The following is a 112,673-nucleotide window of genomic DNA, read 5'->3' as shown; positions in this document are numbered from 1 at the left end:
GTACTGATCCAACGGGTACAGGGAGCGCGGGGTACTGCCACTGGGGAGCGGCAGCCGCGCAGGTACCGACCGGATCCGGTCGCCGGTTGCGTCTGCGGGGATGGGGACGCAACCGGCAACCTCTATCTGAATGGGGAAGGGCGATCACGATGTCTTCACATTTCCCGCTGGTCGCAGGCAAATCGTTGTGATTCATGGTGTTAGGGGTTTTAATTCATCCATGACCTGCTAACCTGCGACGATGATTCGACGCACTCTGGCCTGCATGCTCACCCTCGGCCTGGTCGCCTGCGCGACCCAGCCGAAGTCCCCACCGTCTTCGCCCCAGGCCAGCAGTACGCCGCGCCAGCCCGCCGCCAAGGCCCATGGCCCGGCCGAGGCCGCGCCTGAAGCCACCGCCGCCACCGCGGCGCCTGTCGATCTCACCCCGGTGCCGTTCGAGGTCGCACGGGCCCGCTTCATTGCCGATACCGCCAAGCGCTATGGCCTGAAGCCGGAGCAGATCAGCAGCGTGCTCGACCAGGCGCAGGTGCGCCAGCCGATCATCGCCGCGATGTCGCGCCCGGCCGAACGGGTCAAGCCGTGGAATGAGTACCGGCCGATGTTCATCAGCAAGGCGCGCATCGATGGCGGCCGCGCGTTCCTGGCCGAACACCGCGCCGAACTGGATCGCGTGCAGCAGCGCACCGGCGTGCCGGCCGAAGTGATCGTCGCGATCATCGGCGTGGAAACCAGCTACGGCAGGAATGCCGGCAGCCATCGCGTGCTCGATGCGCTGTACACGCTGGCGTTCTATTACCCGCGCAGCGGCGACCCGGCCAAGCTGGAACGCGAAGTGCGCCGCGAGCTGTTCTTCCGCGATGAGCTGGCCAAGCTGTTCGAGCTGGGCCACGAAGAGAAACTGGATATCACCACGCTCAAGGGCAGTTATGCCGGTGCGATGGGCATGGGCCAGTTCATGCCGTCCAGCTATCTCGACTACGCCGTGGACGGAAACGGTGATGGCCGCCGCGACCTGTTCACCAGCTACGACGACGTGTTCTCGTCCATCGCCAACTACTTCGTGAAGAAGGGCGGCTGGGTGCGTGGCGGGCAGGTGGCCGTGCCGGCCACGCTGGCGCCGGGCCGCGAGGAGTTCAATCCGACCGAATGGATGCCGACCTGGACGATGGCCGACCTGGCGCAGCGCGGCTACCAGCCGGGCGCGCCGGTGCAGCCGGGCGCCACCGCCACGCCGATCACGCTTGAAGGCAGCACCGGCAAGCAGTACTGGCTGGGCTTCCAGAACTACTACGCGATCACCCGCTACAACCTCTCGAAGATGTACGCGATGGCCGTGTTCCAGTTGTCCCAGGCCATCGCCGGACAGGAGCTGCCCCCGGCATGAACATCAGATGGCTGGTCCCAGGCTTGATCGTCCTCGCGCTGGCTGCCTGCAGCAGCGCGCCGAAGAAGCCGGCCACGGCCGGCCATGGTGGCAAGTCCGGCGGCACGCTGGTGCAGGGGCGTGGCTCGCGCCCGGCACACTGCCCGGAAGGGTCACCGTACGCGGCGGCCAAGGAAGACCTGAGCACCCGCGGCAACTACACTGCCGGTGGCCTGTACAAGCCGGGCGTGCGTGACAGCACGCCGGATTACATTCCCAACGTGGCCTGCATTCCCGAGCCGGAAGTGACCGCCGAGGAGCGCTCGGCGATCGGCAACAAGTCGCCGTACGTGGTGCTGGGGAAGTCGTACAAGGTGCTCGACGATACCCACGACTATGTCGAGCGCGGTACCGCGTCGTACTACGGCGCCAAGTTCCATGGCCGCCTGACCTCCAACCGCGAGGTCTACGACATGTACCAGTTCACCGCCGCGCACAAGACGCTGCCGCTGCCCAGCTTCGCCCGCGTGACCAACCTCGACAATGGCGAGTCGGTGATCGTGCGCGTCAACGACCGCGGCCCGTTCCACGATGGTCGCGTGGTCGATCTCAGTTATGCCGCCGCCGTGCGCCTGGGCATCACCCAGCGCGGTACCGGCAACGTGGAAGTGCGCGCGCTGCAGCCGGGCGAGAGCAACCTGCTGGCGCAGAAGCCGTCCCGCCGCGAGCGTCGTGCCGCCGAAGCGGCAGCTGCGGTGGCCAGTGCACGCCCGGCAGCGACCGCGCGCGCCACTGCCGACAGCGATATCGATCGCCTGGTCAAGCGCCTGCCGGCCGATGGCATGCCGGCACGCGGCCAGCCGGCCACCACCCAGGGCGTGGCCAGCACCGTGCCGGACGTGGCGGTCAGCAGCCTGCCGCCGAGTGCACCGCCGCGCAGCACCGCACCGGCGCCGGTTGCAGTCGCCAGCGCCGCGCCGCGCGCCGTCGCGCCGGCTCCCGTGCGCACCGTCGCCGCCACGCCGGCGGCACCCAGCCTGTCGCAGCAGGTGGTGGGCGCGGTGATGGTGCAGGTCGCCAGCTTCTCCAGTCGCGACAACGCCAACCGTGCGATGGGCCAGCTCAACGCTGCCGGCATCGTCGGCGCGACCATCAGCGACATCGCCGCCGGTGGCCGCACCCTGTTCCGTCTGCGCGTTCCTGCCACCGACCATGCCAGTGCCGCGGAACTTGCCGGCCGCATCGCCGGTCTGGGCCTGGGTTCGCCGCAGATCGTCAAGGATTGATCCGCCCGGGCCGGTGCTGCCGGCCCAGGCTCCCCCGGCCTTACAATGGCCGTTACGTTCCACCCTCCATTCCCGGCCGTCCCCTGGAGCCTGCTGTCCAATGAATTTCCGTTCCGCCGCCACCGCCCTGGCCGCCACCCTGGTGGTGGGCCTGGCTTCCGCCCAGACGCCGCTGCCGACCCCGGCCACGCCGGCGCCTGCCGCCGCCGCTGCCGCCCCGGCCACCGTCGCGACCCCGCCGGCCCCGGCCCCGAGCGTGTCCAAGGCCTGGGTCCTGATGGACTACGCCACCGGCCAGGTGCTGGCCGGCGAGAACATCCACGAGCAGCTGGCCCCGGCCAGCATCACCAAGGTGATGACGTCGTACGTGGTTGCCGCCGAGGTCAAGAACGGCAAGGTCCGTGCAGATGACCAGGTGATGATGAGCGAGCGCGCCTGGCGCGAAGGTGGCGCCGGTACCGACGGCAGCTACAGCGGCTTCCCGGTCAACCAGACCGCACGCCTGGAAGACATGGAAAAGGGCATGGCGATCCAGTCCGGCAATGACGCCGCGATCGCCCTGGCCGAGCATGTGGCCGGCAGCGAAGAAGCTTTTGCGTCGCTGATGAACAGCTACGCCGCCAAGATCGGCATGAAGGACTCGCACTTCGTCAACGCCCACGGCCTGACCGCACAGGGCCACCACAGCACCGCCTACGACCTGGCGCTGCTGGGCCGCGCGATGGTGCGTGATTACCCGGAAACCTACGCGTACAACAAGATCAAGGAATTCCAGGTCGGCAACATCAAGCAGCCGAACCGCAACCTGCTGCTGTGGCGCGATGGCAGCGTGGATGGCATCAAGACCGGCCACACGTCCGAAGCCGGCTACTGCCTGATGAGCTCGGCCCAGCGTGGCGACCAGCGCCTGATCGCCGTAGTGCTGGGTGGTGCTTCGGAGAAGCAGCGTGCCGACGACAGCCTGGCCCTGCTGAACTGGGGCTTCCGCTTCTTCGAGACCCACCGCCTGTACGAACCGGGCAAGGCCGTGGCCGAGCACAAGGTCTGGAAGGGCACCACCGACAAGGTACAGCTGGGCGTGGCCCAGCCGATGCTGGTGAGCGTGCCGCGCGGCCGCTACAACGACCTGAAGCCGAGCATCGACGTGCCCAAGACCCTGGAAGCACCGTTCACTGCCGGCCAGCAGATCGGCACCGTGAAGGTCACGCTGGATGGCAAGGTCATCGCCGAGGCACCGCTGGTGGCCGTGGCCGCCGTCGAGCAGGCCGGCTTCTTCAAGCGCCTGTGGGACAGCTTCTGGATGTGGTGGGAATCGGAATGATCCACGCCTTTGCGTGGTGAACGAAAAGGCCGGCAAATGCCGGCCTTTTCTGTTTCGGAAGGCCGCTTCCCCCCGCACGCGGGGGGTAGAGCCGGCCGCTGGCCGGCTCCGCGTGAGCCCATCCGGATGCGGGTCGTGCCGGCCGCTGGCCGGCTCCCCATGACCCCACCCGGATGCGGGTAGAGCCGGCCGCTGGCCGGCTCCCCAGCAACTCATCCGGAACTGCCGGCAGCCGGCCAGCGGCCGGCACCACCTGCAGCGCCTGACTTGCAGCGAGCGATGCGGTAACCGGTGTGCCGACCAACGGTCGGCACCTACCCGCTTCACCCTCAGCCCCTCGCCTACAGCGAGCGGCTGATGGTGAAACTGCCGAACACCGGCGATTGGCGCTGGCCGTTGAACTCCCGCGTGCTGTGGTAACGCGCAGCGGCGAACTTCCAGCGTCCGTACATCACGGCCACGCCATAGCCGCCGTAGGCCACCACATGGCGCTTGTCCACGCTGTGACTGTTGCGGAACGTGTTGCCATCCAGCGTGATGTCGCGGATCACCCAGGCCGCGTCCGAGGTCGCGAACAGGTGCCAGGACCAGCCATTGGGACGGCCGCTGCGGGTCGGTGCCGTGTTCTCACCGGCCGGGCGCAACGGCGTGCTGCCGAAGTCGTCCGGCAGCTTCCAGCCGAAGCGCACTTCACCGCCGAGGTTGGCCTTGGTTTCCAGGTTGCCGATCGAGCCGCCGTAGTGGCTGATCGCGTCCCAACCCCAGCCGTCGGCATTGATGCTGGCATCACCCGGCCAGCGGCGCATGCGCTCATGGGTCAGCATGAACAGCGGCTCGTTGTGCAGCTGGTTGTCCCAGCCCTTGAATTTCTCGTCGCCCAGCACTTCGTGCACGGCATTCTGCACCTGCTTGCCCTGTGCCCACGGGCCAACTACGCCCAACGTCAGCTGGGTGGTCTGCAGGCGGTCGCCGCTGCGCGCATTGAAACCGAAATTTGCGATCAGTACGCCCGCGTAAGGGCGGTCGTCCTCGATCAGGTCCCTGCGGCTGAAATCGGTCGGGGTGAAGATGCCCTGGCCGATGCTGAAGATCATGTTCTGCTGTTCGAACCTGCCCGGATGCAGGCCTTCCAGGTACTGGTTCACCCAGCGCGCCATGCGTGGAAGGCACGGGTCGTCGGTGTAATCGACCAGATTGGGCGAGACCAGGGTCAACAGCGCACCGTTGGTATAGCCCTGGTCCTGGTGGCGGCCGCCGAACAGGTCGTTGTCGACGCGGAAATTGACCTGCGGCGGGTGATCGCGCATCGCGTCCGGGCCACATTGTTCGGCCGCCTGGGCGGCAAAGGGGAGGGCAGAGGCCAGCAGGCCGGCCAGCCCGAGGGCTGCGACACTACGCATGGATGGAATGCTCATGGGGAAGGAGGCGGTTTTCTGTCGTTTTCTGCAACGCTACGGTACTCGTGCCCGCGCGCCGGAACGAGCACGTTGGGATCACTTGTCTGTTCCGAAAACAACATTGTCCGGCGGACACAATTCGTTACCCGCGCACGCGCCGCAGGCTTGGCGTGAAGGCGACTGCAGGCCGCGCGCACGATGCCCCGGTCAGTGAGGGGCCGAAAGAACCAGTCAGCTGCCGTTGGGCTCTCCGCCCCCGCTTTTGGGCCAGCTGCAACGCAGCAGGCCGCCAGTGCTGTCTTTGACGTTGATGAATACTCTTGGGTTTGTTGCCCTGCGGCCCGATAATGGGGCCATGGAAATCAAGTCCGACAACCCCGACCACGGCTTCCAGTTCCCCGGCCAGTTCGAGCTCAGCGCCATGGGCCCGGCCAACCGCGGCCTGGAGCATGAGCTTCCCCGTCTGCTGCTGGCTGCCGGCATCGATGTGGTGAACGAACGCATCAGCTGGAAGCATTCGTCCAACGGCAAGTACGTGTCCGTCCGCATCGTGTTCAAGGCCGAGAGCCGCGAGCAGTACGACCTGGCGCACCAGGCGCTGCGCGACCACCCGGAAGTGAAGTGGACGCTGTAGCCGACAGCTGCCCGGCCGAAGCCGCCCCGGAAGACCGCGCGCCGCGTCCGGCGGTGGTCCGCGACCTCGGCCGCCAGGCGTACGAGCCGGTGTGGCGCGCCATGCAGCGCTTCACCGACCAGCGCAGCGACGCCGACGCCGACGAACTGTGGGTAGTCGAGCACGATCCGGTGTTCACCCTGGGCCAGGCCGGCAAGGATGAGCACGTGCTGGCGCCGGGTGACATCCCCGTGCTGCACGTGGACCGTGGCGGCCAGGTGACCTATCACGGGCCCGGCCAGATCGTGGTCTACCCGCTGTTGCGCCTGCCGCGGCTGGGCATCGGTGTGCGCGACTACGTGTGCCGCATCGAGCAGGCCCTCATCGATACCCTGGCCGAGTGGAACATCGGCGCCGAACGCCGCGAGGGCGCCCCGGGCGTCTACGTCGGTGGCGCCAAGATCGCTGCGCTTGGCATCCGCGTGCGCCGCGGCTGCACTTTCCATGGCCTGGCCTTCAACGTGGCCATGGACCTGGAACCCTTCCACCGCATCAACCCCTGTGGCTATCAGGGGTTGCAGGTGACCTCGGTGGTAGACTTGGGCGGCCCCTCCGGGCTGGATGCCGTCAAGCCGGTGCTGCTGGACCACCTGGCCCGCCAGTTCGGCCTGCTGCTGCAGCACACGCCGGAACTGCCCGATCTTTCTGCGGCCGCCTGACCGCCCCCCGGAACTGCCATGACTGAAACCACCGCCCGTTCCATTCCCCTGCAGATCGTGCAGGGCGACTCTCCGTCCGCCGCGCCGTTGCAGGCCGGGGTCAAGCAGCTGGGCGGTGACAAGATCAACCGTTCGCCGGTGCAGTTCGCCGACGCGCCGGTGCTGCGCAAGCCGTCCTGGATCCGCGTGCGCATTCCCTCGGGCAACGCCGTGCAGAACCTCAAGGCCAAGCTGCGCGAGAACCGCCTGGTGACGGTGTGCGAGGAAGCCAGCTGCCCGAACATCCACGAATGCTTCGGCCATGGCACCGCCACCTTCATGATCCTCGGCGAGGTCTGCACCCGCCGCTGCTCGTTCTGCGACGTGGCCCATGGCCGCCCGAAGCCGCCGGATGCCAACGAACCGGCCAGCCTCGGCCAGACCGTGGCCGACATGGGCCTGAAGTACGTGGTGGTGACCAGCGTCGACCGCGATGACCTGCGTGACGGCGGTGCCCAGCACTTCGTCGACTGCATCACCGCCATCCGCGAAAAGTCGCCGGGTACCCGCATCGAGGTGCTGACCCCGGACTTCCGTGGCAAGGGCCGCATGGAGCGCGCGCTGGAGATCCTGGCGCAGAACCCGCCGGATGTGTTCAACCACAACATCGAGACCGTGCCGGACCTGTACCGCAACGTGCGCCCGGGTGCGGACTACCAGTGGTCGCTGAACCTGCTGAAGAACTTCAAGGCGCAGCACCCGGACGTGCCGACCAAGAGCGGCATCATGCTGGGCCTGGGCGAAGACTTCGAACAGATCAAGGCCACGATGCGCGACCTGCGCGCGCACGATGTGGACATGATCACCATCGGCCAGTACCTGCAGCCGACCGCGCATCACCACCCGGTACTGAAGTACTGGACCCCCGAGGACTACAAGGCGCTGGAAGACTACGGCTACGCGCTGGGCTTCAGCCACGTGGCGTCCGGCCCGATGGTGCGCTCGTCGTACCACGCTGACGTGCAGGCCAAGGGCGCCGGCGTCTCCTGAGGTGGGTGCGGACCGTTGGTCCGCATACCTCTGCCTGCCGTAGAGCCGAGCCCATGCTCGGCTGCCTGCTGCCGGCCAGCCGAGCATGGGCTCGGCTCTACCTGCATTCACAATTTGCTACACCGGCCCGGCTAGGCTGGTTTTCCACCGAGCGCGGCCGGATGACAAACCCGGCAACTTTCGGCACTGTCGTGGTGTCTGAACACCCTGCAGTCTCCCCCTTGGCAAGGCGCCTTCGAGCACGTCAATGAAATTCAAAGCCCCCGCATTCCTGATGGCCCTGGCGCTGGTCGCGCCGCTGGCGCTGGCGGCCAAGGCCGACTCGCCCGCATTGCCCGCGGCGGCCACCGCCGATCAGGTGACCACCTCCAAGCTGGTGTACGGCCTGCTGTCCGACAGCCGCTACGCCTACCGCCCGCGCGCGCTGGACGAGGCCACCTCCAAGGACGTGTTCAAGCGCTACCTGGAGACCCTGGACGGCGGCAAGCAGTACTTCACCCAGGCCGACGTGGCGCGCTTCGCGCCGTTCGAAGCCAACATCTCTTCGGCCATCCGTGGCGGCGAGCTGGAGCCGGCGTTCCAGGTGTTCGCGGTCTACAAGCAGCGCGTCGGCGAGCGCGTGGCCTATGCGCGCAAGCTGCTCAAGCAGGAGCCGGACTTCACCACCGACGAGCGCTTCGAATACGACCGCAAGAAGGTTCCGTGGGCGGCCAGCAGTGCCGAACTGGATGAGCTGTGGCGCAAGTCGGTGAAGAACGACTGGCTGCGCCTGAAGCTGGCCGGCAAGAAGCCGGACGACATCCGCAAGACGCTGGACAAGCGCTACGCGACGCTGGAGAAGTCGGTCAACGAGCTGAAGGGCGAAGACGTCTTCCAGTTCTTCATGAACGCCTACACCAGCGCTGTCGATCCGCACACCGACTACTTCACCCCGCGCACCGCCGAGAACTTCAACCAGGCGATGTCGCTGTCGCTGGAAGGCATCGGTGCGCAGCTGCAGCGGCAGGACGACATGGTGGTGATCCGCGAGATCATCGCCGGTGGTCCGGCCGCAGTGGACGGCACCCTGAAGCCGGGGGACCGCATCGTTGGCGTTGGCCAGGGCAAGTCCGGCCTGGTCGAGGATGTGATCGGCTGGCGCATCGACGACGTCGTGGCCAAGATCCGCGGTGCCAAGGATACCCAGGTCAAGCTGGAATTCATCCCGGCCGCCGAGGGCGTGGACGGCAAGCACCACACGCTGGTCCTGACCCGCCAGAAGGTGCGCCTGGCCGAACAGGCCGCCAAGGGCGAGACCATGAGCATCCCGGCCGCCAACGGCGAACCGGCGCGCAGGATCGGCGTGATCAAGCTGCCGACCTTCTACCAGGACTTCGAAGGCCGTCGCCGCAACGCCGCTGACTACGCCTCGGCCACCCGCGACGTCGCCAAGCTGCTGGCCGGCTTCAAGAGCGACAAGCTGGATGGCGTGGTGCTGGACCTGCGCAACAACGGGGGGGGCTCGCTGGATGAAGCGATCGAACTGACCGGCCTGTTCATTGAACAGGGGCCGGTGGTGCAGGTGCGCGAGTCCGGTGGCCGCGTTACCGTCAACAGCGACCGCAACCAGGGCGTGGCGTGGGACGGCCCGCTGGCGGTGCTGATCAACCGCGGTTCGGCCTCGGCCTCGGAGATCTTCGCCGGTGCCATCCAGGACTACGGCCGTGGCCTGGTGATCGGTGAAACCAGCTTCGGCAAGGGCACCGTGCAGAACATCGTCGACCTCGATCGCTGGCCGAGCGGCGAAACCCAGCGCTTCGGCCAGGTCAAGCTGACCATCGCCCAGTTCTTCCGCATCAGCGGCAGCAGCACCCAGCACAAGGGTGTGGTGCCGGACCTGGCCTTCCCGGCCAGCGTCGATGCCACCGAATTCGGCGAAAGCACCTACGACAACGCCCTGCCGTGGACCCGCATCGCCGCCGTGCCGCACACCCAGTACGGCAACTTCGCGCCGCTGCTGCCGAAGCTGGAGACCCGCCACGACGCGCGCATCGCCACTGACAAGGAATTCCAGTGGTGGAACGAGGACGTGGAGCAGTTCCGCACCGAGGCCGCGAAGAAGTACATCTCGCTCAACGAGGCGACCCGTCGTGCCGAGCGCGAGCGGCAGGACGCCCAGCGCAAGGAGCGCCAGGTGCAGCGCAAGGAACTGGGCCTGGCCCTGGACCCGCTGGCCGACGACAGCAGCGACGATGGCCTGACCGGCAACGAGCGCGACATCGTCAAGGATGCCGCCCGTGAGAAGGCCGCTGAAAAGCGTCCGGACCCGCTGCTGCGCGAGTCGGCCTCGATCCTCGCTGACGCGGTCAATCTGCTGGCCAATGACCGCCCGCTGTCGGCCCAGGTGCTGCCGCAGTCCACCGGCGCGGGGCGCTGGGCGGACTGAGCCGGAGACGGCATGCAATACCCGAGGGGCCGGCATTGCCGGCCCCTTGTCGTAAAAGGGGACGGAGGGAATTAAGTCGTTTGTGGCACAAACGACTTAATTCCCTCCGTCCCCTTTTTCGTGCATGAACCGGGAGCAACATGGGAGGGTATGTCGACCTGCCGCACACGGGGGTGGGACTACCCTTGGTGCTTCCGTTCTCGCAGGAGTACCCATGCGGGCCTCCCGTCTTTCCAGCGCCGCCGCGGCGCTCACCAGTGCCCTGATCCTCTCGGCCTGCGGTGGCCGTGCCGCCGAGAGCACCGTGTTGCGCGAGTCCTTCGACTCCGGCGATACCTTCTCGCGCACGGTCGATGGGCGCCCGGGCGAAGCCTGCGAAGCGGCGCGCCGCACGCTGCTCAGCCAGGGCTATGCCATCGCCCGTTCCGACGATGCACAGGTGGAAGGCAACAAGAACTTCCAGCCGCGCGAGGATGACCATGAGCAGCTGGTGCTGCGCATCTCCTGCGCCCCGCGTGGCGGCCAGACGCTGGTGTTCGTCAGCGCAGTGCAGGATCGCTATGCGCTGAAGAAGAGCCCGACCTCGGCCAGTGTCGGTGTGGGAGCGCTGGGTTCGGTATCGCTGCCCTTCGGCAGCAACGACGACTCGCTGGTGAAGGTGGCCAGCAGCACGGTCACCGATGCCGAGTTCTATCGTCGCTTCTTCCAGCGCCTGCAGCAGTACCTGCCGGCCGCGGCGGGCAAGCCGTCGCCATCGCCGGCCGCGGCACCGGAGCCCGCACCCGCACCGGCGGTCACGGACCAGGGCTGAGCGTGCGCGGCAGGTGGCTGATTGCAGCCCTGCTGCTGGCGCCCGCGTGGGTCGTCGCAGCGCCATCCCCGGACTGTACGCAGGGCCTGTTGCAGCGGTTGGGGTGGCGCTTCGAGGATGCCGAGCTGCGCACACCGCAGGTACACAAGGGCCCGGTGTGTACGCGTTCCTCGCTCGCCGCGGCACAGGCAGCGGGTGACCTGCGCGTACGCTGGCCGGCGGATCTGCCTGCAGGCGAACGACAGGCACTGCTGCAGCAGCTGCTGGAAGACCCTGCTACGGTCTGCGCCTATGCCTTCGAGCTGGGGGCGGCCACGCGGCGCGCGACCTCGGCATTGCAGGGCAATGCCACGTTCCGCTTCTCCGGCCCGCAACTGGGCTGGATCGGCTTTGGTCTGCGCGGCGCGCCCGCACAGGGCTGGCAGCGTACGCGCAGTTTCGGCCGTGGCTTCGTGCCCAGTGCGGGCAACAGCCATGCGCTGCAGGCGTTCTACAGCGGTGCCGTGCGCGCCGAGTGCGGTGTCGGCCGCCAGGTCGCGCAGCTGGCCACCCAGCGCGAGCTGTATGGCGATGCTGCGTTCGATACAGAGTTCGCAGCGGATGAACTGTCGATCGGCACCTTCCTCGCGCTGCGCGCCACCGACAGCATCCTGCTTGGCGCGCACGCGGGCGAGTTCTTCGCCGATGGCAAGGCGGTGCGCACCTCGGCGATGGGGCGGCAGGCGTTCGTGGGTGTGCCCGGCTTCATCGAACATGTGTACGACAACGGTACGCTGGATGACCTGAGCAACCAGGCCGAGAACTTCGTGGTCGTCACTGTGGGCGAGGGCGCTGCGCAGGCCCTGGCGCAGCACGGCGGCCTGGCCTGGTACGACCAGCGCAATGCCGAACTCTGGAAACTGGCGCAGGACATCCCGCGCATCGGCCAGCGCTACTTCGAGCGCCTGCTGTTCGAGCGCGATCCGCAGTTGCGCGCACGGCTGGCGCCGCGCTACCACGACACGCTCGCGCGCATGGACCAGCTGCTGGACGATCCGTTCTACCAGCAGTTCGTGATCTATGTGCATCCACGCGGTATACGTCCCATCGGCTACCACGTCGCCCGCCTGCTCGATCGCAACCCGCGAACCCCGTTTTCGATCGACCTGGCGGTGCACAATCTGCATACCACGCTCTACCGGCGTTGGCGCGAGGCGCAGCTGCGCCACTGCGCGGCTACCGGCAGGCCAGGCAGCCTGACCCTAGACCCCAACTGAAGGTGAAACAATGGATATTGCAATGATCGGCCTCGGCCGCATGGGCGCCAACATGGCCCAGCGCCTGCATCGCGGCGGCCACCGCGTGGTCGGCTACGACCCGGGCGAAGGCGCCCGCCAGCGCGCCGCCGAGGCCGGCCTGGAGGTGGTTGATTCGCTGGCCGCCGCCGTGGCCGCGCTGCCGGTGCCGCGCGTGGTGTGGCTGATGGTACCGGCCGGTGAAACCGTCGATCAGACGCTGGGCCAGCTGACCCCGCACCTGGCCGAGGGTGACATCGTCATCGACGGCGGCAACTCCAACTACCAGGACTCGATCCGCCGCGCCAAGGCGCTGGCCGAGGATGATCTGGGCTACGTCGACTGCGGCACCAGCGGTGGCGTGTGGGGCCTGCAGGAAGGCTACAGCCTGATGGTCGGTGGCGAAGCGTCGGTGGTGGAGCAGATCGCACCGTTGCTGCGCACGCTGGCCCCGGCCGAAGATCGTGGGTGGGGGCGCGTCGGCCCGTCCGGTGCCGGCCACTTCACCAAGATGGTCCACAACGGCATCGAGTACGGGATGATGCAGGCCTATGCCGAAGGCTTCGCGTTGATGGAGCGCAAGCAGGAGATGGAGCTGGACCTGGCGCAGGTGGCCGAGGTGTGGCGCCACGGCAGCGTGGTGCGTTCGTGGCTGCTGGACCTGAGCACCGAAGCCCTCAAGCGCAATCCTTCGCTGGATGGCATTGCCCCGTACGTGGAGGATTCCGGCGAAGGCCGCTGGACCGTGGCCGAAGCCATCGCGCTGGATGTGCCAGCACCGGTGATCACGCTGTCGCTGCTGGAACGCCTGCGCTCGCGCGAATCGAATTCGTTCACCGACCGCCTGCTGTCGGCGATGCGCAATGAATTCGGCGGCCACGCCATCAAGAAGTCGTAAGCACTGCGGTGGCGTCAGAGCCCTTCGGCGTTGCCGAAGGGATCCGGCCCCAGGCAGATCGGGGTCGGATCCCTTTCCGCGGGAACAGGCTCTGACCCCATGCAGCCAATCGAGCATGGCTCGACTCTACAAAAGCCTTCTTCGGTCATTGCCACGTCATCCACGCATGGCGTGGATGTGTCGACCAAGGTCGACACCTACCGTCGGGCGCGGATAACTGTCGAAGGCGGGGGGGGCCGCCATCTCACGGGTAGCCGTTTTTTGCAGTTGCTGTTGAGGTTGCCGGCCAGCGGCCGGCACTACCGCTTGTGCGGGTGCAGGGCGAAGCCCTGCCGATCACCCCAACGCGATCCGCCGCCCTTCGCGCGCGCTGTCCATGCCGGCCTGCAGCAACCGCATCAGCTGCAGCGCCTGCACCGGGCTGACCGTGGCTTCGCCCTCGCCGTGCATCGCCGCCGCGAACTGCGCATACAACCGGCGATAGTCGCCGGGCAGGTTGTCGACGGTGCTGCGTTGCACGTTGTCTTCGGTATCGCAGCGCACCAGCTCGCCATGCTGCGGATCGATGCCCCAGCCTGGTGCGCCCGGCGCCACGCCGCGGCGCAGCTGCGCCTCCTGCACGTCCACGCCGTGCTTGATCCAGCTGGCGGCGCTGCCATGCACACTGAAGTGCGGCGTCTGCGCTGCCACCAGGGAACCGGCATGGACGATCGCCCGATGCCGTGGGTAGTGCAGTATCGCGTGGAAGTAATCGATGCCGCCGCCACCTTCGCGCTGCACGGCCAGGTCGGCATCGATTGCCTCGGGCCAGCCGAACAGCACCAGCATCTGGTCCAGCAGGTGCGGACCGAGGTCGTACCACAGGCCACTGCCGGGCCCGTCCTGTTCGCGCCAGCGGTCGCGCACCTGCGGACGGTAACGGTCGAAGTGCGCGTGGCACTCGGCCACGTCGCCCAAGCTGCCTTCGGCCAGCAGCGACTGCAGGGTGAGGAAGTCGGCATCGAAACGCCGGTTCTGGAACACGGTGGCGATGCGCCCGGCATCGCGTGCCGCAGCCAGCACCGTTTCCGCTTCGGCCACATCCAGCGCGAACGGCTTGTCGACCAGCACATGCTTGCCTGCCGCTAGCGCCGCGATGGCCAGTGGCGCGTGCTGTTCGTTCGGCGTGGCGATCACTACGGCATCCACGGCCGGATCATCGAATACCTGCTGCGGCGTGGCACGCACGTGCACATCGCTGAACGCACGCAGCAGGGTGTCGCGTTGTGAACTGACGATGCTGTGCAGCGCCAGCCCGGGGGTGTGCTGGATCAGCGGTGCATGGAAGACGCGGCCGGCGAGGCCGTAGCCGATCAGGGCCAGTTGCAGGTCGGGGCGCATGGCAGGGCTCCGGCAGTGGGAAGGGCAGGGTAAACGAAGGGTGCTGGCAGTCCAAAACTGAACGGTTGCCATTGGAAACGTTTCGATTCACGGCGGCATGACCGCAACGCCACGCCTGCTCTACGGTGGGTTGTCCAGACTGGCAGCACATTCCGAAGGAGTACGACACGATGAGCAATACCACCCGCACGCTGATTGCTTCCGCCCTGACCCTGGGCCTGGCGCTGTCCTCCTCGGCCGCATTCGCCAAGGACCCGGCCGCGAAGAGCCCGCCGACCAGCACCCATCCGACGACCCATGCCGATCGTCACGACTCCAATGAGCCGGTGACCGATACCTGGATCACCACCAAGGTGAAGGCCGACCTGCTGGCCAGCAGCAACGTTCCGGGCACCGAGATCAAGGTGGAAACCGTGAACGGCGTGGTCAGCCTGAGCGGTGCCGTCGCTACGCAGGCGGAGAAGGACAAGGCGGTCAACACCGCCAAGGGCATCAAGGGCGTGACCCGCGTCGATGCCGCCGCGCTTAAGGTCAGCGCCGCTGCCAAGCGCTGAGCATCCACCGACCGTTGAACAGGGTGGGCGCCCCGAGGGGGGCGCCCACTCGCGTATGGGGCCGGCTGCGGGGGCCCGTTCAGCCTGCCGCGCTTTGGACTCCAGAGTTGTGATTGCCTGCGCTATATTGCCGGTTCCGCCGCAGCCGGGCTCGTCCCGGGTCCCGCTCCGCGGCCGTGCTGACGAGGAACTATGGCGCTGGTTTTCAGTGACGACATCTGGGACCGCTGGCGGTTGCCGGCCCTGGCGCTGGCGGCTGCCGCGATCATCGTGGTGCCGTGGTTGACCCTGCGCAAACTGCAGCAGGACAGCGAAGAGGCGATGGCCTGGGTCAACCACACCCAGTCCGTTGGTGTGGCGCTGCAACAGCTGCAGGCCGATGTGCGCGACGTCGAATCCGCCGCGCTGACCCTGTCCAAGGGCGTGGATGCGCCCGGCCTGCGCGAGCGGATGGCCAAGGCCAACGAGATCCCCGGGCGCCTGGCCGAACTGGGCCGGATGACGCGTGACAATCCCGATCAGCTGATCCGCATTGGTCGGATCGAATCGATGCTCGAAGGCCGCATGGCGCTTGCCCGCGAGCTGGCCCGGTCCGAACCGAACTCCGACCAGCGTGAGCTGGTGCAGGACCTGAGCACGCGTTATCCGATCCGTGGCCTGGTGGAGGAGCTGCAGGCCAGCGAGCAGAATCTGCTGGCACTGCGCGCCCAGCAGGCCGCGCGCCAGCGCAAGCAGACCGAACTGGTGTCGTGGAGTTCGCTGGCGATCCAGCTGGCCCTGCTCGGCCTGGTGCTGTGGCTGCTGCAGCGGCAGATCGGCCGCCGCCTGCATGCGGAACGGCAATCGCTGCGCTCGGCCGCACGCGCGGCGTCGGTGCTGCAGACCGTGCGCGAACCGATCGTGCTGCTCGACCGCGACCTGCGCGTGCAGCTGCACAACCCGGCGTTCGCCGAACTGTATGACCTGCAGGACGAGCGCGCCGATGGCCTGCTGCTGGAAAACATCGGCGACGGCGCCTGGCGGGATCCGGTGGTGCGCCAGCGCCTGGCCGATGTGCTGTCGCGTGGCCGCGAACTCTGGGACTTCGAGCATGAGCAGCGTACCGCCGATGGCATGGTGCGCTACATGCTGCTCAACGCACGGCGCATGCCGCTGCCCGACACCGATGACGAAGTGGTGCTGCTGACCATCAGCGACGTCACCATGCAGCGCGCAGTGCAGCTGCGCGTGGAAGAGCTGAACCGCCAGCTGGAGGGCAAGGTCGCGCAGGTGTCCGAGGTCAACCGCGAGCTGGAAGCCTTCAGCTACTCGGTTTCGCATGACCTGCGTGCGCCGCTTCGCCACGTGGCCGGATTCTCCGACAAGCTGTCGCGCCACCTCGGCGACGCCGCCGATGACAAGAGCAGGCATTACCTGGAGGTGATCTCCAGTTCGGCCCGGCGCATGGCGGCGCTGATCGACGACCTGCTGGTCTATTCGCGGCTGGGCCGCGCGGCGATGCGCCAGCAGGCGGTGGACATGCAGTCGCTGGTGGCCGATACCCGCGCCATGCTCGATGCCAACCTGCAGGCCGAGGCCGAGAACAGCGGCCATGCGCACCACGTGGAGTGGAGCATCGCGCCGCTGCCGATCGTGGTGGGCGACGAGAACATGATCCGCCAGGTCTGGCTGAACCTGCTCGGCAACGCGGTGAAGTACTCGGGCAACCGCGAGCCGGCGAAGATCCGCGTGGACTACCAGCCGCAGCCCGATGGCGGCCATCAGTTCACGGTCAGCGACAATGGTGCAGGCTTTGACATGGCCTACGCCGGCAAGCTGTTTGGTGTATTCCAGCGCCTGCACAAGGCCAGCGACTACCCGGGTACCGGCATCGGCCTGGCCAGCGTGCGCCGCGTGCTGACCCGCCATGGCGGCCGTATCTGGGCCGAGGCCGAACCGGACGTCGGCGCCACCTTCCACTTCTACCTGCCTCCCGCGATCGACGCGGACAAACAAGGGCCTTCTGCATGACCACTCTGCGCACCATTCTTCTCGCCGAAGACAGCCCGGCGGATGCCGAAATGGCGATCGATGCCCTGGAAGAGGCGCGTCTGGCCAATCCCATCGTGCACGTCGAAGACGGCGTGGAAGTGATGGACTACCTGCTGCGCCGCGGCGCCTTCGCCAATCGCGAGGAAGGCCTGCCGGCGGTGCTGCTGCTGGACATCAAGATGCCGCGCATGGATGGCCTGGAAGTGCTTCGGCAGATCCGCGAGCATGAAGAACTCAAGCGCCTGCCGGTGGTGATCCTGTCGTCCTCGCGCGAGGAAAGCGATCTGGCCCGCAGCTGGGACATGGGCGTGAACGCCTACGTGGTCAAGCCGGTGGACGTGGACCAGTTCTTCGGCGCGGTGCAGACCCTGGGCAAGTTCTGGGCGTTGATCAACCAGGCACCGGAACTCGAGTGAGCCCATGCCCCTGACCGGTCCCGCCCTGGGGGCGCTGCGCATCCTGCTGGTGGAAGACTCACCAGAGGATGCCGAGCTGATGTCCGAACAGATGCTCGACGCGGGCCTGGACGCCCGCTTCGAGCGTGTCGAGAGCGAGGCGGAACTGCGCCAGGCACTGGCTGCGTTCCAGCCGGACATCGTGCTGTCCGACCTGAGCATGCCGGGGTTCTCCGGTGATGACGCGCTGCGCATCGTGCGCGAGACCTCGCCGGACGTGCCCTTCATCTTCGTCTCCGGCACGATGGGTGAGGAGAACGCGGTGGCGGCGCTGCAGAAGGGCGCCAATGACTACATCATCAAGCATCTGCCGGCGCGCCTGCCGTCGGCGGTGGCGCGTGCGATCCGCGATGCACGCAGCGCGGTGGAGCGTGCACGGGTGGAAACCGAGCTGATGCGCGCGCAGCGCCTGGAAAGCCTGTCGCTGCTTGCTGCCGGCCTCAGCCATGACCTGCGCAACATCCTGCAGCCATTGCTGATCATGCCGGACCTGCTGAAGGCGCGCACCGAGGATCCGCAGCTGCACCACCTGGCCGATGTCATCGCCGAGTGCGGTCGCCGTGGTCATGAGATGGCCGAATCGATGCTGTCGTTCGTGCGCGGTTCGCGCAAGCCGAGCGAGCGCATCGAGATCGATGGCCTGTTCGATGCGGTTGCACTGCTGTTGCGCAGCAACGTGCCCGATGCCGTGCGCCTGGAACTGCAGGTGCAGGACGAAGGCCTGGTGGTCGATGCCAACTACACCGAGCTGCAGCAGGTGATGTTGAACCTGGCGCTCAACGCGATCCAGGCGATGCCCAACGGCGGTCGCCTGAGCCTGACCGCCAGCCATGCCGGCCAGCGCGATGGCGTGGACTGGATGCGGATCTGCGTGGCCGATGAAGGCATCGGCATGGATGCAGACACGCTGTCGCACCTGTTCAATCCGTTCTTCACCACCAAGGCCGACGGCACCGGCCTGGGCCTGATTTCCTGCAAGCGCATCGTCGAAGGTGCCGGCGGCAGCATCCATGTCAGCAGCCAGCCGGGGCAGGGCACCTGCTTCGAACTGCACTTGCCGATGCACGAAGCCAGCGACGGCAGTGAGCCGATCGAGCAGCTGGTGGCCCTGGGCAGTGGCCAGTCGATCCTGGTGGTCGATGGCGAGGCCACGCGCCTGTCGTTGCTCGGCAATGCGCTGTCAAGCCAGGGATATCAGCTGCAGCTGGCCTCCGATGGCCCGGCGGCGCTGCGCTGGATGCAGCAGGAGGCAATGCCGGCGCTGGTGATTGCCGACGCCGGCTCGAAGTTGTTGCCGGCCAGCCAGCTGCTGGGCGAGATGGCCACGCTGGGCTATCGCGGCCCGGCGCTGGTGCTGGAAGACGCAGCGGTGGAGGTGGCGGCCGATGCATTTCCCGCTGGCGTGCAGGTGCACGTGCTGCGCAAGCCGCTGCAGATGCAGCAGGTGTTCCGCGCGGTGTCCGAAGCGCTGGGCTGATGTCGCGGTAGTGCCGGCCGCTGGCCGGCATCCCTGTGTGGTGGGATCAACGCGGTTGCCGGCCAGCGGCCGGCACTACCGTTCGGCAGGTTCCCAGGGGAAGCGTGGCAGGGCGTCCACTGCCTGTTCCAGCCGCCGCGACCAGTTCTGGTGGATGTCCGCATACAGCGTGGAATCCGCACCCAGCCGCAGCTGCTGGCCGATGCGCAGTTCGCCGTCGCGCAGCAGCGCCAGGTCGATCGGCAGGCCCACCGACAGGTTGGAACGGATGGTGGAGTCCAACGAGACGATCGCCGTGCGTGCGGCATCCTCCAGGCGCGTGGCCGGGCTGAGGATGCGGTCGAGGATCGGCTTGCCGTACTTGGATTCACCGATCTGCAGGTAGGGCGTCTCCGGCGAGGCGGCGATGGCGTTGCCGAGCGGATAGATCATGTACAGCCCGGGGCGCTCGCCGGCGATCTGCCCGCCGAAGATCAGCGTGGCCTGGGTATTGACCCCATCGTGGCCATGTTCGCTGTGGTTGCTGTGCACCTGGCTGTCCACCAGCAGCTGGCCGACGTACTCGGCGGCTTCGAACAGGTGGGTCATGTCGCGCAGGTTGGGCGCGCGCCGTTCGTCGGCATCGCGCCCCAGGCGCGACACCAGCAGCTGGGTGGTGGCCAGGTTGCCAGCCGCCATCAGCACGTAGGCTGCCTGGCCGGGATACTCGAACACGTGCAGCTTGCGGTGCACGCGCACATCGTCCAGCGAGGCATTGGTCCGGGTGTCGGCAGCGAAGACCAGGCCCTCGTCCACCTCGATTCCAACGCAATAGGTCATGTCGGTGCCCTATCATGTGCATCCCGGATTGTAGGCAGGCCGCCGTGACGACGGCATGTCCACGCCCCCATTGCTGCCACCTGAACCGCATGACGACCGTGCTCCTGAGCCTGGGCAGCAATGTCCAGCCCCGCCGCTACCTCCACGCCGCGGTGGCGGCCCTGCGCGAGCGCTTCGGCGCGCTGCAGGTATCGCCGGCCTACCGTACCGCCGCGGTCGGCTTCGATGGCCCGGCCTTCCTCAACAATGCGGTGGCGATCGAGACCGATCTGCCGCTGCAGGAGCTGGACGACTGGCTGCACGCGCTGGAAGACGCGCACGGTCGCGACCGCAGCGGGCCGCGCTTCTCCGACCGGACCCTGGACATCGACGTGGTGTTCTATGGCGACCTGGTGCTGGAAGGCCCGGGGCACCTGCGCATCCCGCGGCCGGAGCTGAAGCACGCGTTCGTGCTGAAGCCGCTGGCCGACATCGCGCCGGGCTTCATCGACCCGGTCAGCGGGCAGGACCTGGCCACGCTGTGGCGCGCGCACCCGCAGTTTGGCGAGGCGTTCGAGGTGGTGGATCTGGAGTGACGGGGTCAGATCCCTTTTCCCGCCGGGAAAAGGGATCTGACCCCGTTGTGGACCCCGGCAACCTTTCAGCTGACCGTACGCCCGCCATCCACGCGCAGGGTGTGGCCGGTGACGAAGCTGGCCTCGGCCACCAGCCAGTACACCGCCTCGGCGATCTCCTCGACGGTGCCGATCCGCGCCAAAGGCGTGCGTGCCAGCAGCGCCTCGCGGGCGAAATCATCCTTGCCCTGTTCCGGCCACAGGATCGCACCCGGCGCTACTGCGTTGACCCGCACCTTCGGCGCCAGCTCCAGCGCCAGCGCGCGCGTTGCCATCTCCAGCGCGGCCTTGGCCATGGTGTAGGCGATGTGGTCACGCATCGGGTCGGTGCCGTGCAGGTCGGTGAGGTTGACGATGCAGCCCTGCTGGCGGCGCAGGTAGGGCGCTGCCGCCTGTGACAGCAGCAGCGGCGCGCGTGCATTGACCGCATACAGCGCGTCCATCGCCTCGGCGGTGACCTGGCCGAGCGGGGTGGGGAAGAAATTGGAGGCGTTGTTGACCAGCGCGTCCAGGCGGCCGAAGTGGGTGACGGCCTGTTCGACCAGGTCGGGCAGGGCGTCGGCGTCACGCAGGTCGGCCTGCAGGGCCAGCACGCTGCCGGGGCGCACGTTGTCGAAATCGAACGCGGCCTGCTGCAGCTCGGCGCTGGAGGTATTGGCATGCAGCACCACCGACCAGCCACAGGCGTGGAACTGGCGGGCGATGGCCGCACCGATCCGGCGCGCGCTGCCGGTGATCAGGACCACGGGGTGGGTATCGCTCATCGAGGGTCCTCCAAGGCTCGGCTATCCTGTGCACCATTGTCACCGCATTCGAAGACGCCATGCAGCCCACCTTCCCCCTGCCCGAAGCCGATGCCCTGGCCCACAGTGACCAGCTGGCCGCTGCCCTGCGCGCCGAAATCCTTGCGCAGGGCGGGGCAATGCCGTTCTCCCGCTTCATGGAGCTGTGCCTGTACACCCCCGGCTGGGGCTATTACAGCGCCGGCGCCAGCAAATTCGGCGGCAGTGGCGACTTCACCACCGCGCCCGAGCTCGGCAGCCTGTTCGCCGGGAGCGTGGCCAACGCGCTGGCGCCGGTGTTCGCCCAGCTGGGTACGCAGGCGCGGATGCTGGAACTGGGCGGTGGTACCGGCGCCTTCGCCGAAGCGGTGCTGCTGCGCCTGGCCGAGCTGGACGCGCTGCCGTCGCGCTACGCCATCCTCGAACCCAGCGCCGACCTGCGCGAGCGCCAGCAACAGCGCCTGCAGCAGAACCTGCCGGCCGAGCTGGCCGCACGCGTGGACTGGGTCGATCGCCCGTTCGAAGAGGACTGGGAGGGCGTGGTGTTTGCCAACGAAGTGATCGACGCGCTGCCGACGCCGCGCTTCCTGATCCGGGATGGCGAGGTCTACGAGGAAACCGTGGAACTGGACGCCGAAGGCAACTTCATCCGTGGTGCGCAGCCGGCCGACATCCTGCTCAACGGTGCGGTGCGCCACATCGAGCGCTACCTGGAGCGCCCCTTCGCCGAGGGCTACCGTTCCGAGGTGCTGCCGCAGCTGCCGTACTGGTTGCAGGCGGTGGCGGGCGGCCTGCAGCGCGGCGCGATGCTGTTCATCGACTACGGTTACAACCGCGGCGAGTTCTACCAGCACGACCGCGATGAGGGCACCGTACGCGCGTTCTACCGCCACCACGTGCACAACGACGTGCACCGCTGGCCGGGCCTGCAGGACATCACCGCGTCGGTGGATTTCACCGCGATGGCCGAGGCCGGCATGCACGGCGGTTTCGAGCTGGCGGGCTACTGCAGCCAGGCCAGCTTCCTGCTCGGCAACGGCCTGGACCAGGTGCTGTCGCTGGCCGAGGAGCGCACCGATGAAGTCGGTCGTATCCAGCTGCGCGACCAGGTGAAGAAGCTGACCCTGCCGACCGAGATGGGGGAGCGCTTCCAGGCGATCGGCCTGCAGCGCGGCGTCGACTTCGAGCCCGCCTTCGAGCTGGGTGACCTGAGCTGGCGCCTGTGAACGATGCGCTGCCGCTGATCAAACCACTGCGGCGGCCGCGGCTGTGGACCGCACTGTGGTTCAGCGCGGTGCTGCTGGTGATCGTGGTCTGCCTGATCCCACCGCCACCGATTCCGTTGCCGGAAAACGGCGACAAGGGTGAGCACTTCCTCGCCTATTTCATCCTGGCTGGCAGCGCGGTACAGCTGTTCCGGCGCGGACGTCCGCTGCTGTGGGTGGGCGTGGGCCTGGTGCTGATGGGGATCGGCATCGAGTTCGCGCAGGGCGCATTGACCGATGACCGCATGGCCGATCCGATGGACGCGCTGGCCAACACGATCGGCGTGCTGGCCGGCCTGGCTACGGCACTGACCCCGCTGCGCGATCTGCTGCTGCGCTGGCGCGGGTAAGGTTCCTGTAGAGCCGAGCCCATGCTCGGCTTCCTCCCAAAGGCAGCCGAGCATGGGCTCGGCTCTACAGTAGATCCACGCCATGCGTGGATGAAGTGCCCGAGGTGCCGACCAAGGTCGGCACCCACCAGGATAGGCCTGCCGTTACTTCCCCAGCGTGACCTCATCCAGCACCCACATCGCCGGGCGCGTGTCGCCGGTGAAGTTGATGCACAGGTCACCGGTGCCCTGGGAGCCCTTCGGCAGCGTCGCACGCAGCGTCACGAAGCCATCGGCATCCGGCGTGGCCGGCAGCGGCACTTCGGCCAGCACCTTGCCGCTGCAGTCGCCGCGACGCACCAGCATCTCGCCATGCGCACGCTTGGCCTTCTCGAAGCGACGCTTGGGCTCGTCGTGGGCCAGCTGGAAGTAGTACGGAATACGCCCCGCGCGGACTTCCACGCTGCCGATGCCGTCCAGCGGTGCCTGTGGCCAGCGCCAGCATGGCTGGAAGATGTCCACGTTGAACACTGCGCGGTTTCCCTCGCGCGGGCCATCGTCTTCCAGGCGCAGCACCAGCCCCTTCTTGCCTACGCAGCTGAGCAGTTCGTCACTGCGGCGGCTGAGCAGCGATTGCGCACTGAAGTCCGCGACCGTCGGCTTCGCCGCCAGCATCTGGCCCTGGTAGAACGCGGCGGCCTGCACCGTGGTCGGCAGCGTACTGGTCAGCGGCTGCTGGTACAGCGGCGACTGCGCCGTCACCGGCTGGCCATCGGTGCTGTAGCGCACCTCATAGCCCAGCGGGTTGGCCAGCGACACGGTCACCGTGTTGGCGGCGCGGTTGTCGGTGTAGTCCACGCCCACTTCGAACGGGGTCTGCGCGTAGGCCAGGCCCCAGGCGCGGTAGCGTTGCAGCTGCGCGGGCAGGCGCGCGAGGAAATCGCGGAAGTCGCGATGCTCCGGCGTGCTCCAGCCGGTCTCGGCCACCGCGGCCAGGCGTGGGAACAGGTTGTGCTGCAGGCGCGCATAGGTGCGCGTGTGTTCGGTGAACATGTTGGCCTGCAGGCCGAGGATGTGCCCGCGCTTGTCAGCGGCCAGCTCGGCCGGCACGGGCTCGAAGTTGTACAGCTTGGCGAGGTTGACCTGGGCCGGGCGGCCCGGCGGTTCGTTCGGCGAGGCCGTCTGCAGGTAATCCAGATAGAGGTAGCCCACCGGCGACATGACCACGTCATGGCCAGCACTGGCCGCGGCCAGGCCACCTTCGGTGCCCTGCCAGGACATCACCGTGGCCTGCGGCGGCAGCCCGCCTTCAAGGATTTCATCCCAGCCGATCAGGCGCCGGTCGTGCTCCTCCAGGAAGGTCTCCAGGCGCTTGATGATGTGGCTCTGCATGGCCATTTCATCCTTGATGCCCAGCGCACGCATGCGCTGCTGGACCTGCCTGGAGGCTTCCCACTGGTCCTTGACCGCCTCGTCGCCGCCGACGTGCACGTACTTGGACGGGAACAGTTCGATCACTTCCTCCAGTACGTTCTCGAGGAAGGTGACAGTGCTGTCTTCCACGTTGAACAGGTTCGGGAACACGCCCCATTCGCTGATCGGCTTCAGCGGGGTATTGATCGAACCCAGTTCCGGGTATGCGGCAATCGCTGCGGTCGCGTGCCCCGGCACATCGATTTCCGGAATCACCTGGATATGCAGCTTCGCGGCATAGGCAATCACTTCGCGGATCTGGTCCTGCGTGTAGAAGCCGCAATACGGATGCTCCTTGCCAGTGACCGGATCGATGCCACCGTCGCCGGCCGGCAGGCGGCAGCTGCCCACTCCGGTCAGCTTCGGATAGCGCTTGATCTCCATGCGCCAACCCTGGTCATCGGTCAGGTGCCAATGGAAGGTGTTGAGCTTGTGCGCGGCCATTGCGTCGAGCACGCGCTTGATCTCGTCCAGGCTCTGGAAATGCCGCGCCGAGTCGAGCATGAAACCGCGCCAGCTGAAGCGTGGCGCGTCCTGGATCTGCACCGCTGGCAGCACGCCGTTGCTGCCGCCGGTGGCGAGCTGGGCGAGGGTGGTTGCGCCATAGAACAGGCCGGTTTCGTTACCGGCCTGTACCACTACGCCCTGTGCGGTGCTTTCCAGCGTGTAGCCCTCGCCGCTGTCGCGGAAGGTGGGCACGATCTGGAAGCGGATGCCACCGGTCCTGGCCGCCGCCTTGCCCTTGGCCAGCCCCAGGCGCGGGCCGCCACTGCGCGCCAGCAGGTCGGCGAACTGGCTGGCGACGCGCTGTGCGGCCTCGCCTTCGGCCTGCAGCACGGTATCGGCGCGCACGGTGATGCCGCTGCCCTGGCCAGGCTGCACATTGCTGGGGGCGGGAATCAGCATCAGGCTGCCGGCACGCAGCTGCGGGCCGGGTGCCTCAGCGGCCGGCATGGGGGCGGCGGCAAGTGCCGGCAGTGCCGGCAACAGGGCGAGCAGGCTGCCCAGCAGCACTGCGCTGCGCATCCGGGCGCGGGAAGGCTTGACCATCGGTACGACTCCTTGGAACGGTGCGATGAACGCTATACATGAAAAACGCCGGGCCCGGAATGACCCAGGCCCGGCGTGCGTGCACGACTCGGCGATGTTGCCGCCGCTGGATCAGTACTTGAAGCGGAAGTTGAGGTAGTACTGGCGACCGTTGCTGTAGAACGAGGTCGGGATGGCCGCAGTCTGGTAGTACTTGTAGGTCGGGTTGTTGAGGTTCAGGCCATCCAGGGTGATGCTCAGCCAGTCGGTGGCCTTGTAGCTCAGCGACGCCGACAGCGTGCCGAAGTCATCCTGGTAGTACGGATTGGTGCCCGACAGGCTGATCAGGAACGAGGAACGGCGGGTATAGCTGACGCGGGCGCCAAAGCGCTCGTTCTCGAAGTAGGCACCCACGTTGTAGGTGTTCTTCGAGGTGCCCAGCAGGTTGTGCGAGCCGTCCGACCAGGTGTGCGAGGTGGTGCCGTTGGCGTAGGTGTAATTGGCATTGACGCCGAAGTACTCGCCGATCGGCTGTTCGTAGGCCACTTCCACGCCGGTGACCTTGCCGTCCGCATTGATCGGGGTGGAGATCTGGTAGGTCTCAAGCTGGTTGGTCAGTTCGCTGTACAGCTGGCGCGAGACCACGTCGAAGGCGATGTAGTCCTTCAGGTTCATGTGGTACGCGCCCACCGACAGCAGGCCGCGCGGCATGAAGTACCACTCCAGGTTGGCGTCCAGGTTGGTCGACAGGGTCGGCTTGAGGTTCGGATTGCCACCGCCGCCGGTGCGGTTCAGGTCCGAACCGTACGAGGAGGCACCCAGTGCCGAGTAGTCCGGCAGGGTCTGGGTCTGCGAGGCGGCGACGCGCAGCACCAGCGAGTCGTCCAGGTCGAACTTGATGTTGGCGCTGGGCAATACGCGGTTGCGCTTGTTCTGGAAGGCCAGGCGCTCCCACATGCCGAACAGGCTGCTGACATCGGCATCGGCGGCCTTGCTGACGGCGTTGTAGGTGTCGATGTCCTGCTTGATGTTGACGTAGCGCAGGCCGACGTTGCCGCTCCACCAGTCGCCGCGGAAGTTGGCCTGCACGTAGCCGGCGAAGTTCTTTTCCTTCACCTTCCACTCGGCGCCATAGTTGTGGCGACCGGTCGGGCCATCATTGCCGGCCAGCCAGGTGGAGTTGTTGGTCACCGCGTCCTTCAGCGCGCCCGGGGTGAAGTACCAGAGGTTGCGCGGGAAGGTGCCGCCGATGTCACCGGCAAAGCCGCTGGGATAGTTGGCCGTCGCACCGTTCTTCAGCGCCCTCCAGATGTCACCCGGGGTTGCACCTTCCGGCGACAGCGCTTCGCGCTTGTGGTCGGCGAAACGCAGGCCGAAGTCGATCGAGCTCAGCACGCCGCCATCGTTGAAGTACTGGTTGAAGTCGAGCGTGGCCCACTTCTCCTTGTCTTCAGCGGTGACCTGCTGGTTGCCCCAGGTGCCGAAGCTGGTCACGCCGTTGGGCGAGATGTCGCCGCCGACGTTCCAGTCGATCGGCGAGCCATTGCCGTGGGTAGCCCAGCTGGCGCCGCCGCCGTTGGCCAGGGTGACCTCGGCGATGTACTGGCGCGGCGTCTCGCCGGTACCCTTGGTGCTGCCGGCCTGGAACTTGGCGGTCAGGCTGTCGCTGATCTGCCAGTCGGCATCGAAGGTGACATAGCTCGACTTGGCCTTCGACTCGCGGTAGATCATGTCGTACACCGCATAGTCGGTGCCGGGCACGCCCTTGTAGTTGGCGTTGGTCAGCACGCCGTCCTTGACCACATAGCCCGGATCCGGCGCCTGCGACTTGGCGAAGCTGTTGCCGAACATCATGAAGTTGCGGTTGTAGTTGTTCGCCTTCAGCTCGGAGCTGAAACCATTGAGGCCGAGGGTGAGGCTGTCGCTCGGCTTGAACTGCAGCGAGACCAGGCCGCCCTTGCGCTCGCGGGTCTGTTCGAAAAGGGTCGAACCCAGCAGGCCCGGAACGTTGACGCCGATCAGGTCCGGATTGGTCTTGGCGACCGGATCGTTTGCGCCGATCTTGAAGAAGCCACCCGGGATTTCCTGCGCTTCACGGCGCAGTTCGCGCTTCTGGCTGAAGCCCTGCACCATCACGCCGAAGGTGCCTTCGTCGTTCTTGTAGTTGAACAGCGCCGAATATTGCGGGTCGTTCGACTTGGCCTGGTCCGAGCGCACCAGGCCGATCGAGCCTTCCGCGGTGAACGGCTTGGAGAATTCCAGTGGCTTGCGGGTGATGATGTTGACGGTACCGGTGGTGCCGCCGTCCTGCAGCTTGGCCTGCGAGGACTTGTTCACTTCCACCGAGCTGACCAGTTCGGACGGCAGCAGCGAGTAGCTGACGCTGCGGCCAACGTTGTTGCCCTGGCTGAGCACGAACCAGTCGGCCGAACCGACGGTGTGGCCGTTGATCAGGGTCTGGGTCAGGCTCGGGCTGGTGCCGCGCAGGCTGACACGGTCGGCTTCGTCGAAACCGCCTTCATCGGCGCTGGACGAGCTGATGTTGACGCCCGGCAGGCGCTGCAGGGTGTCGGCGACGTTGTGCGCCGGCAGCTTGCCCACGTCCTCGGCGGTGACCACTTCCACGCGCGCATTGGCTTCGCGCTTGGTGTCCAGCGATTTTTCCATCGAGCCACGGATGCCGGTAACGGTCACGGTGTCCAGGTCGGTGGCGGTCGGGGCAGCCTGCTGCGCGTGCGCACTGAAGGCGATGCAGCTGACGATGGCGGCCGAAAGCAGGGTCTTGCGGGTATTCATGATGTCTCTCCTCATCACTCGATTGGATGCCGGCGGCGGTGTTCGATAACGGTTGCGATGACATGCGCGGGGCGGCGGCGAAGTCCCGTGCGTTGGCGTGCCACGTACTGCGTGCTGCGATTGCGTTGAAGCCTGTTGCGGTGTCAGGCGGCCGACTGCTGCTGCAGGTACCAGCTGGCAGCGCCGACCACGCCCAGCTGGCCGTGCTCGACAACCTTCACCGGGATGCGTGCCAGCGCTTCGCCCATCGGCCCCTTCTGCAGGTAGCGTTCGACGAAGGTGCTGGCGTGCAGGTATTCGCGGATCTGCGGCAGGATGCCGCCGGCCAGGTAGACGCCACCGTGGGCACCATAGAACAGGGCCATGTCGCCGATGGTGCTGCCGAGCAGGCCGCAGAACACATCCAGCGCCTGGCGCGCGTGCGCATCGGTATCGGCCATGGCGGCGGCGGTGACCGCATCGGGGCTGGCCAGCGTCGGTGCCTGCCCCTGCAGCGCGCACACCGCGCGGTACAGGTTCATCAGGCCGGGGCCGGAGATCGCATGTTCGATCGACACGTGGGCGCGGTCGCGCTGCATGTGGCGGACGATGGCCATTTCCAGTTCGGTGCTGGCCGCCAGGGTCGGCTGGCCGGCTTCGGTCGGCAGGACCACCGGACCATGCGCAGTGGGGATCCACAGCGCGGCGCCGAGGCCGGTGCCGGGGCCGACCACCAGGGTCGGGCCACGCGTGCCGGTGTCCGGCCCGCACAGGTGCAGCACGCCGCTGGCGTCCACCTGCGCAGCGGCATAGGCCACCGCTTCGAAGTCGTTGACGATGTAGACCCGCTGCAGGCCGACATCGGCCTCCACCTGGCGCGCCGACAGTGGCCACGGCAGGTTGGCGGTGATCACCGTGCCGTCCTCGCGGGCGTAGCCGGCGCTGGCAACCACGCAGTGCGTGGGGCGTGGGCCTTCGCCCAGGAAGTCGGACAGGATCGCGCTGAGACCGGCGTGGTCGGCGTTGCGGTACTTGCGGTATTCCAGCACCTGCACCGGATGGGCGGCATCGCCGCTGGCCTGGACCCGGGCCACGCGCACATGGGTGCCACCGACGTCGGCGGCCAGGAACGAGGGCGCGACGCGGGACAGGACATGGGCCGGGGCGGGGTGGCTGGCGGTCACGCGGGCTCCTGCTGCAGGTGGGGCCGGCCCCGGGATCGGGAGCGGCGATTGGGCCGGAGTCTGTAACCGCGCTGACAACGATGTCAACGAGTTCGTGACACTTTCGTTGCTGCGCCGCAACGAATGCGCCACGTGGTAAACGTTTACATGGCGTGAATGCGGGATTCACGCGGGAACCGTTGTGCCATGGGGCTCAAGCCGCGCAGCGCATTCAGCGAGATGCACGGCGACCGCCTTGCGCAGTGCAACATGAGGCGCAGGGGGCGTCGGACGGAAGTTGACAAACCGCAGCTGTCCATCGAAAGAATGTGACAACGTTGTTCCCAGCCACTCTCCGACGCCGCGTTCTGCGGCCGTCGCCGCAGGAGCCCTCCTGATGTCCGCCGTCCCCGCTGCAAGCGCGCGCCCGAACGTGGCCACCTCCATCGCCATCGTCGGCGTGTTGTTCTTCCTGATCGGCTTCTTCACCTGGCTCAACGGCCCGTTGATCACCTTCGTCAAGCTGGCCTTCGAACTCAGCGAGGTCGGCGCCTTCCTGGTTCTGATGGTGTTCTACCTGTCCTACTTCTTCCTGGCCCTGCCGGCGTCGTGGATCCTGCGCCGCACCGGCATGAAGAAGGGCCTGAGCCTGAGCCTGCTGGTGATGGCCGGTGGTGCCGCCCTGTTCGGCGAATTCGCCACCCAGCGCTGGTACCCCGGCGCACTGGGCGGCCTGTTCGTGATCGGCAGCGGCCTGGCCCTGCTGCAGACGGCCATCAACCCGTACATCTCGATCCTTGGGCCGATTGAAACTGCGGCACGCCGCATCGCGCTGATGGGCATCTGCAACAAGATCGCCGGCATGCTGGCGCCGGTGCTGATCGGCACCCTGGTGCTGCATGGCATCGGCGACCTGGACAAGCAGGTGCAGGCCGCCGACGCGGTCACCAAGGTCGCGCTGCTCAACGAATTCGCCGCCAAGATCCATGCGCCGTACCTGGCGATGGCCGCGCTGCTGGTGGTGCTGGCGGTGGCCGTGCTGTTCTCGCCTCTGCCGGAGATCAAGTCCTCCGAAGCCAATGCAACGCCGTCAGGTGCACCAGGAACCGCCGAGCGCCGCAGCATCTTCCAGTTCCCGCATCTGTGGCTGGGCGTGCTGTGCCTGTTCGTGTACGTAGGCGTGGAGGTCATGGCTGGTGATGCGATCGGCACCTACGGCCACGGTTTCGGCTTGCCGCTGGACCAGACCAAGATGTTCACCTCGCTGACGCTGGGTGCGATGTTGGCCGGCTACGTGGTCGGCCTGCTGGCGATCCCCGGCCTGGTCTCGCAGTCGCGCTACCTGACCATTTCGGCAGTGATGGGCGTGGTGTTCTGCCTGGGCGCCTGGGCTACGCACGGCTACGTCTCGGTGGGCTTCGTGGCGCTGCTGGGCTTTGCCAACGCCATGATGTGGCCGGCCATCTTCCCGCTGGCGATCCGCGGCCTGGGCCGCTTCACCGAGACCGGCTCGGCCCTGCTGGTGATGGGCATCGCCGGCGGCGCGATCATTCCGCAGCTGTTCGCCGTGCTCAAGCAGCACATCGACTTCCAGCTGGTGTTCGTGCTGCTGATGGTGCCGTGCTACCTGTACATCCTGTTCTATTCGGTGGTCGGCCACCGCGCCGGCCTGCCGCAGGACAAGGTCTGATCGGCGATGATGGACGGCAGCCAACCCCAGGGAAAACCGATGCGCAGAGCGACCATCAAGGACGTTGCGGAGAAGGCCAAGGTCTCGCTGAAGACGGTCTCGCGGGTGATCAACAACGAGCCCTCGGTGATGCAGGCCACCCGCGCGCGGGTGCTGCGTGCCATCGCCGAGCTGGACTACGAGCCCGATCCGTCCGCGCGCAACCTGCGCAGCGGCACCACCTTCGTGATCGGGCTGGTCTACGACAACCCGAACCCGTACCACATCATCGGCGTGCAGAACGGCGTGCTCGCCGCCTGCCGCGAGACCGGGTTCGGCCTGCAGATCCATCCCTGCGATTCCAGTTCGCCGCTGCTGGCCGATGAACTGGCTGACTGGGTGCAGCGTTCGCGCCTGGCCGGGCTGGTGCTGACCGCACCGATGTCCGAGCGCCGCGACCTGATCCAGGCGCTGACCGCGCGTGGCATCAAGCTGGTGCGCATCATTGCGGCCACCGAAGATCCGGCCGACGGTGCCTGCGTGTTCGTCGACGACCGCGAGGCCGCCTACGAGATCACCGAACACCTGATCCAGCTGGGGCACCAGCGCATCGGCTTCCTCTGGGGCGGCAGCTCGCACCGCTCCTCGGGCGAACGCTATGCCGGTTATGAGGCCGCGTTGAAGGACTACGGCATGACCGTGGACAAGCACCTGGTGGTGCAGGGCGACTACACCTTCGACGACGGTTTCCGTGGCGCGCGCCGCCTGCTGGCGCTGCGCGAACCGCCAACCGCCATCTTCGGTTCCAACGACGAAATCGCTGCCGGCGTGCTGGCCGCCGCCAAGTCGGCCGGCATGAACGTGCCCTACGACCTGTCCATTGCCGGTTTCGAGGACAGCCCGTTCTCGCGCCAGTCGTGGCCGCCGCTGACCACCGCCAAGCAGGCCACCGAAGACATCGCCCGCCATGCCGCGCGCCTGCTGATCGCGCAGCTGCGCAGCGACGCCTACGACGATGCGCCGGCACCGCTGCACAACCAGGGCTTCGTGCCGCAGCTGGTGGTGCGCGGTTCGACCGCGCCGATGCGCCCGGCCGGCGCACGCCCCCTTCCTTCCGATCCTGCCTGAGCCTGCCATGTCGCTGTCAGACCCCACCGCTACCCTGATGTTCGCCGAGGCCGCTGAAGCGGCCGACGTGGTTGCCCGCCAGTTCTCGCGAAACCACGCCACCCTGGAAACCCTGGCCGCCAGCCTGCGTGCCGCGCCGCCGCCGTTCGTGGTCACCTGTGCACGCGGCAGCTCAGACCACGCCGCCACCTATGGCAAGTACCTGCTGGAAACCCAGCTGGGGCTGGTGGTCGCGTCGGCATCGCCATCGGTGGGCTCGGTCTACGCCGCACCATTGCAGCTGCGCGGCGCACTGTTCATCGTCATCTCGCAGTCGGGCAAGAGCCCGGACCTGCTGCGCAACGCCGAGGCGGCCAAGGCCGCCGGCGCGCGCGTGATCGCGCTGGTCAACGTCGAGGATTCACCGCTGGCGCAGTTGGCCGACACGGTCATCCCGCTGCATGCCGGCCCCGAGAAGAGCGTTGCAGCGACCAAGAGCTACCTGGCCTCGCTGGCCGCATTGCTGCAGCTGGCCGCGTACTGGAAGCAGGACAGCAGCCTGCGTGCGGCGCTGGACCTGCTGCCGGACGCGATGCGTGAAGCCTGGCAGTGCGACTGGAGCGCGGTGACCGAGGGCCTGGTCGAGGCCACCAACCTGTTCGTGCTCGGCCGCGGCCTGGGCCTGGGTGCGGCGCAGGAAGCGGCGCTGAAGTTCAAGGAAACCTGCAGCCTGCACGCCGAAGCCTACAGCTCGGCCGAGGTCAAGCACGGCCCGATGGCGCTGGTCGGCCGTGGCTTCCCGGTGCTGGCCTTCGCCCAGCCGGACGAGACCGGCGCCGGTACCCGTGCGGTGGTCGATGAATTCAACGCACGTGGTGCGCAGGTGTGGATGGCCGGTGCCGGCGGCAACCTGCCGGTGGCCGCCGCGCCGCATCCGCTGTGCGCACCGCTATTGACCGTGCAGAGCTTCTATCGCGCCATCAATGCGCTGGCGCTGCGCCGTGGCTTCAACCCGGACCTGCCGCCGCATCTGAACAAGGTTACGGAGACGGTGTGATGGCGACGGTGCTGCGCAATGCCCGCATCCTGGCCGGCGATGAGTTCCGCGACGACCTGGCGGTGGTGATCGAGGACGGTCGCATCAGCGCGCTGCTGCCCGATGCCGCGCCGCAGCTGGGCCACGCGGCCGAGCAGGTGGACCTGGGGGGCGGCTGGCTGCTGCCCGGCTTCATCGATGTGCAGGTCAATGGCGGCGGCGGCGCGCTGTTCAACAACACGCCGGACGTGGCGGCACTGCGCACCATCGCGCAGGCGCACCGCCGCTTCGGTACCACCGCGATGCTGCCGACGCTGATCAGCGATGACGTGGCGGTGATGCGCGAAGCCATCGGTGCAATGCGCGAGGCCATCACGCAGGGCGTGCCGGGCGTGATCGGCATCCATCTGGAGGGGCCGTACATCGCGCCGGCGCGCAAGGGCACGCATGATGCCAGCAAGTTCCGCGTGCCGGACGAAGCGGAGATTGCGCTGGCCGCATCGCTGGATAACGGCGTGACCCTGCTGACGCTGGCGCCGGAGCGCGTGCCGCTGGAGACCATCCGTGCGCTGGTCGAGCGTGGCGTGATCGTCGCTGCTGGGCACACTGCAGGCACCTACGAAGAGATCCGCGCCGGCCTGGATGCCGGCGTGCGCGGCTTCACCCATCTGTACAACGCGATGTCGCCGTTGCAAGGGCGTGAGCCCGGCGCGGTGGGCGCTGCGCTGGAAGACCGCGACAGCTGGATCGGCATCATCGTCGATGGCGTTCACGTGCACCCGGCCAGCCTTCGCGTGGCGTTGGCGGCCAAGCCGCGCGGTCGCCTGCTGCTGGTGACCGATGCGATGCCGCCGGTTGGAGCCGACGATCCCAGCTACGTGCTGTATGGCGAAACCATCACCGCCATCGATGGCGTGGTGCGCAATGCCGCCGGTTCGTTGGCCGGCTCGGCGCTGGACATGGCCACCGCCGTGCGCAATACCGTGCAGCTGCTCGGCCAACCGCTGGCCGAAGCGGCGCGCATGGCGTCGACCTATCCGGCGCAGTTCCTCAACGTCGACGACCGCCTTGGCCACATCGCCGAGGGCTACCAGGCCGACCTGGTGCTGCTGGACGACGCCCTGCAGGTCCGTGGTACCTGGATTGCCGGACAGTACGAGGCCGCCTGATGAACAGTATGCCGCCACGCCGTCTGGGCTCGATCGATGCCCTGCGCGGCATCACCGTGGCGGCGATGCTGCTGGTCAACAATCCGGGCGACTGGAGTGCGGTGTTCGCGCCGCTGCGTCACTCGGAATGGCATGGCTGCACGCCCACCGACCTGGTGTTCCCGTTCTTCCTGTTCCTGGTGGGTGTGTCGATGGCCTTCAGCGTGGCACCGCGCGCGCTGGATGCCGCTGCACGGCCAGCATTGGCGCGCGGGGTGCTGGAGCGTGCACTGCGCATCCTGCTCGCCGGCGCGTTGCTGCACCTGTTGATCTGGTGGGCGCTGCATACCCATCACTTCCGCATCTGGGGCGTGCTGCAGCGGATTGCGGTGTGCGCAGCGTTGGTGGGTGTTCTGGCGGTGTATGCGCGGCCGCGCGTGCAGGCTGGCGTGCTGGTCACGCTGCTGGTGGGCTACACCGTGCTGCTGCTGGGCATCGGTGATCTGGCGCCATGGACCAACCCGGCCAGCCGCCTGGACACCACGCTGTTCGCACCGTGGATCTACCAGTGGCACGCCGATACCGGACTGGGCCATGACCCGGAAGGATTGCTGAGCACGCTGGGTGCGCTGGCCAGTACCGTGCTCGGCCTGATTGCCGGTGGCCTGCTGCGCAACGGTCGTGCGGCGGCATTGGCTGGCCTGGGTGTGGCAACCGCCGTGCTGGGGCTGCTGCTGGCCATGGTGCTGCCGTTGAACAAGCAGCTGTGGACGCCCAGCTATGTGCTGTGGACCGGCGGCCTGGCCGCGCTGGCGCTGTGGCTGGGCCATGTGTTGATCGACCAGAAGCGATGGCCGCCGCTGGGCCGCCGTTTCGGGGTCAACGCAATTACCGCCTATCTTGGCGCATCGGTGATGTCGGTGGCGCTGATGGCGACCGGCGCGTGGGGCTGGATCTGGCAGCAACTGGCCGCCGCGATGCCGCACGCGCTCGAGCTGGCGTCGATGCTGCAGGCGCTGGCGTTCGTCGCGCTGTGGTGGGGCGTGGCGTGGTGGCTGGACCGGCGGAAGATCTATCTGAAGATCTGACGGCTCCGGGTCGGATCCCTTTCCGCAGGAAAGGGCTCTGACCCAACCCGGGAGGCCACCTCATCCAGGCATGGGCATGACCCCGCAAAGATGAACGATTTCAGGCACGTAGAGGTGGGGTGATGCCCGATCAAGTTCGCATCTGAACTGTGATGATCGGCACGCAAATTCACCTGCCGAAACCGTTCACCATGGCGCAGACTTCGCTCGCAGTACCGCATATCCGCAGTTCCTGATCCCCTGTCCAGGAGTGCTGTATGTCCCGTGCCGTCCCGCGCGCCGTGCGTATGCGCCGCCTCACTGTTTCCGTACTGCAGGCTTTGGCTGTTCCCTCCGTCATGCTGTTGACCGCCAGCGCCGCCTGGGCCGGCTGTGACAGCGTCGCCCCCGTCGCCGGCCAGACGGTCACCTGCGATGCCAATGCGCCGAACCCTCAGACCGTTCCCGTCACCGCCAATGGCGCCGCCGGCATCACCGTCACTGTCGCCAGCACGGCGCAGCTGCAGCAAAGCGGTGGCAGCAGCGCGATTTCGCTTGTCGGGGCCGGTGGGCACCTGTTGTCCAACCTGGGCACGATCAGTTCGGTGGGCGGCGTGGCGGTCCAGCTCGGTGGCGGCAGCCGCGTCGAGAACTCGGGCAGCATCAGCACCGGCAACAACACCGCCCTGCAGTTCGTCGGCGCGGGCGACAGCGTGCTGGTCAACCGCGGAACGATCAGCGGGCGCACCGGCGTGCAGTTCGGTGCCGGCAATGATCGCCTGGACATGCAGGCTGGCAGCATCAGCGGCAGTGTGCTGCAGGGCGATGGCAATGATGCGCTGCTGCTGGGCAACGGTACGATCGACAGCGTCGACCAGGGCAGTGGCGATGACCAGATGACCGTCACCGGCGGCACCGTCACCGGCGTGGTGGCGCAGGGCAGTGGCCGCGATGATTTCGTCATGAGTGGCGGCACGGTCGGCGCGCTGCAGCAGGGCGACAACATCGATACCTTCCGCATGAGCGGTGGCCGCATCATCGGTGCGTTCGAGGATGGTGACCAGGCGTGGATGACCGCTGGCCGCATCGGCCGGGTCAACATGAAGCTGGACAAGAACCTGTGGGACCAGTCCGGCGGCACCGTGGACGGCAACGTGGTGACCGGCTTCGATACCGACACCATCATCATCTCGGGTACCGCCTACATCGGCGGCAACATCAGCGTCAGCGGCGGCAACGACAGCGTGACCATCACCGACGGCACCGTGCGCGGGCAGGTACTGCTCAGTACCGGCAACGACACCTTCAACTGGAATGGCGGCGGCATCGTCTACGGCGCGATCGACATGGGGCCGGACAGCGACGTCGCCAACCTCGGCAACCTCAACCAGGGCAACCTGGGGGCGGTGCCGCTGTTCGACGGTGGCGGTGGCATCGACCAGCTCAACCTCAGCAACGTCAAGACCGCCGGCGTAGGCCGTTTCCAGAACTGGGAGACGCTGCGCCTGGCCAACAGCACCGAGCTGACCTTTGATGGCGACCTGGTGCTGGGCGACAGCAGTACCGGCACCGGAACGCTGACGGTGGATGACACCAGCACCGTCTACGCGGGCAGTGGCGGCCATGCAGTCCGTCCGTTCAACAGTGGTGCACTGGTGGAGATGGTCAATGCCGGGCGCATCGACCTGACCGGCACCGGCGCAGGCGACGTGTTCACCGTGCGTGGCAACTACCGTGGTGACGGCGGTGGCCTGTACCTGCGTACCGTGCTGGGCGCGGACAATTCCAGCAGCGACCGCCTGGTGATCGATGGCGGAACCGCCACCGGTACCACCGGCATCGGCGTGCTCAATGCCGGCGGCAGCGGCGCCGCCACGCTGGCCGATGGCATCCTGGTGGTGCAGGCCTTGAATGGTGGCCGCACTGCGCCGGGCGCGTTCTCGCTGTTCGCACCGGTTGCAGCCGGTGCCTACGAGTACTTCCTGTTCAAGGGTGGTGTCAGCGCCGGCACCAGCGAGAACTGGTACCTGCGATCGACGCTGGTGACCGGACCAACGCCGGCACCCAACGGCGGCGGCACTGCCACGCCACCGCCGCTGACGCCGCCGGTCGCACCGCCGCCGGCGATCACCCCGGCACCGCCGCCGCCGCCTGAAGGCGCTACCGATCCGAACCTGACCGCCGGCGAGGCCGCGCCGCCACCGCCGCCACCGGAACCGGCGCCGGTGGCGCCGCCCAGCGACCCGGCGGTGCCGGACGTGCCGGTGGCCGGCGGTGCGTTGCCCGGTACCGGCACCCCACCAACGCCGGGTGCACGCCCGGCCGAAGGCGCGGTGGTGCCGCTGTACCGCGTGGAGACCGCCGCCTACGCCGTGGTGCCACCGCTGCTGCGCGAGACCTCGCTGGCCAGCCTCGGTACCTTCCACGAGCGGCAGGGCGAACAGCGCCTGCTGTACAACCAGGGCATATTCCGCACCGCCTGGGGCCGGTTGGTGGGGCAGAGCAGCGAGATCCACTGGAAGGATGATGCGCAGCCGGGCTTCGATGGCGATGTGATGGGCCTGCAGGCCGGTCTCGACGTGTGGGCTGCGGCGTCTGACAACCACCGCAACCAGATCGGCGTATTCGTTGGCCGCACCCGCGCGCAGGGCAAGACCACGGGTCTGGCACTGGGCTGGGAGAACGTGCAGGTAGGCCAGAACCGCCTGGATGACAAGCACGTGGGCCTGTACTGGACCTTCACCGATAGCAGTGGGGGTTACATCGACGCCGTGGCGATGCAGAGCCGCTACGACGGCCGCGTGCGTTCCTCGCGTGGGCTCGGCTTCGGCCTGAGCGGCGACGGCACCAGCGTGTCGGTGGAGGCCGGCAAGCCGCTGCTGCACTTCGGGCAGTCCGCATGGTGGCTGGAACCGCAGGTGCAGGTGATCTGGCAGCGCACTTCGCTGGATGACCGTCGCGATGAAGTATCGAGCGTGCGCTTCGACAACGACAACGCCTGGACCGGCCGCATCGGCCTGCGCTTGGCGGGCGATTACCAGTTGGCCGACAACGGCTGGCAGCCGTATTTCAAGCTCAATTACTGGCATGGCCGTTCTGGTGAAGACCGCATCCGTTTCGACAACGACGTGATCGTCAATTCGCAGCGCTCACGCGCGCTGGAAGCCGGCGTGGGTGTGGTCGGGCGTTTCAACCGAACGATCAGCGCCTATGCCGTGGCCGACTACACGCGTGAACTGGGCAGCGACCGCAACGAGAAGCGCCGCGTCATTGAAGGCAACATCGGCCTGCGTGCGGACTGGTAGCGCCTAGTGCAGATGGCTGACCCGCTCTGGTAGGTGCCGACCTTGGTCGGCACGGATCCCACCGACGCCATGACGCCGCTCTGGCAGGTGCCGACCTTGGTCGGCACGAATCCCACCGGCGCCATGACACTGCTCTGGTAGGTGCCGACCTTGGTCGGCACGAATCCCACCGGTGCCATGACGTTGCTCTGGTAGGTGCCGACCTTGGTCGGCACGAATCCCACCGGCGCCATGACACTGCTCCGGTAGGTGCCGACCTTGGTCGGCACGAATCCCACCGGCGCCATGACACCGCTCTGGTAGGTGCCGACCTTGGTCGGCACGAATCCCACCGGCGCCATGACGCCGTTCTGGTAGGTGCCGACCTTGGTCGGCACGAATCCCACCGGCGCCACGACTCTGCTCTGGTAGGTGCCGACCTTGGTCGGCACGAATCCCACCGGCGCCATGACGTTGCTCTGGCAGGTGCCGACCTTGGTCGGCACGAATCCCACCGACGCCATGACCTCCGCGCAGCCGAGCATAGGCTCGGCTCTACAACAGCGGTGCGCATGCATCCGGTTCCACCAACGCCCCGGCATGATCGGCCAACACGACCACCGCATGTAGCAGCCCTTCCTCCACCTGCGGCGGACACTGCGCCTGCGCATCATCCATCTCGCGTGCCGACTGCGCCGCCAACAAGATGCCCCCACACGCAGACACTGCCGCCAGGCAGCGCGTTGCCTCGGCCAAGTCCCGGCCGCGCGCCTCGCTGAGTTGCTGCTCGCGCCACGCCTGGCCGTCGGCTGCGTGGTTGTGAGCGATGCCGCGCAACCGGGTGAAGAACGCCGATGGCGGCGCTTGTTCGTTGACTTCGGCGAGCGCACCTTCCAACGCTTCGGCTGCGGCGTTGGACAGCTGCAGGCCGGGCAGTGCACCGCCGAGCAGTGCATGCAGGCGTGGATAGGTGGGGTGGGGCGTGTTCATGGCGGCAACCTCACGAGGCGAGGCCACCTGCGGGATGCAAGGTGGCGGGCGGTGCGGGTTGGCGTGCCGGTGAAGCTCTTCACGAGGAATGACGCCGGCGGATCCGGGGATCCCCTCGCACCGCCCGCCGCAGAACGACGGACGGTGCATTGTTCGGGCCGGCAACGACGTTGCAAGCCTGCTCGTGAAAAACTTCATTCAGGACGCCAATCCCGACCAGCGCAGGAGGCGCCGGCAAAGCCACCTTGGCGTGTTGTACGCCGCGACGACATGGGCAAAGTTGTAATGTTGTGATCGCAGTGAGCGTGTCTGCCTGCAATCTGCGGAGGAGGCAAATACGACAGTTCGCGCGTGGCGCAAGCGATCATGCCCCGGTTATGCTGCGGTCCTGATTCAACGACAAGGAAGCGTCGCATGCAGGTTCGCAAGGGAGTGCGTCGCATCGGCGCGCTGATGCTCGTGTTGCTGGCGACCGGCGCCATGGCCGATACGCCAGGCGCGGTCGAGATGCCCTCGCCGGAGGCCCAGGCTGAGATCCTCAACCTGCTTGAACGCCAGGCGCTGTATCGCGACCGGGTGGACTGGCCCGCCATCCGCATCCGCCTGCAATCGGCGCAGGGGGATCCCGCGCAACGGCTGGCCGTTCTGCGCGAAGCCATTGCGCTCAGCACCGGCCACCATGGTGCGTGGACCACGACCCAGCGTCAGCGCGAATCCCTCGCGCGTGCGCAGCAGGCCGGTGCCGCCGCCGTGGACCGGGCCAAGGCCGCTGATGCGGTGGATGCGCGCATCGGCTGGGTGGTCATCGAGGGCTATGCCTCCTCGCCGGGCGCGACGCCGCAGGAAAAATTCCGCCAGGACATCCAGCGTGCCGCGCGGTGGCAGCAGGTCATCCGCAGCAAGGACGACGGCGCGCGCTGTGGCTGGATCGTTGACCTGCGGGACAACGGTGGCGGCTCCATGTGGCCGATGCTGCTGGGCATGGCACCGCTGCTGCGCACCTCGGTGGTGAACAATGAGGACGTCGGCGCGTTCGAAACCGCGCAAGGGCCGCAGCGCTGGACGTTGACGGCGACTGCGGTGCAGCTGGCGGGCAGGCCGCTGCTGGACTTCGGCCAGTCCGGCCATGTAGTGCGGCAGCCTGGCGCACCGGTGGCGGTGCTGTTCGGGCCCCGCACCGGCAGTTCGGGCGAGGCCTCGGTGCTGGCGTGGCGTGGCCGCCCGCAGGCGCGGAGTTTCGGCCAGCCGACCGCGGGCGTCTCCACCGGCAATGTCGTGCACACGCTTGCCGATGGCAGTCGCCTGCTGCTGACCACCAGCGTGATGCGGGACCGCAATGATCGTGGCGATGGCCTGAAGATCGAACCCGACCAGCGCGTCGAGGGTGACGCGGCCACTGTGGCCGCCGCCCAGGCCTGGCTGCTGGCCCAGCCCGCCTGCCAGGTCAACCGGACATGATCCTGATCGGCCAACAGGAACGGGTGCTGATCGTCGGCCCCACCGAAGCGCACCACTGCCTGCGCTGCCAGACGGAAACCGAGTTCGCTCCGCAGCTGCGCTACAAAATGGCGCGCATCGACCTGCTGTTCGGGTTCACCTACCAGCGGCGCTACGAGCTGGCCTGTACCCGGTGCGAGCACGGCTGGGTGCTGGATACCGAGACCATGGACCAGCAGCTGGGCGGGGTGCCGATCCCGTGGCGGCACCGCTTCGGCCTGCCGTTGATGCTGGTGGGGGTCGCTGCGCTGGCGGTGGCCGGTTGGATGTGGCGGCACGGATACATCGGTTGAGGACCGGGCCTGTTAAAGTCTGCCCTGCAACCACGTACCGGAACCGACCATGGACCACGACACCCCGTTCGAACCCCTCAACGACCTCGAGGTGCGCCTGCTGCAGGCCCAGGACGGCACGCTGACCGCAGCGCAGTTCCTCGACGGCCTGCTGACCTCGACGGCGTTCGTGCTGCTGGACAAGGCCATTGGTGAGGATGGCGCCTGGGACGAGAGCATCTCGCCGCTGGTGCTGACCAGCGAGAGCGGCGAGCCGATGTTCGCGGTGTTCACCGCGCCCGAGCGCGCCGGCCTGTGGCACGAGCAGCTGCCGCAGTTTGCCCATGCCATGCCGATCGCGGTGCACGCGCTGCTGGCCGGTATCGGCGACGGCGTCGGCCTGGTGCTGAACCCGGGCCTGGACGTGGGCATGGAGATGATTCCCGATGCCGTGGCCCAGCTGAAGCAGCGTGCGGCGGCGATTACCCGTGGGATGGCGCACTGAAGCCAGTGATATAGGGGTGCCGGCCAGCGGCCGGCACTACCCATGGGAGTCGGTGCGCGGCCGCCACGGCGGTTGCGGATCAGCGGGCGGCGGCGATGGCTTTCACCCGCGCCTTGGCCAGCGCTTCGCCGATGGCCGGGCCCTTCAGATGCGTGGTATCCAGATCCCGCGCCTGCACTGACAGCGCCGCTTGGTGCAGGCGCTTGAGCGTTTCGCCCTGGGGGTAGTCGGCGTCCTCGAAGCCGAGCCGGCCGCGCTTGTCGGCCTCGCAGCACAGTGCGATGCGGGCCACGCGTTCCGGCCGGCGCAGCGCATCACAGCGGCCCAGCAGTTCCAGCACGGTGGCATCGCGCAGTTCGTCGATGCGGTGCACGTTCAAGTGCTCGCGACACACCGCTTCGGCCAGCTGCTGGTGTTCGGCGGGAATCTTCAATCGTGCGCACAAGGCCTTCAGCGGCTTGATGCCGCGTTGCTCGTGCATGATGTGGCGCGGCCATTCCTCCGGCGGGGTCAGGCCCTTGCCCAGGTCATGGGTAAGCGCGGCAAAGCCGACCAGGTCATCGCCCGGCGCCAGCCTGGCAGCCATGTCGCTGACCATTTCCTGGTGGATGCCGGTATCGACTTCAGGGTGGAACTCGGCACGTTGCGGCACGCCATACAGCGCTTCCAGCTCGGGCAGGATCGGGCCCAGTGCCTGCGCATCGTGCAGCGTGCGCAGGAAGGCGGAGGGCCGTTCACTGACCAGCGCCTTGCGCAGCTCCTGCCAGACGCGCTCGGGCACCAGCGCGTCCAGCTCGCCGCTGGCGGCGACCTCGCGCATCAGCGCCATGGTCTCTTCGGCGACGGTGAAGCCCAGTGGTGCGAAGCGCGCCATGAAGCGCGCCGCGCGCAGCACACGCAATGGATCTTCCACGAACGCGGGGCCGACATGGCGCAGCACGCGTTGCTCGATATCGCGCACACCGCCGTAGGGATCGACCAGCGTGCCGGTGTCTTCGTCGCAGGCAATCGCGTTGATGCTGAAGTCGCGGCGCTGCAGGTCTTCTTCCAGCGTCACTGCCGGGTCGGCGTCGACCACGAAGCCGCGGTAGCCACGCCCGGATTTGCGCTCGGTGCGCGCCAGCGCGTATTCCTCACCTGTTTTCGGGTGCAGGAACACCGGGAAATCGCGGCCGACGGCGGTGAAGCCCTGCGCTTCCATCTGCGCGGGCGTGGCGCCGACCACCACCCAGTCGCGGTCGCCGGCAGGTCGCTGCAGCAGGCGGTCACGCACGGCGCCGCCGACAAGATAGATCTTCATGGCTGGAATCATCGCATGCCCGGCGCAGACGCACCGGTAGTGCCGGCCGCTGGCCGGCAACCGCAGTCACCCCGAAGCTGCCGGCCGGCGGCCTGCACTACCGATACAGCGTCCAGCCCGATCCAGGCCAGCAGGCTCATCGTTTCCCTCCCCAGCGAGTGGATGCCGGGGAATGCCGGCCAGCGGCCGGCAGTACTGTGTTGCGATCAATCGCCGCCCTGGTCGGCGTTGGCGGCGCAGCTGAAGCGCTTGCGCTTGTCCACCAGGCGGCCCATCAGGCGATCGCTCAGCGGCAGCGCATCACCATTGAGGCGCCAGTCGTAGATCACGCTGAAGGCCAGCACGCGGGCCACGTACTCGCGGGTTTCCTTGTAGCTGATGGTCTCGATCCACAGGTCCGGATCAAAGCCCGGGCGCTGGCTCTGCCAGCGTGCGGTCGGGGTCGGGCCGGCGTTGTACGCGGCGATGGTCACGTAGGGCAGGCCGTCGTACTTGTTCATCAGCTGGCGCAGGTAGGCGGTGCCGATGGCGATGTTGGTGTCCGGGTCGTACAGGCTGTCGGCGCCGCCGTAGCCGGTCAGGCCGATCGACTTGGCCACGCCGGCACCGGTGGCTGGCAGCACCTGCATCAGGCCCATGGCGTTGGCAGGCGAGCGCGCACGCGGGGTGAAGGTGCTCTCGGCGCGGATCTCCGCCGCCACCCAGGCCGGGTCGATTGCGTTGCGTGCCGATTCGCGGCGGATGGTGGCGTCGTGGTGCAGCGGGAAGCGCAGGTCGTACAGGCGCTGCTCCTGCGGCTGCTTGCCGAGCGCGAACACGGCGCGGTCGAACCAGCCGTTGTCCTGCGCCACGCGCACGGCGAGGCGACGCTGGGTGTCATCGAAGCGCGACAGTGCACTGTTCCATTCGGCCACGGCCCAGCCAGCGCGATCGATCTGGTACAACGCCATTGCGCGCTGGATGGCCGGGTCGCGCGCGATCACCGCCTGCGCCTGCGCGCTGTCGTTGGGCTGCCACGGGCACAGCGTGTAGCCCTGCTGCAGCTTGTCGGCGGCGAGGAAGCCGTGGAAGGTCGATGCACGCGCGGCCTCGCGGAACAGCGGCTGCGCCTGCTGGGCCTGGCCGGTCTTCTCCAGCATGCGGCCTTCGAAGTAGCGCCAGCGCGGGTCGCTGCGCTGCTTGCTGCCCATCTTGCGGATGGCGGTCAGTGCCGCGGGCCAGTCGCCGCGCGACATCGCTTCGCGCACGCGCCACTCGTGCAGGCGTTCGTCATAGGCCGACTCCGGCACCGCGTTGAGGCGGCGTGCCGAATCGGGCAGGTAGGACGCCACCGTCCACAGCGCGATCTGGTACAGCACCTGGCCCTGCTGGTCGGCACTCAGCCCCAGTGCCTGCGCGTACTGCGGCAGCTGCTGTTCGGTGGCGGCCGGGTCGGCCTTGGCCAGCTTGGCCAGGCCATCGGTGGCGATGCGCCGGCTGCGCTCGTTGCGCGGCCAGTTCAGGGCGCTGGCGTTGGGCTTGTCGACAAAGGCGGCGTAAGTGTTGGCCAGCGCCAGGTCGGTGGCAGGCAGGCCACGTGCGGCGCTGCGCATCACGGCCGGCTGCTGGGCGTCGGCGGCGGCATCGATCCGTTCCCAGCGCAGGGCGTCGCTCAGGCCGCCTTGTGCCTGCAGCACGGTGAACACCGCATCGCAGCTGTCCGGCAGCGGCTTGCCGTTCTTGCGCCACAGCTCCTGTGCTTCGCTGATCCACTGCGGATCGACCTTGCCGGTCACCTGGCGCGCGGTCAGCTGCGCACAGCGCAGGCCGGCGTTGTCGGTGGGCGCCCAGTTGGCCAGCAGGGTCGGCCAGTCCTGGCGGCGGGCGAGCGAGGGCAGCCACACGCGGCGGAACGTGCTGGCCACGGCCTGGCCCTCATAGCGCTTGAGGAAGGCCTGTGCCTGCGCGGTATCGACGGTGTCGATGTTGCGGCGCAGGTTGGCGTACTCCAGCCAGCCATACGCCGGATGGCGGCTGAGCGCAGCGGCCTGGCCAGGATCGAACTGGCCGCGTTCGGCGGCCGCGATCGCGGCTTTCAACTGCGCGTTCTGGGCATCGAGGGACTGGGCATTGGCGCAGCCGATCAGCAGCGTGGTGGCCAAGGGCAGCAGGGACAGGGCGGTCGAAGAGCGTCGGGTCATGGCATGCAGCATAGCGGGCAGTGGCTGAATTCAGTTTCGCATTGCGTGCACGCAATGCGTGGGCAACGATAGCTGAATGACTCCGCACAGGCCCCTGCCGCAGGCGGGCGCAGGCGTCGTAACGTCGGCCTTGGGCGAACCGCCCGGCTGCAGGGAGCGGCACATGGCGTTCAGTAGCGCAGGAAGAAGCGGCCCGCTGGCGGACATCAATGTCACGCCACTGGTGGATGTGATGCTGGTGCTGTTGATCATCTTCATCGTAACCGCGCCGATCGTGGCCCGGCCGATTCCCGTGCAGTTGCCACAGGCCACCGATCGCACGATCGATCGCCCCGAACCGCCGCCGCCGATCGAGCTGCGACTGGATGCGTCGAACCAGCTGAGCTGGGATGGCCAGCCGATGGCGATCGGCGATCTGCAGGGGCGCCTGCAGGCGCAGGCCGGCGAGCATGCCGGCAACCTGCCGGAGCTGCGCATCGCCACCGATCCGGCGGCCGAGTACGAAGGCATGGCGCGGATCCTGGCCGCCGCCGAGGCCACCGGCATGGAGCGCATTGCGTTCGTGCGGTGAGTCCGGCAACGGGCGGCCTGCCATCGGCAGGCCGCTCTTCCTGCGAGGGAACGTGGCATGCGATACGGGACACAGCACGCGGCCTCACTGATGGCCACCCCCAATCTGGTACCGCTGGCGGATGTGTTGCTGGTGTTGCTGGCGCTGGTGATCACCGCGCTGCCGATGGCGCAGGCGACCGGCCTCCTGGCGTTCCAGCAGCGCACCTCGTGCCCACTCTGGCCGGCGTCCTCACCCCAGCCGATCCACCTGCGCATCGACGCGGCGGGGGTGATGTTCTGGAATGGCCAGCCGCTCGACGCTGTCGCGTTGCAGCGGCACCTGGTGCAGGCGCAGCAGATGCCGCAGCAGCATCGCCCCTGGGTGCACCTGGCGACCGCCGACGACACCGACTACGAAGACATGGCACGCGTGCTGCTGGCCGTGAGCCAGCATGGGCTGCGCGTCGACGCGCCCGGTCACTAGCGCCTGCACCGACAAGTCCCCTTGATGAGTTGTGGCGGATCTCGGCGCGCGCTGACGCAGCCGGCATCAAAGTGGAGGGCGGTGAACAGTACCGTCCGGTTCTAAACGGTCCTCATCTGACGTAAATGGCTGTCAATTGCGTCAATTCCGCGTGAAATAGTGTCGATCATCACGCCGTGATTTTTACCGCTTGTTTACAAAGGAGACGCTGCCGCCATGCAGGGGGGAGCGCGGCAGTCCATGTCCCGACATTCCTTTGGAGAGAGAGCGAATGAAGCACCTGCACCACCGCCCGTTGGCGGTTGCCGTCACGCTGTGCGTGATGGCCTTGGCACCCCTGGGTGCCGCTGCACAATCCACCACCAACCTCGACGCGGTGGAAGTCACCGGTACCCGCATCAAGCGCGCTGAAGTAGAGGGCCAGGTCCCGATCCAGACCCTGACCCGTGGCGACATCGAACGCACCGGCCTGACCTCGATCGGCGAAGTGCTGCAGCAGCTCACCGGTTCCGGCTCTGCGCTCAACGCCAAGTTCAACTCGTCCGGCAACTTCGGTTTCCCGCCCGATGGCAGTGGCGTGGGTGCCGGCTCGGCGCAGGTCGATCTGCGCCACCTGGGTGCCAAGCGCGTGCTGGTGCTGGTCGACGGCATCCGCTGGGTCAATGAATCGTCGGCGTCCGGTGTGGGCTCGGCCACCGACCTCAACACCATTCCGCTGGCCATCGTCGAGCGCATCGAGGTGCTGGAGGACGGTGCTTCGTCGCTGTACGGCTCCGATGCCATCGCCGGCGTGGTCAACATCATCACCCGCCGCGATTTCGATGGTGGGCAGGTGACGCTGAACTACGGCGAGTACAGCAAGGGCGACGGCACGCAGAAGGGCGTGGACCTGGCCTGGGGCAAGAGTGGCGATCGCTTCAGCCTGTTCCTGGGCGCCAGCTGGACCAAGCAGGACCCGGTATTCGCCAAGGATCGCGAGCAGTCGCGCTTCCCCATTCCCGGTACCGGCCTGGCGTTCGGCAGCGGTGGTATTCCGCAGGGCCGTTTCATGTTTACCGACCCGAACACCGGTGCGGTGCAGAACATCGTGCCCAATACCGGCGTGAGCAATCCGCGGTACGACGGCAGTGCCGGCTGCAGCCGCACGGATGACTATCACTGCTTCACCACCGCCGACCGCTTCAACTTCGCCGAATACAACATGGTGCTGACGCCGTCGGAGCGCAAAGGCCTGTTCGGCCAGTTCCGCTTTGACATCACCGACAACGTGCAGTGGTACATCAAGGCGCTGGGCAACCGCCGCGAGTCGACCAACCAGGCCGGCCCCGAGCCGCTGTTCTTCGGCCCCGATGGCGCCACCGGCAATCCGTTGGCCGACAGCATCGTGGTCTCGCGCCTGAACCCGTACAACCCGTTCGGCTTCGATCTCGTCTCCGGCGACAACATGAGCCTGATCGGTCGTCGCCCGGTGGAGGGCGGTGCGCGCGTGTTCAAGCAGAAAGTGGACACCACCTACTTCGCCACCGGCCTGGTCGGTGACTTCCATGCCGCCGACCGCAGCTGGTACTGGGACGTCAACGGCATGTACAGCAAGAACAAGGCCGAGCAGACCAACTACGGCAGCTATGACATCTACAAGGTGAACATGGCGCTGGGCGATCCCGCGGTGTGCGCGGCCACGCCTGGCTGCGTGCCGTTGAACATCTTCGGTGGCGCCGGTTCGATCACCCCGGACATGCTGAAGTGGATCCAGCCGGTGGTGCGCGACCGCAGCCAGAACGAACTGAGCCTGTTCACCGCCAACCTGTCCAGCGAGCTGTTCTCGCTGCCGGCCGGTCCGGTGTCCTTCGCCACCGGCTTCGAGTACCGCAAGTACAAGGGCGCCTACCAGCCCGATCCGCTGACGGTGATCGGCCACTACAACGGCGTGCCGTCGCAACCGACCTCCGGTTCCTACGACGTCAACGAGGCCTACCTGGAGTTGAGCGTGCCGATCTTCGCCGACTCCTCGTTCGGCAAGAAGCTGGACCTGAGCCTGGCCGGCCGCTATTCGGACTACTCCACCTTCGGCGGCGAGTTCACGCCCAAGTACGGCCTGCGCTGGCAGGTGACCGATGACTTCGTGCTGCGCACCACGTACGCCGAGGGTTTCCGCGCACCGTCCATCGGTGAGCTGTACGGCTCTGCCGCACGTGCCGACCTGCAGCTGTTCGATCCGTGCTCGGTGGGCCTGGGCGGCACGCCGCCGCGTGGCAGCGCGGCCAACTGTGCTGCACTGGGCGTACCGGCCGGCTTCCAGCAGGCCAACTCGCAGATCTCGGTGACCACCGGCGGCAACCGCGAGCTGGACCCGGAACGTTCGCGCAGCTTCAGCGCCGGCTTCGTGTGGAGCCCGTGGTTCGGCAACAACGCCTCGTGGTCGGAGCGCTTCGATGTGGAAGTCACTTTCTACCGCCATGCCATCGATGGTGCGATCCAGGCCATCAACGCGCAGACCCAGCTGGACCTGTGCGTGGATACACTGGACCCGATCTACTGCAACGGCATCACCCGTGCCAGCACCGGTGCGGTCAGCAGCTTCAACAACCGCCTGACCAACCTGGGTTCGATCAAGACCGACGGTTGGGACGTGGATCTGTTCTGGACGCTGCCGCAGACCTCCATCGGCCAGTTCAAGCTGGGGTGGAAGAACACCTTCGTCGGCCGTTACGAGGCCACTGGCGCGGCCGGGCAGAAGCAGCCGCAGAAGCCGGGCGTGGAAGTGGCCGACAGCTCGATCCCGGAGTGGACCAGCAATGCCAGCCTCGGCTGGACGATGGATCGCTGGAGCGCCAACTGGACGGTGCGCCACATCTCCGAGCTGACCGAGAACTGCGGCGATGCGGCGGCCTTCCCGGTGTGCAGCAACCAGGGTGCGGGCACCAACACGCTGTCGGCCACCACCTTCCACGACATGCAGGTGGGCTACAAGATCGACTGGATGAAGGGGTTGCAGCTGACCGCCGGCCTGAACAACGTGTTCGACAAGGATCCGCCGATCTGCCTGTCGTGCTCGTTGAACGGGTATGACGCCTCGACCTACGACATTCCGCGTGGTCGTTACTGGTACCTGCGCGCGGATCTGCGGTTCTGATGTGACGGTGGCAGCGCCGGTCAGTTCCGGCGCTGCCTTGCGGGTGTAGAGCCGAGCCCGCGCTCGGCTGATTCTCTGAGCCGAGCATGGGCTCGGCTCTACAGGTGCGGGGCGTGCGAACCCCGCGTCTGATCAGAACGCCCAGGTGAACGTCAGCGAGCCATTGCGGCCATCGCCGTACGCACCGTAGCCGGTGATCTGCGAGTAGTACTTCTTGTCCAGCAGGTTGTTGAGGTTGGCCTGCACGCTGAACTCCGGCGAGATGCGGTAGCGCAGGAAGGCACTGACCAGCGCGTAGCCGCTCTGTTCGATGCGGCCGTAGGCCGGCACCGGGTAGTAGATGCGGTTCTGCCAGTTGGCGCCGCCGCCGACGGTCAGTGCCTGCAGCGACTGCGGGGTGTAGCTGGTGAACAGCTTCAATGCGGTCTGCGGCAGGTTGGTGTTGATGTCGGCGCCGTTGATGTCCTTGGCCACATAGCGCGACGCACCGAAGGTCGCATTCCAGCCCGGGGCGAGTTCGCCGTTCAGCTCGAACTCGAAGCCGCGGCTGACGGTGCCGCGTGCAGCGCGATAGGCGAACTCGTTCTGGCTGCCCTGCACGGGTTCACCGGTGGCCTGGCCGACGTTGTCCTGTTCGATGCGGAACACGGCCAGCGAGGCGTTCAGGCGGTTGTCGAACCACGCGCCCTTGACGCCCACTTCGTAGCTCTTGCCATCGACCGGATCGAGGTAGCTGCCATTGCGGTCCTTCAGCGTCTGCGGCTGGAAAATCTCGGTGTAGCTGGCATAGGTCGAGTACGTCCCGTTGATGTCGAAGACCAGGCCAGCGTACGGCGTGGTCACCTTGTGCGCGCGGTCGGCGCCTTCACCCTCGCTCTTCCAGTCGGTGTAGCGTGCGCCGATGATCAGCTTCAGCGGATCGGCCAGCGACAGGCGCGCGGCCGCGTAACCGGCCTTCTGCGTGATGGTGCCCTCGCTGGCCAGGGCCAGCGGGTTCCAGTTCGGCTCACCGATCTTGCCCGTCCAGTTCAGATAGCTGGCGAACGGATCCCAGGTCTGGCCCGGGCCACCGACCTGGTAGTCGCCGTAGTTGGCGTACTCGCGCCTGTTGTAGCTGAGGCCGGCCATCAGCTGGTGCTCGCGGCCAAACAGCTGGAACGGGCCATCCACGTAGCCGTCGACGCCAGTGACCTTGCGCTCGGTGTTGTACAGGCCTGCGGACGGCGAGATGCCCGCGCCAGTGGTCCGGTCGAAGTTCGAGGCGCCCGTGGTCCAGTCGTTGTAGGCGGGGTAGAACAGCTTGTCGTCGGCCCTGGTCTCATCGTGCGTGGCACCCACCTTGAACTTCCAGCCGTTGCTGAAGGCGTGTTGCAGGGTGGCGAAGGCCCGCTTGCTGGTGGTGTCCCAATAGGTCCACTCCGGGCTGGCGTTGAACGATTCGTCGTAGCCGGTGCGCGAGCCATCCGAATACAGCATCGGGAAGCCGCCCCAGGTCGCACCATTGGCGCGCTTCTGCTGGTAGTCGTAGCCCACGCTCAGCTGGGTGTCCGGGGTCAGGTCGGCATCGATGACGGCGTAGCCCAGCGTCTTGCGCTGGTTGTAGCGGTCCATCTGGCCGTCGGTATTCAGATAGCTGCCGATCACGCGACCGCGCACGCTGCCGCTGGCGTTGAGCGCGCTGCCCACATCCACCGTGGTGCGGGTGCGGCCCCAGCTGCCGACGTTCACCGACACGCTGCCGGTCAGCTCGGCGCTGTCGGCATGCTTGCGCACCAGGTTCACCGACGCCGACGGATTGCCGGCGCCGCTGAGCAGGCCGGTGGCGCCGCGCACCACTTCCACGCGGTCGTACAGCGCCAGATCCAGGCCGGAATCACCGTAGCTCCAGTTCTGCACCATCTGCGTCGGCAGGCCGTCGAACTGGTAGGCGTCGATGTAGAACCCACGCGCGTAGAACTCGGTGCGCTCGCTGTCGGACTGGGTGCTGGTCACGCCGGTGGTGTTGGCCAGCACGTCGATGATGTCGTCGAGCTTCTGATCTTCGATGCGCTGGTGGCTGATGATGCTGACCGACTGCGGGATCTCGCGCGGTGCCAGGTCGAAGCGGGTACCGGCCGAGGTGCGGCGCACCGAATAGCCTTCGGCGCGTTCGCCCTTGACCACGACCTTGTCCAGCGTGGTCGGGTCGGCGGCGGTGTCGGCGAAGGCGGCCGGGGCCAGGGCGCAGAGTGCAACGAGTACGGCAACGGACAGCCGCTGCGGCTGCGGGATACGGAAGGTGGAACAGGTCATGGGGGTCCTGGACGAGCACGCGCGCTCGGCCGGCATCCAGAAGGCGAGGCGCTACGGGTGGGAAACGGGCGGGCAGGCCGTCCTGGCACCACCGGAAACGAAAAAAATGGTAATACGAACTATTCCTATTTACAAATCATGAACGAGGTAGGCACTCACGCGGGCCGCGACGCAGCGCATGGGGTTCAGCGCAGCAGCGGCAGCGGATCGCGCGCGCCATCGGCGCCGTAGATGCCCCAGTGCAGGTGGGGCGGCGTGCCCTTGGCATTGCCGCTGTCGCCTACATGCCCGAGCAGGTCGCCGGCCTGGACCACCTGGCCGCGCGCCAGGCCCTCGGCCCAGTCGTCCAGATGCGCGTAGTAGTAACGTTCGCGCCCGGGCCCGATCACCCAGACCTGGCGGCCACCGAGGCCGCGCTCGCTGACGTCCGCGATGACGCCGGCAGTGACGCTGCGCACCGCGGTGCCGCGCTTGGCGAAGATGTCAATGCCGGCGTGGGAGCGGTCATGGCCACGTGGTGCGCCGAAGGTGTCGGCGATCTGGCGTGGCCGCACGCCGTCCACCGGTACCGCCAGTTGCGTGGCCGGCGGCATACGAGAGAGTGTCCACAGCAGCTTCGGCGCAGCGGCCCATGGGCTGTTCCACAGCGCCATCGCGGCAATGAGGGCGATGGCCAGCCACAGGCCGCGCAGCAACCAGCGGCGCAGGCGACGGGCGGGGGAGGGCGATGTGTTCATGGTCTCCGACTGTAGCGCCGAGCCATCCTCGGCGGCTGTTGCTGTGCGGTCAAAGCGCAGTCGAGCATGGCTCAGCGCTACAGAACCGGGGCCAACGGCACCTCGAAACTGCGCTTCAACGTGCCCAGCGCCACCGATGTGCGGAAGCGCTCGATGTTGTCATCGCCGCCGAACAACCGCTCGGTAATGGCCTCGTACTCTTCCATCGACGCCGCCGAAAGCAGCAGCAGGAAATCGCCATCGCCGGTGATCGCGTAGCACTGCTGCACCGCCGGGTCGTCCTGCACGCGGCGCTTGAACGGCGCCACGTGATCACGTTGCTCGCTGACCACGCGCACTTCGACGATGATGGTCAGTGGCCGCCCGACCTGGGCGGCGGCGATCACCGCCACATTGGCCGCGATCACGCCGCTGTCCTGCAGGCGCTTGATGCGGCGCTGCACGGCCGGCGTGGACAGGTGCACGGCCTCGGCGATTTCGCGCTGCGGCAGGGTGTTGTCCCGCTGCAGCAGGTCGAGGATGGCGCGGTCGAAGCTGTCGAGCACGGGGGCGGTGGCCATGGCGAGCAGAAGTTGCACGAACGGGCCGTCAATTGAGCCAAGTGCTCGGCGCTGGCGCAATAGACTTTGCCCATGCAGACCTCACGACTCGCGCCGATGTTGCCGGCGCTGGCGGTGCTCGGCTCGGTCACCTCGCTGGCGATCGGCACCTCCTACGCAAAACACCTGTTCCCGCTGATCGGCGCGCAGGGCACCAGCGCGCTGCGCGTGGGCTTCTCGGCGCTGTTGCTGCTGCTGTTCTGGCGGCCGTGGCGCTGGAAGACCAGCCGCCCGGATGCCATCACCATCCTGCGCTACGGCCTCACCCTGGGCCTGATGAACCTGCTGTTCTACATGGCCCTGCGCACCATTCCCTTCGGCATCGCGGTGGCCATCGAATTCACCGGGCCGCTGACGGTGGCGATGCTGTCGTCGCGGCGGCCGATCGATTTCCTCTGGGTGGGCTGTGCAGCGGTGGGGCTGCTGTTGCTGCTGCCGATCGGCGGTGGTCCGGCGCTGGATCCCGCTGGCGTGCTGTATGCGATGGGGGCTGCGGCGTGCTGGGGCCTGTACATCGTGTTCGGCAAGCGTGCCGGCCACCTGCATGCCGGGCATTCGGTGTCGCTGGGGCTGCTGGCGGCATCCCTGGTGGTGGTGCCGGTGGGCGTGGTGCATGCCGGTGCCGCGCTGCTCGACCCGAAGATCCTGGCCGCCGGGCTGCTGGTGGCGCTGGTGTCCAGCGCGATCCCGATGTCACTGGAGATGATGGCGCTCAAGCGCCTGCCGAAGGAGACCTTCGGCATCCTGATCAGCATGGAACCGGCGGTGGCCGCGCTGTGGGCCATGCTTCTGCTGCACGAGCACTTGCATGGGCTGCAGTGGCTGGCGATCGGCTGCACGGTGCTGGCCTCGGTGGGCAGCACGACGACCGCGCGGCGCCTGAAGGCACCCGTCACCGCCTGAAAAAAAGGGGACGGAGGGGATTAAGTCGTTTATGCCCCGATTTAGGGGGCGCCGGGCGGCGCCCGGCGCAGAGCGTGCGGACCAACGGTCCGCACCTACCGTAAGGGCGAGTCAGCGCAGGGTGTCGGCCGGGACGTCGATCTGCATCGCCAGGGCGAGGTGATCGGAGAACGCGGCTGGTACGGCTTCCACGGTACGAGTCTGCAGGCCACTGCTGACCAGGATGTGGTCGATGGCGCGGTCGGGGCGCCAGCTGGGGAAGGTCGGCACGATGCAGCCCGGGGGCTGCAGCCGGGTCTTCTGGTACAGCACCTGCATTTCCGGGCGTTCGGCCAGGCAGTTGAAGTCGCCCATCAGCACCGCGTTGGGGTGGTCGGACAGCAGCTCGGCGATGAAGCCCAGCTGCGACATCCGCGAGCCCGCGCCCAGTGACAGATGCGCCACCGCCACCGCCAGGCCATCGGTACCATCGCCGAACTTGGCCAGCAGCACGCCGCGCCCGCCGATGCGGCCGGGCAGGGCATGGTCCTGCACTTCCACCGGTTCCAGCTTGCTCAGCAGGCCATTGGCACTGGATGCCACGCCGCCCATGCGCCGGTTCGGCTGGTGGCTCCAGTAGTTGAAGCCGGCGCGCTGGGCCAGGTAGTGGGTCTGGTTGGTGAAGCCCGAGCGCAGGCTGCCCGGGTCGGCCTCCTGCAGGCCGACGATGTCATGGTCGCGCGCCAGGGTGGCGATCGCGTCCAGGCTGCTGCGCTTGCGCCCCGCCGGCAGCGCATGTGACCAGCTGCGGGTCACATAGTCGCTGTAGCGGCGGGTACTTGAGCCGGCCTGGATGTTGGCCGTCAGCAAGCGCAGGGTCCGTGTACGGGGGGAATTCACGGCCGGGAAATGCTTCTCTTGGATCAGTGAGCCTGGGCCGCACCGCGTTCGCGGGCGATCAGGTGGTCGGCGATGCGCAGCATGTCCGGGAAGCTCTTGCCCTTCACCAGGTACTTGCCGTTGACGATGATCGACGGGGTGCCGCTGATCTGGCTGCGCTGGGCGAACTGCTTGGCCGAGTTGGTCTTGGCGTTCACCGCGAAGCTGCCCATGGTGGCGGCGAACTGCTTCGGATCCACGCCATAGGCGGCGTAGAACTTGGCGATGTCTTCCACCGAGTCACGGCCGCGCTCGCCCTTCAGGGTCTTCTGCGAGTGGATGGCGGCGTACAGCGCTTCGTGGGTCTTTTCCTGCACGCCCAGGGTCTGCGCGGCGTAGAAGGCACGGGCGTAGTCATCCCAGGTGCCGCCGAACATGGCCGGCACGTAGACGAAGTTCACGTCGCTGGGCAGGCCGGCCTTCCACGGGCCGACCAGCGGCTGGAATGCGGCGCAGGCCGGGCAGACGTAGCCGAAGATCTCGGTCACTTCGATCTTGCCGGCAGCCGGCTGGAACGGCTGGCCGTTCGGGATCACCTGGTAATCGGCGCCTTCCACCGGGGCCGGGCCGGTCAGCGCGGCGGTGGTCGGGGCCGGCGCCGCGGCGGGGGCGGCTTCGGCCGGGGCCTTTTCGCCTTCGGCGGCAGCCGGAGCGGTGCCTTCGCTGCCCGTGGCCGGCGCAGCGGCCGGTTCGGTGGTGGCCGGGGCGGCTGCCGGTGCGGCCGGGGCCGCGGTGGTGTTGGTGCTGCCGTCATCAGCCGTGCAGGCAGCCAGGATCGGCAGCAGCGCTGCGAGGGCGAGGGCGTAACGGATCTTCATGGAAACGTCTCCAGCATCTGGAAAGGTGGGGGCCGGCGCCAGGCGCCAGCCAGGGGGAAATGATGACATGCGGCGGCGACAGCGCCGTGTCGAGGGTGGGCGTTGGTTCAGCGGCCGCGGGCGGCGCGGGCCTGCGCGATCAGCGCCGAGGCGATGCGCAGCTGGTCGTCGAAGCTGTCGCCGCGCACCAGGTACTGGCCGTTGATGATGATGGCCGGAGTGCCCGGGATCTTGGTGCGCTGGGCGAACGCGCGCGCGGCCTCGACCTTCTTCTGCACGGCATCGCCGCGCAGCGCCTGGAGGTAGCGGTCCGGGGTCACGCCGTAGGCCTTGTAGAACGTGGCGAGCTCATCGGCCGAGACGTTCTGCATCGGCAGCGATCCCTGCTCGTGCAGGGCCTTGAACACGGCAGCGTGGCTGCGCTTGGCCACGCCGACTTCGTCGGCGGCGTAGTAGGCCAGTGCCCAGGCATCCCAGGCGCCACCGAAGGCCGCCGGCACCGGGGTGAAACGCACGTCGGCCGGCAGCTTGGCCGCCCAGGCTTCCAGCTGCGGTTCGAAATGGGCGCAGTGCGGGCAGGTATAGCCGAAGACCTCGACCACTTCGATCTTGCCGGCCAGCGGCTGGAACGGGCCTGGCTGGGCGATGCGCTCGTAGTCTTTGCCCTCGACCAGCGGGGCATTGGCGGGGGTGGCGGCGCAGGCTGCCAGCGGCAGCAGCACCAGCACGGACAACAGCAGGCGGGAAATCAACCTCATCGACACGCATCTCCGTTGAAAAAAGCAACGCCGGCGCGGTCGCCGGCGTGAAGGAAACATACCGCAGCCGTGGGCCGGCGTCGCGGCCCGGGCCGACCAGTGGTGGTCAGGGGGCGGCAGCCGGTTGCGTCGGCGTGGCCGCAGCGGCCACATCGTCGGCCTTGTTGTGCAGGCCCTGCAGGTAGCTCGACAGCGCCTGCACCTCCTGCTCGCTGAGCTTCTGCGCGACCGTGGCCATGATCTGGAAGTGCGCCTTGTCGGTCTCGTTGGTCTGGCCGGCCTGGTACTCCTGCAGGCGGCGCGCGACATAGCTGGCGTGCTGCCCACCGAGGTGCGGATAGGCCGGGCCGGGATTGCCGGCACCGCTGGGGCCGTGGCAGGCCATGCAGGCCGGCAGGCCGCGCTTGGCATCGCCGCCGCGGTACAGCTGCTGGCCGATCTCGTAGAACTTCATGCCCTTGTAGGGGCCGTCGGTGACCGCCGTGTCATCGGCGATGCCCGCGTTGGCCTTCTGCGTGGCGAAGTAGGCGCCGATATCGCGCATGTCCTGCGGGGTGAGGTTCTGCACGAACGGCACCATCGCCACCGCGGCGCCGGAACTGCGCTGGCCATTGGCGATCAGGGCCATCTGCTGGGCCACGTAGCGTTCGCTCTGGCCAGCGATGGACGGATACATCTCCACCGTGGAATTGCCGTCGGCGCCATGGCAGGCCGCACAGGCCGTCGCCTTGGTCTGGCCGGTCTTGGCATCGCCCCAGTGGGTCTTGCTGAAGTCCACCTCCAGCGAGGCGGTATTGATCGGCCCGTTGTCGGGCAGCGGGGTCAACGTGGTCTGCGCGAACGCAGCAGCGGCAACGACTACAGCAGTGGCAAGGGCGGATACGGCAAGAACGCGAGCGTGGCGCATGCTGAAGCTCCGTATGGACCGGGCCGGACGGTGGCCGCCGGCATCGCCCGGATTATCAACGCCGTTTCCGCGCACGGTCAACGCAGCAGTGCAGCAAAATGGCCGCAGCGGCCGCCGGCACGGGCGCGCGGCGCCGCAACATGCGATCCTAGGCACATGTCATTGCTCATCGAACGCGCCCGTTACCACCTTTCGGCCCACAACGTGCGGCAGCTGCCGCCCGACGAAGGGGCTGAAGTGGCCTTCGCCGGCCGCTCCAACGCCGGCAAGTCCAGTGCGCTCAACGCACTGACCCGCCAGAACGCCCTGGCCCGTGTCTCCAAGACCCCCGGCCGCACCCAGCAGCTGGTGTTCTTCCAGGTCACCCCGGAAGCGCATCTGGTCGACCTGCCCGGTTACGGCTACGCCAAGGTGCCGCTGGACCTGCAGGCGCACTGGCAGGCCTTCATTGACCGGTATTTCCGCACCCGCGAGGCGCTGAAGGGCCTGGTGGTGGTGATGGACATCCGCCATCCGTTGAAGGACTACGACCGGCAGATGCTGTCCTATGCCGTGCAGCGTGGCCTGCCGGCTCACGCGCTGCTGACCAAGGCCGACAAGCTCAGCCGCAGCCAGCAGATGCAGTCCCTGCAGAAGGTGCGCAAGGAGCTGCAATCGGCCTATGGCGACAGCGTGAGCGTGCAGGTGTTCTCCGGCGAGGACCGCACCGGCGTGGACGAAGCCCGCGGCGTGATCGGCGGCTGGCTGGGGCTGGAATAAGGCATTGCCGGTCGCCCGGCTGGCAGCCGGGCGCTACCGGGCAGCCGGCCGCTACCCGATCGGGTGGGTGCCGACCTTGGTCGGCACACCCTCACAACGGCGAATACTCCGCCGGCACCCACGCATAGGCCTGGCCCTCACCACGCACATGGCCCAGGCCCGGGAACGGCAGGTGCGCACCGGCCACCCACCAACCGTTGACGGTGGCCTGCTGCAGCAGCCCGCGACGGCTGGCGATGGCCGCCTTGCGGTCCGAATCCGCCTCGAATGCCGCTTCCGGGTGCGCGAACTGCACCGCATGGAAGTGCAGCACATCACCCCACACCAGCAGTGACTGGCCCTGGCTGTCGAACCGGTAGGAGACATGGCCGGGGGTATGGCCGTGGGTGTCCATCGCCACCGCGCCACCGGGCAGCGCATCGCCGGGGCTGAACGTGTGCAGGTGGCCGCTGGCCTGGTAGGGCGCGACCGCGTTGCGTGCCAGCGGGAAGGCGAAGCGCACGCCCTTCGGTGCCGTGGCCTCGCTGGCCGGGCTGAGCCAGTAATCGGCATCGGCCTTGGACAACCACACCGTGGCATTCGGGTAGGCCGGCTTGCCCTGCGCGTCGAGCACGCCGCACAGATGGTCCGGGTGGGCGTGGGTCAGCAGCACCTCGTCCACCTCGGCCGGGTCCACGCCGGAGGCGCGCAGGTTGCCCAGCACCTGGCCCAGGCCGGGGCCGAAGCACTGCGCGGTGCCGGTATCGACCAGGGTCAGGTGGTTGCCCTGGCGCACCAGGAAGGCGTTGATCGCGGTCTGCAGGCCCTTCTTGTCTTCCGGTACGTAGCGGCCTTCCAACAGGCGGCTGACCAGTGTCGGCGGCACGTCGACCACTTCCTGCCGGCCCAGCGCGACCACGCCGTCGAACAGGGCGGTGACCTGCAGCGCACCAACGCGCTGGTGGTAGACGCCGGGCACCTGCTGGGTGGGAGCGGGCGAGGTGGCTTCGGCCAGTGCAGCCAGCGGCAGGGACGACAGGGCCAGCAGCAGGGCGCCGCGCAGCGGCAGGGGACGCAGGATCATGGCGGTTCTCGGTGGATGACGGGCGGTTCCGTTGTGCCCAGCGTGCCGTGGCCGGCGTGTGCACGGCGCTCAAACCACTACGCGGAATGCTCAGGGAAGGGGGTGTTGTCTGCAGGGCTGCGCCCTGCACCTGCTACGAGCCAGGGCAACGGCCGAAGCAACAGCAACAGCGACAGCGGGCTATCCGTGGGATGGCGGGGTGGGTCCGGTTGCGGGAGACGCCGTAAACCCCGCTCCGCGGTCCGGCCCAGTCGCTGGCGGCTGGGCGTTCGGGCGCTTGCGAAGCAGTGCTTCGCAAGCAAAGCGCCCTCACCCATGGGGGCTTGGCCGCGGCATCCATGCCGCGGACACTCCCGCAACCGGACCCACCCCGCCTTCGACAGTTTTCCGCGATCTGTCAGCTCGCGGGGTCAGATCCGTTTTCCGCAGGAAAACGGATCTGACCCCAGATCGATTTCGATATCTGACAGATGTGTCGACCAAGGTCGACACCTACCAACAGCCGCCGGAATCTGTCGAAGGCGGGGCACTGTGGGTTGGCGGGGTGTGAGCCGCATGGATGCGGCGACCAAGCCCCCATGGACGGGTTTACGGCGTCCCCGCAAACCCACAGTGCCCCGCCATCCCACGGGATGCACGCTATTGCTGTTGCTCTTGCTCTTGCTTCGGCAGGTGCAGGGCGCAGCCCTGCCGAACCCCCTCAAATATCTGTGGGAGCCAGCCCGTACTGCTCGGCGAAGCGCTTGCTGAAACTGGCCGCAGACCGGTAGCCCGCGCGTGCGGCCACGGTCTTCAACGGCAGGTCGGTGGTGTAGAGCAGCTGCATGCCATGTGCCAGCCGGGCCTCGGTGAGCAGCTGGCGCAGGCTGGTGTCCTCGGCCGCCAGGCGACGGCGCAGGGTCGCGCCGCTCAGCGCGAACTGTTCTTCCACATCGCGTGATTGCCAGTCGCGTGCTGGTTCGGCGGCGATGCGGTCGCGGATCTGTTCGCCCAGGCTCGGCGCCTGCGGCAGCAGCAGGTTGCCATGGCCCTGTCGGCACAGGGTCAGCACCAGCGAGGCCAGGGCCAGCCGCGCGTCGCTGTAACGGCCGTCCTGCAGCGATTGCCGCCACTGGCGCAGCACCGCGCCATGGTCGATCAACGGCAGTCGCGCCATCGCCTGGCCGGGGGCGGGAAGCTCTTCATTCCAGAGCGTGCGCGCCGCCGCCAGCACTTCGGTGCAGAGCGGCACGATGGCACTGAGGTAGCGGCCGCTGCAGGGATCGGGGGTGTTGACCACGTCGATGCGGCACCGCTGGGTCAGCAGCAGGATGTCGCCGGGAACGAACGTCAGCGACTGGTGTGCGGTACGTACCTGCTTGCGGCCTTCCAGCAGGATCGCGAACTGCGGTTGCGGAACCTCCACCGAGCTGGCGCCATGCTCGCGGCGTGCGGTGATGCAGGCATAGCCCTCGGCGCGCCCGCAGCCGGCCAGGCTGGCCATCTCGGCCAGCAACGCAGTGGCCGCTGGCAGCATGCCGGTCATGACACCTGGGCACCGAACAGGCGACCGACGCCGGCCGCCGCAGCCATCGCCAGCGCGCCCCAGAACATCACCCGGACCGCGCCGCGTACAGGCGGTGCGCCCCCGGCCTGGGCCGCCACCGCGCCGGTCAGGCACAGGCCGAGCAGGGTGCTGGCCGTGGTCATCAACGCAACCTTGTCGGTCGGCGCGAGCAGGGCGGTCAGCACCGGCAGCGCCGCACCGCAGGTGAACGCACCGGCCGAGGCCAGCGCCGCCTGCAGCGGGCGCGCGCGCAGGGTGTCAGTGATGCCCAGCTCATCGCGGGCGTGGGCACCCAGTGCATCGTGGGCGGTAAGCTGTTCGGCCACCTGCCGGGCCAATGCAGGCTCCAGGCCGCGGTGGCGGTAGATCGCGGCCAGCTCCTCCAGTTCGCTGTGCGGGTCTTCGCGCAGCTCGCGCTTTTCCATTGCCAGGTCGGCCGCTTCGGTGTCGGCCTGGGTCTGCACCGACACATACTCGCCGGCGGCCATCGACATCGCGCCGGCCACGGTGCCGGCCACGCCGGTGGCAAGGATAGTGGTGGCGGAGGCGCCGCTGGCCGCCACGCCGACCACCAGGCCGGCCACCGAGACGATGCCATCGTTGGCCCCCAGCACGGCGGCACGCAACCAGCCGACGCGCTCGGAGCGGTGCAGTTCGGGGTGTCGCGAATGACGGTTCATGACGCCGAGTGTACGAGGGTCAAGAGGGCGTCGGTAGGATGCTGAAACCCGTCACCGTCGCATGACGCAACGGGGTGCCACGCTATAGTGCGCCCTTGCGATGGAAGGCCGCGAGCCCCACATCCCCCGCCACTGTCCAGCGAGCCTTCCCCTTGTCGAGCCCCAGCCACGTCGCCGATACCCCCATTACCGACCGCTCGCAGCTGGTGGAGGTGATCGCCTCCGGCGAGAAGCCCCGCGCGCAGTGGCGCATCGGCACCGAGCACGAGAAGTTCGGGTTCCGCCTGGATGACCTGCGCCCGCCGACCTTCGAGGGCGAGCGCGGCATCGAAGCGTTGCTCAACGGCCTGGTCCGCTTCGGCTGGGAGCCGGTGCAGGAAAACGGCAACACGATCGCGCTGCTGCGCGACGGTGCCTCGGTGACGCTGGAACCGGCCGGTCAGCTGGAGCTGTCCGGCGCGGCGCTGGAGACCATCCACCAGACCTGCGTGGAGACCGGTACCCACCTCAACGAAGTGGCACAGGTGGCCGGCGAACTGCAGCTGGGTTTCCTCGGCATGGGCTTCCAGCCGAAGTGGAAGCGCGATGAAATGCCCTGGATGCCGAAGGGGCGCTACAAGATCATGCGCTCGTACATGCCCAAGGTCGGTTCGCTGGGCCTGGACATGATGACCCGCACCTGCACGGTGCAGGTGAACCTGGACTACGCCACCGAAGCGGACATGGTGAAGAAGTTCCGCGTGTCGCTGGCGCTGCAGCCGATCGCCACCGCGCTGTTCGCCGATTCGCCGTTCACCGAAGGCAAGCCGAACGGCTACCTGAGCTACCGCTCGCACATCTGGACCGACACCGACGCCGACCGCACCGGCATGCTCGACTTCGTGTTCGAGGATGGTTTTGGTTACGAGCGCTATGTCGACTACCTGCTCGACGTGCCGATGTATTTCTCCTACCGCGATGGCATCTACCACGACGCCAGCGGGCAGAGCTTCCGCGATTTCATGCAGGCCAGGCTGCCGGTGCTGCCGGGTGCGCTGCCGACGCTGCGCGACTGGTCGGACCACATGACCACCGCGTTCCCGGAAGTGCGCCTGAAGAAGTACCTGGAAATGCGCGGTGCCGATGGTGGCCCGTGGAGCCGCCTGTGTGCGCTGCCGGCATTCTGGGTGGGCCTGTTGTATGACGACACCGCACTGGATGCCGCCTGGGACCTGGTACGCGATTTCACCCTGGCCGAGCGCCATGCACTGCGCGACGGCGTGCCGAAGCATGCGATGAACCTGCCGTTCCGCAATGGCACGGTGCGCGACCTGGCCCGCGAAGCGGTGAAGATTTCCGTCGAAGGCCTCAGGCGCCGTGCGGCGCGCAATGCCGACGGCCAGGACGAGAGCAAGTTCCTGGACGTGCTGCAGGAGATCGTCGAATCCGGCCTGACCCCGGCCGAGCGCAAGCTGGCGCTGTTCCATGGCCGCTGGCACGGCGACGTCGATCCGGTGTTCCGCGAGTTCGCGTACTGAGTGGATTGCGGTAGTGTCGGCCGCTGGCCGGCAGATGTATGGGGTTGCCGGCCAGCGGCCGGCACTACCAGAAGAAAAACCCCGGCATTGCCGGGGTTTTTCTTTTTCGCATCTGCCCTGGATCAGGCGGCGTTCTGCATCGTCGCCATGTCGATCACGAAGCGGTAGCGCACATCGTTCTTCGCCATGCGTTCCCAGGCTTCGTTGACGTTCTTGATGTCGATGATCTCGACGTCGCTGACGATGCCGTGCTCGGCACAGAAGTCCATCATTTCCTGGGTTTCGGCCATGCCGCCGATTGCCGAGCCGGTCAGGTGCTTGCGGCCGAAGATCACGCTGCCGCCGGTCAGCGGCGGGTCCAGTTCGGTCAGCACGCCGACCAGGCACATGGTGGCCTCGCGCTTGAGCAGGCCCATGTACGGGTTGGTGTCATGGCCGACCGGGATGGTGTTGAGCAGGAAGTCGAAGCTGCCGGCGTGCGCCTTCATCTGCGCGGCATCGCGCGAGACCAGTACCTCATCGGCGCCCAGGCGCTTGGCATCGGCACCCTTTTCCGGCGTGGTGGTGATCATCACGACGTGCGCGCCCAGTGCCTTGGCGAACTTCACGCCCATGTGGCCAAGGCCACCGAGACCGATCACGCCCACCTTCTGCCCCGGGCCGACCTTCCAGTGGCGTAGCGGCGACCAGGTGGTGATGCCGGCGCACAACAGCGGGGCGGCCGCCTTCAGGTCGAGGGTGTCGGACACCTTCACCACGAAGCGCTGCTCGACCACCACGTGGTCGGAATAGCCGCCGTAGGTCGGCGCGCCGGTTTCGCGTTCACGGCCGTTGTAGGTCCAGGTCGCGCCTTCGGCGCAATATTGCTCCAGATCGTGCTCACAGGCGTCGCAGTGGCGGCACGAGTCGACCATGCAGCCGACGCCGGCGTGGTCGCCAACCTTGAAGCGGGTGACGTTGCTGCCGACTTCGGTCACCCGGCCGATGATCTCGTGGCCCGGCACCATCGGGTAGATCGAGCCACCCCAGTCATCGCGGGCCTGGTGCAGGTCGGAATGGCAGATGCCGCTGTAGAGGATCTCGATGCGCACGTCGTCCGGGCCGACCGCGCGGCGTTCGAACTCGTACGGGACCAGCGGGTCGGTATGGGAATGGGCGGCGTAACCACGGGCGAGGGACATGGGGAATCCTTGGCAGGGTTTATCGAAAGGCGTTTTACAATACGCCCCGCAATCAGCAGCAAGAAGCGCGGATATCGGCATGATTCATCAAGTGAAACTGCACAATGGCCACTGACAACCTGACCCATCTGGCCGCGTTTGCCGCAGTCGCCCGCCATCGCAGCTTCCGCCGCGCCGGTGCCGAACTGGCATTGTCGACCTCGGCGGTGAGCTATGCGATCCGCGCGCTGGAAGAGCGGCTGGGCGTGGGCCTGTTCCATCGCACCACCCGCAGCGTGGCCCTGACCGAGGCCGGGCAGCGCCTGCTGGAGCGCCTGCAGCCGGCGTTGGGGCAGGTGCACGACGCACTGGAAGAAATGAACCACTTCCGCGCAGCCCCGGCCGGCCTGCTGCGCATCAACGCCACCCGCGCGGCGGTACCGACCCAGTTGGGGCCGAGGCTGGCGCGCTTCCTGCACGCCCATCCCGACGTGCGGGTGGAGCTGACCGAAAATGACGGCCTGGTCGACATCGTCGCCGAGGGCTACGACGCCGGCGTGCGCCTGCATGAGTTCGTGCCGGAGGACATGGTGGCGGTGCCGATGGGGCCGCCACTGCGCGGGCTGATCGTCGGCTCGCCGGACTACCTGCGGCGTCGGCCGGCACCGCAGCATCCGCGCGACCTGGCCGCGCACGAATGCATCCGCTTCCGCTTCGCCAGTGGGCACCTGTACAAGTGGCAGTTCGAGCGCGATGGGCAGGCGCTGGAGATCGACGTGCCCGGGCGGTTGACCCTGTGCGAGCAGGGCACGATCGTGCGCGCCGTTCTGGATGGCATCGGCCTGGCGTACGTGCTGGAAGACACGGCAAGGCCGTACATCGAATCGGGGCAGATGGTGGCGGTGCTGGAAGACTGGAGCGAGCCGTTTGCCGGCTTCGCGCTGTACTACCCGAAGCAGCGGCAGATGCCGGGCGCGTTGCGTGCGTTCGTGGATATGTTGCGCGAGTGAGTTGCGATGGATGACGTGGTGCCGACCAACGGTCGGCACCCACCGGGGCAGGCCATTGCCAACCAACGGTCGGCACCTGCCGGGGCAGGGCGTTGCCGATCAACGAATCGACATCGGCCGGTAGATCCACGCCATGCGTGGATGGCACCACGCTACGGCCCTTGCAACACCGGCGCCAACAACGCCACGCACTCACGCAGATGCATCTCCACCGGCGCATCCTCGGCCACCACGCCGATCACGCGTTCGCGCAGCGGCTCGGCCACGGCCATCGCCAGGATCAGCCGCGCCATGCATGCGGAATCTCCCTCGCGCAGCAGTCCACGCTGCTGCTGACGTGCCAGCCAGTCGGCCAGCAGCGCACGGCCGCGTTCGATGCCGTTGTCGAGGTAGGCCTGCAGCAGCGCGTCCTTGCCGGGGAAATCGGTGGCCAGCAGGCGGAACACCTGCACCGCCTGCGCCGATAGCGCCTGCGTGCACACCGCGTGCAGGATGTCCTGCAGCAACGGCACGACCTCTTGGGCATTGCGCGCATCACGCTGCAGCTGTAGCGCGAAGCCGTCGGTCCACTCACGCACCGCCAACCCGACCAGCTCCTCGCGGTTGCTGGCATGGCGGTACACGGTCTTCTTCGCCACCCCGGCGTGCGCCGCCACCGCTTCAATGGTGGTGGCCTCGTAACCCTGTGCCAGCAGCAGCTCCAGCGTGGCCTGCAGCACCGCGTGGCGGACTTCGGCTTCCGGTCGCGCAGGGCGGCCACGGCGGCGGGTCGGTGATGTGGGCGCGGGCAGGGTGGTGCTGTTCATTGCGCCCATCTTACCGCACCCGGTTAATTGCGAAACGGAAAGCGTTTCCGTATTGTCGGGTCTCCCAACCCGTAGGAGACTCCCATGGATACCGCTGTGAACGCTCGCCCCTGGCTGGACCACCACGATCTGCTGGACCCGGCGCCGATGCATCTGGAAACCGGCATCCAGCGCCGCGAAGACGGCACGCTGCTGGTGGCGGTGCGCACCGATCTGCACGGCTGCAAGGGCCGCATGCTGGACTGGTGGTTCACCTTCTTCGAGACCACCCAGCACATCCGCTGGTGGCATCCGGTCGATCATGTCGAGCATCGCGGCTGGGACGCGGCCTGGCAGCGCGGGCGCAGCTACCACGGCGCCAGCATCCATGCGGTGGAATCGCTCGCTGACATTCCGCCGGTGGCGGCGCGCCTGAAGTTCCATGACCCGCGCACCTTGCTGGTGCCCGAACGCCTGCAGGCGGCACAGGATGCAGGCCATGTATCGGCAGTGATCGCCGCGCGCATCGGCTTCGGTGATCACGTGCGTCTGGATGTACAGGGCGATCCCTGCGATGGGCAGATGCTGCATGTGGCGCGCGATACGCCGTTTGGCTGCGTGCTGCGCAGCCGCTTCGTGCTCGGCCTGGACAGCGCCGATCCGCGTCGCGATGCCGGCGACGCGGTCGGCCTGGGCCTGCTCAGGCACTGCTATACGGAGTTCAGTTTCCTGTCGCGGCTGCTGCCTTCGCTGTACTACGGCGAGCGCGCCAACGGCGAAGCAGTGCCGTTGCCGTGGTGAACGGCGCGCCGGTCATTCAACCAGTGCATCGTAGCCTTCGCCACTGAACTGGATCAGGCAGAAGCCATGCCCGAACGGATCGGCCAGTACGGCGATGCGTCCCCAACGACGCTCGCGCACGGACTGCTCGAGTGTCGCCCCGGCCGCAACTGCACGTGCCAGCGCGGCTTCAATGTCATCCACCACCCAGTCCAGGTGCAGCGGCGTCCAATGACGCTCGTAGTCGCGCACGTCGCCGTCTTCCGTGGCGGCGCTGCCGGCGTCGTTGTGCAGCAGGTAGAGCGGCGTTGGCCCACCGAGCAGCTCCACGGCGCCCGGGCCGAGACGGCGGCCGATGCGCAGGCCGAAGGCCCGGATGTAGAAGTCTTCGGCGGCGGCCAGGTCGGGCACGTCCATGTTGACGATGAAGCTGTGGGCAGTGGCGTTCATGGTAGCGATGGGCGGCATCCGGTGGTCGCAGTCTAGTCCTGCCGCGTGGTGCTGCCGGTTCATCTCCTGCGCGGATTCGGGCAAGCTGGGCGGTCTCGATCGACAAGGACATCCATGAGCGCGCTATCCGGCATCGAACAGGCCACCGGCCAGACCTTCCCGCCCCTGTTCAAGCAGTTGCATGCAGCGGGTCGGTTGAGCTGGGGTGCTCCCCATCCGGAATGGTCCGAGGTGGTATTCCCGGCGCTGCAGGCAGAACCGCCGGTGCTGCTGTACGCCCAGGACTATGAGCCGTTGGAGGACGATGAACTGCTCGAGGCGTGGCAGGAGCTGACCGCGGAGGATCATTACAATCCCCTGCGCACTGACCTGCAGTTGCTGCCCTTTGCGCGGACCGGCGCGGGTGACAGTTACTGTTTCTGGAGCAACGCGCCCGGTTTCAGCGAACCGCCGGTGGTGATGGTGTGGCATGACGACGACCGTGCCGACGTGCTGGCCGCCAGCTACCAGGATTTCGTGTTCCGCAAGATGGTCGAAGCGGTTGCCGACTACCAGCGGCCGTACACACTGCTGTCGCACGGCAAGCTGGCCGGGAATCTGCAGCGCTGGCTGCAGACTCACCATTCCTTCCTGCGCGGCGACCAGTACGCGGCATTGCAGCGGCTGTTCGCCCGCGTTGACGATATTGAAGAAGGGAACTTCAGCGAAGACGAGGCACAGGCCATCGTCGCTGAAGTGATCGGCTTCGAGCGGTTGGACGAGTCGTTCGCCTACGTGCGCGAGGACGCCTGAGGGCTGGGGTCGGATCCGGGCGCAGCGTGGCTCTGACTCCTTGTTCGCCGAACAGGGGTCAGAGCCCTTTCCGTTGGAAGGGGATCCGACCCCGTGTGGGCCCCGTGCGGGATCAGCCTGCGGCCGGGTAATCGAGATAGCCCGCCTCGCCGCCCCCGTAATAGGTGCTGCGGTCGGGCGTGGCCAACGCGATGTTGCGCTGCAGGCGTTCGACCAGATCCGGGTTGGCGATGAACGGCTGGCCGAACGCGGCAAGGTCGATGGTGCCGGCCTCGACCAGCTGCAGGGCGCGTTCGCGGGTCATGCCGCCGGCCAGGATCACGGTGCCACCGTAGGCCTGCTTGAACTGCTGCAGGAAGGCCTCGCCCAGCACCGACTGGCCCGCCTGCTGGTTGTCGTTGAGATGCACATAGGCCAGGCCGCGCTTGCCCAGTTCCTCGGCCAGGTACAGATAGGTGGCCTCGTTGTCGGGGTAGAACGGCATGTCGAAGGTGAGATTGTTCGGTGCCAGGCGCACGCCGATGCGCTGCGCACCGATGCGCTGGGCCATCGCATCGACGGTGTCCAGGATCAAGCGCGCGCGGTTGGGCAGCGAGCCGCCGTAGTGATCTTCGCGCTGGTTGATGACCGGGTTGAGGAACTGTTCGAACAGGTAGCCGTTGGCGGCATGCAGTTCGATGCCGTCGAATCCGGCGGCGATGGCGTTCTCTGCGCCGCGCACGAAGTCGTCGACGATGCCGGGGATCTCTGCGGTCTCCAGTGCACGTGCCGGGGTGGGATCGGCGTGGCCGCGGCTGCCATCGTCCAGGTACACGAACGAGGTGTTCTTCGGTGCGCTGGCCACCGGGCGGGTACCGGCGCTGACCGGTTGCCCACCGTCGGGCTGCAGCGAGGAATGCGACATGCGGCCGACGTGCCAGAGCTGGGCGAAGATCGTGCCCTGTGCGGCATGCACCGCCTCGGTGACGAGCTTCCACCCGGCCACCTGCTCGGCCGACCAGATACCCGGGACGTCGATGTAGCCCTGGCCCTGCGGCGAGACCGGGGTGCCTTCACTGATGATCAGGCCGGCGCTGGCGCGCTGCCGGTAGTACTGCGCGGTGAGTTCGTTGGCGACCGCACCGGGGTTGCGGGCGCGGGTCATCGGGGCCATCGCGATGCGGTTGCGCAGGGCGGTGCCTGCCAGATCGAAGGGGCGGAACAGGGCGGCGGTCATGTCGGTCATCTCGGTGTGGGGGAAGGCGCCAGCGGCGCGATGCACACAGGATGGAGTTGACATGCAGACGCATAAAGCGCTTCGATCTCCCTGGGCGCGGGACTATTTGTCCCCAATGGAGCGCGATAGATGCTGCCGCTGGAATCGTTGAATGGCCTGGTGACCTTCGTTACCACGGCCCGCTCAGGCAGCTTCACCGAGGCTGCCGAGGCGCTGGGCATCTCGCGCTCGGCAGTGGGCAAGGCCATCGCCCGGCTGGAAGCGCGGCTGGGCGTGCGCCTGTTCCACCGCACCACGCGGCGCATCGCGCTGACCACCGACGGCGAGGCGTACTACGCATCGTGCGCGGCGGCGCTGGAAGAAATCTCCGCCGCCGAGGCCTGCCTGGGGTCGGCCGGCCTGCCCAGCGGACGGCTGCGCATCGACATGCCATCCTCGTTCGGGCGGCTGGTGGTGCTGCCCGTGCTGCTGCGCCTGTGCCGGCAGTACCCGGACCTGCAACTGACGATGACCTTCACAGATCACTTCGTCGATCCGGTCGAAGAGGGCATCGACCTGCTGATCCGCTTCGGCGGGTTGCACCAGGCCGAGCATCTGGTCGCGCGCCGGCTGGGTCGCCAGCGCCTGGTCACCTGCGCATCGCCGGAGTACCTGCAGGCGCATGGCGTGCCAGCGACCGTGGAGGAACTGGCGCAGCATCGCAGCATCGTCGGCTTCCGCCATGGGCAACCGGTGGCGTGGCGGATTGGCAGTGATGACGCCGAGGGAACGTTCATCCCGAACGCGGCCTACCAGCTCAACGATGGTGACGCGGTGATCGATGCGGCCATCGCAGGACTGGGCATCTGCCAGATGCCCATTTCACTGGTACGCCGACATCTGGAATCCGGCGCGCTGCACTCGGTGCTGGATGCGCACATGCAGCGGCATATCGACATCCATGCGCTGTGGCCACCGACCCGGCACCTGCGGCCGAAGGTGCGCTATGTGGTGGATGAACTGGCGGGGCTGGCGGGTGAGGGCTTGTTCGATTGAACCGGCACGATTGAGCGGGATGGTTGCCTGTGTATACTATCCCCCAGTATAGTTTCGAGGTGGCCTGGTCATGCCGCACTCCCCCGAAGAGAAGAAGAAGGTCCTGGCCCGCGTGCGCCGCATCCGTGGCCAGTGCGATGCGCTGGACCGCGCGCTGGAAGCTGGCGCCGACTGCGGGCCGGTGCTGCAGCAGATCGCCGCCATCCGTGGCGCGGTCAACGGCCTGATGTCCGAGGTGATGGAGGCCCATCTGCGCGAGGAGTTCGGGCAACCCGCCGCCTCCGATGAACAACGCGCTGAACGCGTGCGCGACATGAGCGCGTTGATCCGCTCGTACCTGAAATAAACGACGGCGCAACATGGCGCCGCCCATCCTGTCATTGCCTGTCTCTGGAGAGTCCACCATGAAGTCCCGTGCCGCCGTCGCCTTTGGTCCCGGCCAGCCGCTGCAGATCGTCGAGATCGACGTCGCCCCGCCGAAGAAGGGCGAAGTGCTGGTGAAGATCACCCACACCGGTGTCTGCCACACCGATGCGTTCACGCTGTCCGGCGATGACCCGGAAGGCCTGTTCCCGGTGGTGCTGGGCCATGAAGGCGCCGGCATCGTGGTTGAAGTGGGCGAGGGCGTGACCAGCGTCAAGCCGGGCGACCACGTGATTCCGCTGTACACCGCCGAGTGCGGCGAGTGCCTGTTCTGCAAGAGCGGCAAGACCAACCTGTGCGTGGCCGTGCGCGCGACCCAGGGCAAGGGCGTGATGCCCGATGGCACCAGCCGCTTCAGCTACAACGGTGAGCCGCTGTACCACTACATGGGTTGCTCGACCTTCAGCGAATACACCGTGGTGGCCGAAGTGTCGCTGGCGAAGATCAATCCGGAAGCAAACCCGGAACACGTCTGCCTGCTCGGTTGCGGTGTCACCACCGGCATCGGCGCGGTGCACAACACCGCCAAGGTGCAGGAAGGCGACAGCGTGGCGGTGTTCGGCCTCGGTGGCATCGGCCTGGCGGTGATCCAGGGTGCGCGCCAGGCCAAGGCCGGCCGCATCATCGCGGTGGACACCAATCCGTCCAAGTTCGAACTGGCGCGCGAATTCGGCGCCACCGACTGCATCAACCCGAAGGACTTCGATAAGCCGATCCAGCAGGTCATCGTTGAAATGACCACCTGGGGCGTGGACCACAGCTTCGAGTGCATCGGCAACGTCAACGTGATGCGCGCGGCGCTGGAATGCGCGCACCGTGGCTGGGGCCAGAGCGTGGTGATCGGCGTGGCCGGTTCGGGCCAGGAGATCTCCACCCGTCCGTTCCAGCTGGTGACCGGCCGCAAGTGGATGGGCACCGCCTTCGGTGGCGTGAAGGGCCGCAGCCAGCTGCCGGGCATGGTCGAGGATGCGATGAAGGGCGATATCGAACTGGCCCCGTTCGTCACCCACACCATGGACCTGGACAAGATCAACGACGCCTTCGACCTGATGCATGAAGGCAAGTCGATCCGTTCGGTGGTCCACTACTGAGCCGCGGCGTGGGCTGGTTCGACGCCCTGCGCAGGCCGCGTGCGGAGGATCCACGCGCGGCCCTGGTCGACCCGATCGAGCAGGCGCTGCGCGCGCTGGGCTGGATCGAGGGCGACGTGGGTCCACCGCGCGCGGTGGACTCGCCCTTCGGCATTGATGAAATGCCGTTCGAGCACTGGCTGGCACAGGTATTCCTGCCGCGCCTGCACGAAGCCCGCGCCGACGGCCTGTGGCCACCGCGCAGCGACGTGGCGGTCGCGGCGTATCGCAACCTGGACGGCCAGCCTGGCGTCGAATCGTTGCTGCGCCTGCTGGCACAGCTGGATGAACTGATCAACCAAGGCGTCCACGCCGGGCGTGGATAAGCCGACCAAGGTCGGCATCTACCAGAAGCACGCGTGCGCTGACGCGCCGTGCAGGAGAGCACCATGGAACGCATTGAACACCGCGCCTGTTTTGGCGGTTGGCAGGATGTCTACCGCCATCATTCGACCACGCTGGGCTGCGACATGCAGTTCGCCGTGTACCTGCCGCCGCAGGCGGAAACGCAGACGCTGCCGGTGCTGTACTGGCTGAGCGGACTGACCTGCACCGAGCAGAATTTCATCACCAAGGCGGGCGCGCAGCGCTATGCGGCCGAACACGGCGTGATCATTGTCGCGCCTGATACCAGCCCGCGCGGTGATGACGTGGCCGATGCCGAAGGCTACGACCTGGGCAAGGGCGCAGGGTTCTACCTCAACGCCACCCGTGCGCCCTGGGCGAAGCACTTCCGCATGCATGACTATGTAGTGCACGAGTTGCCGGCGCTGATCGAAGCGGAGTTCCCGGCGACCGGCGCACGCGCCATCAGCGGGCACTCGATGGGCGGCCACGGTGCGCTGGTGATCGCGCTGCGCAATCCGGGGCGCTACCGCAGCGTGTCGGCGTTCTCGCCGATCGTCGCGCCCAGCCACGTGCCGTGGGGGCAGAAGGCCTTCCATGCCTATCTGGGCGACAACCCGGCCGACTGGGCGCAATGGGATGCCTGCGAGCTGATCGCTATGGCTGACGAGCGCCTGCCGCTGCTGGTCGACCAGGGCGATGCGGACGAGTTCCTGCAGACCCAGCTGCAGCCGCAGCGCCTGCAGGAGGCCTGCGCCGCTGCCGGCCATCCGCTGACCCTGCGCCTGCAGCCCGGCTACGACCACAGCTACTACTTCATTGGCAGCTTCATCGGCGAGCACATCGCCCACCACGCCCGCGCCCTGCACGGCTGAGCCCCCGGGAAAAAGGGGACGGAGGGGATTAAGTCGCATTTGCCGCTGTGCCGCAAACGACTTAATCCCCTCCGTCCCCTTTTTCAGCGATGGATCACACCCTCGTGGCGTCGCCCCGCGCTATCGTGCGCGTAGACGGCCTTGCGGATCGGGGGATGCATGCCGGTAGTGCTGGCGCTGCTGTATGTGCTGTGCCATGGCCTGGTGCTGGCCTTGTGGCCTGGTCCGGCCGGGGTAGGCTCCTTCGTTTTCCTGACCGGTGCCCCGTTGCTGGCGGCGGCCGCCTGCCTGTGGCGGGCCCGCCGCGACCGCGCGGCACTGGGGTGGCGCGCCACGGCATTGGCGCTGCTGCTGTGGGCCGGCGGCATGGCGTTCAACATGATCGACGCCCTGGGCGCCGGGCGTGCCGATTTCACCCCGCGCGCAAGCCTGTTCCTTTACGTGCTCTACGGTGTGCCCCTGGTGTTCATCCTGGCCAGGGCGCGCCGGGAACGGGTCAGCATCAGCCTGATCGATGCGGCCATGGCGGCGCTGCTGGGCGTGCTGTTCTTCGTGCACGCGCAGTCGTTCGCCGCCCGCGTTGACATCGACGACCACGCGTTGTCCAACATGCAACGCATGTTCGATATCCAGAACCTGTGCATCGCCGTGTTCGCGGTGGTGCGCTGGCTGGCCGGCGACGTTCCCGAGCGGCGTACCTTTTTCCGCGCGCTGGCGATGTATGCGGCGACCTACCTGTTGGTGGCGTATTACATCAACCACTACACCTCCGGTGATGCGTTCGGTGCCTATGCGGATCTGCTGATCGATCTGCCGTTCCTGCTGCTGGCGCTGCTCGCACTCAGCCAGGCACCGGCGCGGGTCCTGACGCCGCATCCGCGGATGGCGCGCACGGTGCAGGCGGCGGGCCCGATGATCCTGCCGCTGCTGCTGCTGGTGGTGGGCACCCTGGTGGTCGACCATGCCCGGCCCCTGGCCGTGAGCGGTTTCGTGGTGGCGACGCTGGGGTTCGGCCTGCGCAGCATCCTGCTGCAGGTGGACCTGATGGAACGGCAGGCCTCGCTGGACCAGCTGGCGCGCCAGGATGGCCTGACAGGCGTGGCCAACCGGCGCGAGTTCGACGCGCTGCTGCTGGCCGAGTGGAATCGCGCACGGCGCAGTGGCACCGAGCTGGGCCTGCTGCTGTTGGATATCGATCATTTCAAGGCCTTCAACGACCGCCACGGCCATCCCGCCGGCGACCGCTGCCTGCAGGCCGTGGCAGCGGTACTGAAGGCGAGCGCCGGTCGCGCCGGTGACAGCGTCGCACGTTATGGCGGCGAGGAATTTGCGGTGATCGTGCCCGGAAGCGCGCTGTCGGGCGTTCTGGCGCTGGCCGAGCGCCTGCGCCAGGCGGTGGAAGCGCTGCCGTTGCCGGAAGGATCGGTCAGTATCAGCATCGGCGTGGGTTACCTGCATCCGCCGGCGCTGGCCAGTGCCGATCAGTTGCTGGCAGACGCCGATGCCGGCCTGTATGCCGCCAAGCGGGCTGGCCGCAACCAGGTGATCCTGCATGCGCACGTGCTGGATGACGAGGGCAGCACGCACGGAACGATGGACTGCTGAGCAGCTCTCTGCATGCGATCACACGGGGGGCGCGACGGCTTATCGCTGCCGCAACCAGCCGGTCGGTTCGAGCAGCCTCAGCCCGACCGGGGACAATGAGCGCTGCCGCAACGGCAGGTTTGCCGCCTGCACGGCCATTGCACAGCGCGCCAGCTGCCGGCGCAACGGTGCCAGCGTGTCGTCTTCGCGGGGCCGCGCATGCCGCCATTGTGCGATGCGCAGCAGGCAGACCAGCAGGTCCAGTTCACTGGCGGCAATGAAGGGAGAGCCGGCGGGCAACAGGTCGATCGGTGCCGCCGGCGCGGCCAGCAGCGGCAGCAGGCCGATGAAGGCGTCGCAGCCCTCCTGGCCAAGCCCGAGTCCGCTCAGCTGGGCAAGGCCATCGGCCTGCAGATTGGGGTCGCGCAGCTGGCGTATCGCGCCCAGCAGCGCCTGTTCGCCCCGGCCGAACTGTCGACCGAAGGCGCGGTAGTTGACCCGGGTGGGAAACAAGGGGGAACGGGAGGCCATGGTGGCTAGGGCTGTGGGTCGCGGGTTTCCACCAGCACCGGACAGGGCGCGTGGTCGATGGTCCATTGCCCGATCGAGGGTTCGAACAGGCGTTCCAGCCGGGACAGGTGGCGATGGCCGATCACGATCAGGTCGCACTTCAGGCGCCGGGCCTGCTCGCTGATCACTTCGCCGGGATCGCCGGAGGGGATCTGCGCGATGGCATCGACGCCGCGCTCGCGCAGTTCGGCCAGGGCTTCGGCCAATACTGCCTCGGCGCGGGAGCGCTGGCGGGCGGCTTCCGGATACTCGGTGCGATCGGCTTCGCTGGCATCGGCCGCCAGCGCGAATTCGGGGTCGAGCACGCACAGCAGGTGCAGGCGGCTGTGGGGGCCGGCGATGGCGGCGGCCAGGTCCAGCACGCGTGCGTGCTGGGGGCCACCATCCAGGGCGACCAGCAGGGTAGTGAACATGGATGTCTCCTTGGCAGGACGGGGATGGTCGCCGATGTCACCGCGCGCACCCATGCCGTGCGCGGCAGTCAATGAATGCGTCGAACGCAACCCACGGTGGTTGCAAGTGCCCTAGAGTCATCTGATTTACTGGAGACTGTCATGCCCCTGCCGGACCTGAACCTGTTGCTGGCACTGGACGTGCTGATTGACGAATGCAGCGTGGCCGCCGCCGCGCGCCGCATGAACCTGAGCGCGCCGGCGATGAGCCGCACCCTGGGCCGGATCCGCACTGCGCTGGGTGACCCGGTGCTGGTGCGTGCCGGCCGCGGTCTGGCGCCCACGCCCCGCGCGCTGCAGCTGCGCGAGCAGGTCCGCGATGTGATCGAGCAGGCCCACCGCGTCTTCAACGCCGGTCGTGAAGTGGACATGCGCGTGCTCGAGCGAACCTTCAGCGTGCGCGCCAATGATGTCTTCATCGGTGGATTTGGCGGTCGCCTGCGCGAGATCTTCCGCCAGCAGGCACCGCGCGCGGTGCTGCGCTTCGTACCCGAGGGCGATACCGACGATGATGCGATGGCGCAGGGCCGGATCGACCTGTACATCAGCACCGCCGGCAAGCATGCGCCCGATACCAAGGTGCAGAACCTGTTCAGTACCTCGTTCATGGGCGCCGCGCGCGAGGACCATCCACTGTTCGACGAGGAGATCAGTGCAGAGCGCTTTGCCGCGTGCGACCACATCGCGGTGTCGCGCCGTGGCCTGCCGCGTGGGCCGATCGATGATGACCTGGCCACGCTCGGCCTGCAGCGCCGCGTGGCGCTGATCAGCCCGACCTTCCACGGTGCGATCTTCGCGGCGGCCGAATCAGACCTGATCCTGCCGCAGATGCCAAGCGTGATGCTGGAGCGGATCGTCAGCATGCGCCTGCCGCTGCGCCTGTTCCCGCTGCCGATCCCGGTGCGTACCGCGGCCATCGTGCAGGCCTGGCATCCGCGGCTGGACAACGATGCCGCGCACCAGTGGCTTCGCCGTTCGATCAAGACCATGTGCGAGCGCGTCGAGGACGCCCACCGCTGAGACCCGCAGGCGTGCGCTGGACGCACGCCTGGGATGCCGGCGACGCCATTTTTCACAGGGTACCGGCTCCCTAGACTGCGCTCCCCGGAGTTTCACTGAGCGCATTCCAATGACCCTCAACATGCCGTGCACTGCACGGATCGGCGCCTGGCGATGAGTGCGCCGGCCGCCGCTGTCCCGGCCGCCGCGGCGTCCCGTCCTGCCGCCGCCCCCGGGCTCGATCGCCGCATTCTGGTCGGCCTGTGTGGCGTGCTGCTGGCGGTGCTGGTGTCCGGCTTCAACGAGAACATCACCAAGGTCGCGCTGGCCGACATCCGTGGCGCGATGGGTTTCAGCGTCGACGACGGCAGCTGGATCGTCGCCCTCTACAGCGCGATGTCGGTCAGCGCGATGGCCTTCGCGCCGTGGTGTGCCGCCACGTTCTCGCTGCGCCGTTTCGCGCTGGCGATGATCGGTGGCTTCATGGTGCTGGGCGTGCTGTGCCCGCTCGCCCCGAACCTGCAGGTGTTCCTGCTGCTGCGTGCATTGCAGGGCCTGTGCGGCGGTGCACTGCCGCCGTTGCTGATGAGCGTGGCGCTGCGCTTCCTGCCGCCTGGCATCAAGCTGTACGGCCTGGCCGGCTACGCGTTGACGGCGACGTTCGGCCCGAGCATGGGCACGCCGCTGGCCGCGTTCTGGGTCGAGCAGGTGGGCTGGCACTGGGCGTTCTGGCAGATCGTGCCGTACTGCCTGGCCGCCATGGCGATGGTCGGCTGGGGCCTGCCACAGGACCCGCTGCGGCTGGAGCGCTTCGCCCAGTTCGATGGCGTTGGGCTGCTGCTCGGCCTGCCGGCGCTGGTGCTGCTGGTGCTGGGCCTGGTGCAGGGCCCGCGGCTGAACTGGTTCGATTCGCCGATGATCACGCTGATGATCGGTGGCGGTGCCGGCCTGATGGTGCTGTTCATGATCAACGAATGGTTCCACCCGCTGCCGTTCTTCAAGCTGCAGTTGTTGGCCAATCGCAATCTCAGCTACTCGCTGGTCACGCTGGGTGGCGTGCTGTTCGTGCTGCTGGCGGTGATCTCGATCCCGTCCGGCTTCCTGGCCAGCGTGCAGGGCTACCGGCCGCTGCAGACCGCACCGATGCTGCTGTGGGTGGCACTGCCACAGGTGATCGCGCTGCCGCTGGTGGCGGCCCTGTTGAACATCCGCGCGGTGGACTGCCGCTGGGTGCAGGCCACCGGCCTGGCGATGCTGGCACTGGCCTGCTGGCTGGGCTCGCACCTGGACGTGGCCTGGATCCGCGACAACTTCCTGTGGGTGCAGCTGCTGCAGGTGTTTGCCCAGCCGATGGCGGTGCTGCCGCTGCTGATGCTGGCCACCGGCGGCCTGGCGCCACAGGATGGCCCGTTTGCCTCGGCCTGGTTCAACACGGTCAAGGGCTTCGCTGCGGTGCTCGCCGGTGGCGTACTGGATGCCATCGCCCAAGGCCGCCGTCATTTCCATTCCACCGTGCTGGTCGACCGCCTTGGCGAGCAACCGTGGCTGGCCGATGGCCCGCAGCTGGGCGCGCGCCTGCATGCACAGGTACAGGCGCTGACTTCTGCCGACCTGTACTGGGTGGTCGCACTGGTGGCGCTGGCCTTCATTCCCCTCATTGCCTGGATGCCCACCCGCATCCATCCGCCACGCGCCGTGGCCTGAACCTTTCGCAGGAACCCCTCATGACGATCAATCGAACCCCTCTCAACACCGGCCTGGGCCTGGGCGTGCTGGCCCTGGCCATCGGCGCGTGGCTGCTGCTGCGCGATGGCGGTCACCAGACCACCAACAATGCGTACGTGGTGGCCGACTACACCCTGGTAGCGCCGAAGATTGCCGGCTTCGTCAGTGCCGTGGAGGTAGAGGACAACCAGTCGGTGAAGGCCGGCGACGTGCTTGCCCGCATCGACGACCGCGACTACCAGGTGGCATTGCAGGCTGCGCGTGCCGACCTTGCCAATGCCCGTGCACAGCTGGCCAATGCGCAGGCCGCACTGGCCCAGCAGGACTCGCTGATCGCGCAGGCCAGGGCCAGCGTCGATGTCAGCCGTTCCGAACTGACCCTGGCCAGTGCCGACCAGCAGCGTTACCGCGAACTGGCCCGTGATGGCGCCGGTACCGTGCAGAACGCGCAGCAGGCGCAGTCGAAGCAGGCCGTGGCCAGTGCGCATCTGCAGCAGGGCCAGGCCGCACTGTCGACCGCACGCCAGCGCACCGACATCCTCAGCGCGGGCGTGCAGGCTGCACAGGCGGCGGTGCAGCGTGCAGAAGCGGCACAGGCACGCGCCGAACTGGATCTGTCGCACACCGTGCTGCGCGCGCCGATCGATGGCATGGTCGGTCGCCGCGCAGTGCGCGTCGGTGCCTACCTGACCCCGGGTACGCCGGTGGCTGCGGTGGTCCCGCTGAAGCGCGCCTTCGTGGTCGCCAACTTCCAGGAAACGCAGATGACCCGCATGCAGGCCGGCCAGCAGGTTGAACTGAAGGTGGACGTATTCCCGGGCACGCCGCTGCGCGGGCACATCGACAGCATTGCACCAGCCACTGGCGTCACCTTTGCTGCAGTCGCACCAGAGAACGCCACCGGCAACTTCACCAAGGTGGTGCAGCGCATTCCGGTGAAGATCGTGCTGGAGCCGGGCCAGCCGCTGCTGGACCAGCTGCGTGCCGGCATGTCGGTGGAAGCCAGCGTTGACCTGGGCAGCCGCGCGCGTGCGCAGAGCGTGCAGCACGGACCGGGCCACAAGCGCGGGGAGGGCGCATGAGCGCCATTACCGTTTTCCGCACCTTCGTTGCGGCCACCCTGTGCACGGCCCTGGCTGCCTGCGCGATGGGCCCGGACTTCGTACGCCCGCAGGCGGAACTGCCCGGCCACTGGCGGGGTGGGGCTGTCGCCGGCAACGCCATCGATCAGGACGCCGCCTGGTGGGCCGGCTTCGACGATCCGCTGCTGGGGCAGCTGGCCCACCAGGTGCTGGCGGCCAACCTGGACCTGCAGCTGGCCGCCAACCGCGTGCAGCAGAGCCGCACCGCGCGCGGCATCACCGCCGCCGATCGCCTGCCCAGCGTCAGCGCGAGCGCCAGTGGCGTGCGTGCACGCAACAGCGAGGTGGGCCTGAATGATCCTTCCGGCAACGGCGGCCGTGATGACTACGGGCTGTTCCAGGCCGGTATCGGCCTGGGCTGGGAACTGGACCTGTGGGGCCGCGTGCGGCGCCAGGTGGAAGCGGCCGACGCACGCGTGCAGATGGCCGAAGAGGATGCACACGCCGTGCGCATCGCGCTGCTGGCGGAAACCGCGCGTGATTACCTGCAGCTGCGTGCGACGCGGCAGCTGCTGGCGATCACCGAGGACAACCTCAGCATCGCGCATGACATCAAACGGCTGACCGAGGCGCGCCAGAAGCAGGGCGTGGCCAGCACGCTGCAGGTGTCCAGCGCGGCCGCGCAGGTGGCTTCGCTGCAGGCGCGCATTGCGCCGCTGCGGCATCGCGAATCGCAGCTGCGCAATGCGCTGGCGTTCCTGCTGGCACAGCCGCCGCAGGCACTGGACGCGCAGCTGCAGGATGTACGCCGTGACTGGCCGGCGTTGCCAGCGGTGGCGGTGGGTCTGCCGAGTGAACTGGCCGAGCGTCGCCCGGACATCCGTCGTGCCGAGGCGGCACTGCATGCGGCAACGGCCGGCATCGGCGTGGCCGAGGCCAGTTTCCTGCCGCGCATCACCTTGAATGGTGACGCAGGCTTCCAGGCCAAGCAGCTGGATGACCTGGATGGCTGGAACGCGCACCGTTTCAGCATCGGGCCGTCGATCAGCCTGCCGATCTTCCAGGGCGGGCGGCTGAAGGCGAACCTCGCGCTGAGCAGGCTGCAGCAGCAACAGTCGGCCCTGCAGTTCCGCCGTACCGTGTTGCAGGCCTGGCATGAGGTGGACGACGCCATGGATGGCTACAGTGCCGAGCAGCAGCGCACGGTGCAGCTGCACGTGGCGGTGGATGAGAGCGAGACGGCACTGGGGGCGGCGCGCCGGCAGTACCAGGCCGGCGTGGTCGACATGCTGGACGTGCTGACCACCCAGCGCATCGCGCTGGACAACCAGGCCGCGCTGGCCAACAGCCAGGCCGCCGCCGCGATCGCGCGTGTAGCGCTGTACCGCGCGCTGGGCGGTGGCTGGTAGCGATAGGGAAACGCCGGGCCATGCCCGGCGGTTCGTCGGTAGTTGCCAACCTTGGTTGGCAGCTTTTTTGGAGCGCCAACCAAGGGTGGCGTCTACCAGAGCCCGTCGTGCGCCGGGCCACGTGCTGTGGACCCGGTGGACGCATCAACGCCCGTCCGCTACCTCGCCGTAAAACCAGTATTCCTGTTCCAGACCGTCATCGTGGTCGGTGGGAGGAATGCTGACCTGCACACCTCGCTCCTCAACGCCTTGGGGTAGGACGAGCTGCCATTCGGCGGAAAGACTGCGCGAGGTGATGGCGGTGACCTGGCCATCCGCTGTCGAGGCGACGTGGCCCTGGAAGTACGCTTCGTCCAGGTAAAGGCAAATCTCGCTGGAGAACATCCCTGGCTGGGCGATGCAGCAGGTTACCCGCACAGTAGCTTGTGAAGCGGGCCGCGACTGGATCAGATTTGCGCAGGCGCTGATGAGCGATTGGGCGCAGGCACGCTGGATTCTCAGGGTGGTGGCCGGCCAGGGTTGGCATCTACCGGAGCAGCCCTCGGAAGCGCCGGGCCATGCCCGGCGGCGCGTCAGTAGTGGCCAACCTTGGTTGGCAGCCGTTTGTGCAAGCGCCAACCAAGGTTGGCGTCTACCAGAGCATGGTCATCGGCACCGGGTCGATCACGACACGGGCACGGTAGCGCCGGGCCATGCCCGGCGGGCGGGTGCCTCAACGCACGTCGCGCAGTTCCCAGTGGCTGCCGGCCAGCAGGCGCAGGCGCTGCTTGAACACGTCACTGTCGATGCGGGTGGTGGCGACCAGGTTGATGCGCAGGTCCTTCTGCTCGCCGGTCACGGTGGCCTCCGGGTCGGTCACGCCCCACTGCGGTTCCACCGCATCCGGGTCGGGCTGCTTGGCCTTCCAGCGTTCGAACAGCGTGCCGCTGCGCAGGGCATCCTGCAGCTCTTCGGCGAAACCGGCGGCGCCCTGGGAATGGAAGGACAGGTCAGGGTCGTTGCCGCGGGCCTTGGACGGATCGGGCAGGCTGATGTGGTACTGCGCAGGCATGGAGTTCTCCTTGAAGTGCGGCAAGGCTGGCACAGTCGGGGTGGAATCGATGTGCAGATTCCGGCCGTGGCCAGCGCTCATTCGAACCGATGCGGCCCATCGGCAAATCCCACGGTGACCGCGCCCTTGCCGACGTTGACCATGCCGGTCAGGCTCATCACCGATTCGTACACGGTCACGCCATGGCCGGCGCAGACCTCTTTCATCTGTGCATAGCCGGGCAGGCTGCGCAGCTCGTCCAGTTCGCCGCCGTAGCTGACGCACACCGTCGGCGTCATCAGCCCGGCACGCACGCGCTGGCCGACCACCGCGAACAGCTTCTGCACGGCGCTGTCGAAGCCCTTGATCTTGGCCACCGGCCCGGTCTCGCCACGGTAGCCGTGCAGCACCGGCTTGATGTCCAGCGCACTGCCCAGTGCCGCGCTGAGCAGGCCGACACTGCGGTCGCCCTTGTGCCGCGCGCGTGCGCGCATGTAGTACAGGTCGCGGGTGATCATGTAGCCGTGCACGTTGCCGGCCAGTTCTTCCAGCCGTTCGCGGATCTGCTGCACGCTGGCGCCACTGTCACGCAGGCGGACAGCCTCCACCGCGGTCACGGCCTGCGCGGCGAACAGGTTCTGGGTATCAAGTACGCGCAGCGCGAACGGCGAGTTGTAGCCCGCTGCCTGCCGCACCGGCTTGTAATCGTTGAGGATGGCGAAGCTGGCCTGCAGCGCGTTGTCGTGGATCGGGCTGCGGGTCTTGGTGATGGTCATGCAGAACACGTGGTCGTAATCGATCACCAGCTGCTGCAGGAACAGGTCGCGGATCTGGTTGACGCTGAAGGGGATGGTTTCCGCTTCAGCGCCATGTTCGGCCACATGCGCGTGCAGGAAGCTCAGGGTGGCCTGCTCATCGCGATGATCGGCCAGCACGGCTTCGCCGATCCGTACGGTGATCGGCAGCAGCACGATGTTGTGCTCGGCAATGAAGTCCTGCGGCAGGTCGCAGGCCGAGTCGACGACGATTCCGATGCGCATCCGCGGCTCCCCCTCCAGGGCGGTTGTAGGTTCGGAAATGTGAAATCTATCTCAAATTCTGGCGTGGCGCGCGAGGGAAACGCGGCACGCCCTGTTCAGCGACTGCGCTGCACGGCCACCGGAAGCTCGGCCAGGCGCTGCCATTCGGGCTGCCGCAGCAGATCCGGGTCGGCCAGCACCGCCGCCATCAGTGGGTGGGCGTCGTTGCCCCAGAACAGTTCGCCATCGATGGCCAGGGTCGGCACGCCGAACACGCCGGTTGCAATGGCGGCCTCGGTGTTCCTCCGCAGCTGCTCCTTGACCGCGGGAGTCGCGATGGCGCTGGCGACATCCTCGATCCCCAGCCGCGCGGCTGGTTCGCGCAGGGCCTCGGCGCTGTCGGCGGCATTGCCGTCGCGCCAGATCCAGTCGAACAGCACGTCCACCGCCTGTGCGCTGCCACCCGCGGCCAGGCACAGGCGCAGGGCAGACAGCGGATTGAACGGGTGGCCCGGCGGGAACCGCAGCGGTGTGCCTTCGGCCTGCGCGGTCCACAGCAGCTGGCGGTAGATGAAGCGGCGCTTGGCCGGAATCTCGGCCGGCCCGAGGTTGCCCAGGTGATGCAGCACGGCACCAAAGGCGATCGGCACCGGCTGGATCCGCGGGAACTCGGGCAGCTGCTTCAGCTTCTGCCAATGCAGGTAGGAGTACGGCGAAACGAAGTCGAAATACCAGCGCAGGGTGGCCATGGTGGTGTCCTTCAATGCGGTCAGGGCTGCGCGTTGCGCAGCAGGTAGCGATCGCGCAGCTCGGTCTGGCGCGAGCGCATCGGCATCGCCCGGCCGCCCAGCCAGACCTGTTCGGCATAGTGCGCCACGTCCAGCGGGTCGCCCTCCCACAGCACCAGGTCGGCACGCTTGCCCGGCTCGATGCTGCCGATCTGGTCGGCCACACCGAACGCCTGCGCCGGCACCCGGGTCAGGCCGGCCAGGCCGTCGGCCCAGGGCAGTCCATTGGCCACGGCATTGCCGGCCAGCTGGCGCATCTTGCGGGCGTTGTGCGAGGCGTCGCCACGCTGCACGAACGAGACCGCCACGCCGGCCCGTTGCAGGCGTGCCGCATTTTCCAGGGTTGCACCGATCTGGTCGAAGCTGGCCGGCAGGTTGGACAGCACGTCGACGAACACCGGCACCTGCGCGGCGGCCAGCTCCGGTGCCAGCTGCCAGGCTTCGCTGCCACCGGCAATGGCGATCTTCACCTTCTCGCGGGCGGCCCAGCGCAGCAGCTGGCGGATGTCCGCCGCACGGTCCACCTCCACCACGATGCGGCCCTGGCCGGCCAGGTAGCGGCCCAGCGTGCGGCGCCCGGCCGGGGTCAGCAGCGCATGCGGTGAGTCCGCGGCGACCTGGCCACGCGCCTCGTCCACCATCTGCTGCAGCAGCATCCATTGCGCCGCACGCGAATGCCCGGTCAGTTCCACTGCGGCCGACCCCAGGCGCAGGAACAGCGCGCGCGGCCCGAGGGGATCGGCGCTGCCGTCCAGCCGCATCACACCGCCCTGGCCAGCGACGAAGCCGCCACCGGTGGCGGCCCCCAGGGCGGTGAAGCCGATGCCGTCCAGGCGCGCCACCGGGATCAGCACCGAGGCCGGGTTGTAGGCCAGGGTGACATCGAATTCGGGGCGCAACGGTTGTTCGCCGATCTTCAGCGTGCTGTCGACCGTGCTCGCTTCACCGGAGACTTCTTCGATGCCGATCTCGGTGATGCCCCCGAACAGCGCGGGTGTCAGCGGGCGGCCATCGGCCTCGACGACGTTGGCCCCGGCCGGTGCGGACAGCCCGTTGCCGACTGCGCGGATGATGCCGCCCTGCACCAGTACATCGGCGTGCTGCAGGCTGCCGCGCGCGCTGGCCGTATGTACGGTGGCGTTGCGGACCAGCAGGTCCTGCGCCTGCGCAGCTGCGGAGAGGCAGACCAGCACCATGACCGTAGCGCCGAGCCAAGCCCGGCGACGCTTGTTCAACGCGCCCATCAGTGCACCTCCTGGCCGAGCTGGAAATCGGAACGCGGCGTCGCTGCCGGCGCACTGCGGTCGTACAGGCGGCGGCCGTCGATGAAGACCTGTTCGGCCAGCGCGTAGGAACCGAAGGGGTTGCCGTTCCACACCACTACGTCGGCCATCTTGCCGGCCTCCAGGGTGCCGGTCTGGCCTTCAATGCCCAGCGCTCTGGCGGCATTGGCCGTCATCCAGGTGATGGCATGTTCGGGCGTGATCTCCGGCATGTGCGCGCGGCGCGCGGCGGCGATCACCTTGGCCGCTTCCTGGTTCAGGCGCTGGATGCCTTCGGGCGAATCGGAATGGACGATGGCGCAGCTGTTCTTCGGCCGGTCGACCAGTGCGATGTTCTCCGGAATGCCATCGAAGGCTTCCATCTTGAAGCCCCACCAGTCGGCCCACAGCGCACCGCAGACGCCGTCGGCGGCCAGCCGGTCGGCCAGCTTGTAGGCCTCCACGCCGTGGTGGAAGGCCGCCACCTTGAAGCCGAATTCCTTGGCCAGGTCGAGCATGGTGGCCATCTCGTCGGCGCGGTAGCAGTGGATGTGCACGCGGATGTCGCCTTCGATCGCGCCGGCCAGCGTGTCCAGCTTGAGATCGCGCTTGCCGCCGGCATCACCGGCGCTGTCGCCCTTGTCGCTGCCGAACCAGCCCTTGCGCTTGGCCGGCTTGGGTTTGTTCTTGGCGATGTAGTCGGCAGCATCGATGAAGGCGGCGCGGTAGCCGGCAACGTTGCCCATCCGCGTGGCTGGGGCGACGTTCTTGCCTTCGCCGTAAACCCGTTTCGGGTTCTCGCCGCAGGCCATTTTCAGCCCCCACGGAGCACCCGGGAATTTCATGGCCTGGTAGGTGATGGCCGGCACGTTCTTCAGGGTCACGCCACGGCCACCGACCAGGTTGGCCGAGCCAGGCAGCACCTGCATGCTGGTCACGCCTCCGGCCAGGGCTGTAGCGAAGCCCGGGTCCTGCGGCCACACCGAGTGCTCGGCCCAGACATTGGCGGTGACCGGTGCGGTCATCTCGTTGCCGTCGCTGTGCGCGCCGACGCCCGGGCTGGGGTACACGCCCAGGTGCGAGTGCACGTCGATCAGGCCCGGGGTGACCCACTTGCCCCGCGCATCGATGCGGGTGACCCCGGCATCGGCCTGCAGCTGGCGGCCCACGGCGACGATGCGGCCCTCGCGCAGCAGCACGTCGGCGTTGTCCAGGCGCTGGCCGGTGCCGGTCAGCACGGTGGCGTTCTGGATCAGCACCGGCGCATCGGGATGCGCCTGGTAGGTGCTGGGGTAGGGATCGGCGACGAAGCGCGAGGCGCCCACCGCCGGTGCCGTGCTCAACGAAACCAGCGCCATCCCAAGAGCGGCGCGCAACACCATCGATGCCATGCAGAGATCCCCAACCCACGCGTGAATCCGCCGACGCTATCCGTCGTCGATACCACTTGCCAAGTGACCTTGGGCAGGGGCAGGGGTGGGGATTTTCCTATACAAAAATTCTGAACGAAGCATTAATTTTTTGTGACACCTGCCGCTACCAACCGGTGGGACAGCGAGCGCTGACCCGCCGTGAGGTGTGCTTTCCATTGCTCCATGACGGAGCTGCACCTGAAATATTTCAAGGAATCAAGGACGTAACTGCAGATGATTGTCTTCCCGTCGTATCGCTCCACCGCTTCCCGCCGCTCGATCCTCCCCTCACCCCTGGCCTCGGCCATTGTTGGCTCGCTGCTGATGGCCGCCGCTCTGCCGGCGCTGGCCCAGGACAGCAACGCAGACGCCTTGTCGCGTTACCAGTTCCAGCGCAGCCTGCAGGCCGCGTTTGCCGCACCGGTCCTCACCGCTTCGCCGTCGCTGGCCGTCGCCGCCGCCGATGTGGAAGTCGATCCGGAACCCATCATGGGCAAGCCGGGTGATGCCGCCAGCTGGCGCACCACCGAATTCAACAGCGACTGGGGCCTGCAGGCGATCAACGCCGATGTGGCCTACGCACGCGGCCTGACCGGCACCGGCATCCGCCTGGGCGTGTTCGACAGCGGCACCGGCCTGGACCACGACGAGTTCGCCGGCAAGGACCACCGCAGCATCCATCTGGCCGACGTGCTGGCCGATGGCAGCCTGTGCGCGCGCGAAGTGCTGAGTGGCCCGGACGCCTGCTTCGCCAGCGACGGTGGCCAGGTGGCCGTGTCCTACCAGCTGCTCGACCCGGACTATGCCGATCTGCTGGAGCGCAATGGCTTCTACGAAGGCCTGAGCTACAACGTGCACGGTACCCACGTGTCGGGCACCATCGCCGCCAACCGTGATGGCCACGGCACCCACGGTGTTGCCTTCGGCGCCGACCTGAGCGTGGCCCGCCTGTTCTCCAACAGCGCCACCTACCTGTCGGTGGTGAATATCGGCGGTTCCCTGTATCTGGACGAACAGACCATCGCCGCGATCCAGGCCGACGATTCGATCTACCCGCAGCTGTATGCGCAGATGAACGAGCAGGGTGTGCGCGCCATCAACCACAGCTGGGGCCTGGCCAACGAGCCGACCACAGCGGAAGACCTGGACATGTACCAGTCGCACCCGGTGTTCGCCGCCAGTCTGGCTGCGATGGCCGAAGGTTCGCGCAGCAGCGGCCTGATCCAGGTATGGGCCGCTGGCAACACCGATTCGCCCAACACTTCGCCGGAAGAAGCGCCGATTGCCGGCATGTATGCCTCGCTGCCGCGCGCCGTCGCCGACGTCGAGCCGTACTGGCTGGCCGTGGTCAACGTCAATCAGGACCTGGAGCTGAGCAACCGCTCGATGCGCTGTGGCCTGGCGGCGAACTGGTGCCTCGCCGCGCCCGGCTCGAACATCAACTCGACCGTGTACGGTCCCGATTCGGTGATCGAAGGTGATTTCTACGATGACAATGGCAACCTGGTGGTGGACATCATCAGCCAGACCCCGTCGTCCGATTACGAGGAACTGAGCGGCACGTCCATGGCCGCCCCGCACGTCACCGGCGCGCTGGGCCTGCTGTTCGAGCGCTTCCCGTACCTGGACAGCGCGCAGGTGCGCGACGTGCTGCTGACCACCGCCACCGACCTGGGTGCTGCAGGCGTGGACGATGTCTACGGCTGGGGCCTGATGAACCTGGCTGCGGCCGTCGAAGGCTACGGCTCGCTGCGCGTGGACACCGATGTGGTGATGAACCAGAAGGCCGGCGGCCTGAAGGTGTGGGAAGGTGATGCATGGGACGACTGGACCAATGACATCGGCGGCCCGGGCAAACTGACCAAGAGCGGCATCGGCTGGCTGCGCCTGAGCGGCGACAACAGCTTCAACGGCGCGGTGGTGCGCGAAGGCGTGCTGGAACTGGACGGCGTGAACACGCTGACCAGCGCCGTGGACGTGACCGGCGGAACCTTCCTGCTGAACGGCACCCTGCAGAACACAGCGCTGAACAGCCTGGGCGGCAGCAGCCGCATCACCGCCACCGGTGTGCTGGACGGCTCGGACCTGACCGTCACCGGCGGCGTGGTGTCCTTCAACGGCGTGCAGACCGGCGGCAGCACCTTCGTGGGTGAAAAGGGCACGCTGAAGGGCGTGGGCCAGCTGGGAAACACCACCGTGGCCGGCATCATCGCTCCGGGCAACTCCATCGGCACGCTCACCATCAACGGTGACTATGTGCAGACCGCCACTGGCGTGTACCAGGCCGAGGTGGCCCCGGGCAGCCGCAGCGACCAGCTGCACGTGACCGGCACCGCCACCCTGGGCGGCACCCTGGTGGCGCTGCCGGAACCGGGCACCTACTACCTGGGCGAGCAGTTCAACTTCATCCAGGCCGACGGCGGCGTGAACGGTCGGTTCGCCAGCACCGATTTCAGCGCCTTCTCGCCCTTCCTGCAGTTCGGCCTGGCCTACTCCGCCGCCGGCGCGCGCATTGAAGTGACCCGCGGCAACGCGCTGGCTACCGCGGCCACCACCGCCAACCAGTTGGCCGTGGCCACCGTGGTCGACGGTCTGGCGGTCAACCAGGGCCTGCCGCGTCCGCTGACCATGCTGTTCCCGGAACAGGTGGGCAGCGCACTGGACAGCCTCAGCGGCGAACTGCATGCCGCCACCAGCGCGGCCCTGCTGGAAGGCAGCCGCTACGTGCGTGATGCCGCGCTGGCCCGCCGTGCCGGTGCCGCTGCACCGGGTGCCGAAGGCGGCGACGCCAGCGGTGTGTGGGTGCAGGCCCTGGCCGGCAGCACCACGCTGGACGGCAACACCAACACCGCCCGCACCGAAGCCAACAGCAACGGCCTGCTGGTCGGTGCCGACCGCGAGTTCGGCGGCTGGCAGGTGGGCGTGCTGGCCGGTACCGGCCGCACCGACGTGAAGCAGGGCGAAGGCCGCCGTGCGAGGTCGAAGGTGGACAACACCCACTTCGGCGCCTACGCCAGCCACAACTGGGGCGGTTTCGGCCTGCGTGGCGGCCTGGCATGGAGCGAACACGATGTGGACAGCACCCGTGAGCTGGCGTTCGCCGGTTACAGCGACACCCTGAGCGCCCGCTACGACGCGCGTACCCGCCAGGCCTTCATCGAAGCGGCCTACCGCTTCGGTGGCCGCGAGGCCGGCCTGGAGCCGTACGTGCAGGTGGCCCGCGTGGAAGTGGACACCAAGCACGTGAACGAGCGTGGCGGTGCTGCGGCCCTGCAGGGTTCGGTGGACGACGTGCGCACCACCCTGGCCACGGCCGGCGTGCGCTTCGACAAGGGCCTGAAGGCCTCGTTCCAGCAGGACAGCTGGTTGCACGTGCGCGGCGCGGTGGCGTACCGCCACGCCAGCGGCGACCGTAACCCGTCGGCCCGCCTGGGCTTTGCCACCGGCGGTGACAGCTTCGTGGTCAACGGTGCACCCATCGCCGACAGCGCGGTGGTGGCCGAACTGGGCCTCTCGGCCTGGCTGACCGCCAAGCAGCAGCTGGAACTGGGCTACAGCGGCCAGTTCGGCGACGAAAGCCGTGACCACGGTGCCAACCTGCGCTGGTCGGTGCGTTTCTGAGCCACCGGCTCCCGCAGGGAAACCAGGAGGGGCGGCCGTTGGGCCGCCCCTTCTCTTTGTGTGGCAGGGCAGGCGCAGCGTTGCCTACAATGGCGCCCCTGCAGAACCGGACCGGGCATGAAGAGCAAACAGGAAATCGTCGACAACTGGCTGCCGCGTTATACCGGCGTTCCGCTGGACCAGTTCGGCCAGCATATCCTGCTGACCAATTTCGGCGGCTACCTGCACACCTTCTCCGCGCTGACCGGCGCCCCGGTCATCGGCCTGGACCGGCCGATGGCCAGCGCCACCATCGATGGCATCACCATGATCAACTTCGGCATGGGCAGCCCCAATGCCGCGATCATCATGGACCTGCTGTCGGCGGTGATGCCCAAGGCGGTGCTGTTCCTGGGCAAGTGCGGTGGCCTGAAGCGCAAGAACCAGCTGGGTGACCTGGTGCTGCCGATCGCAGCGATCCGCGGTGAGGGCACTTCGGGCGACTACCTGCCGCCGGAAGTGCCGGCCTTGCCGGCGTTCGCGCTGCAGCGTGCGGTCTCGACCATGATCCGTGATCTCGGCCACGACTACTGGACCGGTACCGTCTACACCACCAACCGCCGGGTCTGGGAGCACGACGAGGCGTTCAAGGAGCGGCTGCGGGCGATGCGCTGCATGGCCATCGACATGGAAACCGCCACCGTGTTCGCCGCTGGCTTCGCCAACCACATTCCCAGCGGCGCACTGCTGTTGGTGTCGGACCAGCCGATGATCCCCGATGGGGTCAAGACCGAGGCCTCCGATGCCAAGGTCAGCTCCCAGTTCGTGGAAAACCATATCCAGATCGGTATCGAGGCGCTTAAGCTTATCCGGCGCAACGGCAAGTCGGTCCGCCACCTGCGCTTCGACGAATGATGATGATGGCCTGGCGCGGCGCGCCGGCCCTGGGGAGTAGGTGATGGACGTTGCCGCGCACGTGGTGGAATTCTGGAAAGAGGCGGGCCCTGCGAAGTGGTTCGCCCGCGATGATGCGTTCGACGCGCAGTTCCGCCAGTTGTTCCTGGATGAGCATTTCGCAGCCGCCTCGCGCGCGCGCGAACACTGGCTGGGCAGTGCCGAGGGCGCACTGGCGCTGATGCTGCTGCTGGACCAGTTCCCGCGCAACTGCTTCCGCGGTAGCGCCCATTCCTACGCCACCGATGGCCTGGCCCGGCACTACGCCATGCGCGCCATCGAGGAAGGCCTGGACCTGCAGCTGGTGCCCAAGCTGCGCGCCTTCATCTACCTGCCGTTCGAGCACTCCGAGGATCCGCTGGACCAGGACCGCTCGGTGGCGATGTTCGACGTGCTGGGCGACAAGGAATACCTGCAGTACGCCGAGCTGCACCGCGACATCATCCGCCGCTTCGGTCGCTTCCCGCACCGCAACGCCGTGCTGGGTCGCATTCCCTCACCGGAAGAGCTGGACTACCTGGCCGAAGGCGGTTTCGCCGGCTAAGAAAAAGGGGACGGAGGGGATTAAGTCGTTTTTGCCACAAACGACTTAATCCCCTCCGTCCCCTTTTTAGGGGTCAGATCGCCTTTCCTCAGGAAAGGGCCCTGACCCCGGGCCTTCAATCAGTACTTCGGCACCCCGTTGTCGACGTCTTCCGACCAGGCGTTGATGCCGCCGGTGACGTTGAACACCTTGGTGAAGCCCAGGGCGCGGAACTGCTCGGCGGCCTGCGCGCTGCGGCCACCGTGGTGGCACATGAAGGCCAGCGCGGTGTCCTTGGGCAGGGCTTCCAGCGCGGCGCGGCCGTTGCCGTCGAAGGTCTTGAACGGCACGCCCACGGCGGCGATTTCACGCTCGTCGGCCGGGCGCACGTCCACCAGGGTGATGTTGCCGGCACGCACCAGGTCGTCGGCATCGCGCACGCTGATTTCCTGCACCGGCTTGGGCGCATTCGGGTTGTCGATGGCCAGGCCCTTGCCGCGGATGTCGTCCACCCAGTCGATGGTGATGCCGTTGGCGCGACGGGCGCTGGCCAGGTCGAACTGCACGCGCAGGCCGTTGGACTCGGCGGCGATGGCGCCTTCGTCGTGCGGGGCCAGCTGGAAGTTCGGCTGGAAACCGGCGTCGATGGACAGCTGCAGAGCAGCGCCCGGGGCATCGGCCAGCGCGCCCTTGAGCATTTCCACGGCCGCCGGGGTGACGGTGATGCTCGGCGGGGTACGGTCCGGCGCGGCCAGGCCCAGCACGCTGCTCAGCTCGCCGCTGGCAGCCATCTGCAGCACGATGTCGCTGCCGCCGACCAGTTCGCCGTCGATGTACAGCTGCGGAATGGTCGGCCAGTCGCCATAGGCCTTGATGCCTTCACGGATTTCCTGGTCGGCCAGCACGTTGACGTGGGCGAACTCGACGCCGAGGTCCTGCAGGGCGCCCACGGCCTTGGCCGAGAAACCACACTGCGGCATCGACGGCTGGCCCTTCATGAACAGCACGACGCGGTTGGCGTTGAGGATGGATTCGATGCGCGAACGCAGAGCGGGATCGAGGGACATGGACGTCGGGGTTCCGGGAATTCGAATCATCAATTCTACCCCTCATGGCATCATGGGGGATGAGCAACGCAGGAACATTGCATCGCATCCCGACCCGGCCCTGGCGCTGGCTGCCCTGGCTGGTGGCGTCGCAGCTGGCCGTGATCCTGGTCTGGGCCCTGGCCGGCTGGCACTGGGGGCTGCCCGTGATGGTGGCCAGCCACGCACTGTTCCTGGTGCCGGTATTCCTGCCCAACAGCCGCTTCTACGCGCCGGTGCTGAGCCGGATGGGAGAGGCCGGCAACAGCGTCTGGTTGACCATCGATGACGGTCCCGGCCCGGAGACCCGTGCGGTGCTCGACCTGCTGGACCGCTACCAGGCCCGCGCCACCTTCTTCCTGGTGGGCGAGCGTGCGCTGGCACAGCCGGAGCTGGTGCAGGAGATCCTGCGCCGCGGCCACGACCTGGGCAACCACAGCCACAGCCATCCGCAGGCGCGCTTCTGGCGGCTGGGCCCGGCAGCGATGCGTGCCGAGATCGAGGGCTGCCAGCATGCGCTGCAGGCGGTAAGCGGCCGCCCGGTGCGCTGGTACCGTTCGGTGGTGGGCATGACCAATCCGTTCGTGGCGCCGGTGCTGAAGGCGCTGGGACTGGTGCGCGTGGGCTGGAGCGCCCGTGGCTACGACGGTGTCGGCTGCACGCCGGAGGGCGTGCTGTCGCGGCTGCTGCCGGACCTGCGCCCGGGCGCCATCGTGCTGCTGCATGAGGGGGCCGCCCACGGCCACAACCTGGCGATCATCGAACGCGTGCTGCAGGCGCTGGACGAGCGGGGGCTGAAGGCGCGGCTGCCGGTTCCGTAACGCCGGGCCCTGGTGGTGTGGAGCAGCCGAGCATGGGCTCGGCGCTACAAGGGTTGGCGATCATCCTGTAGCGTAGCGCCGGCACATGCTGCACTCGGCGCTACAACGCGGGGCGTTCGGCCACCAGCAACCAGCTGTTGAACGGCGTGCGCCCGTGCAGGGGGCGCGGCGCCGTCACTTTCAATCCGGCCTCGGCCAGTGTCGCCTGCAGCACCTGCGGGTCGGGGTAGTGGCGCGGCCGCGTGCCCATCCAGCCGACCAGCCAGGCCAGCCGGTCCGCCACCCGCGTGGTGCGGTCGCGGCCATCGCCGGTGGCCAGTGGCGTGCGCAGCAGCAGGCGGCCGCCGGGAGCGACCCGCATACTGGCCTCACGCAGCAGTGCCTGCTGTGGGCCCGCGTCCAGGTACTGCAGCACATCCAGCAACAGCACATGCCCGGCCTGCGCCGGCAGCGGCGCCTGCACGTCCAGGCAGTCGAAGCGCACAGCGGGCAGGCCGGTGGCGGCACGCTGGGCGCGGGCGATCTTGCCGGCATCCACGTCCACGCCCCGGTAGGGCTGGCAGCCACCGCGCTGGCGCAGCACGTGGGCGAACAGGCCCAGCCCGCAGCCCAGGTCCAGCACGGGTTGCCCGTCGCCGGGCAGGTGCTGCAGCACGCCGTCATACAGCGGGTCGCTGCCCAGCTTGCTGCGGGTGTAGTAGTAGTCGCGGCGGCTGGCCCAGGCGTGTGCGGGGCGGAATGCCTCGGCGATCGCGCGGGCCTGCGCGGCGCTCAAGGGTGTGCAGGGCAGGGGCTGGCCGTTCCGTGGCGTGCCGTCCATCGCCTCAGTCCGTTCCGCCGAGCAGGTGGGCGGCGACCGGCAGCGCGCGCGCGCTCCACAGCGCGTACATCCGTGCTGAAGGGTGCAGGCCGTCGTCGGCGATCATCGCCGGGTCGCCACCGTGGTCACGGCTGATGTCGGTGATGTCGACGAAGGCCACGCCCTGCTGGGTGCAGATCACTTCAGCGGCCGCGTTGAATTCGTCGGTCTCGATCTCGATCGCGGCCAGGTCACGGCCGCTGCCGATACCGAACGGGGTTGCACCCCAGTCGGGGAAGGACAGCACCAGCACACGCCCGGGGCGGCCACCGGCAAAGCCGATCGCCCGCTGCAGCAGGGCGTGGAACTGGAGGCGGTACTCGTCCAGCGGGCGGCCGCGGTACTGGTTGTTGACGCCGATCAGCAGGCTGACGAAATCGAACGGGCCCTGCGGCGCGGCCGCATCGATGCCGGCGTCCAGCTCGTCGGTGGTCCAGCCGGTGGTGGCGATGGTCTGCGGGTCGGCCAGCGCCACATCCTGCGCACGCAGGGCGGCGGCCAGCTGGTGTGGCCAGCGGCCTTCAACGGCAACGGCTTCTCCGATGGTGTACGAATCGCCCAGCGCCAGGTAGGACAGCGCCACGGCTCAGGCCACCGAACGGCGCGGCTTCAACGGTACGACCTTGGTCGCGTCCTCGGCACGGCGGGCCAGCACACGGTCGATGCGGGCAAACACATCGCGCATCACCGAGGCTTCCGGCAGCAGGGTCACGCGGAAATGATGGCGGTAGGGCACGTTGAAGCTGGAACCCGGTACCACCAGCACGCCTTCATTGTTCATCAGGTCCAGCGCGAAGTTGTGGTCGTCGAAGCCCTTGGCAGCGGCACCGACCACGGCCGGGAACGCGTACAGCGCACCGGCCGGCGCGACCAGCGACAGGTGCTCACTGGCTTCGCAGGCTTCGATCACCGCGCGGCGGGTTTCATACAGGCGGCCGCCCGGGGTACACAGTTCGGAGATGGTGTCCGGGCCGTTCACCGCGGCTTCGATGGCGTACTGGCCCGGCACGTTGGCGCACAGGCGCAGCGCGCCGAGCAGGTCCAGCGCGGCGCGGAAGTCGCCCAGGCGCGCGTCGTCGCCGCTGAGGTGGGCCCAGCCCACGCGCCAGCCGCAGGCACGGTGCACCTTGCTCAGGCCACTGAAGGTCAGGCACGGGTGGTCGCCGGCCAGCGGCGCGACCGGCTGGAATACCGCATCGTCGTACAGGATCTGGTCGTAGATCTCATCGACCAGCAGCAGCAGGTTGTGGCGGCGCGCGATCTCGACCACGCGCTCGAGCAGTTCACGCGGGTAGCTGGCGCCGCTGGGGTTGTTCGGGTTGATCAGCACGATGGCGCGGGTGCGCGAGGACACCAGCGTCTCGATCTCGCTCGGGTCCGGCTGGAAGCCGTTCTCGGCGGCGCAGCGGTAGTACACCGGGCGGCCATCGTTGAGGATGGTCGAGGCCGACCACAGCGGGTAGTCGGGTGAGGGCACCAGCACTTCGTCGCCCGGGTTGAGCAATGCGCGCAGCGACAGGTCGATCAGTTCGCTGACGCCGTTGCCGACGAACACACGGTCGGGGTGCGCATCCGGTGCGCCACGGCGGGCGTAGTACGCCGCGATGGCTTCGCGTGCGACCGGCAGGCCCTGCTGGTGGGTGTATGGATCGGTGCGGCCCATGTCATCGGCGATCGCGCGCTGCAGGTGCTCGGGCGCGCGGAAACCGAAGTTGCCCGGGTTGCCGATGTTGAGCTTGATCAGCTTGCGGCCCTGCGCCTCCAGCTCCCGGGCTCGCCGCGCCAGTTCTCCGCGGATTTCGTAGCGCACTTCGGAAAGGCGCTCGCGGATGGCCAGGGGCTTGGGCGAGATGGTGGACATGGGGGCTGGGCCGTCAAAAGGCATGGGGATTCCATCCTACCGGAATTGCTGCAGTGCATGGCAGGGGTGCCGGGCTTGTCATTGCTGGGCTGGCAGGGCGCCGGCGCAGGTAGAATGGCGGCGATGACCCAGACCCCCGATTTCATCGCCCTGCAGACCATCGGTTGGCCCTGGCCGGGCCCGGCGCAGCAGGCCGACTGGCAGGCCGTGATGGCCGCGCACCCGCAGGCCCGCCCGGCGCGGGTGATCGAACAGCACCGCACCCACTACGTGGTGGCCGATGGCCCGGATGCGTCGATCAAGGCCGAATCGCTGCCGGAATGGCAGCGCCCGCGCTTCCCCAGCCACGAGCGGCCTGCAGTGGGCGACTGGGTGCTGCTGGACGGCATCCGCATTGTCGCGCTGCTGCCACGCCGCACCGCGATCAAGCGTGGCGCCGCCGGCGAGCACTACCACCAGCAGGTGATCGCGGCCAACATCGACACGGTGTTCATCGTCTGCGGCCTGGATGCCGACTTCAATCCGCGCCGCATCGAGCGCTACCTGCTGCTGGTCGGCGGTGGTGGTGCAGAACCGGTGGTGGTGCTGACCAAGGCCGACCAGACCGAGTACAGCGAGGATGCGCTGGCGGTGCTGGAAGAGCTGGAGATGCAGGGCATCGCGCTGCATGCGATCAACGGCCTGGATGCCGACAGTGTGGCGGTGCTGCAACCGTGGCTGGGCCCGGGCCGCACGGTGGTGCTGGTCGGTTCCTCCGGTGCCGGCAAATCCACGTTGACCAACACCCTGCTTGGCGAGCAGCGGATGAAGACCAACGCGGTGCGCGCCAACGATTCGCGTGGCCGCCATACCACCACCCACCGCGCGCTGATGCCGTTGCCGACGGGCGCCTGCTTGATCGACACCCCGGGCATGCGCGAGCTGAAGCCGACCGGCGAAGAGACGCTGTCCGAAGGTGGCTTCGCCGACATCGAGGCGCTGGCCGCACAGTGCCGTTTCAACGACTGCAAGCACCAGCAGGAACCAGGCTGTGCGGTGCGGGCGGCGATCGAGGCGGGCGAGATCGAAGAAAGCCGGTTGCTGAACTACTTCAAGCTGAAGGAAGAAGTGGCTGCCGCTGCCGCCAAGCTGGCGGTACGCCAGGCCGAGACCGCGCAGGAGCGCGGCGGCAGGAAGGGCAAGGGCCAGCAGTTCCGCCCGGCAGGCAAGCCGCGTAGGCGCTGATCGGTACCGCGGGGTCGGATCCCATTGCGCCGCAATGGGCTCTGACCCCTGCAATGAACCCGCCACTGCCTGCTTCGAGCGGGTGCCAACAGCCCGCGCCTGGTAGGTGCCAACCTTGGTTGGCACGGGTGTGTCGGCAAGCCCGCCGTCGGCGGATGCCAACCAAGGTTGGCACCTACCAAAGCAGGGGCACGGCGTTATAGTCCGCGCATGGAACCGACTGCGACGCTGGACCGTGACGTGGCCCACCATGCAGCGCTCGATGCGCGCCTGGTCGAGGCCGTGGGAGGCATCCGCCTGCTGGGCCTGACCAGCTGGCCGGCAACGCTGCAGGCACCGTTCCTGGACAGCGTGGCGCGTGGCCAGCCGGTGCTGCCGAAGGTGGATTACCCACGGCTGGACTTCAGCGAAGAACGTCGCGCGCTGGCCGCGATCGCCGCCGACTGCGACGACACTCATCCGCTGGGCCACTACGTGCGGCAGTCAGCGCAGAGCTGGGACCTGGCCGCGCAGCTGCTGGAAGGACTGGGCACCGCCGCCGTTGATACCTGTTCGGTGCAGCTGTTCGGCGCCCCCGAGCAGCCGCTGCCGGGCAATGGCCCGAGCACGCGCGACGCGGCGCGCCACTTCATACAGATTGCCGCCGAACTGGACCACGAACTGCTGGCGCCGGAAGAGCAGGTGCCGGTCTCGGCCATCGCCCTGCAACTGCAGCTGCAGAACGATCTGGATGCGTTCTTCGAATCGCGCATCATCCAGGTGCAGCTGGATCCGGAGCTGGTGTCCAAGGCCGCCGCCGGCCCGACCCGCATCCGCCTGCGCACCAGCGCGCGCTTCAGCGCCTACGACCGCGCGCAGTTGTTCCACCACGAAGCGCTGGTGCATTCGCTGACCGCATTGAATGGCCGCGGCCAGCCGGTACTGCCGAGCCTGGCGTTGTCCTCGCCACGGGTAACGGCGACCCAGGAAGGGTTGGCGACCTTCGCCGAGCAGATCACCGGCAGCATCGACATCGAGCGCCTGAAACGCATCAGCCTGCGTACCGAAGCGATTGCGATGGCACGCGAAGGCGCTGATTTCATCGAAGTGTTCCGCTATTTCTGCGATGCCGGGCAGAACGCGGAAGAGAGTTTCGCCTCGGCCCAGCGCGTGTTCCGTGGCGTGCCGCCGAGTGGCGGCCTGGCCTTCACCAAGGACACGGTGTACCTGCGCGGCCTGGTATCGGTGCACACCTTCTTCCGGCACATGCTGGCCGAGGACCGCCTGCAGGTCTGCCGCTGGTTGTTCGCCGGCAAGATGAGCCTGGCCGATGCGATCGCGTTCGCGCCGCTGTTCGAGGCGGGAATACTGAAGCCACCGCGCTGGCTGCCGCATTGGGTGAGCCGGGCGAACGGCCTGGCCGGCATGCTGGCGTTCTCGCTGTTCGCCAACCGGATACGGATGGACCAGCTGGCGCCGGAATGAAATGCGTTGGCGGATCCTCCTGCGCCTGCCTGCTATCGGCTGGGAGGAGGCGGGGCACCCTGGTCAGGACACGCAAAAGCCCCTCCATGGTGCTCGATGGCGCCATCCATGGCGCCAACGGTCCTGACCAGGGTGCCCCGCCTCCTCCAGACAATTTCCTGCGGGCGCGGCAGCAGGTCCACCAGAGGGATTGCGTTTGGAAAGCTTGAAAAGCAAAGCGCCGGTCAATGCCCGGCTCTTTGCTTTTGCTCTAGCTTTCCATTGCCTCCGCGCCGGCGCTGGGAATTGCCTACCTGCGCCATGCAGGAAAACTCAATGCGCCGCAGCGCCCGCTTCTGACTTAGAACTCCGCCGCCACCGTCATGAACAGCTGCCGCGGTGCGCTCGCATGGATCGCATAGCGCGTGCCCTTCGGATCAGTCGGTGCGAACGAACTCAGCTGGCCGGCGTAGCGCTTGTTGGTCAGGTTGGTCGCGTTCAACGACACCCGCACGTTGCGCAGGCCCAGGCCCGGGCCGAAATCGTAGCCCGCACCGGCGTCGAAGGTGGTCACGCCCGGCACCGACTGGTCGTTGGTGTAGGTGTAGTAGCGCTTGCCGGTGTACTTCGCACGCAGGCTGGCGAAGAAGCCGTCGCGGTTCCAGCTGATCTCGCTGGAGGCCATGCGCTGCGGCGTATCCACCGTGATCTTGCCGGCCACCGGAACGATCGCACCGCCCGAGGTGTAGTCATCCTCGTAGGTGGTCTTGTTCCAGGACAGCGCGTTGTACCACTGCAGGCCATCAATCGGCTTGAGGATGAAAGTCAGTTCCGCGCCATGGCTCTTCACCGAACCGACGTTGATGAAGCGCGTCACGCACTCCGGGCGCGTGCCGACTTCGATGCTCGAACACGGGTTCAGCGACAGCAGGCGGTTGTCGAACTTGACGTTGTATGCAGCGATCGAGGCCTGGTACTTCTCACCGAAAGTGCGGAAGCCGGCTTCCAGGCTCTTGGACTTCTCCGGCTCCAGCCCGGCGCTGGCCGCGAACGATTCCGGCGACACCTGCAGCGGGCCGCCGCTGCCACCGCCGACGAAGGCGGCGATGTTCTCGGCGTAGGAGGCGAACAGCTCGTTGTTGGCGTTGAGCTTGAAGCCCAGGCCTACCTGCGGCAGCACCGATTCCTTGGCGGTCAGTGTGCCCGACGCAATGCGGGTTTCAACGCCGGGCTGCGCGGTGGCGCGCATGCGGGTGTTGGGACTCTTGATGCCCACGTCCACGGTCAGGCGCTGGTCCAGGAAGCGCATGCGGTCCTGCACGTAGAACTGGCGCGTGCGGATGTCGAAGTCCTGGTTGAACAGCAAGCGGTCGGGGTTCTTCAGGTACAGGTCGTCCAGGAACGGGCCGCTGATGTAGTAGAAGTTGCGCGACACGTTATGGTCGTTCTGCTCGTACCACAGGCCGGCTTCCAGCTCGTGGATGCCCACCGTCCACGACAGCGCGGCGGTCAGGCCATCGCGGTTGATCGTGTAGTTGGTGCTGCGGATCGAGATCGGCAGCATCCTGTCGGTACCCGGGTAGGACGGCTGGCCCGGTGCCCACCAGTGGCCCTGGCCACGGTTGTCGTGGTGGTAGGCCAGCAGCTTCAGGCGGCCCTGCTCGCCCAGGCGCAGGTCGGCATCGACCGAGTACAGGTTGTCGTCGCGCAGCGCACGGCTCTGATAGTACGCATCGTCGATGCTGTTGACGCCGCCGCTGAACTTGCAGCGCGCCTTGTTGTAGGTGCCAGGCGCGCAGTACGCGGCGGCGACGGCGCGATCCCAGTCCGGCGCGTAGATGTTCCAGTCATACCCCAGTCCGCGTGCCAGCATGTCCTTGGACAGGTAGGCATAGTTGGCCTGGCTGGCGCGCGAGGTCGCCACGAACGCACCGAAACGGTGGTCGCCAACGTTCCACACTGCCTTGGCATTGAACTGGCGGGTGGTCTGGTTCTGGTACGGCGCGGCCCACATGTCCTGGTCCTGGTGCACGCCGGACACATAGGCCGAGAAGCCGTTGAGGTCGCCGGTGTCCACGCGCAGGTAGCCGCGGCGCTGGTGGTTGTCGCCGACGGTGACGCTGGCGCGGCCACCGAATTCGGTGGATGGATCCATCGAGAAATACTGGATGGTGCCGCCCAGGTTGCTGGTCGAGGCCACGCCCAGCGAACCAATGCCCTGCGACAGTTCGGCGCCGGCCAGGTTCTCGGCGATGATCGCGCGGGCGATGCTCAGGCCGTTGTAATTGCCGTAGCTGTTGTCGCCCAGCGGGATGCCGTCCAGCGTGTAGCCCAGGCGGCTCTTGTCGAAGCCGCGCAGGCTGATGGTCTGCGATTCCTCGTTGGCGCCAAAGGCATCGTTGGACTGCACCGACACGCCCGGAAGGCGATCGAGGATCTTCTGGCCACTGGTGCCCGGCGGCAGCACCTGCTTGTCCACGGCAGTGATGCGCTGCACCTGGCGGGTCTCGCCCTGGCCGATCACAGAGACGGTATCCAGCGTCTGCGCGCTCAGCGCGGCATCGGTGCTGGCGCCGGTATCGGCGGTGGTGGCGGCATGGGCGCTGGCAGCGGCGGAGAGCACGATCGCTACGGCGATCGTCAGGTGTCGGGTCTGCATGGTGGTCCGTTGCATGGGGGGTGATCACCGGCACGCGTGCGCGGTGCAGGGCCACTATGCGAACGGAACATGAAACCTTCTTTACGGAAAACCAACGAATGGTGCCGGGCACCCGCGCAGGTCCCGCAGCCGGATGAAAAAGGGGCCGGATTCCCTTCGCAAGCAAAGGTTCACCGGCCCCGCGCACTCCGTGGGGGAGGCGGTCCACGCGCAGCGTGGAGAAAGGCTCAACCCATGTACAGGCCACCGTTGACCGGATAGTCGGCGCCGGTCACGTACGAGGCTTCATCCGAGGCCAGCCACGCGCACAGGCCGGCCACTTCCTCGGGGCGACCCAGGCGGCGCACCGGCACCGAGGCCGCCAGCCGGTCCAGTACATCCGGCGGGAAGCTGCTGATCGCCTGGCTGGCGATGTAGCCCGGCGACAGCGTGTTGACGGTGACGCCGCGCGAAGCCACTTCGGCGGCCAGCGCACGGCTGAAGCCATGCATCGCGGCCTTGGCGGTAGCGTAGTTCACCTGGCCGATCTGGCCCTTGTGGGCGCTGACCGAGCCGATGTTGATGATGCGGCCCCAGCCCCGCGTGGCCATGCCGTCGACCACCTGCTTGGTCAGGTTGAACAGCGCGTTGAGGTTGGAAGCGATCACCGCGTTCCAGTCCTCCACCGTCATCTGCCGGAACAGCAGGTCGCGGCTGCCGCCGGAGTTGTTGACCAGTACATCGACCTCACCCACTTCGGCGCGGACCTTGGCGAACGCGGCGCTGGTCGAGGCCCAGTCGGTCGCGTTGCCTTCGGAGGCGATGAAGTCGAAGCCCTGTTCGCGCTGCTCGCGCAGCCAGTTGGCCTTGCGCGGCGAGTTCGGCGCGCAGCCGGCAACCACGGTGTGGCCGCTGCGGGCCAGGCTCTGGCAGATGGCAGTGCCGACACTGCCCATTCCACTGGTGACGTAAGCGATTCGAAGCGTCATTGCAGAAGGCTCCTTGGCAAAGGGTCAGGCGGCGAGGGGATACAGGCCGAACAGCAGGCTGCCGATCATCAGCAGCATCGAGATGGCGATGGCCCACTTCAGGGTGAACTTCTGGTGGTCGGCGAATTCGACCTTGGCCAAGCCCACCAGCAGGTAGGTGGACGGCACCAGCGGGCTGAGCAGGTGCACCGGCTGGCCAGCCAGCGAGGCGCGCGCCATTTCCACCGGAGTGATGCCGTAGTTGCCGGCGGCCTCGGACAGGATCGGCAGCACGCCGAAGTAGAACGCGTCGTTGGACATGAAGAAGGTGAACGGCATCGATGCCACCGCGGTGATCACCGCCAGGTACGGGCCCCACGATTCCGGAATCACCGCCAGGAAGCTGTGCGACATCGCTTCGACCATGCCGGTGTTGTTGAGGATGCCGGTGAAGATGCCTGCGGCGAAGATCAGCGACACCACCGACAGCACGTTGCCGGCATGGTTGACCACACGGCGGCGCTGCTCGGCCAGGTTCGGATAGTTGATCACCAGGGCGATGGCGAAGCCGACCATGAACAGCACTGGCATCGGCAGCACGCCGATGATCAGCGCGGTCATCAGTGCCACGGTCAGCGCCAGGTTCACCCACAGCAGCTTCGGCCGTTTGATGTCCTCGGCGTCTTCCACGGTCGGCAGCGGATTGCTGTCATCGGACACGCTGTTGTCCATCCAGCTGCCGCCCTTGGGCAGGGTCACCACGCCGAGGCGACGGCGTTCCTTCAAGCCCAGGTACCAGGCCAGCAGCAGCACGCCGGCACAGGCGATCACCATCGACGGGATCAGCGGCACGAACACATCGGCCGGGTCCACGTGCAGCGCAGTGGCCGCGCGTGCGGTCGGGCCGCCCCACGGGGTTAGGTTCATCACGCCGCCGGCAAGGATGGTCACGCAGGTCATGTTCAGCGCGTTCATGCCCAGCCGCTGGTACAGCGGCAGCATCGCCGAGACGGTGATCATGTAGGTGGTCGAGCCATCGCCGTCGAGCGAGATCAGCATCGCCAGCACCGCGGTGCCAAGCACGATCTTCATCGGATCGCCCTTGACGAAGCGCAGGATCACCCGCACCAGCGGATCGAACAGGCCGGCGTCGATCATCACCCCGAAGTAGAGGATGGCGAACATCAGCATCACGCCGGTCGGCGCGATCTTCTTGATGCCCTCCAGCATCATCTCGTCGATGCCGGCACCGAAGCCACCGATCAGCGCGAACAGGATGGGGATGGTGATCAGGGCGACGAGCGGCGACAGGCGCTTGCTCATGATCAAGTACATGAACGTAATGACCATGCCAAAGCCGAGGATGCTCAGCATCATCTGCGGACTCCTTGCGAAAACAGGACGTGGGGAGTGGAAGGGGCCGGGCGCCGCGCGCCCGGAATGTCAGGCCTAGAAGTCGTACTGCAGGCGGCCGGTGACCGCGCGCGTGCGGTCCACCGTGACCCCGGCCAGGCGATCACGGTTGCGGCTTTCGATCACGTTGAGCATGAAGCGCAGGTTGTCGCGCAGGTACCAGTTGCCACCCAGCGTCCAGGCTTCGGTGCTGCCGCGACGCAGGTCCGGCGCACCGTCGAGATGCTGCGCGCCCCACATCTGGTCGTAGCGCAGCGCCACTTCGAAGGCACCGGCCTTGTGCCGGATGTCCTTCACCCGCGCGAATCGACCGGTCTTGCGGTCATAGGCGCGGCTTTCGCCGGTGACGAACCAGCTGAGCATGCCGTAGGCGGCCATCACGTCGCCGCGCTGGGCGCCGTCATCGAAGGTGGCGCCACTGAACTCGCCCTGCCACGACAGCGGGCCGCGCACCTGCGCGTATTCCAGCGACCACTTGTTGACGTCGGTATCGCGGCCGGCGGAGAAGTCGACCAGGGTCAGGCGGCTCTCGTCGGACAGGTGGCCGGCCGGGCGCGGACGGATGCGCAGGCCGGGCACGCCATTGGCGCCGGGGTTGTCGTACGCCTCGCGGGCCAGCGACAGGCCCAGGTGCAGCACGTCGCCGTCGCTGGGCGAGGGCGCCCAGGTGATGCGACCACCCGCCGCGCGACCCTTCACCTGCCAGGCGTCGATGCTCTCCAGGCTGTAGAGGCTGGCCGCCCAGGTGAAGTCGCCCGGGTTGGCCTGCCAGGACGCACCCAGGCGGTACAGCGGCGCCAGCGTGGTGCCGGCGTTGCCGCGCTCCAGGAAGCTGCCGTAGTTGGAGCTGGTACGGTCATCCAGCGAGAAATACTGCTTGAACTGGCCCACGGTCAGCTTGCCCGCCTTGCCGAAGCTGCGGGCCAGGTAGACATCCTTGGCCTCGACGCGGTCGCCGGAGAAGTCGGCTTCCAGCTTGTAGTCGACCACGAAGAACTTGCCGGACACATCGACCCATGCACGGCGGATCTCGGTGTCATCCTTGTTCGGCGTTCCGCGGTTGTCGTTGTCGAAGGTGGCGAAGTCCAGGTGCAGGCGGCCCCCCAGGGTGGCGGTGACCGGACGGTCGTCTTCGGCGGCGAAGGCCGGCACCGACAGGACAGCCAGCGCCATCATGGCGGCAGGACGCCGCCAGGCAAACGTGAATTCCACAAACCCTCCCAGGTGCGCGCCAGGCGCGCGGCAATCGTGGGCACCGGACGGTGCGCGGCCGCAGTCTGGGTCGGGCAAGCTGTCATCGTCCTGTCAACGGATTGTGCGGTGCAGCGAAAAGCAGGCCGCTGGGCTCGCCGTGCCGCGCCCGGCGAGCCCAGCGGCGGCATGCGGTAGCATTCGGTTCCCCTCCCACCCGTGTGCCCATGCGCCTGCTGCTGGTCGAAGACAATCCGGATCTGGCCGATGCGATCATCCGCCGGATGCGCCGCAGCGGGCACGCCGTGGACTGGCAGGCCGATGGCCTGGCCGCTGCCAGCGTGCTGCGCTACCAGAGCTTCGACCTGGTGGTGCTGGACATCGGCCTGCCCAAGCTCGATGGCCTGCGCGTGCTGGCCGGCATGCGCGAGCGCGGTGACAGCACGCCGGTGCTGATGCTGACCGCGCGTGACGGCATCGAAGATCGCGTGCAGGCGCTGGATGTGGGGGCCGACGACTACCTGGGCAAGCCGTTTGATTTCCGCGAGTTCGAAGCGCGCTGCCGCGTGCTGCTGCGGCGTGCGCGCGGCCAGGCCAGCGAAGTGGTGCAGATTGGCGGATTCCAGTTCGACAACGCCGCGCACCGGGTCAGCCTCGACGGGGAGCCGATCGAACTGCCCAATCGCGAGTACCGCCTGCTGGAGATCCTGGTCGGCCGTCTTGGCCAGGTGGTCGGCAAGGACGAGATCGGCAACGGCCTGTTTGGTTTCGATGACGAAGCGGGCCCGAATGCCATCGAGTTGTACGTTGGTCGCCTGAGAAAGAAGCTGGCGGGCGCGCCGCTGCGCATCACCACGGTGCGTGGCGTCGGTTACCTGCTGGAAGCCAGCGATACCCATGCCGACGCCGATGGCTGACACGCGTGCTGCGACTGCGGCGCCGGGTTCGCTGCGGCGCACGCTGCTGCTCTACCTCGGCGTGCTGCTGGCGGTGTTCGCGGTGGCCCTGCTGTTCGCCGCACGCGATTACGGCCAGCGCGCCGCCAACCGATCCTACGATCACCTGCTGGTGTCCTCGGCGCTGTCCATCGCCGATTCGGTGGCCCTGGTCGACGGCCAGTGGCAGGTCGATCTGCCCTATGCGGCGCTGGACCTGCTGGCGATGGCGCCGGAGGACCGCGTGTTCTACCGGGTGGCCGACAGCCGCGGCACGCTGATCACCGGCTACGGTGATCTGCCGACACCGCCGCGCAGGCCCGGTACCCAGCCGCAGCTGTTCGACGCCCCCTACAGCGGCGAAACCGTGCGCTTCGTGGTGGTCGGCCGCAGTTTCGCCGCGGCCTCGGCACAGGGCGAGGTGCAGGTGCAGGTGGGCCAGACCCGGCGCGCGCGCGAAGCCGTTGCGCAGGACATGGTCAATCGTGCATTGCTGGCGATCGGTGTGTTGTCCGGGCTGCTGCTGGCGCTGGTGGCGTTCGGCGTGCATCGTGCGTTCCGGCCGCTGGTGCGGGTGGAGCGCGAGCTGTCGCGCCGCGAGCCGTCCGACCTGAAGCCGCTCGATGCCCGCGTGCCACGCGAGATGGACCAGATGGTGGCCGCGTTGAACCGCTTCATGGAGCGCCTGTCCAGCAGCAACGAGACACTGCGCGCGTTCATGGCCGAGGCCGCACACCAGATGCGCACGCCACTGGCGGCATTGCGAGCTCAGGCGCAGTTGGCGCTGGATGATGACGATCCGGAGGACATGCGACGCAGCCTGCAGGCGATCGAGCGCAACGCCACGCATATGAGCCGGCTGCTCAACCAGCTGCTCAGCGATGCCAGCGTGATCCATCGTTCGCACCTGCAGCGCTTTGCGGCGGTGGATCTGGCCGAGACCGTGCACCAGGCGTTGCATGAAGCACTGCCGCAGGCAAGCCCGGCACCGCGCGTGCAACTGGCGATGACTGCCGAGCCGGTGCAGGTGCATGGCGACGCGCTGCTGCTGCGCGAGGCAATCAAGAACCTGGTCGACAACGCGTTGAAGTACGGCGGCGACGGCCCGTTGCAGATCGCGCTGACCGTGGAAAGCGGGCAGGCCGTGCTGACCATCGCCGACCATGGCGCCGGCATCGCGGCTGCCGATGCCGAACGCGTATTCGAGCGCTTCGCGCGTGGCGAAGGTGCGCCATCCGGCGGTGCCGGGCTGGGCCTGGCCATCGTCAAGCGGGTGGTCGACAGCCACGGCGGCCGCATCGACCTCAGCAACCGCCCGCAGGGCGGGCTGATCGCCACCATCCGCCTGCCACGGAGCAGTCCATGATCCGCCTGTTTGCCACGGCCGTTGCCCTGCTGCTGGCCCTGCCGGTGCTGGCCGCGCCCGGCGATGTGCGTCGTTTTCCCGCACAGGGGGCGGCCACCGCGCAGCTGCGCATTCACGGCACTACCGACATCGAAGTGTTCGCGGTGGTGATTGCCGATTACCAGCGGCTGCACCCGGGCACCGAGGTGGTGTACGAGGACATCATCACCCAGGACCTGTACGCGCGTTACCTGCACGACCGCGGTGGACCGGCATCGCCGGACCTGCTGATCTCCAGCGGCATGGACCTGCAGACCAAGCTGGTCAACGATGGCCACGCGCTGCCACATCGCTCGGCGCTGACCGCTGCGCTGCCAGCCTGGGCGCAGTGGCGCAACGAGGCCTTCGGCATCAGCTACGAGCCGGTGGTGATGGTCTACAACACCCGCGCAATGCCTTCGGCAAAGGTGCCGCACACGCGCCGCCAGCTGCTGGACCGGCTGCGTGCCGAGGGTGCACCGCTGCGCGGCAGGGTCGGCACCTATGACATCGAGCGCAGCAGTGTCGGCTACCTGCTGGCAACCCAGGATGCGCAGCGCGGCAGCATCGCCGGCGCGCTGCTGGGGGCGCTCGGCGACAACGACGTGGTGCGCGAAGAGCGCACCGGCGTGCTGCTGGACAAGGTGGCCAGCGGCGAGCTGTCGCTGGTCTACAACGTGCTTGGTTCCTACGCGCAGGCACGGGTCGATGCCGGCGCGCCACTGGCCATCGTCGAGCCTGAGGACTACACGCTGGTGGTGCTGCGCACCGCGGTGATTCCGCGTACCGGCCCACACCCGGAAGAAGCGCGGCGCTTCCTCGACTACCTGCTGTCGCCCCGTGGCCAGCAGGTGCTGTCGCGCGAGGCGCGGCTGATGCCGATCGTGACCGGCAACGCACGTGGCGACGATGCGCCCGGCCGCAGCCGGCGTCCGATCCAGCTCGGCCCGGGCCTGCTGGTGTACCTGGATGCGCTCAAGCGCCGCCAGTTCCTCGATGCCTGGCGCAGCAGCGTCGAGCCGGCGGGGCGCTGAGGCTCCGGCCTGCCCGTACAATGGCGGCATGAGCGAATACACCATCCTGATCGCCGACGACCACCCGCTGCTGCGTTCGGCGGTGGTGCAGTCCTTGCGGCAGAGCCTGCCGCTGGCGCAGGTGCGCGAGGTGGCCAGTGCCGATGCGCTGGCCGAGGCGCTCGACGCACAGCCGGACGTGGACCTGGTGCTGCTCGACCTGACCATGCCCGGCGCGCACGGTTTTTCCGCGCTGCTGCACGTGCGCGGCTCGCATCCGGACATCCCGGTGGTGATCCTTTCCTCCAACGACCATCCGCGGGTGATCCGCCGTGCCCAGCAGTTCGGCGCCGCCGGTTTCATCCCGAAGTCCGCGCCGGCCGAGACCATCGGCGAGGCCGTGCAGGCAGTACTCGATGGCGGCCTGTGGTTCCCGGCGATGGCCGCCGAGCGTTCCGAGGCCGATGCACTACTGGCCAGCCGCCTGGCCCAGCTGACCCCGCAGCAGTTCCGCGTGCTGCTCTGCCTGGCCGATGGCCTGCTCAACAAGCAGATCGCCTACACCCTGGGGCTGGCCGAGAACACGGTGAAGGTGCACGTCACCGCCATCCTGAAGAAGCTCGAGTGCCACAGCCGCACACAGGCGGCGGTGCTGGTGAAGGCGCTGGAGCCCGAGGGCGACGCCGGCATCGGGCTGTAGTTTCCAGCAAACGGCGCAGCCCCTCGTGGGTGGACACGTAGAGCAGTTCATGGGTGAGGCCGGGCAGGTGGACTGCACAGGGGCCGCTGCAAGTACATCCATGTAAGCTCGGTCGCCGCATCCATGCGGCTCACGCCCCTGCGCAGCCCACCTGCCCGGCCACGGACAGGTTCCGTGCGCATCCACCCACGGAAGAGAAAAGAAGATCAAAAGCAAAGGCAGCCTGACAGGCCGCTTTTTGCAGAGCCGAGCCCACGCTCGGCTGCTTTCTGGCCGGTCCGTGAAGCCGAGCATGGGCTCGGCTCTACACGAGCAAGCGCAGCGCGCGACCCGCTTTTGATCTTATTTTCTTCTCCGTGGGTGCAGGCCACCGAAATCTGTCGGAGGCCGGTCGGGTTGGGTGCGCGGGGGTGTCAGCCGCATGGGCCCGAGGCATGCCTCGGGCGGGTTGGGCAGGACGCCCAACCCGGGTCTTGCCGCGTGCGCAGGACAGCGCACACGAGCAAGCGGCTGCCAAGCCTCCAGGGACGGATTCACGGCGTCCCCCGCGCACCCAACCCGACCGGCCCACCCACGGCTTCTGCTTTCCACGACCAACCAAACACCACCCACGAGGGGCTGCGCCGTTGGCTGGAAACTACCCGCGATGGCGGATCAGCAACTGACTCATCAGTGCCCGCAGCGCCGGCGGCTTCACCGGCTTGGCCATCATCCCCCAGCCGCGTTCGGCGGCCATCTCACGCAATCCCGCATCGCGCTCGGCAGTAACCAGCACTACCGGCGGGCGGGCCTGCCACAATTCGGCCAATGTCTCGTACAGCACCGGCCCATGGTGATCGCCCATGCGCACATCCAGCAGCACCAGCTCCGGTACTGCGCCTGTTGCTGCCAGCTGCAGCGCCGCCTGTGGGCCATCGGCCAGCGCCACCTCGCAGCCCCAGCGCTCCAGCAGCGCGCGGCTGGCCGCGCACACGTGCGGATCGTCGTCGATCACCCACACCCGGCGACCGCGAAGCGGGTTGTCCGCTGCCGGTTCCTGCACCAGCACCGGCACAGGAGCAGTAGCGGGAATCGCGCTGGCTTCGCCGAACGGCACGCCCACCGCGAACACGCTGCCCTGGCCCAGCTGCGAGCGCAGCCGGATCGGATGCCCAAGCAGGCGGCCGATGCGATCGACGATGGCCAGGCCAAGGCCGGCGCCGCGCTGCTGGCCGTCGTGCAGGCGGCGGAACTCCTCGAAGATCTCGCCCTGCAACGCGTCGGGAATGCCGGGGCCCTGGTCGTGCACCTCGATCCACAGCATGCCTTCACGGCGACGGCAGCCGAGCAGCACGCGGCCGCGTTCGCTGTAGCGCAGCGCGTTGGACAGGAAGTTCTGCAGGATTCGGCGCAGCAGGGCTTCATCGCTGACCACTACCGCATCGGTATCGACCCAGTCGACCACCAGGCCACGCGACTGTGCGGCGATGCCGAATTCGCGCGCCAGCGTCTGCAGCAAAGGCCCGAGCCGGAACGCCTGCACTCGGGTCGGCAGGCTGCCGGATTCCAGGCGCGCGATATCCAGCAGACTATTGAGGATCGCATCCTGCGCGGCCAGTGCAGCATCGATGTGGTCCGCAGTCTGCTGCTGCGCCGGGTCGCCCAGCTTGCCGCGCAGCACCGAGACGAACATGCGCGCCGCGTTGAGCGGCTGCAGCAGGTCGTGCACGGCCGAGGCGACGAATCGCGTCTTGTAGCGGTTGGCCTGCTCGGCTTCGCGGCGTGCTTCTTCCAGGTCATGGGTGCGCTCGGCGATGCGGTGTTCCAGCGCATCGGCCAGCGAGCGCAGTTCGCGCGCGGCGTTCTTGTAGCTGGTGATGTCGGCATAGCTGGTGACGAAGCCGCCGTCGGGCAGCGGGTTGCCGCGGATTTCCAGCACGGTGCCATCGTCTTTTTCGCTCTCGCGCATGTGCGGGCGGCCGCTGCGCAGGTGATTCAGGCGGCGCTCGATGGCTTCATCGACCGGGCCCGGACCAAGCAGGCCACGGCGTGCGTTGAAGCGGAACAGTTCCTCGATCGGCCGGCCGACGCGAACCAGGTCCTGCGGGAAACGGAACAGTTCCAGATAGCGCGAATTCCACGCGACCAGGCGCAGCTCGCGGTCGATCACCACCACGCCCTGCGGCAGGTGTTCGAGGCTGCGGCTGAGGCCGCTGTCGGCATCGGTGGCGGCCTGCAGCAGGCCATCCTGCGCGGTACGCAGTTCCTGTGCATGCTGCTTGAGCAGGGTTTCCAGCTCGCGGCGGCTGCGCAGGCGATGCTTGGCCAGTCGCCGGCGCTGCTGCACGAACAGCACCAGGAAGCCCAGCGCCAGCCATGCAGCGCCACCGGTGAGTGCTGCGGCGCGGCCGGCGCCGGTGGCGGCACCGGCATCGTGCAGCAGGTGCAAGTTCCAGCCTTCGGCGGGCAGCGGCAGGCTCTGCCACAGCATCGGCTGCGGCAGCGCCGGGTCCAGCAGGCGCACCATGCGGCCGCCATCGGCCAGCACGTCTTCGGTGCGTGCGCGCAGGGGCTGCAATGCGCGGTCGGCGTACTGGCGGGCGTCCAGCATCTCGCGGCGCTCATCGGCCCCCAGCGGGCGCAGCAGCCGGTAGCGCCAGCTGTCCCGGTTGGCCAGGAACACCACGTCGTGGTCGTCGCTGGCCAGCACCACGTCCGGGCTGCTCAGCCATTCCTGTTCCAGCGCGGACAACTCGACCTTGATCACCACCACGCCCAGCCGCTTGCCGTCTTCTTCGATGGCCTGCGAAAGGTAATAGCCGGGCACGCCGGTGGTCATGCCGATGCCGTAGAAGCGGCCACGGCCCTGCGCCAGCGCCTGGCGGTAGTAGGGGCGGTAGCTGTAGTTCTCGCCGACGTTGGTGGTCGGCTGGTCCCAGTTGCTGGCCGCCACCGCCACACCGTCGTGGCCGACCAGGGTCAGGGTCGAGGCACGGGTGACTTCGTTGGCGCGTTGCAGCTTGAGGTTCAGCCGCTGCCGTTCGCTGGGCGAGGGCGGCACGCGCAGTGCATGCAGCAGATCCGGGTCAAGTGCCAGCACCTGCGGCAAGGTGCCGAAGCGGTCGATGCGCTGTTGCAGGCCCTGGCCATACAGCTGCAGCTGGCGTTGCACCTGGCTGCTTTCCTCGCCGAGCGCGCGCCGCCAGGCGTAATGACCGGCGGCGACCGCACACAGCACGGTACCGCCGACCATCACCAGCAGGGTCAGCAACAGCATCCGGTGGCGGCTGAGCCAGTACATGGCGGCAGTCTACGCAGGGCCGGCGGGCGTGGCGTGCACGCCCGCCGGGGTCTGACGTGGAAGGGGTCAGAAGTGCATCTGCGCGCGCAGTTCGAAGATCTCCGGCGTGCTGTGCACGCCACGACGGCTGGCGTCGACCTTCACGTAGTTGGCCTGGAACTTGAAGTGGCTGGTCAGGTACCAGTTCGCGCCCAGCGTCAGGTCGTGCTGGCGGCCGCCGAGGATGCTGCCATCGTCCAGGTCGAGACGGCTGTATCGGGCCAGCAGTTCGACCGCGCCGTAGTTGTGCGCCGGCTTGATGTTGGCCACCGCGCCGGCGTTGTACGGGCGCGATTCGCCGGTCAGCACCCAGCTGGCCATCGCGTACTGGCCACTGCCGGTGTAGTCGGGCTTGCCGTCATGACGGGTGACCGTAGCGCGCAGCGCTTCGGCCTGCAGCGAG

Annotated in this window: 99 protein-coding genes (2 of these 99 only partly in view); 55 read left to right on the top strand and 44 right to left on the bottom strand. The window is 67.7% G+C overall.

From position 1 onward, the window contains the following. On the bottom strand, positions 1–196 hold the 5' portion of the coding sequence (locus tag AC5QAB_RS04535) for a DUF8588 domain-containing protein (RefSeq protein WP_425603907.1). Its footprint begins 125 nt before the window's first position; the window shows 196 of its 321 coding nt (coding positions 1–196); the start codon lies at positions 194–196; its stop codon lies beyond the left edge, outside the window. A 45-nt stretch (positions 197–241) separates the two neighbouring features. Here AC5QAB_RS04535 and mltB point away from each other — a divergent pair, with 45 nt between their 5' ends. The 3 genes from mltB (at position 242) to AC5QAB_RS04520 (ending at position 3,973) form a co-directional block, all read left to right on the top strand. After that, positions 242–1,387, top strand: a complete 1,146-nt coding sequence (mltB, locus tag AC5QAB_RS04530) for a lytic murein transglycosylase B (RefSeq protein WP_032957863.1) — start codon at positions 242–244, stop codon at positions 1,385–1,387. Continuing rightward, complete coding sequence (locus AC5QAB_RS04525; protein ID WP_197562142.1) at positions 1,384–2,652, top strand: septal ring lytic transglycosylase RlpA family protein; 1,269 nt, start codon at positions 1,384–1,386, stop codon at positions 2,650–2,652. Before mltB ends, AC5QAB_RS04525 begins: the two co-directional genes overlap by 4 nt. 100 nt (positions 2,653–2,752) lie before the next feature. Next, entirely contained in the window at positions 2,753–3,973 is a 1,221-nt protein-coding gene (locus AC5QAB_RS04520) for a D-alanyl-D-alanine carboxypeptidase family protein (RefSeq protein WP_014648443.1), read from the top strand. A 341-nt stretch (positions 3,974–4,314) separates the two neighbouring features. Here AC5QAB_RS04520 and AC5QAB_RS04515 read toward each other — a convergent pair whose 3' ends face one another. Continuing rightward, entirely contained in the window at positions 4,315–5,373 is a 1,059-nt protein-coding gene (locus AC5QAB_RS04515; protein WP_080281880.1) for a lipid A deacylase LpxR family protein, read from the bottom strand. Between the two features lie 352 nt (positions 5,374–5,725). Between AC5QAB_RS04515 and AC5QAB_RS04510 the strand changes: the two genes are divergently transcribed. The 7 genes from AC5QAB_RS04510 to gnd all read left to right on the top strand — a co-directional run bounded on the left by AC5QAB_RS04510 (position 5,726) and on the right by gnd (position 13,139). After that, entirely contained in the window at positions 5,726–6,004 is a 279-nt protein-coding gene (locus AC5QAB_RS04510) for a YbeD family protein (RefSeq protein WP_005411067.1), read from the top strand. Next, positions 5,992–6,702 (top strand): lipoyl(octanoyl) transferase LipB, encoded by a 711-nt coding sequence (gene lipB, locus AC5QAB_RS04505; protein ID WP_014648440.1) that lies wholly within the window; start codon positions 5,992–5,994, stop codon positions 6,700–6,702. The genes AC5QAB_RS04510 and lipB overlap by 13 nt, the downstream gene beginning before the upstream one ends. An 18-nt stretch (positions 6,703–6,720) precedes the next feature. Next, positions 6,721–7,731 (top strand): lipoyl synthase, encoded by a 1,011-nt coding sequence (lipA, locus tag AC5QAB_RS04500; RefSeq protein WP_014648439.1) that lies wholly within the window; start codon positions 6,721–6,723, stop codon positions 7,729–7,731. A 247-nt stretch (positions 7,732–7,978) separates the two neighbouring features. Continuing rightward, positions 7,979–10,156: a carboxy terminal-processing peptidase gene (locus tag AC5QAB_RS04495; protein WP_495233183.1), complete on the top strand. Its 2,178-nt coding sequence runs from the start codon at positions 7,979–7,981 to the stop codon at positions 10,154–10,156. A gap of 214 nt (positions 10,157–10,370) precedes the next feature. Continuing rightward, positions 10,371–10,967, top strand: coding sequence for a DUF2242 domain-containing protein (locus AC5QAB_RS04490; protein WP_197561929.1), 597 nt, complete (start codon positions 10,371–10,373; stop codon positions 10,965–10,967). A gap of 17 nt (positions 10,968–10,984) precedes the next feature. After that, complete coding sequence (locus tag AC5QAB_RS04485; protein ID WP_049407865.1) at positions 10,985–12,223, top strand: hypothetical protein; 1,239 nt, start codon at positions 10,985–10,987, stop codon at positions 12,221–12,223. 10 nt (positions 12,224–12,233) lie between these two features. After that, on the top strand, positions 12,234–13,139 hold the full coding sequence (gene gnd / locus AC5QAB_RS04480; RefSeq protein ID WP_014648435.1) for a phosphogluconate dehydrogenase (NAD(+)-dependent, decarboxylating): 906 nt from the start codon (positions 12,234–12,236) through the stop codon (positions 13,137–13,139). A 336-nt stretch (positions 13,140–13,475) separates the two neighbouring features. Here gnd and AC5QAB_RS04475 read toward each other — a convergent pair whose 3' ends face one another. After that, a complete protein-coding gene (locus tag AC5QAB_RS04475; RefSeq protein WP_414614227.1) occupies positions 13,476–14,519 on the bottom strand; it encodes an oxidoreductase in 1,044 nt (347 codons plus the stop codon). Positions 14,520–14,689: 170 nt separating this feature from the next. On the opposite strand from AC5QAB_RS04475, the gene AC5QAB_RS04470 reads away from it, so the two are divergent. The 4 genes from AC5QAB_RS04470 to AC5QAB_RS04455 all read left to right on the top strand — a co-directional run bounded on the left by AC5QAB_RS04470 (position 14,690) and on the right by AC5QAB_RS04455 (position 19,036). Beyond that, positions 14,690–15,073, top strand: coding sequence for a BON domain-containing protein (locus AC5QAB_RS04470; protein WP_014648433.1), 384 nt, complete (start codon positions 14,690–14,692; stop codon positions 15,071–15,073). Positions 15,074–15,265: 192 nt separating this feature from the next. Then, the gene (locus AC5QAB_RS04465) at positions 15,266–17,083 is read left to right on the top strand and encodes a sensor histidine kinase (protein WP_046432554.1); all 1,818 of its coding nucleotides are present in this window, start codon (positions 15,266–15,268) and stop codon (positions 17,081–17,083) included. Continuing rightward, complete coding sequence (locus tag AC5QAB_RS04460) at positions 17,080–17,520, top strand: response regulator (protein WP_005411057.1); 441 nt, start codon at positions 17,080–17,082, stop codon at positions 17,518–17,520. The genes AC5QAB_RS04465 and AC5QAB_RS04460 overlap by 4 nt, the downstream gene beginning before the upstream one ends. 4 nt (positions 17,521–17,524) lie before the next feature. Further along, entirely contained in the window at positions 17,525–19,036 is a 1,512-nt protein-coding gene (locus AC5QAB_RS04455) for an ATP-binding response regulator (protein ID WP_046432552.1), read from the top strand. 75 nt (positions 19,037–19,111) lie between these two features. On the opposite strand, the gene AC5QAB_RS04450 is transcribed toward AC5QAB_RS04455, so the two are convergent. Continuing rightward, complete coding sequence (locus tag AC5QAB_RS04450) at positions 19,112–19,855, bottom strand: proteasome-type protease (protein WP_032960219.1); 744 nt, start codon at positions 19,853–19,855, stop codon at positions 19,112–19,114. 89 nt (positions 19,856–19,944) lie between these two features. On the opposite strand from AC5QAB_RS04450, the gene folK reads away from it, so the two are divergent. Next, a complete protein-coding gene (gene folK, locus AC5QAB_RS04445) occupies positions 19,945–20,430 on the top strand; it encodes a 2-amino-4-hydroxy-6-hydroxymethyldihydropteridine diphosphokinase (RefSeq protein WP_014648428.1) in 486 nt (161 codons plus the stop codon). 65 nt (positions 20,431–20,495) lie between these two features. On the opposite strand, the gene AC5QAB_RS04440 is transcribed toward folK, so the two are convergent. Beyond that, positions 20,496–21,233, bottom strand: a complete 738-nt coding sequence (locus AC5QAB_RS04440; protein WP_019660663.1) for a pteridine reductase — start codon at positions 21,231–21,233, stop codon at positions 20,496–20,498. A 59-nt stretch (positions 21,234–21,292) separates the two neighbouring features. Between AC5QAB_RS04440 and AC5QAB_RS04435 the strand changes: the two genes are divergently transcribed. Both AC5QAB_RS04435 and AC5QAB_RS04430 read left to right on the top strand, forming a co-directional pair. Next, the gene (locus AC5QAB_RS04435) at positions 21,293–22,477 is read left to right on the top strand and encodes a class I SAM-dependent methyltransferase (protein ID WP_014648426.1); all 1,185 of its coding nucleotides are present in this window, start codon (positions 21,293–21,295) and stop codon (positions 22,475–22,477) included. Further along, positions 22,474–22,866, top strand: coding sequence for a VanZ family protein (locus tag AC5QAB_RS04430; RefSeq protein ID WP_495202270.1), 393 nt, complete (start codon positions 22,474–22,476; stop codon positions 22,864–22,866). Before AC5QAB_RS04435 ends, AC5QAB_RS04430 begins: the two co-directional genes overlap by 4 nt. Positions 22,867–23,010: 144 nt before the next feature. Here the strand turns inward: AC5QAB_RS04430 and AC5QAB_RS04425 are convergent, their stop codons facing one another. From AC5QAB_RS04425 to AC5QAB_RS04415, 3 genes are all read right to left on the bottom strand, one after another. Next, positions 23,011–25,368 carry a beta-N-acetylhexosaminidase gene (locus AC5QAB_RS04425; protein WP_495233182.1) on the bottom strand — a complete coding sequence of 786 codons (2,358 nt, stop codon included), beginning with the start codon at positions 25,366–25,368 and terminating at the stop codon, positions 23,011–23,013. Between the two features lie 111 nt (positions 25,369–25,479). Then, entirely contained in the window at positions 25,480–28,143 is a 2,664-nt protein-coding gene (locus AC5QAB_RS04420; RefSeq protein ID WP_495233181.1) for a TonB-dependent receptor, read from the bottom strand. Between the two features lie 143 nt (positions 28,144–28,286). Beyond that, on the bottom strand, positions 28,287–29,306 hold the full coding sequence (locus AC5QAB_RS04415) for a glucokinase family protein (RefSeq protein ID WP_049439954.1): 1,020 nt from the start codon (positions 29,304–29,306) through the stop codon (positions 28,287–28,289). A 376-nt stretch (positions 29,307–29,682) separates the two neighbouring features. On the opposite strand from AC5QAB_RS04415, the gene AC5QAB_RS04410 reads away from it, so the two are divergent. The 6 genes from AC5QAB_RS04410 (at position 29,683) to AC5QAB_RS04385 (ending at position 38,617) form a co-directional block, all read left to right on the top strand. Further along, positions 29,683–30,975, top strand: a complete 1,293-nt coding sequence (locus AC5QAB_RS04410) for a sugar MFS transporter (RefSeq protein ID WP_032957346.1) — start codon at positions 29,683–29,685, stop codon at positions 30,973–30,975. Positions 30,976–31,014: 39 nt separating this feature from the next. Further along, a complete protein-coding gene (locus tag AC5QAB_RS04405; RefSeq protein WP_005411045.1) occupies positions 31,015–32,082 on the top strand; it encodes a LacI family DNA-binding transcriptional regulator in 1,068 nt (355 codons plus the stop codon). A gap of 7 nt (positions 32,083–32,089) precedes the next feature. After that, the gene (locus AC5QAB_RS04400) at positions 32,090–33,118 is read left to right on the top strand and encodes an SIS domain-containing protein (protein WP_100450616.1); all 1,029 of its coding nucleotides are present in this window, start codon (positions 32,090–32,092) and stop codon (positions 33,116–33,118) included. Then, positions 33,118–34,266: an N-acetylglucosamine-6-phosphate deacetylase gene (gene nagA / locus AC5QAB_RS04395; RefSeq protein ID WP_053495105.1), complete on the top strand. Its 1,149-nt coding sequence runs from the start codon at positions 33,118–33,120 to the stop codon at positions 34,264–34,266. The genes AC5QAB_RS04400 and nagA overlap by 1 nt, the downstream gene beginning before the upstream one ends. Next, positions 34,266–35,333 (top strand): acyltransferase family protein, encoded by a 1,068-nt coding sequence (locus AC5QAB_RS04390; protein WP_495233180.1) that lies wholly within the window; start codon positions 34,266–34,268, stop codon positions 35,331–35,333. Before nagA ends, AC5QAB_RS04390 begins: the two co-directional genes overlap by 1 nt. 257 nt (positions 35,334–35,590) lie before the next feature. Next, positions 35,591–38,617: an autotransporter family protein gene (locus AC5QAB_RS04385; RefSeq protein WP_495233179.1), complete on the top strand. Its 3,027-nt coding sequence runs from the start codon at positions 35,591–35,593 to the stop codon at positions 38,615–38,617. Here the strand turns inward: AC5QAB_RS04385 and AC5QAB_RS04380 are convergent. Beyond that, positions 38,536–39,120, bottom strand: coding sequence for a hypothetical protein (locus AC5QAB_RS04380; RefSeq protein ID WP_262216799.1), 585 nt, complete (start codon positions 39,118–39,120; stop codon positions 38,536–38,538). The two genes, AC5QAB_RS04385 and AC5QAB_RS04380, sit on opposite strands and share 82 nt — an antisense overlap. Positions 39,121–39,151: 31 nt before the next feature. Beyond that, positions 39,152–39,586 (bottom strand): hypothetical protein, encoded by a 435-nt coding sequence (locus AC5QAB_RS04375; protein ID WP_049403913.1) that lies wholly within the window; start codon positions 39,584–39,586, stop codon positions 39,152–39,154. Positions 39,587–40,000: 414 nt separating this feature from the next. Between AC5QAB_RS04375 and AC5QAB_RS04370 the strand changes: the two genes are divergently transcribed. The 3 genes from AC5QAB_RS04370 to AC5QAB_RS04360 are packed head-to-tail and all read left to right on the top strand — an operon-like array spanning position 40,001 to position 41,860. Beyond that, positions 40,001–41,044, top strand: coding sequence for a S41 family peptidase (locus AC5QAB_RS04370; protein ID WP_262216800.1), 1,044 nt, complete (start codon positions 40,001–40,003; stop codon positions 41,042–41,044). Next, the gene (locus tag AC5QAB_RS04365; RefSeq protein WP_014648413.1) at positions 41,041–41,376 is read left to right on the top strand and encodes a hypothetical protein; all 336 of its coding nucleotides are present in this window, start codon (positions 41,041–41,043) and stop codon (positions 41,374–41,376) included. Before AC5QAB_RS04370 ends, AC5QAB_RS04365 begins: the two co-directional genes overlap by 4 nt. A gap of 49 nt (positions 41,377–41,425) precedes the next feature. Continuing rightward, positions 41,426–41,860: an SseB family protein gene (locus AC5QAB_RS04360; RefSeq protein WP_005419309.1), complete on the top strand. Its 435-nt coding sequence runs from the start codon at positions 41,426–41,428 to the stop codon at positions 41,858–41,860. Positions 41,861–41,939: 79 nt separating this feature from the next. On the opposite strand, the gene AC5QAB_RS04355 is transcribed toward AC5QAB_RS04360, so the two are convergent. Continuing rightward, complete coding sequence (locus AC5QAB_RS04355) at positions 41,940–43,160, bottom strand: multifunctional CCA addition/repair protein (RefSeq protein ID WP_495233178.1); 1,221 nt, start codon at positions 43,158–43,160, stop codon at positions 41,940–41,942. A gap of 206 nt (positions 43,161–43,366) precedes the next feature. Beyond that, the gene (locus AC5QAB_RS04350; RefSeq protein ID WP_495233177.1) at positions 43,367–45,352 is read right to left on the bottom strand and encodes a transglycosylase SLT domain-containing protein; all 1,986 of its coding nucleotides are present in this window, start codon (positions 45,350–45,352) and stop codon (positions 43,367–43,369) included. Positions 45,353–45,503: 151 nt separating this feature from the next. On the opposite strand from AC5QAB_RS04350, the gene AC5QAB_RS04345 reads away from it, so the two are divergent. From AC5QAB_RS04345 to AC5QAB_RS04335, 3 genes are all read left to right on the top strand, one after another. Further along, positions 45,504–45,911, top strand: coding sequence for an ExbD/TolR family protein (locus tag AC5QAB_RS04345; RefSeq protein ID WP_014648410.1), 408 nt, complete (start codon positions 45,504–45,506; stop codon positions 45,909–45,911). A gap of 90 nt (positions 45,912–46,001) precedes the next feature. Continuing rightward, the gene (locus AC5QAB_RS04340) at positions 46,002–46,376 is read left to right on the top strand and encodes an ExbD/TolR family protein (RefSeq protein WP_495233176.1); all 375 of its coding nucleotides are present in this window, start codon (positions 46,002–46,004) and stop codon (positions 46,374–46,376) included. Positions 46,377–46,647: 271 nt separating this feature from the next. Continuing rightward, on the top strand, positions 46,648–49,509 hold the full coding sequence (locus AC5QAB_RS04335; protein WP_495233175.1) for a TonB-dependent receptor plug domain-containing protein: 2,862 nt from the start codon (positions 46,648–46,650) through the stop codon (positions 49,507–49,509). A gap of 132 nt (positions 49,510–49,641) precedes the next feature. Here the strand turns inward: AC5QAB_RS04335 and fhuE are convergent, their stop codons facing one another. The 3 genes from fhuE to AC5QAB_RS04320 all read right to left on the bottom strand — a co-directional run bounded on the left by fhuE (position 49,642) and on the right by AC5QAB_RS04320 (position 53,098). Further along, a complete protein-coding gene (fhuE, locus tag AC5QAB_RS04330) occupies positions 49,642–51,801 on the bottom strand; it encodes a ferric-rhodotorulic acid/ferric-coprogen receptor FhuE (RefSeq protein ID WP_495233174.1) in 2,160 nt (719 codons plus the stop codon). A gap of 185 nt (positions 51,802–51,986) precedes the next feature. Continuing rightward, positions 51,987–52,538: a M23 family metallopeptidase gene (locus AC5QAB_RS04325; protein WP_481446124.1), complete on the bottom strand. Its 552-nt coding sequence runs from the start codon at positions 52,536–52,538 to the stop codon at positions 51,987–51,989. Between the two features lie 77 nt (positions 52,539–52,615). After that, entirely contained in the window at positions 52,616–53,098 is a 483-nt protein-coding gene (locus tag AC5QAB_RS04320) for an Lrp/AsnC family transcriptional regulator (RefSeq protein WP_134966053.1), read from the bottom strand. Positions 53,099–53,170: 72 nt separating this feature from the next. Between AC5QAB_RS04320 and AC5QAB_RS04315 the strand changes: the two genes are divergently transcribed. Continuing rightward, complete coding sequence (locus tag AC5QAB_RS04315) at positions 53,171–54,040, top strand: EamA family transporter (RefSeq protein WP_046432514.1); 870 nt, start codon at positions 53,171–53,173, stop codon at positions 54,038–54,040. A gap of 111 nt (positions 54,041–54,151) precedes the next feature. On the opposite strand, the gene AC5QAB_RS04310 is transcribed toward AC5QAB_RS04315, so the two are convergent. From AC5QAB_RS04310 to AC5QAB_RS04295, 4 genes are all read right to left on the bottom strand, one after another. Next, positions 54,152–54,889, bottom strand: coding sequence for an endonuclease/exonuclease/phosphatase family protein (locus AC5QAB_RS04310; RefSeq protein WP_014648403.1), 738 nt, complete (start codon positions 54,887–54,889; stop codon positions 54,152–54,154). A 53-nt stretch (positions 54,890–54,942) separates the two neighbouring features. After that, a complete protein-coding gene (locus AC5QAB_RS04305) occupies positions 54,943–55,776 on the bottom strand; it encodes a thiol:disulfide interchange protein DsbA/DsbL (protein ID WP_401730774.1) in 834 nt (277 codons plus the stop codon). A gap of 107 nt (positions 55,777–55,883) precedes the next feature. Next, complete coding sequence (locus AC5QAB_RS04300; protein ID WP_053496329.1) at positions 55,884–56,534, bottom strand: thiol:disulfide interchange protein DsbA/DsbL; 651 nt, start codon at positions 56,532–56,534, stop codon at positions 55,884–55,886. A gap of 106 nt (positions 56,535–56,640) precedes the next feature. Next, positions 56,641–57,441, bottom strand: coding sequence for a c-type cytochrome (locus AC5QAB_RS04295; RefSeq protein WP_495233173.1), 801 nt, complete (start codon positions 57,439–57,441; stop codon positions 56,641–56,643). Between the two features lie 156 nt (positions 57,442–57,597). Here AC5QAB_RS04295 and yihA point away from each other — a divergent pair, with 156 nt between their 5' ends. Next, positions 57,598–58,200: a ribosome biogenesis GTP-binding protein YihA/YsxC gene (gene yihA, locus AC5QAB_RS04290; protein ID WP_014038472.1), complete on the top strand. Its 603-nt coding sequence runs from the start codon at positions 57,598–57,600 to the stop codon at positions 58,198–58,200. Between the two features lie 91 nt (positions 58,201–58,291). On the opposite strand, the gene AC5QAB_RS04285 is transcribed toward yihA, so the two are convergent. The 3 genes from AC5QAB_RS04285 to AC5QAB_RS04275 all read right to left on the bottom strand — a co-directional run bounded on the left by AC5QAB_RS04285 (position 58,292) and on the right by AC5QAB_RS04275 (position 61,489). After that, positions 58,292–59,263, bottom strand: coding sequence for an MBL fold metallo-hydrolase (locus tag AC5QAB_RS04285; protein WP_414934109.1), 972 nt, complete (start codon positions 59,261–59,263; stop codon positions 58,292–58,294). A gap of 700 nt (positions 59,264–59,963) precedes the next feature. Beyond that, positions 59,964–60,788 carry a helix-turn-helix transcriptional regulator gene (locus AC5QAB_RS04280; protein WP_069117884.1) on the bottom strand — a complete coding sequence of 275 codons (825 nt, stop codon included), beginning with the start codon at positions 60,786–60,788 and terminating at the stop codon, positions 59,964–59,966. Beyond that, on the bottom strand, positions 60,785–61,489 hold the full coding sequence (locus AC5QAB_RS04275; protein ID WP_014648397.1) for a VIT1/CCC1 transporter family protein: 705 nt from the start codon (positions 61,487–61,489) through the stop codon (positions 60,785–60,787). Before AC5QAB_RS04275 ends, AC5QAB_RS04280 begins: the two co-directional genes overlap by 4 nt. A gap of 152 nt (positions 61,490–61,641) precedes the next feature. Between AC5QAB_RS04275 and AC5QAB_RS04270 the strand changes: the two genes are divergently transcribed. Then, entirely contained in the window at positions 61,642–63,006 is a 1,365-nt protein-coding gene (locus tag AC5QAB_RS04270; protein WP_014648396.1) for a glutamate--cysteine ligase, read from the top strand. Positions 63,007–63,128: 122 nt separating this feature from the next. On the opposite strand, the gene AC5QAB_RS04265 is transcribed toward AC5QAB_RS04270, so the two are convergent. Then, positions 63,129–64,187 carry an NAD(P)-dependent alcohol dehydrogenase gene (locus AC5QAB_RS04265; protein ID WP_014648395.1) on the bottom strand — a complete coding sequence of 353 codons (1,059 nt, stop codon included), beginning with the start codon at positions 64,185–64,187 and terminating at the stop codon, positions 63,129–63,131. Positions 64,188–64,291: 104 nt separating this feature from the next. Between AC5QAB_RS04265 and AC5QAB_RS04260 the strand changes: the two genes are divergently transcribed. After that, positions 64,292–65,176, top strand: a complete 885-nt coding sequence (locus AC5QAB_RS04260; protein WP_032960689.1) for a LysR family transcriptional regulator — start codon at positions 64,292–64,294, stop codon at positions 65,174–65,176. A 152-nt stretch (positions 65,177–65,328) separates the two neighbouring features. Here the strand turns inward: AC5QAB_RS04260 and AC5QAB_RS04255 are convergent, their stop codons facing one another. Further along, the gene (locus AC5QAB_RS04255) at positions 65,329–65,991 is read right to left on the bottom strand and encodes a TetR/AcrR family transcriptional regulator (RefSeq protein ID WP_495233172.1); all 663 of its coding nucleotides are present in this window, start codon (positions 65,989–65,991) and stop codon (positions 65,329–65,331) included. Positions 65,992–66,066: 75 nt separating this feature from the next. On the opposite strand from AC5QAB_RS04255, the gene AC5QAB_RS04250 reads away from it, so the two are divergent. Beyond that, complete coding sequence (locus AC5QAB_RS04250; RefSeq protein ID WP_049440661.1) at positions 66,067–66,762, top strand: DAPG hydrolase family protein; 696 nt, start codon at positions 66,067–66,069, stop codon at positions 66,760–66,762. Positions 66,763–66,774: 12 nt separating this feature from the next. Here the strand turns inward: AC5QAB_RS04250 and AC5QAB_RS04245 are convergent, their stop codons facing one another. Beyond that, positions 66,775–67,191 carry a VOC family protein gene (locus AC5QAB_RS04245; protein WP_014648391.1) on the bottom strand — a complete coding sequence of 139 codons (417 nt, stop codon included), beginning with the start codon at positions 67,189–67,191 and terminating at the stop codon, positions 66,775–66,777. 114 nt (positions 67,192–67,305) lie between these two features. On the opposite strand from AC5QAB_RS04245, the gene AC5QAB_RS04240 reads away from it, so the two are divergent. Continuing rightward, positions 67,306–67,983: an SMI1/KNR4 family protein gene (locus AC5QAB_RS04240; RefSeq protein WP_481478921.1), complete on the top strand. Its 678-nt coding sequence runs from the start codon at positions 67,306–67,308 to the stop codon at positions 67,981–67,983. 112 nt (positions 67,984–68,095) lie between these two features. Here AC5QAB_RS04240 and AC5QAB_RS04235 read toward each other — a convergent pair whose 3' ends face one another. Beyond that, on the bottom strand, positions 68,096–69,199 hold the full coding sequence (locus AC5QAB_RS04235; RefSeq protein ID WP_197561721.1) for an alkene reductase: 1,104 nt from the start codon (positions 69,197–69,199) through the stop codon (positions 68,096–68,098). Positions 69,200–69,328: 129 nt separating this feature from the next. Between AC5QAB_RS04235 and AC5QAB_RS04230 the strand changes: the two genes are divergently transcribed. From AC5QAB_RS04230 to AC5QAB_RS04205, 6 genes are all read left to right on the top strand, one after another. Further along, positions 69,329–70,234: a LysR family transcriptional regulator gene (locus tag AC5QAB_RS04230; RefSeq protein WP_495233171.1), complete on the top strand. Its 906-nt coding sequence runs from the start codon at positions 69,329–69,331 to the stop codon at positions 70,232–70,234. Positions 70,235–70,304: 70 nt separating this feature from the next. Beyond that, entirely contained in the window at positions 70,305–70,580 is a 276-nt protein-coding gene (frmR, locus tag AC5QAB_RS04225; protein WP_005411009.1) for a formaldehyde-responsive transcriptional repressor FrmR, read from the top strand. 58 nt (positions 70,581–70,638) lie between these two features. After that, complete coding sequence (locus AC5QAB_RS04220; RefSeq protein ID WP_032960685.1) at positions 70,639–71,748, top strand: S-(hydroxymethyl)glutathione dehydrogenase/class III alcohol dehydrogenase; 1,110 nt, start codon at positions 70,639–70,641, stop codon at positions 71,746–71,748. An 8-nt stretch (positions 71,749–71,756) separates the two neighbouring features. Then, positions 71,757–72,113 (top strand): YqcC family protein, encoded by a 357-nt coding sequence (locus AC5QAB_RS04215; RefSeq protein WP_032960684.1) that lies wholly within the window; start codon positions 71,757–71,759, stop codon positions 72,111–72,113. Positions 72,114–72,176: 63 nt separating this feature from the next. Then, the gene (gene fghA, locus AC5QAB_RS04210; RefSeq protein WP_495233170.1) at positions 72,177–73,007 is read left to right on the top strand and encodes an S-formylglutathione hydrolase; all 831 of its coding nucleotides are present in this window, start codon (positions 72,177–72,179) and stop codon (positions 73,005–73,007) included. A gap of 159 nt (positions 73,008–73,166) precedes the next feature. Then, on the top strand, positions 73,167–74,612 hold the full coding sequence (locus tag AC5QAB_RS04205; RefSeq protein ID WP_049408786.1) for a GGDEF domain-containing protein: 1,446 nt from the start codon (positions 73,167–73,169) through the stop codon (positions 74,610–74,612). A gap of 39 nt (positions 74,613–74,651) precedes the next feature. Here the strand turns inward: AC5QAB_RS04205 and AC5QAB_RS04200 are convergent, their stop codons facing one another. Continuing rightward, positions 74,652–75,122, bottom strand: coding sequence for a hypothetical protein (locus tag AC5QAB_RS04200; protein WP_495233169.1), 471 nt, complete (start codon positions 75,120–75,122; stop codon positions 74,652–74,654). Positions 75,123–75,127: 5 nt separating this feature from the next. Further along, positions 75,128–75,574: a universal stress protein gene (locus tag AC5QAB_RS04195; RefSeq protein WP_049408788.1), complete on the bottom strand. Its 447-nt coding sequence runs from the start codon at positions 75,572–75,574 to the stop codon at positions 75,128–75,130. 141 nt (positions 75,575–75,715) lie between these two features. Here AC5QAB_RS04195 and AC5QAB_RS04190 point away from each other — a divergent pair, with 141 nt between their 5' ends. From AC5QAB_RS04190 to AC5QAB_RS04175, 4 genes are all read left to right on the top strand, one after another. Continuing rightward, positions 75,716–76,633, top strand: coding sequence for a LysR family transcriptional regulator (locus AC5QAB_RS04190; protein WP_014648381.1), 918 nt, complete (start codon positions 75,716–75,718; stop codon positions 76,631–76,633). 153 nt (positions 76,634–76,786) lie between these two features. Continuing rightward, positions 76,787–78,316: an MFS transporter gene (locus AC5QAB_RS04185; protein WP_495233168.1), complete on the top strand. Its 1,530-nt coding sequence runs from the start codon at positions 76,787–76,789 to the stop codon at positions 78,314–78,316. Between the two features lie 20 nt (positions 78,317–78,336). Beyond that, positions 78,337–79,419, top strand: a complete 1,083-nt coding sequence (locus AC5QAB_RS04180; protein ID WP_032956599.1) for an HlyD family secretion protein — start codon at positions 78,337–78,339, stop codon at positions 79,417–79,419. Next, a complete protein-coding gene (locus tag AC5QAB_RS04175; RefSeq protein WP_495233167.1) occupies positions 79,416–80,828 on the top strand; it encodes an efflux transporter outer membrane subunit in 1,413 nt (470 codons plus the stop codon). Before AC5QAB_RS04180 ends, AC5QAB_RS04175 begins: the two co-directional genes overlap by 4 nt. Before the next feature lie 144 nt (positions 80,829–80,972). On the opposite strand, the gene AC5QAB_RS04170 is transcribed toward AC5QAB_RS04175, so the two are convergent. The 6 genes from AC5QAB_RS04170 to AC5QAB_RS04145 all read right to left on the bottom strand — a co-directional run bounded on the left by AC5QAB_RS04170 (position 80,973) and on the right by AC5QAB_RS04145 (position 86,318). After that, the gene (locus tag AC5QAB_RS04170) at positions 80,973–81,446 is read right to left on the bottom strand and encodes a DUF3916 domain-containing protein (protein ID WP_495233166.1); all 474 of its coding nucleotides are present in this window, start codon (positions 81,444–81,446) and stop codon (positions 80,973–80,975) included. Between the two features lie 94 nt (positions 81,447–81,540). Beyond that, a complete protein-coding gene (locus tag AC5QAB_RS04165; protein WP_005410998.1) occupies positions 81,541–81,879 on the bottom strand; it encodes a hypothetical protein in 339 nt (112 codons plus the stop codon). Positions 81,880–81,956: 77 nt separating this feature from the next. Next, a complete protein-coding gene (locus AC5QAB_RS04160; protein ID WP_032956590.1) occupies positions 81,957–82,898 on the bottom strand; it encodes a DegV family protein in 942 nt (313 codons plus the stop codon). A 95-nt stretch (positions 82,899–82,993) separates the two neighbouring features. Continuing rightward, positions 82,994–83,626 carry a 2-hydroxychromene-2-carboxylate isomerase gene (locus AC5QAB_RS04155; RefSeq protein ID WP_032956588.1) on the bottom strand — a complete coding sequence of 211 codons (633 nt, stop codon included), beginning with the start codon at positions 83,624–83,626 and terminating at the stop codon, positions 82,994–82,996. A 20-nt stretch (positions 83,627–83,646) separates the two neighbouring features. Then, positions 83,647–84,909, bottom strand: coding sequence for an amidohydrolase family protein (locus tag AC5QAB_RS04150; protein ID WP_053495765.1), 1,263 nt, complete (start codon positions 84,907–84,909; stop codon positions 83,647–83,649). Further along, the gene (locus AC5QAB_RS04145) at positions 84,909–86,318 is read right to left on the bottom strand and encodes an amidohydrolase (RefSeq protein ID WP_049405624.1); all 1,410 of its coding nucleotides are present in this window, start codon (positions 86,316–86,318) and stop codon (positions 84,909–84,911) included. The genes AC5QAB_RS04150 and AC5QAB_RS04145 overlap by 1 nt, the downstream gene beginning before the upstream one ends. Positions 86,319–86,573: 255 nt before the next feature. Here AC5QAB_RS04145 and AC5QAB_RS04140 point away from each other — a divergent pair, with 255 nt between their 5' ends. The 3 genes from AC5QAB_RS04140 to AC5QAB_RS04130 all read left to right on the top strand — a co-directional run bounded on the left by AC5QAB_RS04140 (position 86,574) and on the right by AC5QAB_RS04130 (position 91,437). Beyond that, positions 86,574–89,960, top strand: coding sequence for an autotransporter domain-containing protein (locus tag AC5QAB_RS04140; RefSeq protein ID WP_197561730.1), 3,387 nt, complete (start codon positions 86,574–86,576; stop codon positions 89,958–89,960). A gap of 117 nt (positions 89,961–90,077) precedes the next feature. Further along, entirely contained in the window at positions 90,078–90,854 is a 777-nt protein-coding gene (locus AC5QAB_RS04135; protein WP_005419211.1) for an AMP nucleosidase, read from the top strand. Between the two features lie 43 nt (positions 90,855–90,897). After that, complete coding sequence (locus AC5QAB_RS04130; protein WP_014648372.1) at positions 90,898–91,437, top strand: DUF924 family protein; 540 nt, start codon at positions 90,898–90,900, stop codon at positions 91,435–91,437. A gap of 119 nt (positions 91,438–91,556) precedes the next feature. Here AC5QAB_RS04130 and grxD read toward each other — a convergent pair whose 3' ends face one another. Next, positions 91,557–92,483, bottom strand: coding sequence for a Grx4 family monothiol glutaredoxin (gene grxD / locus AC5QAB_RS04125; RefSeq protein ID WP_032956577.1), 927 nt, complete (start codon positions 92,481–92,483; stop codon positions 91,557–91,559). Positions 92,484–92,542: 59 nt separating this feature from the next. Between grxD and AC5QAB_RS04120 the strand changes: the two genes are divergently transcribed. After that, positions 92,543–93,322, top strand: coding sequence for a polysaccharide deacetylase family protein (locus AC5QAB_RS04120; protein WP_032956574.1), 780 nt, complete (start codon positions 92,543–92,545; stop codon positions 93,320–93,322). Between the two features lie 100 nt (positions 93,323–93,422). Here AC5QAB_RS04120 and AC5QAB_RS04115 read toward each other — a convergent pair whose 3' ends face one another. Genes AC5QAB_RS04115 through AC5QAB_RS04105 form a run of 3 tightly spaced genes read right to left on the bottom strand, consistent with a single transcriptional unit; the run spans position 93,423 to position 96,042 of the window. Continuing rightward, positions 93,423–94,142: a class I SAM-dependent methyltransferase gene (locus AC5QAB_RS04115; protein ID WP_478406095.1), complete on the bottom strand. Its 720-nt coding sequence runs from the start codon at positions 94,140–94,142 to the stop codon at positions 93,423–93,425. A gap of 4 nt (positions 94,143–94,146) precedes the next feature. Next, positions 94,147–94,764, bottom strand: coding sequence for an SGNH/GDSL hydrolase family protein (locus AC5QAB_RS04110; protein ID WP_164110859.1), 618 nt, complete (start codon positions 94,762–94,764; stop codon positions 94,147–94,149). Positions 94,765–94,767: 3 nt separating this feature from the next. Then, the gene (locus tag AC5QAB_RS04105) at positions 94,768–96,042 is read right to left on the bottom strand and encodes a pyridoxal phosphate-dependent aminotransferase (protein ID WP_032956570.1); all 1,275 of its coding nucleotides are present in this window, start codon (positions 96,040–96,042) and stop codon (positions 94,768–94,770) included. 114 nt (positions 96,043–96,156) lie between these two features. On the opposite strand from AC5QAB_RS04105, the gene rsgA reads away from it, so the two are divergent. After that, a complete protein-coding gene (rsgA, locus tag AC5QAB_RS04100; protein ID WP_046432452.1) occupies positions 96,157–97,266 on the top strand; it encodes a ribosome small subunit-dependent GTPase A in 1,110 nt (369 codons plus the stop codon). Between the two features lie 210 nt (positions 97,267–97,476). After that, positions 97,477–98,730 (top strand): flavohemoglobin expression-modulating QEGLA motif protein, encoded by a 1,254-nt coding sequence (locus tag AC5QAB_RS04095; protein WP_053495753.1) that lies wholly within the window; start codon positions 97,477–97,479, stop codon positions 98,728–98,730. A gap of 340 nt (positions 98,731–99,070) precedes the next feature. Here AC5QAB_RS04095 and AC5QAB_RS04090 read toward each other — a convergent pair whose 3' ends face one another. From AC5QAB_RS04090 to AC5QAB_RS04075, 4 genes are all read right to left on the bottom strand, one after another. Continuing rightward, a complete protein-coding gene (locus tag AC5QAB_RS04090) occupies positions 99,071–101,368 on the bottom strand; it encodes a TonB-dependent receptor (RefSeq protein WP_069117896.1) in 2,298 nt (765 codons plus the stop codon). A 227-nt stretch (positions 101,369–101,595) separates the two neighbouring features. After that, positions 101,596–102,336, bottom strand: coding sequence for an acetoacetyl-CoA reductase (gene phbB / locus AC5QAB_RS04085; RefSeq protein WP_005419193.1), 741 nt, complete (start codon positions 102,334–102,336; stop codon positions 101,596–101,598). A 24-nt stretch (positions 102,337–102,360) separates the two neighbouring features. After that, on the bottom strand, positions 102,361–103,689 hold the full coding sequence (locus tag AC5QAB_RS04080; protein WP_005419191.1) for a CitMHS family transporter: 1,329 nt from the start codon (positions 103,687–103,689) through the stop codon (positions 102,361–102,363). A gap of 75 nt (positions 103,690–103,764) precedes the next feature. Then, positions 103,765–104,904 (bottom strand): OprO/OprP family phosphate-selective porin, encoded by a 1,140-nt coding sequence (locus AC5QAB_RS04075; RefSeq protein WP_053496099.1) that lies wholly within the window; start codon positions 104,902–104,904, stop codon positions 103,765–103,767. A 242-nt stretch (positions 104,905–105,146) separates the two neighbouring features. Here AC5QAB_RS04075 and AC5QAB_RS04070 point away from each other — a divergent pair, with 242 nt between their 5' ends. From AC5QAB_RS04070 to AC5QAB_RS04055, 4 genes are read left to right on the top strand one after another with little or no spacing between them, the layout of a single operon-like run. Beyond that, the gene (locus AC5QAB_RS04070) at positions 105,147–105,836 is read left to right on the top strand and encodes a response regulator transcription factor (RefSeq protein WP_005419188.1); all 690 of its coding nucleotides are present in this window, start codon (positions 105,147–105,149) and stop codon (positions 105,834–105,836) included. Beyond that, positions 105,829–107,220 carry a sensor histidine kinase gene (locus AC5QAB_RS04065; RefSeq protein WP_014648362.1) on the top strand — a complete coding sequence of 464 codons (1,392 nt, stop codon included), beginning with the start codon at positions 105,829–105,831 and terminating at the stop codon, positions 107,218–107,220. Before AC5QAB_RS04070 ends, AC5QAB_RS04065 begins: the two co-directional genes overlap by 8 nt. Then, the gene (locus tag AC5QAB_RS04060) at positions 107,217–108,272 is read left to right on the top strand and encodes an ABC transporter substrate-binding protein (protein ID WP_014648361.1); all 1,056 of its coding nucleotides are present in this window, start codon (positions 107,217–107,219) and stop codon (positions 108,270–108,272) included. The genes AC5QAB_RS04065 and AC5QAB_RS04060 overlap by 4 nt, the downstream gene beginning before the upstream one ends. A 28-nt stretch (positions 108,273–108,300) precedes the next feature. Next, positions 108,301–108,951 carry a response regulator gene (locus AC5QAB_RS04055; RefSeq protein WP_014648360.1) on the top strand — a complete coding sequence of 217 codons (651 nt, stop codon included), beginning with the start codon at positions 108,301–108,303 and terminating at the stop codon, positions 108,949–108,951. Positions 108,952–109,588: 637 nt separating this feature from the next. Here the strand turns inward: AC5QAB_RS04055 and AC5QAB_RS04050 are convergent. Then, the gene (locus AC5QAB_RS04050) at positions 109,589–112,231 is read right to left on the bottom strand and encodes a hybrid sensor histidine kinase/response regulator (protein ID WP_049408085.1); all 2,643 of its coding nucleotides are present in this window, start codon (positions 112,229–112,231) and stop codon (positions 109,589–109,591) included. Positions 112,232–112,297: 66 nt separating this feature from the next. Further along, positions 112,298–112,673 carry the 3' end of an OprO/OprP family phosphate-selective porin gene (locus tag AC5QAB_RS04045; protein WP_197561210.1) on the bottom strand. It continues 794 nt past the right edge of the window, so 376 of the gene's 1,170 nt are visible here — the last part of the coding sequence; the start codon falls outside the window, past its right edge; its stop codon occupies positions 112,298–112,300.

It is taken from the genome of Stenotrophomonas sp. YJH_SMC_127 (assembly GCF_059372445.1).
The sequence above is the reverse complement of the archived record's forward strand: the minus strand, read 5'-3'. Positions and strand labels throughout refer to the sequence as shown.

Excerpts from the sequence above, each read along its gene's own strand:
- AC5QAB_RS04145 (WP_049405624.1), bottom strand. The coding sequence starts at position 86,318 with ATGGCATCGATGGTGTTGCGCGCCGCTCTTGGGATGGCGCTGGTTTCG.
- AC5QAB_RS04520 (WP_014648443.1), top strand. The coding sequence starts at position 2,753 with ATGAATTTCCGTTCCGCCGCCACCGCCCTGGCCGCCACCCTGGTGGTG.
- AC5QAB_RS04175 (WP_495233167.1), top strand. The coding sequence starts at position 79,416 with ATGAGCGCCATTACCGTTTTCCGCACCTTCGTTGCGGCCACCCTGTGC.
- AC5QAB_RS04230 (WP_495233171.1), top strand. The coding sequence starts at position 69,329 with ATGCTGCCGCTGGAATCGTTGAATGGCCTGGTGACCTTCGTTACCACG.
- AC5QAB_RS04060 (WP_014648361.1), top strand. The coding sequence starts at position 107,217 with ATGATCCGCCTGTTTGCCACGGCCGTTGCCCTGCTGCTGGCCCTGCCG.
- frmR (WP_005411009.1), top strand. The coding sequence starts at position 70,305 with ATGCCGCACTCCCCCGAAGAGAAGAAGAAGGTCCTGGCCCGCGTGCGC.
- fhuE (WP_495233174.1), bottom strand. The coding sequence starts at position 51,801 with ATGACCTGTTCCACCTTCCGTATCCCGCAGCCGCAGCGGCTGTCCGTT.
- AC5QAB_RS04280 (WP_069117884.1), bottom strand. The coding sequence starts at position 60,788 with ATGACCGGCATGCTGCCAGCGGCCACTGCGTTGCTGGCCGAGATGGCC.
- AC5QAB_RS04525 (WP_197562142.1), top strand. The coding sequence starts at position 1,384 with ATGAACATCAGATGGCTGGTCCCAGGCTTGATCGTCCTCGCGCTGGCT.
- AC5QAB_RS04390 (WP_495233180.1), top strand. The coding sequence starts at position 34,266 with ATGAACAGTATGCCGCCACGCCGTCTGGGCTCGATCGATGCCCTGCGC.
- AC5QAB_RS04250 (WP_049440661.1), top strand. The coding sequence starts at position 66,067 with ATGGATACCGCTGTGAACGCTCGCCCCTGGCTGGACCACCACGATCTG.
- folK (WP_014648428.1), top strand. The coding sequence starts at position 19,945 with ATGACGACCGTGCTCCTGAGCCTGGGCAGCAATGTCCAGCCCCGCCGC.
- AC5QAB_RS04155 (WP_032956588.1), bottom strand. The coding sequence starts at position 83,626 with ATGGCCACCCTGCGCTGGTATTTCGACTTCGTTTCGCCGTACTCCTAC.
- AC5QAB_RS04345 (WP_014648410.1), top strand. The coding sequence starts at position 45,504 with ATGGCGTTCAGTAGCGCAGGAAGAAGCGGCCCGCTGGCGGACATCAAT.
- AC5QAB_RS04090 (WP_069117896.1), bottom strand. The coding sequence starts at position 101,368 with ATGCAGACCCGACACCTGACGATCGCCGTAGCGATCGTGCTCTCCGCC.
- AC5QAB_RS04435 (WP_014648426.1), top strand. The coding sequence starts at position 21,293 with ATGCAGCCCACCTTCCCCCTGCCCGAAGCCGATGCCCTGGCCCACAGT.
- AC5QAB_RS04220 (WP_032960685.1), top strand. The coding sequence starts at position 70,639 with ATGAAGTCCCGTGCCGCCGTCGCCTTTGGTCCCGGCCAGCCGCTGCAG.
- AC5QAB_RS04440 (WP_019660663.1), bottom strand. The coding sequence starts at position 21,233 with ATGAGCGATACCCACCCCGTGGTCCTGATCACCGGCAGCGCGCGCCGG.
- AC5QAB_RS04450 (WP_032960219.1), bottom strand. The coding sequence starts at position 19,855 with ATGACCTATTGCGTTGGAATCGAGGTGGACGAGGGCCTGGTCTTCGCT.
- nagA (WP_053495105.1), top strand. The coding sequence starts at position 33,118 with ATGGCGACGGTGCTGCGCAATGCCCGCATCCTGGCCGGCGATGAGTTC.
- AC5QAB_RS04275 (WP_014648397.1), bottom strand. The coding sequence starts at position 61,489 with ATGAACCGTCATTCGCGACACCCCGAACTGCACCGCTCCGAGCGCGTC.
- AC5QAB_RS04095 (WP_053495753.1), top strand. The coding sequence starts at position 97,477 with ATGGAACCGACTGCGACGCTGGACCGTGACGTGGCCCACCATGCAGCG.
- AC5QAB_RS04385 (WP_495233179.1), top strand. The coding sequence starts at position 35,591 with ATGTCCCGTGCCGTCCCGCGCGCCGTGCGTATGCGCCGCCTCACTGTT.
- AC5QAB_RS04235 (WP_197561721.1), bottom strand. The coding sequence starts at position 69,199 with ATGACCGCCGCCCTGTTCCGCCCCTTCGATCTGGCAGGCACCGCCCTG.
- AC5QAB_RS04315 (WP_046432514.1), top strand. The coding sequence starts at position 53,171 with ATGCAGACCTCACGACTCGCGCCGATGTTGCCGGCGCTGGCGGTGCTC.
- AC5QAB_RS04410 (WP_032957346.1), top strand. The coding sequence starts at position 29,683 with ATGTCCGCCGTCCCCGCTGCAAGCGCGCGCCCGAACGTGGCCACCTCC.
- AC5QAB_RS04185 (WP_495233168.1), top strand. The coding sequence starts at position 76,787 with ATGAGTGCGCCGGCCGCCGCTGTCCCGGCCGCCGCGGCGTCCCGTCCT.
- AC5QAB_RS04355 (WP_495233178.1), bottom strand. The coding sequence starts at position 43,160 with ATGAAGATCTATCTTGTCGGCGGCGCCGTGCGTGACCGCCTGCTGCAG.
- AC5QAB_RS04495 (WP_495233183.1), top strand. The coding sequence starts at position 7,979 with ATGAAATTCAAAGCCCCCGCATTCCTGATGGCCCTGGCGCTGGTCGCG.
- AC5QAB_RS04255 (WP_495233172.1), bottom strand. The coding sequence starts at position 65,991 with ATGGGCGCAATGAACAGCACCACCCTGCCCGCGCCCACATCACCGACC.
- AC5QAB_RS04380 (WP_262216799.1), bottom strand. The coding sequence starts at position 39,120 with ATGGCGTCGGTGGGATTCGTGCCGACCAAGGTCGGCACCTGCCAGAGC.
- AC5QAB_RS04190 (WP_014648381.1), top strand. The coding sequence starts at position 75,716 with ATGCCCCTGCCGGACCTGAACCTGTTGCTGGCACTGGACGTGCTGATT.
- AC5QAB_RS04050 (WP_049408085.1), bottom strand. The coding sequence starts at position 112,231 with ATGTACTGGCTCAGCCGCCACCGGATGCTGTTGCTGACCCTGCTGGTG.
- AC5QAB_RS04105 (WP_032956570.1), bottom strand. The coding sequence starts at position 96,042 with ATGTCCACCATCTCGCCCAAGCCCCTGGCCATCCGCGAGCGCCTTTCC.
- AC5QAB_RS04320 (WP_134966053.1), bottom strand. The coding sequence starts at position 53,098 with ATGGCCACCGCCCCCGTGCTCGACAGCTTCGACCGCGCCATCCTCGAC.
- yihA (WP_014038472.1), top strand. The coding sequence starts at position 57,598 with ATGTCATTGCTCATCGAACGCGCCCGTTACCACCTTTCGGCCCACAAC.
- mltB (WP_032957863.1), top strand. The coding sequence starts at position 242 with ATGATTCGACGCACTCTGGCCTGCATGCTCACCCTCGGCCTGGTCGCC.
- AC5QAB_RS04065 (WP_014648362.1), top strand. The coding sequence starts at position 105,829 with ATGGCTGACACGCGTGCTGCGACTGCGGCGCCGGGTTCGCTGCGGCGC.
- AC5QAB_RS04130 (WP_014648372.1), top strand. The coding sequence starts at position 90,898 with ATGGACGTTGCCGCGCACGTGGTGGAATTCTGGAAAGAGGCGGGCCCT.
- AC5QAB_RS04335 (WP_495233175.1), top strand. The coding sequence starts at position 46,648 with ATGAAGCACCTGCACCACCGCCCGTTGGCGGTTGCCGTCACGCTGTGC.
- AC5QAB_RS04160 (WP_032956590.1), bottom strand. The coding sequence starts at position 82,898 with ATGCGCATCGGAATCGTCGTCGACTCGGCCTGCGACCTGCCGCAGGAC.
- AC5QAB_RS04370 (WP_262216800.1), top strand. The coding sequence starts at position 40,001 with ATGCAGGTTCGCAAGGGAGTGCGTCGCATCGGCGCGCTGATGCTCGTG.
- AC5QAB_RS04165 (WP_005410998.1), bottom strand. The coding sequence starts at position 81,879 with ATGCCTGCGCAGTACCACATCAGCCTGCCCGATCCGTCCAAGGCCCGC.
- AC5QAB_RS04360 (WP_005419309.1), top strand. The coding sequence starts at position 41,426 with ATGGACCACGACACCCCGTTCGAACCCCTCAACGACCTCGAGGTGCGC.
- AC5QAB_RS04150 (WP_053495765.1), bottom strand. The coding sequence starts at position 84,909 with ATGGGCGCGTTGAACAAGCGTCGCCGGGCTTGGCTCGGCGCTACGGTC.
- AC5QAB_RS04080 (WP_005419191.1), bottom strand. The coding sequence starts at position 103,689 with ATGCTGAGCATCCTCGGCTTTGGCATGGTCATTACGTTCATGTACTTG.
- AC5QAB_RS04240 (WP_481478921.1), top strand. The coding sequence starts at position 67,306 with ATGAGCGCGCTATCCGGCATCGAACAGGCCACCGGCCAGACCTTCCCG.
- AC5QAB_RS04490 (WP_197561929.1), top strand. The coding sequence starts at position 10,371 with ATGCGGGCCTCCCGTCTTTCCAGCGCCGCCGCGGCGCTCACCAGTGCC.
- AC5QAB_RS04455 (WP_046432552.1), top strand. The coding sequence starts at position 17,525 with ATGCCCCTGACCGGTCCCGCCCTGGGGGCGCTGCGCATCCTGCTGGTG.
- AC5QAB_RS04120 (WP_032956574.1), top strand. The coding sequence starts at position 92,543 with ATGAGCAACGCAGGAACATTGCATCGCATCCCGACCCGGCCCTGGCGC.
- AC5QAB_RS04305 (WP_401730774.1), bottom strand. The coding sequence starts at position 55,776 with ATGAAGATCCGTTACGCCCTCGCCCTCGCAGCGCTGCTGCCGATCCTG.
- fghA (WP_495233170.1), top strand. The coding sequence starts at position 72,177 with ATGGAACGCATTGAACACCGCGCCTGTTTTGGCGGTTGGCAGGATGTC.
- AC5QAB_RS04475 (WP_414614227.1), bottom strand. The coding sequence starts at position 14,519 with ATGCGCCCCGACCTGCAACTGGCCCTGATCGGCTACGGCCTCGCCGGC.
- AC5QAB_RS04295 (WP_495233173.1), bottom strand. The coding sequence starts at position 57,441 with ATGCGCCACGCTCGCGTTCTTGCCGTATCCGCCCTTGCCACTGCTGTA.
- AC5QAB_RS04265 (WP_014648395.1), bottom strand. The coding sequence starts at position 64,187 with ATGTCCCTCGCCCGTGGTTACGCCGCCCATTCCCATACCGACCCGCTG.
- AC5QAB_RS04510 (WP_005411067.1), top strand. The coding sequence starts at position 5,726 with ATGGAAATCAAGTCCGACAACCCCGACCACGGCTTCCAGTTCCCCGGC.
- AC5QAB_RS04465 (WP_046432554.1), top strand. The coding sequence starts at position 15,266 with ATGGCGCTGGTTTTCAGTGACGACATCTGGGACCGCTGGCGGTTGCCG.
- AC5QAB_RS04205 (WP_049408786.1), top strand. The coding sequence starts at position 73,167 with ATGCCGGTAGTGCTGGCGCTGCTGTATGTGCTGTGCCATGGCCTGGTG.
- AC5QAB_RS04400 (WP_100450616.1), top strand. The coding sequence starts at position 32,090 with ATGTCGCTGTCAGACCCCACCGCTACCCTGATGTTCGCCGAGGCCGCT.
- AC5QAB_RS04070 (WP_005419188.1), top strand. The coding sequence starts at position 105,147 with ATGCGCCTGCTGCTGGTCGAAGACAATCCGGATCTGGCCGATGCGATC.
- AC5QAB_RS04075 (WP_053496099.1), bottom strand. The coding sequence starts at position 104,904 with ATGATGGCGCTGGCTGTCCTGTCGGTGCCGGCCTTCGCCGCCGAAGAC.
- AC5QAB_RS04260 (WP_032960689.1), top strand. The coding sequence starts at position 64,292 with ATGGCCACTGACAACCTGACCCATCTGGCCGCGTTTGCCGCAGTCGCC.
- AC5QAB_RS04420 (WP_495233181.1), bottom strand. The coding sequence starts at position 28,143 with ATGAATACCCGCAAGACCCTGCTTTCGGCCGCCATCGTCAGCTGCATC.
- AC5QAB_RS04460 (WP_005411057.1), top strand. The coding sequence starts at position 17,080 with ATGACCACTCTGCGCACCATTCTTCTCGCCGAAGACAGCCCGGCGGAT.
- AC5QAB_RS04405 (WP_005411045.1), top strand. The coding sequence starts at position 31,015 with ATGCGCAGAGCGACCATCAAGGACGTTGCGGAGAAGGCCAAGGTCTCG.
- AC5QAB_RS04350 (WP_495233177.1), bottom strand. The coding sequence starts at position 45,352 with ATGCTGCATGCCATGACCCGACGCTCTTCGACCGCCCTGTCCCTGCTG.
- grxD (WP_032956577.1), bottom strand. The coding sequence starts at position 92,483 with ATGTCCCTCGATCCCGCTCTGCGTTCGCGCATCGAATCCATCCTCAAC.
- AC5QAB_RS04300 (WP_053496329.1), bottom strand. The coding sequence starts at position 56,534 with ATGAGGTTGATTTCCCGCCTGCTGTTGTCCGTGCTGGTGCTGCTGCCG.
- AC5QAB_RS04340 (WP_495233176.1), top strand. The coding sequence starts at position 46,002 with ATGGCCACCCCCAATCTGGTACCGCTGGCGGATGTGTTGCTGGTGTTG.
- AC5QAB_RS04245 (WP_014648391.1), bottom strand. The coding sequence starts at position 67,191 with ATGAACGCCACTGCCCACAGCTTCATCGTCAACATGGACGTGCCCGAC.
- AC5QAB_RS04425 (WP_495233182.1), bottom strand. The coding sequence starts at position 25,368 with ATGGTCAAGCCTTCCCGCGCCCGGATGCGCAGCGCAGTGCTGCTGGGC.
- AC5QAB_RS04140 (WP_197561730.1), top strand. The coding sequence starts at position 86,574 with ATGATTGTCTTCCCGTCGTATCGCTCCACCGCTTCCCGCCGCTCGATC.
- phbB (WP_005419193.1), bottom strand. The coding sequence starts at position 102,336 with ATGACGCTTCGAATCGCTTACGTCACCAGTGGAATGGGCAGTGTCGGC.
- AC5QAB_RS04200 (WP_495233169.1), bottom strand. The coding sequence starts at position 75,122 with ATGGCCTCCCGTTCCCCCTTGTTTCCCACCCGGGTCAACTACCGCGCC.
- AC5QAB_RS04365 (WP_014648413.1), top strand. The coding sequence starts at position 41,041 with ATGATCCTGATCGGCCAACAGGAACGGGTGCTGATCGTCGGCCCCACC.
- AC5QAB_RS04285 (WP_414934109.1), bottom strand. The coding sequence starts at position 59,263 with ATGATCCTGCGTCCCCTGCCGCTGCGCGGCGCCCTGCTGCTGGCCCTG.
- lipA (WP_014648439.1), top strand. The coding sequence starts at position 6,721 with ATGACTGAAACCACCGCCCGTTCCATTCCCCTGCAGATCGTGCAGGGC.
- AC5QAB_RS04195 (WP_049408788.1), bottom strand. The coding sequence starts at position 75,574 with ATGTTCACTACCCTGCTGGTCGCCCTGGATGGTGGCCCCCAGCACGCA.
- gnd (WP_014648435.1), top strand. The coding sequence starts at position 12,234 with ATGGATATTGCAATGATCGGCCTCGGCCGCATGGGCGCCAACATGGCC.
- AC5QAB_RS04515 (WP_080281880.1), bottom strand. The coding sequence starts at position 5,373 with ATGCGTAGTGTCGCAGCCCTCGGGCTGGCCGGCCTGCTGGCCTCTGCC.
- AC5QAB_RS04375 (WP_049403913.1), bottom strand. The coding sequence starts at position 39,586 with ATGAACACGCCCCACCCCACCTATCCACGCCTGCATGCACTGCTCGGC.
- rsgA (WP_046432452.1), top strand. The coding sequence starts at position 96,157 with ATGGCGGCGATGACCCAGACCCCCGATTTCATCGCCCTGCAGACCATC.
- AC5QAB_RS04180 (WP_032956599.1), top strand. The coding sequence starts at position 78,337 with ATGACGATCAATCGAACCCCTCTCAACACCGGCCTGGGCCTGGGCGTG.
- AC5QAB_RS04470 (WP_014648433.1), top strand. The coding sequence starts at position 14,690 with ATGAGCAATACCACCCGCACGCTGATTGCTTCCGCCCTGACCCTGGGC.
- AC5QAB_RS04325 (WP_481446124.1), bottom strand. The coding sequence starts at position 52,538 with ATGAACACATCGCCCTCCCCCGCCCGTCGCCTGCGCCGCTGGTTGCTG.
- AC5QAB_RS04135 (WP_005419211.1), top strand. The coding sequence starts at position 90,078 with ATGAAGAGCAAACAGGAAATCGTCGACAACTGGCTGCCGCGTTATACC.
- AC5QAB_RS04115 (WP_478406095.1), bottom strand. The coding sequence starts at position 94,142 with ATGGACGGCACGCCACGGAACGGCCAGCCCCTGCCCTGCACACCCTTG.
- AC5QAB_RS04055 (WP_014648360.1), top strand. The coding sequence starts at position 108,301 with ATGAGCGAATACACCATCCTGATCGCCGACGACCACCCGCTGCTGCGT.